General features: G+C 72.3%; 109 protein-coding genes, 1 tRNA gene, 1 other RNA gene and 1 riboswitch (2 of these 112 only partly in view). Of the genes, 56 read left to right on the plus strand and 55 right to left on the minus strand.

Features of this window, described 5'->3' with window-relative positions:
* The 4 genes from ACFYOB_RS06300 to efeU form a co-directional block, all read left to right on the plus strand.
* Positions 1 to 416 carry the final stretch of a heme ABC transporter ATP-binding protein gene (locus ACFYOB_RS06300; RefSeq protein ID WP_388555205.1) on the plus strand. 475 nt of this gene lie to the left of the window's left edge, so only the last 416 of its 891 coding nucleotides appear in the window; its start codon lies beyond the left edge, outside the window; the stop codon is at positions 414 to 416.
* 177 nt (positions 417 to 593) lie between these two features.
* Positions 594 to 1,748, plus strand: coding sequence for an iron uptake system protein EfeO (efeO, locus tag ACFYOB_RS06305; protein WP_388555207.1), 1,155 nt, complete (start codon positions 594 to 596; stop codon positions 1,746 to 1,748).
* A gap of 31 nt (positions 1,749 to 1,779) precedes the next feature.
* Entirely contained in the window at positions 1,780 to 3,066 is a 1,287-nt protein-coding gene (gene efeB, locus ACFYOB_RS06310) for an iron uptake transporter deferrochelatase/peroxidase subunit (protein WP_388555209.1), read from the plus strand.
* Positions 3,067 to 3,090: 24 nt separating this feature from the next.
* Complete coding sequence (gene efeU / locus ACFYOB_RS06315; RefSeq protein WP_388555212.1) at positions 3,091 to 3,948, plus strand: iron uptake transporter permease EfeU; 858 nt, start codon at positions 3,091 to 3,093, stop codon at positions 3,946 to 3,948.
* Positions 3,949 to 4,000: 52 nt separating this feature from the next.
* Here the strand turns inward: efeU and ACFYOB_RS06320 are convergent, their stop codons facing one another.
* From ACFYOB_RS06320 to ACFYOB_RS06330, 3 genes are read right to left on the minus strand one after another with little or no spacing between them, the layout of a single operon-like run.
* Positions 4,001 to 4,564 (minus strand): GNAT family N-acetyltransferase, encoded by a 564-nt coding sequence (locus tag ACFYOB_RS06320; protein WP_388555215.1) that lies wholly within the window; start codon positions 4,562 to 4,564, stop codon positions 4,001 to 4,003.
* Positions 4,564 to 5,427: a PhzF family phenazine biosynthesis protein gene (locus ACFYOB_RS06325; protein ID WP_388555218.1), complete on the minus strand. Its 864-nt coding sequence runs from the start codon at positions 5,425 to 5,427 to the stop codon at positions 4,564 to 4,566. Before ACFYOB_RS06325 ends, ACFYOB_RS06320 begins: the two co-directional genes overlap by 1 nt.
* 44 nt (positions 5,428 to 5,471) lie before the next feature.
* Positions 5,472 to 6,242 carry an SDR family oxidoreductase gene (locus ACFYOB_RS06330; protein WP_388555221.1) on the minus strand — a complete coding sequence of 257 codons (771 nt, stop codon included), beginning with the start codon at positions 6,240 to 6,242 and terminating at the stop codon, positions 5,472 to 5,474.
* Positions 6,243 to 6,349: 107 nt separating this feature from the next.
* Here ACFYOB_RS06330 and ACFYOB_RS06335 point away from each other — a divergent pair, with 107 nt between their 5' ends.
* Positions 6,350 to 7,657: a Bcr/CflA family multidrug efflux MFS transporter gene (locus ACFYOB_RS06335; protein WP_388555223.1), complete on the plus strand. Its 1,308-nt coding sequence runs from the start codon at positions 6,350 to 6,352 to the stop codon at positions 7,655 to 7,657.
* A 70-nt stretch (positions 7,658 to 7,727) separates the two neighbouring features.
* On the plus strand, positions 7,728 to 8,738 hold the full coding sequence (locus tag ACFYOB_RS06340; RefSeq protein ID WP_388555226.1) for a small ribosomal subunit Rsm22 family protein: 1,011 nt from the start codon (positions 7,728 to 7,730) through the stop codon (positions 8,736 to 8,738).
* Positions 8,739 to 8,788: 50 nt separating this feature from the next.
* Here ACFYOB_RS06340 and ddaH read toward each other — a convergent pair whose 3' ends face one another.
* On the minus strand, positions 8,789 to 9,679 hold the full coding sequence (ddaH, locus tag ACFYOB_RS06345) for a dimethylargininase (protein WP_388555229.1): 891 nt from the start codon (positions 9,677 to 9,679) through the stop codon (positions 8,789 to 8,791).
* Between the two features lie 70 nt (positions 9,680 to 9,749).
* On the opposite strand from ddaH, the gene ACFYOB_RS06350 reads away from it, so the two are divergent.
* Both ACFYOB_RS06350 and ACFYOB_RS06355 read left to right on the plus strand, forming a co-directional pair.
* Entirely contained in the window at positions 9,750 to 10,361 is a 612-nt protein-coding gene (locus ACFYOB_RS06350) for a TetR/AcrR family transcriptional regulator (protein ID WP_388555232.1), read from the plus strand.
* 170 nt (positions 10,362 to 10,531) lie between these two features.
* Entirely contained in the window at positions 10,532 to 11,281 is a 750-nt protein-coding gene (locus ACFYOB_RS06355; protein ID WP_388555235.1) for a bifunctional DNA primase/polymerase, read from the plus strand.
* Between the two features lie 117 nt (positions 11,282 to 11,398).
* Here ACFYOB_RS06355 and yaaA read toward each other — a convergent pair whose 3' ends face one another.
* A complete protein-coding gene (yaaA, locus tag ACFYOB_RS06360) occupies positions 11,399 to 12,202 on the minus strand; it encodes a peroxide stress protein YaaA (protein WP_388555237.1) in 804 nt (267 codons plus the stop codon).
* Between the two features lie 102 nt (positions 12,203 to 12,304).
* Between yaaA and ACFYOB_RS06365 the strand changes: the two genes are divergently transcribed.
* Positions 12,305 to 13,747 carry an RNB domain-containing ribonuclease gene (locus ACFYOB_RS06365; protein WP_388555239.1) on the plus strand — a complete coding sequence of 481 codons (1,443 nt, stop codon included), beginning with the start codon at positions 12,305 to 12,307 and terminating at the stop codon, positions 13,745 to 13,747.
* Between the two features lies 1 nt (position 13,748).
* Here the strand turns inward: ACFYOB_RS06365 and ACFYOB_RS06370 are convergent, their stop codons facing one another.
* Together ACFYOB_RS06370 and ACFYOB_RS06375 are read right to left on the minus strand one after the other, a co-directional pair.
* Positions 13,749 to 14,576, minus strand: a complete 828-nt coding sequence (locus ACFYOB_RS06370; RefSeq protein WP_388555241.1) for a hypothetical protein — start codon at positions 14,574 to 14,576, stop codon at positions 13,749 to 13,751.
* Positions 14,573 to 15,316 (minus strand): MerR family transcriptional regulator, encoded by a 744-nt coding sequence (locus ACFYOB_RS06375; RefSeq protein ID WP_388555243.1) that lies wholly within the window; start codon positions 15,314 to 15,316, stop codon positions 14,573 to 14,575. The genes ACFYOB_RS06370 and ACFYOB_RS06375 overlap by 4 nt, the downstream gene beginning before the upstream one ends.
* A gap of 77 nt (positions 15,317 to 15,393) precedes the next feature.
* Between ACFYOB_RS06375 and rnpB the strand changes: the two genes are divergently transcribed.
* From rnpB to ACFYOB_RS06390, 3 genes are all read left to right on the plus strand, one after another.
* An RNA gene (gene rnpB, locus ACFYOB_RS06380) (RNase P RNA component class A) lies at positions 15,394 to 15,796 on the plus strand.
* Between the two features lie 84 nt (positions 15,797 to 15,880).
* Positions 15,881 to 16,078 (plus strand): hypothetical protein, encoded by a 198-nt coding sequence (locus ACFYOB_RS06385; RefSeq protein WP_388555245.1) that lies wholly within the window; start codon positions 15,881 to 15,883, stop codon positions 16,076 to 16,078.
* Positions 16,079 to 16,157: 79 nt separating this feature from the next.
* Positions 16,158 to 16,511, plus strand: a complete 354-nt coding sequence (locus tag ACFYOB_RS06390; RefSeq protein ID WP_388555247.1) for a hypothetical protein — start codon at positions 16,158 to 16,160, stop codon at positions 16,509 to 16,511.
* Positions 16,512 to 16,565: 54 nt separating this feature from the next.
* On the opposite strand, the gene ACFYOB_RS06395 is transcribed toward ACFYOB_RS06390, so the two are convergent.
* The 3 genes from ACFYOB_RS06395 to ACFYOB_RS06405 are packed head-to-tail and all read right to left on the minus strand — an operon-like array spanning position 16,566 to position 19,503.
* The gene (locus ACFYOB_RS06395) at positions 16,566 to 17,897 is read right to left on the minus strand and encodes a bifunctional RNase H/acid phosphatase (protein ID WP_388555249.1); all 1,332 of its coding nucleotides are present in this window, start codon (positions 17,895 to 17,897) and stop codon (positions 16,566 to 16,568) included.
* Positions 17,897 to 18,640, minus strand: coding sequence for a zinc ribbon domain-containing protein (locus tag ACFYOB_RS06400; RefSeq protein WP_388555608.1), 744 nt, complete (start codon positions 18,638 to 18,640; stop codon positions 17,897 to 17,899). Before ACFYOB_RS06400 ends, ACFYOB_RS06395 begins: the two co-directional genes overlap by 1 nt.
* On the minus strand, positions 18,637 to 19,503 hold the full coding sequence (locus ACFYOB_RS06405; protein ID WP_388555251.1) for a Nif3-like dinuclear metal center hexameric protein: 867 nt from the start codon (positions 19,501 to 19,503) through the stop codon (positions 18,637 to 18,639). The genes ACFYOB_RS06400 and ACFYOB_RS06405 overlap by 4 nt, the downstream gene beginning before the upstream one ends.
* A gap of 241 nt (positions 19,504 to 19,744) precedes the next feature.
* On the opposite strand from ACFYOB_RS06405, the gene ACFYOB_RS06410 reads away from it, so the two are divergent.
* Together ACFYOB_RS06410 and ACFYOB_RS06415 are read left to right on the plus strand one after the other, a co-directional pair.
* Complete coding sequence (locus ACFYOB_RS06410) at positions 19,745 to 20,797, plus strand: hypothetical protein (protein WP_388555253.1); 1,053 nt, start codon at positions 19,745 to 19,747, stop codon at positions 20,795 to 20,797.
* Between the two features lie 12 nt (positions 20,798 to 20,809).
* Positions 20,810 to 21,457: an HAD family hydrolase gene (locus ACFYOB_RS06415; RefSeq protein WP_388555255.1), complete on the plus strand. Its 648-nt coding sequence runs from the start codon at positions 20,810 to 20,812 to the stop codon at positions 21,455 to 21,457.
* 57 nt (positions 21,458 to 21,514) lie between these two features.
* Here the strand turns inward: ACFYOB_RS06415 and ACFYOB_RS06420 are convergent, their stop codons facing one another.
* The 3 genes from ACFYOB_RS06420 to ACFYOB_RS06430 are packed head-to-tail and all read right to left on the minus strand — an operon-like array spanning position 21,515 to position 24,461.
* Positions 21,515 to 22,456: a 3-oxoacyl-ACP reductase gene (locus ACFYOB_RS06420; RefSeq protein ID WP_388555258.1), complete on the minus strand. Its 942-nt coding sequence runs from the start codon at positions 22,454 to 22,456 to the stop codon at positions 21,515 to 21,517.
* A gap of 33 nt (positions 22,457 to 22,489) precedes the next feature.
* A complete protein-coding gene (locus ACFYOB_RS06425) occupies positions 22,490 to 23,566 on the minus strand; it encodes a Zn-dependent alcohol dehydrogenase (RefSeq protein WP_388555261.1) in 1,077 nt (358 codons plus the stop codon).
* A 22-nt stretch (positions 23,567 to 23,588) separates the two neighbouring features.
* The gene (locus ACFYOB_RS06430; RefSeq protein WP_388555264.1) at positions 23,589 to 24,461 is read right to left on the minus strand and encodes a MaoC/PaaZ C-terminal domain-containing protein; all 873 of its coding nucleotides are present in this window, start codon (positions 24,459 to 24,461) and stop codon (positions 23,589 to 23,591) included.
* A gap of 233 nt (positions 24,462 to 24,694) precedes the next feature.
* Here ACFYOB_RS06430 and ACFYOB_RS06435 point away from each other — a divergent pair, with 233 nt between their 5' ends.
* The 3 genes from ACFYOB_RS06435 to ACFYOB_RS06445 all read left to right on the plus strand — a co-directional run bounded on the left by ACFYOB_RS06435 (position 24,695) and on the right by ACFYOB_RS06445 (position 26,069).
* Complete coding sequence (locus ACFYOB_RS06435; protein WP_388555610.1) at positions 24,695 to 25,054, plus strand: DNA-binding response regulator; 360 nt, start codon at positions 24,695 to 24,697, stop codon at positions 25,052 to 25,054.
* An 88-nt stretch (positions 25,055 to 25,142) separates the two neighbouring features.
* Entirely contained in the window at positions 25,143 to 25,577 is a 435-nt protein-coding gene (locus ACFYOB_RS06440) for a VOC family protein (protein ID WP_388555267.1), read from the plus strand.
* 42 nt (positions 25,578 to 25,619) lie between these two features.
* Positions 25,620 to 26,069 carry a hypothetical protein gene (locus ACFYOB_RS06445; RefSeq protein ID WP_388555269.1) on the plus strand — a complete coding sequence of 150 codons (450 nt, stop codon included), beginning with the start codon at positions 25,620 to 25,622 and terminating at the stop codon, positions 26,067 to 26,069.
* 46 nt (positions 26,070 to 26,115) lie between these two features.
* On the opposite strand, the gene ACFYOB_RS06450 is transcribed toward ACFYOB_RS06445, so the two are convergent.
* The gene (locus tag ACFYOB_RS06450) at positions 26,116 to 27,303 is read right to left on the minus strand and encodes a lipid-transfer protein (protein ID WP_388555271.1); all 1,188 of its coding nucleotides are present in this window, start codon (positions 27,301 to 27,303) and stop codon (positions 26,116 to 26,118) included.
* Positions 27,304 to 27,314: 11 nt separating this feature from the next.
* A complete protein-coding gene (locus tag ACFYOB_RS06455; RefSeq protein WP_388555274.1) occupies positions 27,315 to 29,447 on the minus strand; it encodes an acyl-CoA dehydrogenase in 2,133 nt (710 codons plus the stop codon).
* Positions 29,448 to 29,780: 333 nt separating this feature from the next.
* Between ACFYOB_RS06455 and ACFYOB_RS06460 the strand changes: the two genes are divergently transcribed.
* A complete protein-coding gene (locus tag ACFYOB_RS06460) occupies positions 29,781 to 30,446 on the plus strand; it encodes a class I SAM-dependent methyltransferase (RefSeq protein ID WP_388555277.1) in 666 nt (221 codons plus the stop codon).
* A gap of 7 nt (positions 30,447 to 30,453) precedes the next feature.
* On the opposite strand, the gene ACFYOB_RS06465 is transcribed toward ACFYOB_RS06460, so the two are convergent.
* The 5 genes from ACFYOB_RS06465 to ACFYOB_RS06485 form a co-directional block, all read right to left on the minus strand.
* A complete protein-coding gene (locus tag ACFYOB_RS06465) occupies positions 30,454 to 32,115 on the minus strand; it encodes a serine/threonine-protein kinase (protein WP_388555280.1) in 1,662 nt (553 codons plus the stop codon).
* A 113-nt stretch (positions 32,116 to 32,228) separates the two neighbouring features.
* Positions 32,229 to 33,788: a serine/threonine-protein kinase gene (locus ACFYOB_RS06470; protein WP_388555283.1), complete on the minus strand. Its 1,560-nt coding sequence runs from the start codon at positions 33,786 to 33,788 to the stop codon at positions 32,229 to 32,231.
* Positions 33,785 to 35,302 carry a serine/threonine-protein kinase gene (locus tag ACFYOB_RS06475; protein WP_388555286.1) on the minus strand — a complete coding sequence of 506 codons (1,518 nt, stop codon included), beginning with the start codon at positions 35,300 to 35,302 and terminating at the stop codon, positions 33,785 to 33,787. The genes ACFYOB_RS06470 and ACFYOB_RS06475 overlap by 4 nt, the downstream gene beginning before the upstream one ends.
* A gap of 2 nt (positions 35,303 to 35,304) precedes the next feature.
* Entirely contained in the window at positions 35,305 to 35,565 is a 261-nt protein-coding gene (locus ACFYOB_RS06480) for a DUF397 domain-containing protein (protein WP_388555289.1), read from the minus strand.
* Positions 35,525 to 36,373: a Scr1 family TA system antitoxin-like transcriptional regulator gene (locus ACFYOB_RS06485; protein ID WP_388555292.1), complete on the minus strand. Its 849-nt coding sequence runs from the start codon at positions 36,371 to 36,373 to the stop codon at positions 35,525 to 35,527. The genes ACFYOB_RS06480 and ACFYOB_RS06485 overlap by 41 nt, the downstream gene beginning before the upstream one ends.
* Positions 36,374 to 36,457: 84 nt before the next feature.
* On the opposite strand from ACFYOB_RS06485, the gene ACFYOB_RS06490 reads away from it, so the two are divergent.
* From ACFYOB_RS06490 to ACFYOB_RS06520, 7 genes are all read left to right on the plus strand, one after another.
* Complete coding sequence (locus ACFYOB_RS06490; RefSeq protein ID WP_388555295.1) at positions 36,458 to 36,868, plus strand: ATP-binding protein; 411 nt, start codon at positions 36,458 to 36,460, stop codon at positions 36,866 to 36,868.
* Positions 36,869 to 36,945: 77 nt separating this feature from the next.
* Complete coding sequence (locus tag ACFYOB_RS06495; protein WP_388555298.1) at positions 36,946 to 38,778, plus strand: protein kinase; 1,833 nt, start codon at positions 36,946 to 36,948, stop codon at positions 38,776 to 38,778.
* Between the two features lie 100 nt (positions 38,779 to 38,878).
* Complete coding sequence (locus ACFYOB_RS06500; protein WP_388555301.1) at positions 38,879 to 39,523, plus strand: class I SAM-dependent methyltransferase; 645 nt, start codon at positions 38,879 to 38,881, stop codon at positions 39,521 to 39,523.
* A 72-nt stretch (positions 39,524 to 39,595) separates the two neighbouring features.
* Positions 39,596 to 40,528, plus strand: a complete 933-nt coding sequence (locus ACFYOB_RS06505) for an N-acetylmuramoyl-L-alanine amidase (RefSeq protein WP_388555304.1) — start codon at positions 39,596 to 39,598, stop codon at positions 40,526 to 40,528.
* 150 nt (positions 40,529 to 40,678) lie between these two features.
* Positions 40,679 to 41,500: a hypothetical protein gene (locus ACFYOB_RS06510; RefSeq protein WP_388555307.1), complete on the plus strand. Its 822-nt coding sequence runs from the start codon at positions 40,679 to 40,681 to the stop codon at positions 41,498 to 41,500.
* Between the two features lie 112 nt (positions 41,501 to 41,612).
* Positions 41,613 to 42,623: an LLM class F420-dependent oxidoreductase gene (locus ACFYOB_RS06515; protein ID WP_388555310.1), complete on the plus strand. Its 1,011-nt coding sequence runs from the start codon at positions 41,613 to 41,615 to the stop codon at positions 42,621 to 42,623.
* Positions 42,624 to 42,796: 173 nt separating this feature from the next.
* The gene (locus ACFYOB_RS06520) at positions 42,797 to 45,544 is read left to right on the plus strand and encodes a PKD domain-containing protein (protein ID WP_388555313.1); all 2,748 of its coding nucleotides are present in this window, start codon (positions 42,797 to 42,799) and stop codon (positions 45,542 to 45,544) included.
* Between the two features lie 65 nt (positions 45,545 to 45,609).
* Here the strand turns inward: ACFYOB_RS06520 and ACFYOB_RS06525 are convergent, their stop codons facing one another.
* Together ACFYOB_RS06525 and ACFYOB_RS06530 are read right to left on the minus strand one after the other, a co-directional pair.
* Positions 45,610 to 46,005, minus strand: a complete 396-nt coding sequence (locus ACFYOB_RS06525) for a hypothetical protein (RefSeq protein ID WP_388555315.1) — start codon at positions 46,003 to 46,005, stop codon at positions 45,610 to 45,612.
* A 13-nt stretch (positions 46,006 to 46,018) separates the two neighbouring features.
* Positions 46,019 to 46,663, minus strand: coding sequence for a hypothetical protein (locus ACFYOB_RS06530; protein ID WP_388555317.1), 645 nt, complete (start codon positions 46,661 to 46,663; stop codon positions 46,019 to 46,021).
* A 112-nt stretch (positions 46,664 to 46,775) separates the two neighbouring features.
* Here ACFYOB_RS06530 and ACFYOB_RS06535 point away from each other — a divergent pair, with 112 nt between their 5' ends.
* Positions 46,776 to 47,078: a hypothetical protein gene (locus tag ACFYOB_RS06535; RefSeq protein WP_388555319.1), complete on the plus strand. Its 303-nt coding sequence runs from the start codon at positions 46,776 to 46,778 to the stop codon at positions 47,076 to 47,078.
* Between the two features lie 30 nt (positions 47,079 to 47,108).
* Here the strand turns inward: ACFYOB_RS06535 and ACFYOB_RS06540 are convergent, their stop codons facing one another.
* From ACFYOB_RS06540 to ACFYOB_RS06550, 3 genes are read right to left on the minus strand one after another with little or no spacing between them, the layout of a single operon-like run.
* Positions 47,109 to 48,197 carry a prenyltransferase gene (locus ACFYOB_RS06540; RefSeq protein WP_388555321.1) on the minus strand — a complete coding sequence of 363 codons (1,089 nt, stop codon included), beginning with the start codon at positions 48,195 to 48,197 and terminating at the stop codon, positions 47,109 to 47,111.
* Positions 48,194 to 48,937 (minus strand): class I SAM-dependent methyltransferase, encoded by a 744-nt coding sequence (locus ACFYOB_RS06545; protein WP_328925453.1) that lies wholly within the window; start codon positions 48,935 to 48,937, stop codon positions 48,194 to 48,196. The genes ACFYOB_RS06540 and ACFYOB_RS06545 overlap by 4 nt, the downstream gene beginning before the upstream one ends.
* A 58-nt stretch (positions 48,938 to 48,995) precedes the next feature.
* On the minus strand, positions 48,996 to 50,315 hold the full coding sequence (locus ACFYOB_RS06550) for a glycosyltransferase family 4 protein (RefSeq protein ID WP_388555323.1): 1,320 nt from the start codon (positions 50,313 to 50,315) through the stop codon (positions 48,996 to 48,998).
* Positions 50,316 to 50,520: 205 nt separating this feature from the next.
* Here ACFYOB_RS06550 and ACFYOB_RS06555 point away from each other — a divergent pair, with 205 nt between their 5' ends.
* Positions 50,521 to 51,144, plus strand: coding sequence for a TetR family transcriptional regulator (locus ACFYOB_RS06555; protein WP_328925455.1), 624 nt, complete (start codon positions 50,521 to 50,523; stop codon positions 51,142 to 51,144).
* 46 nt (positions 51,145 to 51,190) lie between these two features.
* On the opposite strand, the gene ACFYOB_RS06560 is transcribed toward ACFYOB_RS06555, so the two are convergent.
* The 4 genes from ACFYOB_RS06560 to ACFYOB_RS06575 form a co-directional block, all read right to left on the minus strand.
* On the minus strand, positions 51,191 to 52,366 hold the full coding sequence (locus tag ACFYOB_RS06560; RefSeq protein ID WP_388555327.1) for an acyltransferase family protein: 1,176 nt from the start codon (positions 52,364 to 52,366) through the stop codon (positions 51,191 to 51,193).
* A 149-nt stretch (positions 52,367 to 52,515) separates the two neighbouring features.
* Positions 52,516 to 53,049 (minus strand): hypothetical protein, encoded by a 534-nt coding sequence (locus tag ACFYOB_RS06565; RefSeq protein ID WP_388555329.1) that lies wholly within the window; start codon positions 53,047 to 53,049, stop codon positions 52,516 to 52,518.
* Positions 53,050 to 53,136: 87 nt separating this feature from the next.
* The gene (locus tag ACFYOB_RS06570) at positions 53,137 to 53,370 is read right to left on the minus strand and encodes a ferredoxin (RefSeq protein WP_388555332.1); all 234 of its coding nucleotides are present in this window, start codon (positions 53,368 to 53,370) and stop codon (positions 53,137 to 53,139) included.
* Positions 53,370 to 54,833: an aldehyde dehydrogenase gene (locus ACFYOB_RS06575; RefSeq protein ID WP_388555335.1), complete on the minus strand. Its 1,464-nt coding sequence runs from the start codon at positions 54,831 to 54,833 to the stop codon at positions 53,370 to 53,372. Before ACFYOB_RS06575 ends, ACFYOB_RS06570 begins: the two co-directional genes overlap by 1 nt.
* A 176-nt stretch (positions 54,834 to 55,009) precedes the next feature.
* Here ACFYOB_RS06575 and ACFYOB_RS06580 point away from each other — a divergent pair, with 176 nt between their 5' ends.
* From ACFYOB_RS06580 to ACFYOB_RS06610, 7 genes are all read left to right on the plus strand, one after another.
* Entirely contained in the window at positions 55,010 to 56,071 is a 1,062-nt protein-coding gene (locus ACFYOB_RS06580) for an MBL fold metallo-hydrolase (protein ID WP_388555338.1), read from the plus strand.
* A gap of 79 nt (positions 56,072 to 56,150) precedes the next feature.
* Positions 56,151 to 56,231: riboswitch (cobalamin riboswitch) on the plus strand.
* A 129-nt stretch (positions 56,232 to 56,360) separates the two neighbouring features.
* Entirely contained in the window at positions 56,361 to 57,623 is a 1,263-nt protein-coding gene (locus ACFYOB_RS06585) for a prenyltransferase/squalene oxidase repeat-containing protein (protein WP_388555341.1), read from the plus strand.
* On the plus strand, positions 57,623 to 58,306 hold the full coding sequence (locus ACFYOB_RS06590) for an SCO2322 family protein (RefSeq protein ID WP_388555343.1): 684 nt from the start codon (positions 57,623 to 57,625) through the stop codon (positions 58,304 to 58,306). The genes ACFYOB_RS06585 and ACFYOB_RS06590 overlap by 1 nt, the downstream gene beginning before the upstream one ends.
* Before the next feature lie 257 nt (positions 58,307 to 58,563).
* Positions 58,564 to 59,712 carry an energy-coupling factor transporter transmembrane component T gene (locus ACFYOB_RS06595; RefSeq protein WP_388555612.1) on the plus strand — a complete coding sequence of 383 codons (1,149 nt, stop codon included), beginning with the start codon at positions 58,564 to 58,566 and terminating at the stop codon, positions 59,710 to 59,712.
* A complete protein-coding gene (locus tag ACFYOB_RS06600) occupies positions 59,709 to 61,523 on the plus strand; it encodes an ABC transporter ATP-binding protein (RefSeq protein ID WP_388555346.1) in 1,815 nt (604 codons plus the stop codon). The genes ACFYOB_RS06595 and ACFYOB_RS06600 overlap by 4 nt, the downstream gene beginning before the upstream one ends.
* Positions 61,520 to 62,383 (plus strand): ECF transporter S component, encoded by an 864-nt coding sequence (locus tag ACFYOB_RS06605; RefSeq protein WP_388555349.1) that lies wholly within the window; start codon positions 61,520 to 61,522, stop codon positions 62,381 to 62,383. Before ACFYOB_RS06600 ends, ACFYOB_RS06605 begins: the two co-directional genes overlap by 4 nt.
* Before the next feature lie 313 nt (positions 62,384 to 62,696).
* Positions 62,697 to 63,152: a transglycosylase SLT domain-containing protein gene (locus tag ACFYOB_RS06610; protein ID WP_388555352.1), complete on the plus strand. Its 456-nt coding sequence runs from the start codon at positions 62,697 to 62,699 to the stop codon at positions 63,150 to 63,152.
* Between the two features lie 141 nt (positions 63,153 to 63,293).
* Here ACFYOB_RS06610 and ACFYOB_RS06615 read toward each other — a convergent pair whose 3' ends face one another.
* Positions 63,294 to 64,463: a steroid 3-ketoacyl-CoA thiolase gene (locus ACFYOB_RS06615; protein WP_388555355.1), complete on the minus strand. Its 1,170-nt coding sequence runs from the start codon at positions 64,461 to 64,463 to the stop codon at positions 63,294 to 63,296.
* A gap of 241 nt (positions 64,464 to 64,704) precedes the next feature.
* Between ACFYOB_RS06615 and ACFYOB_RS06620 the strand changes: the two genes are divergently transcribed.
* Positions 64,705 to 65,949 carry a cytochrome P450 gene (locus tag ACFYOB_RS06620; RefSeq protein WP_388555358.1) on the plus strand — a complete coding sequence of 415 codons (1,245 nt, stop codon included), beginning with the start codon at positions 64,705 to 64,707 and terminating at the stop codon, positions 65,947 to 65,949.
* A gap of 270 nt (positions 65,950 to 66,219) precedes the next feature.
* On the opposite strand, the gene ACFYOB_RS06625 is transcribed toward ACFYOB_RS06620, so the two are convergent.
* From ACFYOB_RS06625 to ACFYOB_RS06635, 3 genes are all read right to left on the minus strand, one after another.
* Positions 66,220 to 66,432, minus strand: coding sequence for a hypothetical protein (locus tag ACFYOB_RS06625; protein ID WP_388555360.1), 213 nt, complete (start codon positions 66,430 to 66,432; stop codon positions 66,220 to 66,222).
* Positions 66,433 to 66,583: 151 nt separating this feature from the next.
* Positions 66,584 to 66,718 carry a hypothetical protein gene (locus tag ACFYOB_RS06630; RefSeq protein ID WP_388555363.1) on the minus strand — a complete coding sequence of 45 codons (135 nt, stop codon included), beginning with the start codon at positions 66,716 to 66,718 and terminating at the stop codon, positions 66,584 to 66,586.
* A gap of 164 nt (positions 66,719 to 66,882) precedes the next feature.
* Positions 66,883 to 68,937, minus strand: coding sequence for a bifunctional glycosyltransferase 87/phosphatase PAP2 family protein (locus ACFYOB_RS06635; RefSeq protein ID WP_388555366.1), 2,055 nt, complete (start codon positions 68,935 to 68,937; stop codon positions 66,883 to 66,885).
* A gap of 119 nt (positions 68,938 to 69,056) precedes the next feature.
* Here ACFYOB_RS06635 and ACFYOB_RS06640 point away from each other — a divergent pair, with 119 nt between their 5' ends.
* Entirely contained in the window at positions 69,057 to 69,383 is a 327-nt protein-coding gene (locus ACFYOB_RS06640; RefSeq protein WP_388555369.1) for an antibiotic biosynthesis monooxygenase family protein, read from the plus strand.
* Positions 69,384 to 69,484: 101 nt separating this feature from the next.
* On the opposite strand, the gene ACFYOB_RS06645 is transcribed toward ACFYOB_RS06640, so the two are convergent.
* Positions 69,485 to 69,880, minus strand: coding sequence for a nuclear transport factor 2 family protein (locus ACFYOB_RS06645; protein ID WP_388555371.1), 396 nt, complete (start codon positions 69,878 to 69,880; stop codon positions 69,485 to 69,487).
* A gap of 108 nt (positions 69,881 to 69,988) precedes the next feature.
* Here ACFYOB_RS06645 and ACFYOB_RS06650 point away from each other — a divergent pair, with 108 nt between their 5' ends.
* Complete coding sequence (locus tag ACFYOB_RS06650; protein WP_388555373.1) at positions 69,989 to 70,531, plus strand: GNAT family N-acetyltransferase; 543 nt, start codon at positions 69,989 to 69,991, stop codon at positions 70,529 to 70,531.
* A 54-nt stretch (positions 70,532 to 70,585) separates the two neighbouring features.
* Here the strand turns inward: ACFYOB_RS06650 and ACFYOB_RS06655 are convergent, their stop codons facing one another.
* Entirely contained in the window at positions 70,586 to 72,658 is a 2,073-nt protein-coding gene (locus ACFYOB_RS06655) for an MDR family MFS transporter (protein ID WP_388555375.1), read from the minus strand.
* A 223-nt stretch (positions 72,659 to 72,881) separates the two neighbouring features.
* Here ACFYOB_RS06655 and ACFYOB_RS06660 point away from each other — a divergent pair, with 223 nt between their 5' ends.
* Both ACFYOB_RS06660 and ACFYOB_RS06665 read left to right on the plus strand, forming a co-directional pair.
* Positions 72,882 to 73,718, plus strand: a complete 837-nt coding sequence (locus tag ACFYOB_RS06660; protein ID WP_388555377.1) for a peptidoglycan-binding protein — start codon at positions 72,882 to 72,884, stop codon at positions 73,716 to 73,718.
* Between the two features lie 140 nt (positions 73,719 to 73,858).
* Positions 73,859 to 74,545: an HAD-IA family hydrolase gene (locus ACFYOB_RS06665; protein WP_388555380.1), complete on the plus strand. Its 687-nt coding sequence runs from the start codon at positions 73,859 to 73,861 to the stop codon at positions 74,543 to 74,545.
* A 1,552-nt stretch (positions 74,546 to 76,097) separates the two neighbouring features.
* On the opposite strand, the gene ACFYOB_RS06670 is transcribed toward ACFYOB_RS06665, so the two are convergent.
* Positions 76,098 to 76,679 (minus strand): TMEM165/GDT1 family protein, encoded by a 582-nt coding sequence (locus ACFYOB_RS06670; RefSeq protein WP_388555383.1) that lies wholly within the window; start codon positions 76,677 to 76,679, stop codon positions 76,098 to 76,100.
* A 544-nt stretch (positions 76,680 to 77,223) separates the two neighbouring features.
* On the opposite strand from ACFYOB_RS06670, the gene ACFYOB_RS06675 reads away from it, so the two are divergent.
* From ACFYOB_RS06675 to ACFYOB_RS06690, 4 genes are all read left to right on the plus strand, one after another.
* Complete coding sequence (locus tag ACFYOB_RS06675; protein WP_388555614.1) at positions 77,224 to 77,868, plus strand: HNH endonuclease family protein; 645 nt, start codon at positions 77,224 to 77,226, stop codon at positions 77,866 to 77,868.
* 141 nt (positions 77,869 to 78,009) lie between these two features.
* On the plus strand, positions 78,010 to 79,671 hold the full coding sequence (locus tag ACFYOB_RS06680; RefSeq protein ID WP_388555386.1) for an alkaline phosphatase D family protein: 1,662 nt from the start codon (positions 78,010 to 78,012) through the stop codon (positions 79,669 to 79,671).
* A 131-nt stretch (positions 79,672 to 79,802) separates the two neighbouring features.
* The gene (locus tag ACFYOB_RS06685) at positions 79,803 to 80,435 is read left to right on the plus strand and encodes a DedA family protein (protein ID WP_388555389.1); all 633 of its coding nucleotides are present in this window, start codon (positions 79,803 to 79,805) and stop codon (positions 80,433 to 80,435) included.
* 179 nt (positions 80,436 to 80,614) lie between these two features.
* Positions 80,615 to 81,157, plus strand: coding sequence for a hypothetical protein (locus tag ACFYOB_RS06690; RefSeq protein WP_388555391.1), 543 nt, complete (start codon positions 80,615 to 80,617; stop codon positions 81,155 to 81,157).
* Positions 81,158 to 81,191: 34 nt separating this feature from the next.
* Here ACFYOB_RS06690 and ACFYOB_RS06695 read toward each other — a convergent pair whose 3' ends face one another.
* The 4 genes from ACFYOB_RS06695 to ACFYOB_RS06710 all read right to left on the minus strand — a co-directional run bounded on the left by ACFYOB_RS06695 (position 81,192) and on the right by ACFYOB_RS06710 (position 83,303).
* Positions 81,192 to 81,419 carry a DUF2277 domain-containing protein gene (locus ACFYOB_RS06695; RefSeq protein ID WP_388555393.1) on the minus strand — a complete coding sequence of 76 codons (228 nt, stop codon included), beginning with the start codon at positions 81,417 to 81,419 and terminating at the stop codon, positions 81,192 to 81,194.
* Positions 81,420 to 81,434: 15 nt separating this feature from the next.
* Positions 81,435 to 82,088, minus strand: coding sequence for a hypothetical protein (locus ACFYOB_RS06700; RefSeq protein ID WP_388555395.1), 654 nt, complete (start codon positions 82,086 to 82,088; stop codon positions 81,435 to 81,437).
* Positions 82,089 to 82,126: 38 nt separating this feature from the next.
* The gene (locus ACFYOB_RS06705) at positions 82,127 to 82,627 is read right to left on the minus strand and encodes a hypothetical protein (RefSeq protein ID WP_388555397.1); all 501 of its coding nucleotides are present in this window, start codon (positions 82,625 to 82,627) and stop codon (positions 82,127 to 82,129) included.
* 370 nt (positions 82,628 to 82,997) lie between these two features.
* The gene (locus ACFYOB_RS06710; protein ID WP_388555617.1) at positions 82,998 to 83,303 is read right to left on the minus strand and encodes a ricin-type beta-trefoil lectin domain protein; all 306 of its coding nucleotides are present in this window, start codon (positions 83,301 to 83,303) and stop codon (positions 82,998 to 83,000) included.
* A 44-nt stretch (positions 83,304 to 83,347) separates the two neighbouring features.
* Between ACFYOB_RS06710 and ACFYOB_RS06715 the strand changes: the two genes are divergently transcribed.
* The gene (locus ACFYOB_RS06715) at positions 83,348 to 84,370 is read left to right on the plus strand and encodes a hypothetical protein (RefSeq protein WP_388555399.1); all 1,023 of its coding nucleotides are present in this window, start codon (positions 83,348 to 83,350) and stop codon (positions 84,368 to 84,370) included.
* 349 nt (positions 84,371 to 84,719) lie between these two features.
* Here the strand turns inward: ACFYOB_RS06715 and ACFYOB_RS06720 are convergent, their stop codons facing one another.
* Positions 84,720 to 86,528, minus strand: a complete 1,809-nt coding sequence (locus tag ACFYOB_RS06720) for a serine/threonine-protein kinase (protein WP_388555401.1) — start codon at positions 86,526 to 86,528, stop codon at positions 84,720 to 84,722.
* 11 nt (positions 86,529 to 86,539) lie between these two features.
* Positions 86,540 to 86,929, minus strand: a complete 390-nt coding sequence (locus ACFYOB_RS06725) for a hypothetical protein (RefSeq protein WP_388555403.1) — start codon at positions 86,927 to 86,929, stop codon at positions 86,540 to 86,542.
* A gap of 66 nt (positions 86,930 to 86,995) precedes the next feature.
* Between ACFYOB_RS06725 and ACFYOB_RS06730 the strand changes: the two genes are divergently transcribed.
* The 6 genes from ACFYOB_RS06730 (at position 86,996) to xerC (ending at position 91,419) form a co-directional block, all read left to right on the plus strand.
* Positions 86,996 to 87,208, plus strand: coding sequence for a hypothetical protein (locus ACFYOB_RS06730; protein WP_388555405.1), 213 nt, complete (start codon positions 86,996 to 86,998; stop codon positions 87,206 to 87,208).
* Positions 87,209 to 87,225: 17 nt separating this feature from the next.
* Entirely contained in the window at positions 87,226 to 87,381 is a 156-nt protein-coding gene (locus tag ACFYOB_RS06735) for a hypothetical protein (protein WP_388555408.1), read from the plus strand.
* Between the two features lie 124 nt (positions 87,382 to 87,505).
* Positions 87,506 to 88,156, plus strand: a complete 651-nt coding sequence (locus tag ACFYOB_RS06740) for a hypothetical protein (protein ID WP_388555411.1) — start codon at positions 87,506 to 87,508, stop codon at positions 88,154 to 88,156.
* 2 nt (positions 88,157 to 88,158) lie between these two features.
* Positions 88,159 to 89,631: an ATP-binding protein gene (locus ACFYOB_RS06745; RefSeq protein ID WP_388555413.1), complete on the plus strand. Its 1,473-nt coding sequence runs from the start codon at positions 88,159 to 88,161 to the stop codon at positions 89,629 to 89,631.
* A gap of 448 nt (positions 89,632 to 90,079) precedes the next feature.
* Positions 90,080 to 90,277, plus strand: coding sequence for a helix-turn-helix domain-containing protein (locus ACFYOB_RS06750; protein ID WP_053614155.1), 198 nt, complete (start codon positions 90,080 to 90,082; stop codon positions 90,275 to 90,277).
* Entirely contained in the window at positions 90,277 to 91,419 is a 1,143-nt protein-coding gene (gene xerC / locus ACFYOB_RS06755) for a tyrosine recombinase XerC (protein ID WP_388555417.1), read from the plus strand. Before ACFYOB_RS06750 ends, xerC begins: the two co-directional genes overlap by 1 nt.
* Before the next feature lie 63 nt (positions 91,420 to 91,482).
* Here xerC and ACFYOB_RS06760 read toward each other — a convergent pair.
* Positions 91,483 to 91,557 (minus strand) — tRNA-Val (locus tag ACFYOB_RS06760).
* A 105-nt stretch (positions 91,558 to 91,662) separates the two neighbouring features.
* Here ACFYOB_RS06760 and ACFYOB_RS06765 point away from each other — a divergent pair.
* From ACFYOB_RS06765 to ACFYOB_RS06775, 3 genes are all read left to right on the plus strand, one after another.
* Positions 91,663 to 92,907: a hypothetical protein gene (locus ACFYOB_RS06765; RefSeq protein ID WP_388555420.1), complete on the plus strand. Its 1,245-nt coding sequence runs from the start codon at positions 91,663 to 91,665 to the stop codon at positions 92,905 to 92,907.
* A 70-nt stretch (positions 92,908 to 92,977) separates the two neighbouring features.
* On the plus strand, positions 92,978 to 93,706 hold the full coding sequence (locus ACFYOB_RS06770) for a DUF4383 domain-containing protein (protein ID WP_388555423.1): 729 nt from the start codon (positions 92,978 to 92,980) through the stop codon (positions 93,704 to 93,706).
* 28 nt (positions 93,707 to 93,734) lie between these two features.
* Positions 93,735 to 93,950: a zinc ribbon domain-containing protein gene (locus ACFYOB_RS06775; RefSeq protein WP_388555426.1), complete on the plus strand. Its 216-nt coding sequence runs from the start codon at positions 93,735 to 93,737 to the stop codon at positions 93,948 to 93,950.
* Between the two features lie 135 nt (positions 93,951 to 94,085).
* On the opposite strand, the gene ACFYOB_RS06780 is transcribed toward ACFYOB_RS06775, so the two are convergent.
* The 4 genes from ACFYOB_RS06780 to ACFYOB_RS06795 are packed head-to-tail and all read right to left on the minus strand — an operon-like array spanning position 94,086 to position 99,251.
* Positions 94,086 to 94,754 carry an O-methyltransferase gene (locus tag ACFYOB_RS06780; RefSeq protein WP_388555429.1) on the minus strand — a complete coding sequence of 223 codons (669 nt, stop codon included), beginning with the start codon at positions 94,752 to 94,754 and terminating at the stop codon, positions 94,086 to 94,088.
* Entirely contained in the window at positions 94,751 to 95,572 is an 822-nt protein-coding gene (locus ACFYOB_RS06785) for an HAD family hydrolase (protein ID WP_388555432.1), read from the minus strand. The genes ACFYOB_RS06780 and ACFYOB_RS06785 overlap by 4 nt, the downstream gene beginning before the upstream one ends.
* Positions 95,569 to 98,052 carry a phosphoribosyltransferase gene (locus tag ACFYOB_RS06790; protein ID WP_388555620.1) on the minus strand — a complete coding sequence of 828 codons (2,484 nt, stop codon included), beginning with the start codon at positions 98,050 to 98,052 and terminating at the stop codon, positions 95,569 to 95,571. Before ACFYOB_RS06790 ends, ACFYOB_RS06785 begins: the two co-directional genes overlap by 4 nt.
* 32 nt (positions 98,053 to 98,084) lie before the next feature.
* Positions 98,085 to 99,251 (minus strand): HpcH/HpaI aldolase/citrate lyase family protein, encoded by a 1,167-nt coding sequence (locus ACFYOB_RS06795; RefSeq protein WP_388555435.1) that lies wholly within the window; start codon positions 99,249 to 99,251, stop codon positions 98,085 to 98,087.
* A gap of 194 nt (positions 99,252 to 99,445) precedes the next feature.
* Here ACFYOB_RS06795 and ACFYOB_RS06800 point away from each other — a divergent pair, with 194 nt between their 5' ends.
* Positions 99,446 to 100,225, plus strand: coding sequence for a TerD family protein (locus ACFYOB_RS06800; RefSeq protein ID WP_388555438.1), 780 nt, complete (start codon positions 99,446 to 99,448; stop codon positions 100,223 to 100,225).
* A gap of 57 nt (positions 100,226 to 100,282) precedes the next feature.
* Here the strand turns inward: ACFYOB_RS06800 and ACFYOB_RS06805 are convergent, their stop codons facing one another.
* The 6 genes from ACFYOB_RS06805 to ACFYOB_RS06830 form a co-directional block, all read right to left on the minus strand.
* Positions 100,283 to 101,023: a Tellurium resistance gene (locus ACFYOB_RS06805; protein ID WP_388555440.1), complete on the minus strand. Its 741-nt coding sequence runs from the start codon at positions 101,021 to 101,023 to the stop codon at positions 100,283 to 100,285.
* Positions 101,024 to 101,146: 123 nt separating this feature from the next.
* Complete coding sequence (locus ACFYOB_RS06810; RefSeq protein ID WP_388555443.1) at positions 101,147 to 102,262, minus strand: DUF475 domain-containing protein; 1,116 nt, start codon at positions 102,260 to 102,262, stop codon at positions 101,147 to 101,149.
* A gap of 25 nt (positions 102,263 to 102,287) precedes the next feature.
* Complete coding sequence (locus tag ACFYOB_RS06815) at positions 102,288 to 102,863, minus strand: TerD family protein (protein WP_388555447.1); 576 nt, start codon at positions 102,861 to 102,863, stop codon at positions 102,288 to 102,290.
* A 166-nt stretch (positions 102,864 to 103,029) separates the two neighbouring features.
* Complete coding sequence (locus ACFYOB_RS06820) at positions 103,030 to 103,605, minus strand: TerD family protein (protein WP_266788238.1); 576 nt, start codon at positions 103,603 to 103,605, stop codon at positions 103,030 to 103,032.
* A 172-nt stretch (positions 103,606 to 103,777) separates the two neighbouring features.
* Positions 103,778 to 104,236 (minus strand): peroxiredoxin, encoded by a 459-nt coding sequence (locus ACFYOB_RS06825; RefSeq protein ID WP_388555450.1) that lies wholly within the window; start codon positions 104,234 to 104,236, stop codon positions 103,778 to 103,780.
* Positions 104,237 to 104,380: 144 nt separating this feature from the next.
* Complete coding sequence (locus tag ACFYOB_RS06830; RefSeq protein WP_388555453.1) at positions 104,381 to 104,809, minus strand: DUF3052 domain-containing protein; 429 nt, start codon at positions 104,807 to 104,809, stop codon at positions 104,381 to 104,383.
* Positions 104,810 to 105,260: 451 nt separating this feature from the next.
* Here ACFYOB_RS06830 and aceE point away from each other — a divergent pair, with 451 nt between their 5' ends.
* Positions 105,261 to 107,993, plus strand: coding sequence for a pyruvate dehydrogenase (acetyl-transferring), homodimeric type (gene aceE, locus ACFYOB_RS06835; RefSeq protein WP_388555457.1), 2,733 nt, complete (start codon positions 105,261 to 105,263; stop codon positions 107,991 to 107,993).
* A 70-nt stretch (positions 107,994 to 108,063) separates the two neighbouring features.
* Entirely contained in the window at positions 108,064 to 108,888 is an 825-nt protein-coding gene (locus ACFYOB_RS06840) for a potassium channel family protein (RefSeq protein WP_388555460.1), read from the plus strand.
* Here ACFYOB_RS06840 and ACFYOB_RS06845 read toward each other — a convergent pair.
* On the minus strand, positions 108,869 to 109,249 hold the full coding sequence (locus ACFYOB_RS06845) for a peptidase inhibitor family I36 protein (protein WP_388555463.1): 381 nt from the start codon (positions 109,247 to 109,249) through the stop codon (positions 108,869 to 108,871). The two genes, ACFYOB_RS06840 and ACFYOB_RS06845, sit on opposite strands and share 20 nt — an antisense overlap.
* 199 nt (positions 109,250 to 109,448) lie before the next feature.
* On the minus strand, positions 109,449 to 110,809 hold the 3' portion of the coding sequence (locus tag ACFYOB_RS06850; protein ID WP_388555466.1) for an MFS transporter. 247 nt of this gene lie beyond the right edge of the window; only the last 1,361 of its 1,608 coding nucleotides appear in the window; the start codon falls outside the window, past its right edge — the gene reads right to left on this strand; the stop codon is at positions 109,449 to 109,451.

Here is a 110,809-nt window from a genome sequence, read left to right on the forward strand (position 1 = left end):
CCGCGCTCTCCGGCGGCGAGCGGGCCCGGGTCGCACTGGCCCGCGTACTGGCCCAGCGGGCCCCGCTGTTGCTGCTCGACGAGCCGACCGCCGCCCTCGACCTGCGCCACCAGGAACTCGTGCTGCGGATCTGCCGGGAGCGGGCCGCCGCCGGGGACGCGGTGGTCGTCGTCCTGCACGACCTGGGGCTGGCCGCCGCCTACGCGGACCGGGCCGCCGTCCTGCACGACGGGCGGGTCGCCGCGGACGGACCGCCGGCCGGGGTGTTCGAGGACGGACTGCTCGGCCGCGTCTACCGGCAGCCGGTGGAGGTCCTTCCGCATCCGCGCACCGGGACCCCTCTGGTGGTGCCCGTACGTGAGGTGGCCCAGCGTTCGGCAGTACGGAACGGTCGCCCCGACTTGACTTCCGCTTGACCCGGCCTTGGGGATGTCGTGAACCGTCCGTGACGGCCCCGTGTCCGCCACCGGAAGGTGAGAGCTGAATCACTGCACGAGTGGGTATGGGTCAGGTAAGCCTCGGTTAAGTTAGGTCCGCCTCACCGGCCTCTCCCCCTTGGGACGGCCCACACGTCCGACGCCCAGGAGCCCCCTATGCGCCCCGCCCGCCTCACCGTCATCGCCGCCGCCTCCGTGGCGGCGGCCCTGACCGCCGTCACCGGCTGCTCCCAGAAGAGCGACGCGGGCGGCAACGGCGCGATCAAGGTGGCCGCCTCCGACAGCGCCTGTGAGGTGTCGAAGACGGAGTTCCCGGCGGGCAAGGTCCAGATCGACGTCGAGAACAAGGGCTCCAAGGTCACCGAGGTCTACGTCCTCTTCCCGGACGCCCGCATCGTGACCGAGCGCGAGAACATCGGCCCCGGCACCAAGGCCTCCATCACCGCCGAGATCAAGGCGGGCGAGTACGAGATCGTCTGCAAGCCCGGCATGAAGGGCGACGGCATCAGCCAGAAGGTCAAGGCCACCGGCAAGGGCGCCGCCGCGGAGAAGCGCAGCCCCGAGGCCGACGCCGCGGTCGCCGCCTACCGCGCCTACGTGGTCGCGCAGGCCGAGGAGACCCTCCCCAAGGCGCAGGCCTTCGCGGACGCGGTCAAGGCCGGCGACGTCGAGGCCGCGAAGAAGGCGTACGCGCCCTCCCGCATCGGCTGGGAGCGCACCGAGCCCGTCGCCGAGTCCTTCGGTGACATCGACCCGAAGGTCGACGTCCGCGAGGACGGCCTGGAGGCCGGCCAGGACCCCGCGAAGGACTGGACGGGCTGGCACCGCCTGGAGAAGTCCCTGTGGGCCGACAACAAGATCGACGACGGTGACAAGAAGCTCGCCGACACCCTGATCGCGGACCTGACCGACTGGCAGAAGAAGGTCGGCCAGGCGGAGATCACCCCCTCCTCGATCGCCAACGGCGCCAAGGAGCTCCTCGACGAGGTCGCCAGCGGCAAGGTCACGGGCGAGGAGGAGCGCTACTCCCACACCGACCTGGTCGACTTCAAGGCCAACGTCGAGGGCGCGGAGAAGGCGTACGAGGTCCTGAAGGCGATCGCCGCGAAGAACGACCCGGAGCTCGTCAAGCAGCTGGACACCCAGTTCGCCGCGATGAACACGCTGCTGGACAAGTACCGCGCCGACAAGGCCTCCTACGACTTCACCTCGTACGACAAGGTCGCCGAGGCGGAGCGCAAGGAGCTCTCGGACGGCGTCAGCGCCCTCGGTGAGCCGCTCTCCAAGCTCGCCGCAGCGGTCACGAAGTAACGGTCAGGGACGAAGGAGGCGGGAGAACACGATGTCAGAGTCGGAATCGGCGGCGCAGCAGCCGGAACAGCAGGACGCCGGCGAGTCGGCGGCCTCGCCCTCGCGACGCGCCGTACTGGGCTGGGGCGGTGCCGGGCTCGCGCTCGGCGCGGCCGCGGCCGGCGGTGCGGTGGCTGCCTTCGGCAGCGGGCCGGACCTGGTCTCGGCGTCCGCCGCCGGAACGGCCGTGCCCTTCCACGGCGAGCACCAGGCCGGTATCGCCAGCGCCGTGCAGGACCGTCTGCACTTCGCGGCCTTCGACGTGAAGACGAAGGACCGCGAGGAGCTGATCAAGCTCCTCAAGGAGTGGACCGAGGCGGCCCGCCGCATGACGGCCGGCCTGCCGGTCGGCGAGGGCGGTTTCGGCGGCCTCCCCGAGGCTCCGCCGGACGACACCGGCGAGGCGCTCGGCCTGAAGGCCTCCCGCCTGACCCTGACCATCGGTTTCGGGCCGGGCCTGTTCGCCAAGAACCGGTTCGGACTGGAGGGCAAGCGCCCCGACGCGCTGGTCGACCTGGAGCTGTTCCCGGGCGACAACCTGGACGCGGCTCGCTCCGGCGGAGACCTCTGCGTCCAGGCCTGCGCCGACGACCCGCAGGTCGCCGTGCACGCGATCCGCCAGCTGGCCCGCATCGGCTTCGGCAAGACCGTGGTGCGCTGGTCGCAGCTGGGCTTCGGCAAGACCTCGTCGACCACGCCCGAAGAGCAGACCCCGCGCAACATGATGGGCTTCAAGGACGGCACCCGGAACATCTCGGGCACCGACAAGGCGGCCCTGGAGAAGCACGTGTGGGTCGGCGCGGGCGACGGCAGCGAGTGGCTGACCGGCGGCTCGTACCTGGTAGCCCGCCGGATCCGGATGAACATCGAGATCTGGGACCGCACGCCCCTGCAGGAGCAGGAGGACATCTTCGGCCGTGACAAGGGCGAGGGCGCCCCGGTCGGCAAGTCCAAGGAGCGCGACGAGCCGTTCCTGAAGGCGATGAAGCCGGAGGCGCACGTCCGCCTCGCGCACCCGGACAGCAACAACGGTGCGACGATCCTGCGCCGCGGCTACTCCTTCACGGACGGCTCGGACGGTCTGGGCCGCCTCGACGCGGGCCTGTTCTTCCTCGCCTACCAGCGCGACGTCCGCAAGGGCTTCATCCCGATCCAGCGCCAGCTGGCGAAGTCCGACGTCCTCAACGAATACATCCAGCACGTGGGTTCGGCGATCTTCGCCGTCCCGCCGGGCGTCCGTGACAAGGACGACTGGTGGGGCCGGACGCTGTTCGCGTAAGCCAGTCGGAGAGAAGGAACCGCCGTGTTCGGCAACTATCTGATCGGCCTGCGCGAGGGGCTGGAGGCCAGCCTGGTCGTCTGCATCCTCGTGGCGTACCTGGTGAAGACCGAGCGCCGGGACGCCCTGCGTCCCGTGTGGCTCGGCATCGGGATCGCCTGCGCGCTCTCGCTCACCTTCGGCGCGATGCTCGAATTCGGCACCCAGGAGCTGACCTTCGAGGCGCAGGAGCTGCTCGGCGGCACCCTCTCCATCATCTCGGTGGGCCTGGTGACGTGGATGGTCTTCTGGATGAAGCGCACCGCGCGGCATCTGAAGGCCGAGCTGCACGGCAAGCTCGACACGGCGCTCGCCATGGGCACCGGCGCGCTGGTCGCCACCGCCTTCCTGGCCGTCGGCCGTGAGGGCCTGGAGACCGCGCTCTTCGTGTGGGCGTCGGTACGGGCCAGCGGCGAGGGCTCCTCGGCGCCGCTGATCGGTGTGCTGCTGGGCATCGCGACGGCGATCGTGCTGGGCTACCTGTTCTACCGGGGCGCCCTCAAGATCAACCTGGCGAAGTTCTTCAAGTGGACCGGCGCCATGCTGGTGATCGTGGCCGCGGGCGTGCTCGCGTACGGGGTCCACGACCTCCAGGAGGCCCGCTTCCTCGGCGGCCTGAGCGACAAGGCGTTCGACATCAGCGCCACCATCCCGCCGGACAGCTGGTACGGGACGCTCCTCAAGGGCGTCTTCAACTTCCAGCCGGACCCCACCGTCGTCCAGCTCACGGTGTGGGCGCTGTACCTGGTGCCCGTGCTGGCTCTGTTCTTCTTCGACCGTGGCCGCCCGGCGGCCCCGAAGGCGCAGCCCGCGAAGGCCCCGGAGGCCGCGGAGGCGGGCTGACCGGCTGACGGATGACCGGCCGACAGGCTGTGGTGACGGGCTCGCGCGCCGGTCACCACAGCCTGTCGGTGTTTCCGGGGTGCAGCGGGACGCGGACGCCGGTGAAGGCGGCCCGGTCCCGGTCCGGGGTGTCCGTGAAGAAGGCCGCCAGCACCTCCTTGTCGAAGCCCGGCTCGTCGGTGGCCAGCGGCTCCGCAGGAGTGCCGCCGACCAGGACCGTGCCGGGCAGCCGCGTGAAGCCGGCCGCCTCGTAGAACGCCGTCAGCGGCTGGTCGCAGCTGAAGAGCGCCAGGTCCACGGCCGGGTCCGCCGCCAGAGCGGCGCGGGCCGCCGCGACCAGCCGGCCGCCGAGCCCGCGGCCGCGCAGCTCGGCCCGCGTCACGACCGCGCTCAGCCCGGCCGCGCGGTACGTGCGCCCCGCGACCTCGATCTCCTTGTACAGCAGCGCCAGCGAGGCGGCCACCGTGCCGTCATCGCCGACGAGCAGCAAGGCGCGCGGCGCCAGGGCCGGATCGTGCCCGGGTGACGCACCCCGCCAGGCCGCCGCCTCCAGGGCCGCGACCTGGCCGCCGAGCTCCGCCGGGAGCTCGGCGGCCTCGTACGCCAGCACCCTCATCAGGGGATCCGCACGCCCGTACCGCCGACGCGGACCCGCGGGTCCCCGGCGCGCAGCTCCACCGTGAGCACCCCCGGCCGGCCCATGTCCGCGCCCTGGTGGAGGGTGAGCACCGCGTCCTCGGGGACCAGCCCGAGCTCGCGCGCGTACGCGCCGAAGGCGGCCGCGGCGGCCCCGGTCGCGGGGTCCTCGACGACTCCGCCGACCGGGAAGGGGTCCCGTACGTGGAACTCCGCCGGTCCGGCCCGGTGCACCAGCTGCACGGTGGTGAGGTCGAGGCGCCGCATCAGGGCCTCCAGGCGGGCGAAGTCGTACGCGAGGTCCGCGAGCCGGGCCCGGGTGGCGGCGCCGAGCACCAGGTGCCGGTTCCCGGCGTAGGCGATCCGGGGCGGGAACGCCGGGTCCAGGTCCGCCTCCGGCCAGTCCAGCGCGGCCAGCGCCTCGGCGAGGTCGGCCGGGGCGATGTCCTCGACGTGCGGCTCCACGCTGGTCAGCGTGGCCCGCAGCAGCCCGTCCTCGGCGGTGACGGAGACCGGGACGGTCCCCGCCCGCGTCGCGAGGACCAGCTCCCCGGGGCCGATCCGCTCCGCCAGCGCCACGGCGGTGGCCACGGTCGCGTGCCCGCAGAAGGCCACCTCCGCCTTGGGGCTGAAGTACCGCACGGTGAACGCCCGCCCGGGCTCGCCGCCGAGCCCCTCGGGCGGGGCCGTCAGGAAGGCCGTCTCGCTGTAGCCCAGCCCGGCGGCGATCTCCAGCATCGCGGCGTCGTCCAGCCCGGAGGCGTCGAGCACGACCCCGGCGGGGTTGCCGCCTTCCGGGTCCCGGGAGAAGGCGGTGTAGCTCAGTACTTCGGTGTCGGTCATGCGGTCATGATCGTTGTCGCCGCCACGGCCTGGCAATGGGTTGTTCAGCCGCGCCCGATGTACGGCATGGCCGTCGCCATCACCGTCGCGAACTGCACGTTCGCCTCCAGCGGGAGCTCCGCCATGTGCAGCACGGTGCGGGCCACGTCCGCGGCGTCCATCACCGGTTCGACGGCCAGCTGCCCGTTGGCCTGGAGGATGCCGCTCTGCATCCGCTCGGTCATCTCGGTCGCCGCGTTGCCGATGTCGATCTGGCCGCAGGCGATCTTGTACGGGCGCCCGTCCAGCGACAGGGACTTGGTCAGGCCTGTCATCGCGTGCTTGGTCGCGGTGTAGGCGACGGAGTTCGGGCGCGGCACGTGCGCCGAGATGGAGCCGTTGTTGATGATGCGCCCGCCCTGCGGGTCCTGCCGCTTCATCTGCCGGAAGGCGGCCTGCGCGCACAGGAAGGAGCCGGTCAGGTTGACGTCCACCACCGAGCGCCAGGCCTCGTAGGTGATGTCCTCCAGCGGGACGCCGCCCGGGCCGAAGGTGCCCGCGTTGTTGAAGAGCAGGTCGAGGCGCCCGTACCGGTCGCGTACGGCCTCGAACAGAGCATTGACCTCGTCCGGATCGCTGACGTCCGTCCGGACGCACAGGACGTCTGCGTCTGCGGCGGACTGCGCCGCGGCGGCGGCCGTCTCCTCCAGGGGCCCGGTCCGGCGGCCCGCCAACGCCACGGCCCAGCCTGCCGCGGCCAGGGTCAGGGCCACGGAACGGCCGATCCCGGAGCCGGCCCCGGTCACCACGGCGATCTTCTCGGCACTTTCGCTCATGGGCCCGCAGGCTACGTCACACGGGGCTGCGGGCCCCGGACGTTCCGATAGCTGAGAACATGGGTCGGTCAGGGGTGCACGAACAGATAAGAGGACTGGAGTCCCGCATGTCGGAGAGAGCCCCCGCGACGGCCCCCACACCCGAGCCGTCACCCGAATCGCCCTCCGCCTCCACCGCCGCCGCACCCCTGACGGCCGCGCGCCGCACCGGGCTGCTCGTCACCTTCGTACTCGGCGGGCTCACCGCCCTGCCCCCGCTGTCCATGGACATGTACCTCCCGGCCCTGCCGCAGGTCACCAGCGTCCTGCACAGCCCGGCCGCGACCGTCCAGCTCACCCTCACCGCCTGCCTCGCAGGCATGGCGCTGGGCCAGCTCGTCATCGGCCCGATGAGCGACAAGTGGGGCCGCCGCAGGCCCCTCCTCATCGGCATGACCGTCTACGTCCTGGCCACGGCGATATGCGCCCTCGCGCCGACCACCGAGCTGCTGATCGGCTTCCGCCTGCTCCAGGGCCTGGCCGGCGCGGCCGCGATCGTCATCGCCCGTGCCGTCGTACGCGACCTGTACGACGGGGTCGAGATGGCCCGCTTCTTCTCCACCCTGATGCTCATATCCGGGTCCGCCCCGATCATCGCCCCGCTCATCGGCGGCCAGGTGCTCCGCTTCGCCGACTGGCGCGGGGTCTTCGTCGTCCTCACCGGCGTCGGCCTCGTGCTCACGCTGACGGTCTGGCGCAGTCTCGGCGAGACCCTGCCGCCCGAGCGGCGGCAGACGGGCGGCGTCGGTGCCGCGCTGCGGACCATGCGCGGGCTGCTCGGCGACCGCGTCTTCACGGGCTACACCCTGACCGGCGGCTTCGCCTTCGCGGTGCTCTTCTCGTACATCTCCGCCTCACCCTTCGTGGTGCAGGAGATCTACGGGGCTTCGCCCCAGGCCTTCGCCCTGCTCTTCGGCCTCAACTCCGTCGGCCTGATCGCCGTCGGCCAGGTCAACGGCAAGCTGCTCGTCGGCCGGGTCAGCATGGACAAGACCCTGTCCGTCGGGCTCGGGATCATCACGTCGGCGGCGGTGGCACTGCTGCTGATGTCGACCGGGGTCTTCGGCGAGGTGGGGCTGGCCCCGATCGCCGCCGCGCTGTTCGTGCTGATGTCGGCGATGGGCGTGGTGCTGCCGAACACCAACGCGCAGGCGCTGATGCGGACCCCGCACGCGGCGGGAACGGCCTCCGCGCTCCTCGGCACGTCGTCGTTCCTGGTCGGTGCGGTCGCCTCGCCGCTGGTCGGGATCGCGGGCGAGGACACGGCGGTGCCGATGGCGCTGGTCCAGCTGGTGTGCGCGCTGCTGTCGGTGGGCTGCTTCCTGGGCCTGTGCCGGCCCTGGCAGAACCGCGACGCGCTGGCGTCCGCCGCCTAGGGCTGTCGGCCGGGCCGGTCCGGGCCGTCCCCGGACGGGGCCACGCCGCCCGGAGCCGTAAACTCGGCGGGTGAACGCCTCCGCCCCCACCACCGCCGAGACCCTCCGCAGCGCGCTCGGCGGGCTGCTCGACGGGCTCCCGCCCAAGCAGGCCTCGGCCGCCGTAGAGCGGCTCATCGCCAGCTACCGGGGGCAGACCCCGACCGACGCGCCCGTACTGCGCGACCGCTCCGACGTGGCGGCGTACGCGGCGTACCGGATGCCCGCCACCTTCGAGGCCGTCCGGGCCGCCCTGGACGGGCTCGCGGAGGCGGCGCCCGGCTGGGCGCCGGGCTCCCACGTGGACGTGGGCGGCGGAACCGGCGCGGCGACCTGGGCGGTCGACGCCACCTGGGACGGCCCTCGCGAAACCACGGTGCTGGACTGGGCGGAGCCGGCGCTGGCCCTCGGCAAGGAGCTGGCGGCCCGTGGCTCGGAGGTCCTGCGCGGGGCGGCGTGGCGGCGGGCCGTCATCGGCTCCGGGCTGGCCCTGCCCGACGCCGACCTGGTGACCGTCTCGTACGTGCTGGGCGAGCTGACCCCGCAGGCGCGGACGGCCGTCGTCGCCGAGGCGGCCCAGGCCGGCCAGGCCGTCGTGCTGATCGAGCCGGGCACACCGGAGGGGTACCTGCGTATCCGCGAGGCCCGCGACCAGCTGATCGCGGCGGGGCTGCGGGTCGCCGCGCCCTGCCCGCACGACGGGACCTGCCCGATCGAGGTCGGCCAGGACTGGTGCCACTTCTCGGCGCGGGTGAGCCGGTCCTCGCTGCACCGGCGGGTCAAGGGCGGATCCCTCCCGTACGAGGACGAGAAGTTCAGCTACGTCGCCGCTACCCGCTTCCCGGCCGAGCCCGCCGCCTTCCGGATCACGCGGAAGCCGCAGATCCGGAAGGGGCTCGTCCTGCTGGAGCTGTGCGGCCCGGAGAGCGGTGACTCGGCGGGCCTGACCCGGGTCAACGTGACCAAGCGCCACGGCGACCTCTACAAGGCGGCGCGGGACGCCGACTGGGGCCAGGACTGGCCGCCGTCGCAGGAGCGTTAGGCCGGGTTCAGGGCCGGGTCAGGCCGAGTCGGAGCCGCGTCAGGGCCGCGTCAGGGGCGCAGCTCCTGGGTGCAGCACTTCACGCTGCCGCCGCCCTTGAGCAGCTCCCCCAGGTCCATCGGGACCGGCTCGAACCCCCGGTCCCGAAGGGGCGCCAGCAGGCCGGTCGCCGCCTGTGGGAGCAGTACGTGCCGGCCGTCCGAGACCGCGTTGAGGCCCAGGGCGGCCGCGTCGTGGCCGTCGGCGAGCAGCGCGTCGGGGAAGAGGCGTTTGAGCACGGCCCGGCTGCCCGGCGAGAACGCGTCCGGGTAGTACATGACCTCGTCCCCGTCGAGGACGGACAAGGCGGTGTCCAGGTGGTAGTAGCGCGGGTCCACCAGGTCGAGGCCGATGACGGGACGGCCGAAGAACTCCTGGGCCTCGTCGTGCGAGAGCGGGCTGGAGCGGAAGCCCCGGCCGGCCAGGATGTAGGTGGCGGTGACGGCGAAGTCGCCCTCGCCCTCGTTGACGTGGGACGGCTCGTGGATGTCCTGGTAGCCGTGGCTGCGGAACCAGTCCAGGTGGATCTCGGCCTCGGCGGCCCGTTCCGGATAGGCGAAGCGGGCACCGAGCACCCGGCCGTCGACGACCAGGGCACCGTTCGCCGCGAAGACCATGTCGGGCAGCGCGGGGTCCGGTACGAGGGTCTCGACGGTGTGGCCGAGGGCGCGGTAGCGGTCCCTCAGGTCTTCCCATTGGGCGTGTGCGAGGGGCAGGTCCACCGGTTTCGTGGGGTCCATCCACGGATTGATGGAGTACGTGACCTTGAAGTGTGCGGGTGGGCACATCAGGTAGCGCCGGGGTGTGGCGTCTCTGCGCAAAGAAGGCTCCTCACGACTTGCACTCGACTTACGCGTCTCACGACGAGTGTGGAGAGAATCGTCTCTCCTGAAGCGCGACACCGCAGTGAACTGATTGGGTGGTTTACCGGGCAAGAGGAAGACGAGACGTCTCGGTTGATAGTTTCAGGACATGACCAAGACCCCTGACGCCAGCCGCCGCAGCGACCGCTCCCGGCGGGCCATCCTCGACGCGGCACTCGCCCTGGTCGGGGAGGTCGGCTACAACAAGCTGACCATCGAGGCCATCGCGGCCCGCGCGGGGGTCGGCAAGCAGACCATCTACCGCTGGTGGCCGTCGAAGGCTGCCGTACTGCTGGACGCCTCGCTGGCGCTCGCCGGGGACGCGGAGGCGGCGGCCGAGTGGACCGGCTTCCCGGACACCGGTGACCTCGCGGCCGACCTGAAGCACGTCCTGCGGGCGACGGTGGACGAGCTGCTCGACGAGAAGTACGAGGCCCCCGCGCGCGCCCTGACGGCGGCCGGGGCGACCGACCCGGAGCTCGGCGCCCGCTTCACCGAGCGGCTGCTGGAGCCGCAGCTCGCCCTGTACGAGGCGCGGTTGCGCACGGCCCGGGAGGCCGGGCAGCTCGCGCCGGACACGGATGTGCGGCTGACGGTGGAGATGCTGCTCGGTCCGCTGACGTACCGGTGGCTGCTGCGGACGGCGCCGCTGACGCACGCCTACACCGACGCCCTGGTGGACCGGGTGATGGGTGGGGTGGCCAACGTCACCGCCCGTTAACGGCCCGGCAACCCGCGGCCGATCGAGAACATATGACCGAATTCTATGGGTATGTAGGGGGCGTCGGTTACCCATCCCCAACCCCCCGGTCACCAAGACCGGTCACCCGGGGCTCAGGATGGTGGGACCATGTGAAGGTCCGCCGGGGATACGGTGAGGTGAGGGGATAGATGGGGTCTGAGTCCGGCCGCGTCAAACGCGGCGAGCAGAGCAGGATTTCCCAGTGGCTGCGCCGGCGGCCGAAACCCATCGCCGAAGACCCGGAACGAGAGCGCGAGGCGCTGCTCCTGGCCGTAGCGGCGGCCGGTCTGCCGCTCGCCCCCGCCGCCCATCCCGCCGGTTACCGGTGTTCGTGCGACCGGATCGGCTGTCCGACGCCCGCACGGCACCCTCTCTCCTTCGCCTGGCAGACCCAGTCGACCACCGACCGCGCACAGGTCGAGCGGTGGGCGCGCAACCAGCCCCAGGCCAACTTCATCACCGCGACCGGCATGGTCCACGACGTGCTCGACGTCCCGCTGGAGGCCGGCACCGGCGCACTCGCCCGCCTGCTGGAGGCGGGCATCGAGGTCGGCCCGGTCGCCGAGTCGGGAGGCACGGGCGACCAGGCCCGGATGCTCTTCTTCACCGCCACCCGCGGCACGCCGGAGGACGAGGACGAGTGGTGGCCGTGCGAACTGGACTGCCACCCCGAGACCATGGACGAACACCCGGGCCTGCGCTGGCACTGCCGCGGCAGCTATGTCCTGGTCCCCCCGGCCGCCCTCCCCGGTGACCAGGCGGTCACCTGGATCCGCGGCATGGAACACCCCCTCCCGGACCCCCTCACCCTCCTGGAGACCCTGACGGACGCCTGCGCCACGTACGCGGGGACCTCGCCCCAGACCCCGGCGGCGGTCGCCTGGCCCTTGGGCCGCTAGGGGGTGGCGCCGCTGCGGGGGCGGCGTCCCCGGGCGGAGCCCCGGGCTCCCTGGGGCTCCGCCCCAGACCCCCGCCTCAAACGCCGGCGGGGGTGGATTTTGGCTGAGCTGAGCGGGTCAGTGGTGGATCTGGGTGACGACCACGTCGAGGGACCAGGCCTTGCCCGCCTTCGCAGGGGCCTCGGCCTCGACCGCGTAGCCCAGGTCCCGCAGGGCCGTGACCAGCTCGGCGGGCGTCGCCGGGACCGCACCGGCCAGCAGCAGGTCCCGGACCAGGCGACCCTTCGTCGCCTTGTTGAAGTGGCTCACCACCGACCGCTTCTCCACCCCGTCCACCACCTGCGAATGCAGCACCCGCACGGTCGCCGTCCGCCCCGCCGTCTCGCCCTTCGGCTTCCACGCCGCCGCGTACGCCGCCGACCGCAGGTCCAGCACCAGCCCGTCCCCGGCAACAGCCGGCAGCACGTCCGCCATCGGCCCCCGCCAGTACGCGCCGAGCGCGCCACGCCCCGGCAGCTTCACCCCCATCGAGCAGCGGTACGAGGGAATCCGGTCCGTGATCCGCACCGCGCCCCACAACCCTGAGAAGACGAGCAGCGCGTCCTCGGCGAGCTTGCGCGCGGCCGGGGTCAGGTCGGCCAGCCCCAGGGCGTCGTAGAGCACACCGGTGTAGATCTCCCCGGCCGGCCGGGCCGCCGCCGAGCGCAGCTCCACGTTCTTCGCGACCTCGCCCCGCAGTCCCTCGCTCAGGCCCAGCACCTCGCGCGCCTTCAGTTCGTCGGCGGCGCACAGCTCGACCAGCTCGTCCAGGACTTCCGCCCGGGCCGGGGCCAGACCCGGCAGCGACAGCGTCTCCGGCTTCAGCGGTGCGCCGGAGCCGCCAGCGGCCTTTCCTTCGGACGGCGGCAGCAGCACGAGCACGGTGGTTCTCCTTCAGTACGACGCGGCGCAGGGGATGCGGCCCCGCAGCCAGGGTAGACGGCTCGCCATGCCGTCCGGGCCCACCGCCCATACGCTCGATCCATGCCACGCCGTCATATGCACATGACCGGCGCAGACGGGGCTGCCCTGCGGGCCGCGCTGCGTGAACTGCGGACGAAGCTGGACGTACCGGAGGAGTTCCCCGCCGAGGTGCTCGCCGAAGCCGGGCGGGCGGCCCGGGAACCCCGCCTGCCCGAGGCCGACGCCACCGACATTCCCTTCTTCACGATCGACCCCCCGTCCTCGGTCGACCTCGACCAGGCCATGCACCTGGCGAAACGGCCCACCGGCGGCTTCCGCGTCCACTACGCCATCGCCGACGTCGCCGCCTTCGTCACCCCGGGCGGCCCGCTGGACGCCGAGGCCCACCGCCGCGTCAACACCCTCTACTTCCCCGACGGGAAGGTCCCGCTGCATCCGGCCGTGCTCTCGGAGGGCGCGGCCAGCCTGCTGCCCGACCAGCCCCGCCCGGCGCTGCTGTGGCGCCTCGACCTCGACGCCGAGGGCCGGGTGGAGACCACCGATGTCCGTCGCGCCCTCGTACGCAGCCGCGCCAGGCTCGACTACGACGGCGTCCAGAAGGCCATCGACACCGGCACGGCGGAGGAGCCCCTCACCCTCCTGAAGGACATCGGCCTGCTCCGCGAGGCCCTCGAAGTGGAGCGCGGCGGCATCTCGCTGAACGTGCCCGAGCAGGAGATCGTCGGCCACGGGGACTCGTACACCCTGGCCTACCGTGCCCCGCTGCCCGCGGACGGCTGGAACGCCCAGATCTCCCTCATGACCGGCATCGCCGCCGCCGACCTGATGCTCGCCGCCGGGACCGGGATCCTGCGCACCCTGCCCACCGCTCCCGACGGCGCCGTCGGCAGGCTCCGGCGGGCGGCGAAGGCCTTGCGGATCGACTGGCCGCACCACGTCCCGTACGCCGAACTCGTGCGCTCGCTCGATCCGCACCGCCCCGACCACGCGGCCTTCCTCCAGGAGTGCACGGCCCTGCTGCGCGGCGCCGGATACACCGCCTTCACCGGCGGCGAGACCCCGGACCCGGCGCTCCACGCGGCGGTCGCGGCCCCGTACGCCCACTGCACGGCGCCGCTGCGCCGCCTGGTCGACCGGTACTCGGGCGAGCTGTGCCTGGCGGCGGTGGCCGGTGCCGAGCCCCCGCGGTGGGCGGTGGCGGCGCTGGACGCGCTCCCGAAGGAGATGGCGGACGGCAGTCGGCTCGCCAACACGGCCGAGCGGGAGTGCGTGGACCTGGTCGAGGCCGCGCTGCTCAAGGACCGTGTCGGGGAGGTCTTCGAGGCGACGGTGATCGACGTCGACGACCGGGAGCCGAAGATGGGAACGGTCCATCTGACCGACCCGGCGGTGGTCGGCCGCATCGTGTCCGCCTCGCGGGAGCTGCCGCTGGGCGAGCACCTGCGGGTGCTCCTGGCGGAGGCGGACCCGGGCACGGCGAAGGTCCTGTTCGCCCCGGCCTGAACTACGCGGGCCGCCGCAGCGCGGTGACCAGCGCGCGCGGGTCGTCCGCGTGGAAGCGGACGGTCCGCGCCTGCCCCCGGGCGCCGAGCGGGCGGGTGAGGGGGAGCGGGCGGGTCAGCTCCACGGTCACCGTGGTCTGGCTGCCCACGATCAGGTCGAGCACCCCGTCCTCGGACAGCCTGACCAGCCGCCCCTCGGGGTAGCGCCGGTCGACCCGCACCGAGGCCACCGCGTCCGCCGGGACGGTCAGGTCGAACAGGGTCCCGTAGCGGATCAGCAGGGAACCGTCGGGGCGGACCACGTGCGGCCGGGTGACGCAGGCGGCGTGCAGGGCCAGCACGATGAGGATCCCGTACAGGTCGAGGACGAGGACCACCCGGTGGACGGCGGGCCAGGGAATCAGCAGGGCCAGGCAGACCGTCTCGATCACCGACACGAAGACCATCCCGTACATCATGGCCGTCTGCGGTCCCGTGTACGCGGCCGTGTGATCCCCGGCCCGGACCCCGTGCTTCCTGCGCAGGACCCACCGGCCGAGCGCGGCGGTGGCCCGCAGCTCGTGCCGCACCAGCCGCCGCACCTGGACGGGGACCACGGCGTGCACGGCCGCCCACCAGGCGGCGCGGGGCCCGGCGCCGTCCGCACGTGCGGCGGCGTACAGCGAGCGCAGCACCCAGGCCTCCAGCACGGTCACGGCGAGCACCAGCGCCTCGGCCGCCACGAGTGCCCGGCCGGGGAGTCGCACCCCGGCGGCCAGGCAGACCACCAGCACCAGCTCCCCCGGTATGACGGCGACCGCCGCTGCCCGTGCCACCCGTACCACGCTCATCCCCGGCCCCTCTCCATGAACGCCTCCATGACCCGGAGTACGACTTCCGCCTGCGCCGGCGTGTACTCGGCGAGCAGCGCCTCCTTGAACCCGGCGAACCCGGCCACGACCGTCCCCTCGGCGGGGATCGCGGCGAACACCTCATCGGGGACCGCCGCGACCAGTTCCGCGGCCAGGACCGGGATCCGCGGGTCGTCCGTGGCGGCGTCCGCGAGATCGTCGAGGCGCTCGTAGAGGGCCAGGACCGCGGGATCGGCGGCCAGCGGCCCGAGCGCCGCGTAGAGCTCCTCGCCGCCGGCGCCCGAGGCGTCGAGGAGCGTCAGGTGCTCGCGGTCCATGGCCGCGGCCGGCGAGTCCGTCGGGGGCGCCTTCGCCAGCAGCGCGGCGAGCGCGGGCGAGAGCGGCTCGCCCTCCCCGGGCCCAGCGGCCAGCAGCGCCGCCAGCCGCCGCCTGCGCTCGCCGATCTCGGCCTCCTGGCGGGCCAGGTCGGCGTCGAGCTCTTCGAGTACGTCGGCCAGTTCGCGTCCGGCGTCGTCCGCGAGGACGTCCCGCACCTCTTCCAGGCTCAGCCCGAGCTCGGTCAGCCGGCGTACGCGGGCCAGCAGGACTGCGTCACGGACGCTGTAGGCCCGGTACCCGTTGGAACGCCGCTCCGGCTCCGGGAGCAGCCCGACATGGTGGTAGTGCCGGATCGCCCGGGTGGTGACCCCGACGAGGGCGGCGATCTCTCCGATCCGCATGGCCCCAGTAGAAACCCTGCCGCTGCGTCAAGGTCAAGCGGCGACGGCGCAGCTAGTAGCATGGTCGCCACGGCAGACGAGTCGGCCGGGCGGCCGCGTCGGGATCCGAAGGATCCCGCCGAGGAACGTCCGGGCTCCACAGGGCAGGGTGGTGGGTAACGCCCACCCGGGGTGACCCGCGGGACAGTGCCACAGAAAACAGACCGCCGGGGATTTCGGTCCCCGGTAAGGGTGAAACGGTGGTGTAAGAGACCACCAGCGCCTGAGGTGACTCAGGCGGCTAGGTAAACCCCACCCGGAGCAAGGTCAAGAGGATCCGTCTCCGGACGGGTCTGCGCGGACGCTTGAGGGCTGCTCGCCCGAGTTCGCGGGTAGACCGCACGAGGCCGGCGGCAACGCCGGTCCTAGATGGATGGCCGTCTCCCCGGCGACCGCGAGGTCACCGGGTGACAGAACCCGGCGTACAGGCCGGCTCGTCTGCCCATCCCCGCCCCGAACCGGGCTTCTCCGGTCCGGGGCGTTTACGTAGGATCGGCCCCCGGCAGAGACGATGAGGTGGACGAGATGGGCGTCATACTCCTGTTGCTCCTGGCCGCCGCCGTCGGCGGGGCCGCGTGCGTGGTGTGGGCGGAACGCGGCGGACCCCGCTGGGTCCGCATCGTGGCGAGCGTGACGCTGGGCATCGCCTCGGTGGTGCGCAGCGTGCAGAAGAGCGGCCGCCGGAACAAGAGCAACGGCGGCAGCAGCGGCGACAGCGACTAGCTAGGTGGTGGCCGGCGGATTTCCGGCGGTCGGTGCCGACACCTATCGGCGGTACGGCCGATGCGGCACTCTCGGCTTCATGAGCGACCACCCTGCCAGCGCGGCCGCGGCCGCCGGGCACATCCGCGACCTCGCCGCAGCGACCACCGATCCCCACAGCGCCTATGCGAGCCCCGCCGAGCTCACCGCCGTGACCGGGGGCCTGCGCGAGCTCGCCCGCCATCTCGAAGACACCCTGCGCCAGCTGGCGGTCCACATCGGAAAGCGCGACGAAGCCGACTGGGCCGCACAGGAGACAGGACGGCCCCGCCCGAGCCCGCGGCAGGCACGCGGCGCCGTCCAGTCCGCCCAGGCCGACGCTCGGAACATGGTCCGCGCCCTCGACCGGGCATTGGAGACTCTCGGCCACCCCAAGCCCGCGCAGAAGCAGTGATGGTCCGCCCCCGCCGACGGGATGCCGTCGGCGGGGGCGCACCGTCAGCAGGGCCTACCGCAGGTGGGACGTGTCGTTCAGCAGCCGGACCGAGGCGTTGCCGTCGGCGTAGTAGGCCACCGCCGACAGGGAGGCCGCCGAGAGTTCCATGCGGAACAGGGATTCCGGCGGGGCGCCCAGGGCGAGGCGGACCATGATCTTGACCGGGGTCACGTGGGTGACCAGCAGCACCGTACGGCCCGCGTGCGCGGCGAGCAGCCGGTCGCGGGTCGCCGAGATCCGGCGGGTGGCGGCCATGAAGCTCTCGCCGCCGCCCGTGGGGGCCGCCTTCGGGGAGTCCAGCCACGCCTGGAGGTCGTCGGGGAACCGCTCGCGCACCTCGGCGAAGGTCAGCCCCTCCCAGGCCCCGAAGTCCACCTCGCGCAGGCCCTCTTCGACGGTCACGTCGAGGCCGAGGCGGTCGGCGACGGCCTGCGCGGTCTCGCGGCAGCGGCGCAGCGGGGAGCTGATGACCGTCTGCACGGTGCCGCGCGCGGCGAGCGCCTCGGCCACGGCCGCGGCCTGGCGCCGCCCGGCCGGTGACAGCTCGGGGTCGGAGCCCCCGCTCCCGGAGAAGCGCTTCTGCGGAGTGAGGGCGGTCTCGCCGTGGCGCAGCAGCACGAAGGTGGCGGGGGTGCCCATGTCGGGTCCCCAGCCCGTGCCCGCGGCGGGGGCCGCCGAGAGGACCTGTCCGGCGGCGCCGGGCCCGGGCTGCGCGAAGAGCGTGCCGGTACCGCCCGCTTCGGCGGAGCCGGCCCGCGCGGGCGTGGCATCGGCCACACGGGTCCTCGTACCGGAGCCGGCGGCGAGGGCGGCGCGCACGGACGCGGCGCCCTTCGCCGCGTCCCCCGGAACACCGCCGGTGGCCAGGGCGTGCGCGGCGCCGTGGTCCAGGGCGGCGGTGGAGGCCGACGGCTCCCACTGCTTGCCGCGCCTGCCCGCGTCCATGGCCTCGTTGGCGAGGCGGTCCGCGTGCTTGTTCCTCTCGCGCGGGATCCATTCGTACTTGACCTGGGAGCGGGGCAGGATCGTCGCCGCTTCCGCCGCGAGCGGCTTCATGTCCGGGTGCTTGATCTTCCAGCGGCCGGACATCTGCTCGACGACCAGCTTGGAGTCCATCCGGACCAGGACCTGCGCGTCCGACGCCAGTTCACGCGCCGCCTTGAGCCCGGCGATCAGGCCCTTGTACTCCGCCACGTTGTTCGTCGCGACGCCGATGTACTCCGCGCGCTCGGCCAGCGTCTCGCCCGTCACCGGGTCGAGGACGACCGCGCCGTAGCCGGCGGGCCCCGGGTTGCCCCGGGAGCCGCCGTCCGCCTCCACGACGAACCGGACAGACCGCTGCATCAGATGCCCGAGTCGGCCGTACGGACCAGGATGCGGCCGCAGTTCTCGTGGCGCACGACCTGGTCGCGGGCCGCGGCCTTGATCTCGTTGACCTCGGCCATGTCGAGCTCCAGGCGGCAGCCCTCGCAGCGGCGCTGGTACAGGCGCGCGGCGCCGACCCCGCCCTGCTTGGCGCGGATCTTCTCGTACAGCGCCATCAGGTCGGCCGGCATGGAGGCGACGATGACCTCGCGGTCCTTGGCGATCTTGGCAGCCTCGGCGTCGAGCTCGCCGGTGGCCGCGTCACGGCGCGCGATGGCGTCCGCCAGCTTGGTCTCCAGGCCGGAGACGCGCTCGGTGAGCTCGGTGACCCGCTCCTGCGCGGCCTCCAGGCGCTCCATGACCTCCAGGACCACGTCCTCCAGGTCGCCCTGCCGCTTGGCCAGGGAGACGACCTCGCTCTGCAGGTTCGCCAGGTCCCGGGCCGAGATGCCCACGCCGGAGTCCAGGCGCTGCTGGTCGCGGGCCGCGCGCTGGCGCACCTGGTCCACGTCCTGCTCGGCCTTGGTCTGCTCGCGCGCGGCGTCGCTGGCCTGCGTCTGGGCGGCGACGAGCAGGTCGCGCTGCTGGGTGAGGTCCTTGGTCAGCGAGTCGACCTCGGCGTGTTCGGGCAGCGACTTGCGCTTGTGGGCGAGCTGAGACAGCCGGACGTCCAGGGCCTGGACGTCGAGAAGTCGGATCTGGTCGGCGGGCTCGGCGTTCAGTTGGGGGCTCCTGAGATAGAAGAGGGAGGTGAGGAAACGTCGGACGGCGCGTGCGCCGTCCACGGGTCGGTGACCGTGCGCGAGACATGGGTACGCAGGCCCCAGCCATGGCGCTCGGAGATCGCGTCGAGCTGTGCGGCGGCCTGCTCGCACCAGGGCCACTCGGTGGCCCAGTGGGCGGCGTCGACGAGGGCGAGCGGGCTCTGCTCGCGGGCCTCGGACACCGGGTGGTGGCGCAGGTCGGCGGTGAGGAAGACGTCCACGCCCGCCGCCCTGACCTGGTCGAAGAGGCTGTCGCCGGAGCCGCCGCTGACGGCGACCCGGCGGACCGGCGCGTCCGGGTCGCCGGCGACCCGGATGCCCTGGGCGGTCGCCGGCAGCGAGGCCGCGGCGCGGGCGGCGAACTCGCGCAGGGTCGCGGGGTGGTCCAGTTCGCAGATCCGGCCCAGGCCGCGGCGGCCGGCCGGGTCGGTGGCGTCGGGCACCAGCGGGCCGGTGATCCGCAGGTCCAGGGCGCCGGCGAGGGCGTCGGAGACGCCGGGGTCGGCGGTGTCGGCGTTGGTGTGGGCGACGTGCAGCGCGATGTCGTTCTTGATCAGCGTGTGCACGACGCGGCCCTTGAAGGTGCCGGCCTCGACGGTGGTGGTGCCGCGCAGATAGAGGGGGTGGTGGGTGACGATCAGGTCGGCGCCCAGCTTCACCGCCTCGTCGGCGATCTCCTGTACGGGGTCCACGGCGAACAGCACCCGGGAGACCTCGGCTTCGGGGTCGCCGCAGACGGTGCCGACGGCATCCCACTGCTCGGCCCGCGAGGGGGGCCAGAGAGCGTCCAGCGCGGCGATTACTTCAGAGAGACGGGGCACGGGCCAAGGCTACCGTCCGGTGCGACCGGCCCCGCCAGGACCGGCCCCGCTCCCGGCCCCACGACGGCCGGGAAGGGTGAACGCCCCGATCGCACAGCACAACGGCCTCCTGCGCCAAAGACGAATCGCCGCCCGGCCACCCGTATGTGTGAAGCGGGCTTGGCCGCACTGTTCGTCAGGAACGGCGAAAACTAGCTTCGCCACCGGAGGTGACGCACGGATGACTGTCTGTGCCATCGAAATGACGACCACGGCCCCGTTCACGATCGCCGCGGACGGGTCGTACGCCGCCCGTCTCGCAGGGAACGGCGAGGCGCTCTACGCGGAGCGCTGGACCCTGGCCGGGCCCGAGCCGTACGCGGTGCCGCTGCCGCTCGCGCAGCCCGAGGAGGCCGACAGCGAGCTGCTGCCCCTGACCGACGGGCGGGTGCTGATCCACCGGCGGGTGGCCGGTAGGCACGCCTTCGCCCTGCTGTACCCGACGGGCGCCGCGGCCGGGCCGCGCACCGGGGAGCTCCAGCTGGGTGCGGTGGAGCCGGAGGAAGGAAGGGACGTACGGGTCCGCCTGCTGCCGCCGTCCCCGGACGGCCGCGACGCCTTCGCCCTGGCCGTGACCGACGCCGGGACCACGGTGTGGCGGGTGACCGGTGGCCGCTTCGGGCCGGAGCAGGTCGCACGGATCCCGGGCCGGTGCAGCGGCGGCGTCTGGCTGGACCGGGTGGGCCGGCTGCTGGCCCTGGACCGCGAGCTGGACGGCACCACCAAGGCCGTCGCCGTCGACCTGGTGCGCGGCGGCGAGGTCTCCCCGCTGCTCCAGATCGCCGAGGACAGCGACGACCGGCTGCTGCTGGCCGACCCGGACAGCGGGCTGCTGCTGATCCGCTCCGACGCGCCGGGCGAACCGCGCCTGGGCTGGGGGGTGCTGAACAGTTCGCTGCCGGTCCGCTTCCCCGAGTGTCTGCGGCTGGGCGACGCGCACCCGTTCGCCGTGCAGCCCGGCCAGGCGCTGATGCCGGAGACCAGCGGGGTGGCCCTGCGGCTGCCAGATGGCTGGATCGGGCTGTGGCGCCCCGCCGACCGGCACCTCTTCCGGCTCGCGGCGCCCTCGGGCTGGCTCGGCGGTACCGGCCTGTGGAGTCCGCAGGGCCGCCTGCGCCTCCCGTACGCGACACCCGAAGTCCCCTGCGGGATCGTCGGGATGAGCCTGCCGTCCTCCCCTGCCCCGCCGGTCCGCCTGGACCCCGTCCCGCCGCCCCCGACGCGCCCCATCCCTCTCCAGCAGGCCCCGCTGTGATAGGCACGGGCGATGACGACTACCCGGGAATCCGTCGCCGCCAGGCCCTTCGACGCGGTGCTCTGTGACCTCGACAACGTGATCCGCTTCTACGACACGACTCGCCTGGCCGAGCTGGAACGGGCCGCCGGGCTGGCCGAGGGCACCACGGAGGCGGTGGCCTTCAGCCCGGAACTGGACGGCCCGCTGCTGCTCGGCCGCAGCACCGTCGCGCAATGGGTGGCGTCCATCGAGACCGCGCTCGCGGACACCGGCCGGATATCCGGGGAGCGGGCGCGGGAGCTGGCCGCGGCCTTCGCTTCGACGCCGTTCGCGGCGGACGAGGCGGTGGTCCGCGTCCTGCGCGCGGTACGGGCCGCGGGGCTCGCGTTGGTCCTGGTGACGAACGCGACCCACCGGCTGGAGGACGACCTGGAGTCGATGGGGCTGGCGGATCTCGCGGATCACGTCGTCAGCAGCGCGCGGGTCGGCGTGGCCAAGCCGGACCGCGGGATCTACGAGATCGCGGCCGGGCGCGCGGGCGCCGCCCCGGAGCGGTGCCTGTTCGTGGACGACCGGCTGGAGAACGTCGAAGCCGCGGTCGCGCTCGGCATGACCGGTGTGCACTACCGGGAGCCGGCCGATCTGCACGGGCCGCTGGGTTTCCTGTCGGCCGGCTGAGCAGAGCGGTGGCGGGTGCGGGTACACGACCCGGACCCGCCACCGCAGCGCGGCGGATCAGTCGTGCTTGAGGCCCAGGACCTCCGTCGCGGCGAAGGTCTCGTACGCCGGGCGGGAGTCGTAGTGCGGGGTCAGGACCTCGTCGAGCTCCTCGTAGGAGAAGGCCTCCTTGGTCGTGTCGAACTTCGCCGCCACCCTGGGGCGTTCCATCACGACCACGATCCCGCCGTGCACGACGAACAGCTGCCCGTTGGCCTTCGCGGCGGCCGGTGAGGCCAGGTAGCCGACGAGCGGGGAGACGTGCTCGGGGGCGAGGGCGTCCAGCTTGCCCTCCTCCGGGACCTGGAAGCCCGCGAAGACGTCCTCGGTCATCCGGGTGCGGGCGCGCGGGCAGATGGCGTTGGCCGTCACCCCGTACTTGGCGAGGGCCAGGGCGGTGGAGGTGGTCAGGCCCACGATGCCGCCCTTGGCCGCCGCGTAGTTCGGCTGGCCGGCCGAGCCGCCGAGGAAGGCCTCGGAGGAGGTGTTGACGATCCGGCCGTAGACCGGTCCGCCCGCCGCCTTCGACCGCTCGCGCCAGTGCACGGACGCGAAGTGCGTGGTGTTGAAGTGGCCCTTGAGGTGGACCCGGATCACCGAGTCCCACTCCTCCTCGGACATCGAGAAGACCATCCGGTCGCGCAGGATGCCCGCGTTGTTGACCAGGATGTCGAGCTTGCCGAAGCTGCTCACCGCCAGGTCCACCAGCTCGCCCGCCTGCCCGAAGTCGGCCACGTCGCCCAGGTGCGCCACCGCCCGGCCCCCCGCGGCGCGGATCTCCGCGGCCACCTCTTCCGCCGGGGTGGCCGAGGCCTCCCCGGAGCCGTCCCGGCCGGGCTGTCCGAAGTCGTTGACGACCACGCTCGCGCCGAGCCGTGCGAGCTCGATCGCCTCGGCCCGGCCGAGGCCGCGGCCCGCGCCCGTGACGATGGCGCAGAGCCCCTCAAGTGGCAGTGACATCCGTACGGTTCCTCTCGCAGATCTCGGAGCGGGTCAGAGTTCGATGCAGGTGCGCAGGGCCACGCCCGTACGCATCTGGTCGAGTGCGTCGTTGATCTCGGCGAGCTGCACCCGGTGCGTGATCAGGCCCGCCAGGTCCACCCGGCCGGCCCGCCACAGCGCGATGGTGCGCTCGTAGGAGCGGAGCACGTCCCCGCCGCCGTACATCGAGGGCAGGATCTTCTTCTCGTCGAAGAAGAGCGAGAACATGTCGATCTGGAAGTTGTCGTCCATGGCGCCCGCGCCGACGATGACCACGCTGCCGCCGCGCCGGGTCATCTTGTACGCGGTCTGTGCGGTGGCGGACTTGCCGACGACCTCGAAGACGTAGTCGAAGCCCTCGCCGCCCGTGATCCGGTTCTTGGCGTCGTCGAAGGCGTCCGGGGCGACCGCCTCGGAGGCGCCGAACCGCAGGGCGGCCTCGCGCCGCGACTCCACCGGGTCGACGGCGATGATCTGCGCCGCGCCCTGGACCTTGGCGCCCTGGATGACGGATATGCCGACGCCGCCGCAACCGATGACGGCGACCGAGGAACCGGCCTCCACCTTGGCGGTGTTGATGGCCGCGCCGAGGCCGGTGGTGACGCCGCAGCCGATGAGGGCGGCGATGTCGAAGGGCACGTCGTCGGGGATCGGGACGGCGCACTTGGCGTCGACCACGAGTTCCTCGGCGAAGGTGCCGGTGGCGGCGAAGCCGAAGATGTCACCTCCCGCGCGGCGGAAGTTGGGGGTGCCCGCGTTGACCAGGCTCTCCAGGCACAGGTGGCCCTGGCCGCGCTTGCATGACGGGCAGTGGCCGCAGGGCGGCAGCCAGCAGACGAGGACGCGGTCGCCGATCTTGTGGCTGGTGACCCCGTCGCCGACGTCGGATATCACTCCGGAGCCCTCGTGGCCCGGGATGAAGGGGGCGGGCTGCGGCAGGACGCCGCTCATCGCGGAGAGGTCCGAGTGGCACAGGCCGGTGGCCTTGATCCGGATCTTCACCTTGCCGGGGCCGAGGCCCACGGCCTCCATGTCGTCGACCACTTCGAGCTTGTCCTGGCCGATCTCGCTCTGCAGTGCTGCGCGCACGGTGCGGCTCCTTCAAGTGGATTTACGCGTGTTCGACGACGGTGTCGGCGAGGACCGGCGCGTCGTCCCGTTCGACGGCGGTCACCGACACCAGGACGCGGCCGGGCTCCTGCCACATCCGGATGCGCAGCGTCTCGCCGGGGAAGACGATCCCGGCGAAGCGCGTGCGGTAGGCGCGGACCCGGGACACGTCCCCGCCGAGGGCCGTGTCGACGACGGCCTTGAGGGTCATCCCGTACGAGCAAAGGCCGTGCAGGATCGGCTTGTCGAAGCCGGCCATCTTGGCGAACTCGGGGTCGGCGTGCAGGGGGTTCCAGTCGCCGGAGAGGCGGTAGAGGAGCGCCTGCTCCTCGCGGACGGCTCTGTCCTCGACCCGGTCCGGCGCCCGGACGGGCAGCTCCTCGCGGACGGAGGGCCCGCGCTCGCCGCCGAATCCGCCCTCTCCCCGTACGAAGATCTGCGCGTCGCTGGTCCACAGCGGCCCGTCGGCGTCCGCGACCTCGGAGCGCAGCACGATCACGGCCGCCTTGCCCTTGTCGTAGACGGCGGCGACCTTGGAGCTGGAGGTGGCCCGGCCCTTGACGGGGATGGGCCGGTGCAGCTCGATGGAGTGGCCGCCGTGCAGGACCATCGCGAGGTTGACGTCGATCCCGGGTGCGGAGAGGCCGCCCAGCATGGCCATGCCGGCGCCGGCGACGGTCGCGAAGCTGGGCAGGACGTGAAGTTTGGACTCCAGGGTGTAGCGCAGCTCGTCGGGGTCGGTGGCCAGGCTCTGCCCGTTCAGGGACGCGCCGGCGCCGAGGCCGAGGTGGTAGAGCTGGATGTCCTTGTGGTCCCAGCCGATGTCCCCCTGGCGGGGGTCGGCGGCGAGGGCCTTGGCGGCATCGATCGGCATGAGGATGCTGCTCCCTGTCGTTGAAGAGCCTGGGCCGTGGAAGACCTCGGTGCGGCCGTCCGCACCGTCGGCCGCACCGAGGTCGCATGCGGGACCGGCTGGTTCTAGAACGCGTTCTAGGTCCGGCCGGTGAGGGAATGTATAACGCACGCCCCGACAGTTGGGAAGACTCACGGAGGGACTGTCGGGAGGCCTTCTGACTCCATGTCAGATAGGCTTTCCCGGTGGACGAAATGCCCGTGGAACACCGTCCGGCCCGCGCGCTGCGCGTCCTGCTGGATCCCCCGAACCCGGCCCTGGCGCTCCAGCTCGGCCTCCAGCCGGACATCGAGGTCGTACGGGACCCGCTGGCGCGGCCCGCGGTGGCGCTGGTGGAGGAGGTAGGCGCCGTTCCCGGGCTGCTGGCGGACGATCCGGAGTGCCGGGTGCTGGTCCTGACGGGGTCGGCCCACCCCGGCCTGCTGACCGCGGCCCTCGCGGCGGGCGCGGCCGGGCTGGTCCTGCGCGACGGCCCGGTCGAGGACCTGGCCGATGCGGTCCGCCGCGCCTCGATGGGCGAAACGGTGATCGACCCGGCCCTCGGCGCGCCCTGAGAATGCCGTTCTGCAGGACCATCCCCCGATCAACATGCGGCCTCCGAAAAGGAATTGAGTTCCGAGACCCCCCTGCTACGGTGGCCCGATGTCATCGATCAAGCAGTTCCAGGTCACCTTCGACTGCGCGGAACCCGAGCGCGTCGCCCGCTTCTGGTGCGAGGTGTTGGGGTACGTCGTACCGCCGCCGCCGGAAGGATTCGCCACCTGGGACGATTTCGATCGCTCGCTGCCGCCCGAGCGTCAGGGTGCGGCGTTCGTCTGCATGGATCCCACAGGTGTGGGCCCGCGCATGTACTTCCAGCGCGTTCCCGAAGGCAAGGTCGCCAAGAACCGGGTGCATCTCGACGTGCGGGTCGGCACCGGGCTGGTGGGTGAGGAGCGCCTCGCCGTACTCGAGGCCGAGTGCGCCCGACTGGTCGCGCTCGGTGCGGTATGCGTGCAAGTACTGCGTGCCGATGGCGTCGACGAGTCGTGCATCTCGATGCAGGACATCGAGGGCAACGAGTTCTGCATCGACTGAGCCTCCTCCGGGACGGCGAGGTGGGGTGACACCAGGTGCCCCATGCCCACCGTAGAAAAGTCCCTCGTCCTCCTCGTCAGGCAGGCCGCGATACGGGCCTGGAGCGAACCGGTTTCCCGCACGTACGCGGCCCTCCTCGCGTTCTGCGCGCTGTGGGCCATGACCGGCGGCGTCGGGCTGGGTGACGACGTGAGCTGGTATCCGCGTCACCTGGCGGTCATCTTGACCATGCCCTGGATCCTCGCGGCGCACCTCTTCCTCGTCGTCACCCAGCTCGACGCCTGGCTGCTGGGTTACAGCTTCTACTTCGAGTCGCCCGCCTGGCTGTTCGAGCCGCTCTGGGCGGCCTACTGCCTCGCCGCAGGGCTGTTCAACGCGGCCGCCCTCGCGCGCTTCTCCCGATCGGCGCGCACCGCGGGCACCTCCTCCTGGGTGGTACCGGCCGCCGCCGTCTGCTTCTTCGCGGCCCTGCTCGGAATCTGGCACGCCTGAGCGGTCGCGCGGGGCCCGGGGCCCCGGCGACCGCGCCGCGCCCCGTCTACCTGCGCAGCAGCGTCACCACCGCCGCGCCGCCCAGGCCGATGTTGTGCGCCAGGCCGACCCGGGCCCCCGCGACCTGGCGGGGGCCCGCCTCGCCGCGGAGCTGCCAGACCAGTTCCGCCGCCTGCGCGAGCCCGGTCGCGCCCAGCGGGTGGCCCTTCGAGATCAGGCCACCGGAGGGGTTGACCACCCAGCGCCCGCCGTACGTGGTCGCGCCCGACTCCACCAGCTTCCCGGCGGCGCCGTCCTCGCACATGCCCAGCGCCTCGTACGTCAGCAGCTCGTTCACCGAGAAGCAGTCGTGCAGCTCGATCACGTCGACGTCCTCGATGCCGAGCCCGGACGCCTCGTACACCTGCTGCCCCGCCGCCGCCGTCATCGGCTTGCCGACCACGTCGATGCACGAGCCCGACGAGAAGGACGCCTCCGTGTCCGTCGTCATCGACTGGGCGACGATCTCCACCGCCTTGTCGTGCAGCCCGTGCATCACCATGAACCGCTCCGACACGACGAGAGCCGCTGCCGCGCCGTCCGACGTCGGCGAGCACTGCAGTTTCGTCAGCGGCGAGTGGATCTCCTTCGCCGCCAGGATCTCCTCGACCGAGTAGACGTCCTGGAACTGCGCGTTCGGGTTGTTCGCCGAGTGCCGGTGGTTCTTCGCGCCGACCGCCGCCAGCTGGGCGACCGTGGTCCCGTACCGCTCCATGTGCTCACGCGCCGCGTTCCCGAAGATCTGGGCGGTCGGCGGGGACATCTCGAAGCCGTGGCCCGCGGCCATGATCCCGTAGTGCCGGGCGACCGGCGACGTCCGGAAGTCACCGCCGTCCGCGCCACCCCCCAGCGCACCGCGTTTCATCTTCTCGAAGCCCAGCGCCAGCACGCAGTCGCTGATGCCGCCCTCCACGAACTGCCGCGCCATCATCAGCGCCGTCGAGCCCGTCGCACAGTTGTTGTTCACGTTGTAGACGGGGACCCCGCTCAGCCCCAGCTCGTACACGGCCCGCTGCCCTGCCGTGGAGGCCTGGAAGCAGTACCCCACCGGCACCTGCTCTACCAGGTCGTAGCCGATGCCCGCGTCGGCCAGCGCCGCGGACCCGGCCTCCTTCGCCATGTCCCAGTACTGCCAGTCCCTCGACTCCGGCTTCTCGAACTTCGTCATGCCGACGCCCACGATGTACGACTTCATTGCGCTGACTCCTAGTCCCTGGGAAGGCCGAGGATCCGCTCGGCGACGACATTGAGCTGGACCTGCGTGGTGCCCCCGGCGATGGTCAGGCAGCGGGACATGAGCATTCCGTGCACCGCCCGCTCGCCCGCCCCCTCCCGTACCGCGCCCGCCGGTCCCAGCAGTTCGAGCGCGAGCTCGGCGGTCCGCTGCTGGTGCGGGGTCTGGACGAGTTTGCGTACGGACGCGCCCGCGCCCGGCTCCAGCCCCGACACCTGCTGGAGCGTGGTGCGCAGCCCGATGCAGGCCAGCGCGTGCGCCTCGGCGGCCAGCGTGCCGATCCGCGCCCTGTACGTCCCGTCGAGGTCGGCGGAGCGGGCGAGGAGCGCCTCCAGGCCACTGTCGAAGCTCATCTGGTCGGCCATGTGGACCCGCTCGTTGCCGAGGGTGTTCCGGGCGACCTTCCACCCGTCGTCGGCGGCGCCGACCAGCGCGTCCGCCGGGAGCAGCACGTCGTCGAACCAGACCTCGTTGAACAGGGCCTCCCCGGTGATCTCCTTCAGCGGCCGGACGTCGATGCCGGGGGCGGCGCGCATGTCGACGACGAAGTAGCCGAGCCCCTTGTGCTTGGGCGCGTCCGGGTCGGTACGGGCCAGCAGGATCCCGTAGTCGGCGCTGTGCGCGGAACTCGTCCACACCTTCTGTCCGTTGACCTTCCAGGAGCCGTCCCCGGTCCGCTCGGCCCTCGTCCGCAGGGAGGCCAGGTCGGAGCCCGCGCCCGGCTCGGAGAAGAGCTGGCACCAGGTGACGTCCCCGCGCAGGGTCGGCAGGACGTAGGCCTCGCGCTGTGCGTCCGTCCCGTAGGCGATCAGCGAGGGCACGACCCAGGTGGCGATGGAGAGATCGGCGATCTTGACCCCTGCGGCCCGCAGCTCCTGCTGCACGACGAGCTGCTCGACGGGGCCGGCGCCGAGGCCGTAGGGGGGCGGGAGGTACGGGGCGGCGTAGCCGGTGGGGGCCAGGATCCGGCGGGCGGCCACCGGGTCGAGCCCGCGCGCGTCCTCGATGGCGGTACGGGCCTTCGCGCGGTACGCCTCGGCCCCGGCCGGGAGTTCCAGGCGCAGCTCGCGCCGCGCGCCCGCCGCCGCGAGCCGTACGGCCCGTACGCGATGCCCGTCCCCGGCTCCCAGCAGCTGGCGGGCGACCAGGGCCCGGCGCAGGTGGATGTGGGCGTCGTGCTCCCAGGTGAAGCCGATCCCCCCGAGCACCTGGATGCAGTCCTTGGCGCACGAGAAGGCGGCGTCGAGCGCGCTCCCGGCCGCGAGGGCGGCGACCAGCGACCGCACCTCCGCCGCCTCGCCCATCGCCTGGGCCGCGTCCCAGGCCAGCGCCCGGGCCTGCTCCAGGCGCACCAGCATGTCCGCGCACAGGTGCTTGACGCCCTGGAACTGCCCGATGGGCCGGCCGAACTGCTCGCGCACCTTCGCGTACTCGGCGGCCGTGTGCAGCGCCCAGGCCGCGGTGCCGCAGGCGTCGGCGGCGAAGAGCGTGCAGGCCAGGTCGCGGACCAGGGCCGCGTCCAGCTCCAGCAGCCGGCCGGGCGGGACCGTGACCCCGCGGGCCCGTACCTCGGCGGTGGGGCGGGTCGGGTCGGCGCTCCGTTGCGTACGGATGTCCAGGGCGGCGGCGTCGACGGCGAACCAGCGGGTGCCGTGCGCGGCCTCGGCGGCGAGCAGGACGAGGTCGGCCTCGCCGGCGCCGAGCACCGGGGGCGCGAGCCCGTCGAGCAGGTGCCCGCCGCCCTCGACGGCGACGGCGGTCAGGGTGCCGGGGCCGAGCGCGACGGCCCCGACCCGGCCCGCGAGTGGCTCCGCCCCGGCCCGGTCCAGCAGTACGGAGGCCAGCGCGCTCGGCAGGAAGGCCCCGGGCAGAGCGGCCCGGCCCGCCTCCTCGACCACGACGGCCAGGTCGAGGAGGGTCCCGCCCTCAAGGTGCGGCTCCAGCAGCCCCTGGGCGGCCATCGCATCCCAGTAGGCGGGCCGCGTGCCGGTCTGCGGCGGGGTGTCGAGGAGCTTGCGCACCTCCTCGGGCGGCACGGCCCGTGCCACCCACCCGCGCACCGCCTCGGCCAACTCCCGCTGCTCTTGCGTGATTCCGATGCCCATGCGCGGCAGACTAGAACACGTTCCAATCTGACGGAAGGTCAGATGGCTGTGTTCTTCGGCGGTGTCCGTCCTGTCACGGTGGGCAGTGCACACGTGTCGGACCAATGTGCGTCCGAGGCTGCGCAGGTCCGTTGGATCTTGCATTGCTGCGGCGTCGAGTGCGCGTGATCCTGGAAGCATGAACATCGAGATCCTGGTCGTGTCCGGCCGCGCGCCGGGGCTCGCCTGCCGGTTGTGCCGGACGCCCGACGGTCCGGCCGGGCTCCCCGGCCCGACCAGCTGCGCCACGCCCTGACCAGCGCCCTCCGGGCCGACAGCCAAAGGGAGGAACACATGGCGGACAGTGAGCCGGGCCTGGCCGACGCCCAGCGGCGGCACTGGCAGAACACGTACACCGACCACCCGGGCATGTACGGCGAGCAGCCCTCCGCACCCGCCGTCCACGCCGCCGCGCTGTTCCGTGCGGCCGGAGCGAAGGACGTCCTGGAGCTCGGGGCCGGGCACGGCCGGGACGCCCTGCACTTCGCCCGCGAGGGCTTCGCCGTCCACGCCACCGACTTCAGCCCGACCGCCCTGGCACAGCTGCGGGACACGGCCCGTGCCCGGGGCGTCGAGCGGCAGGTGACGACCGGGACGCACGACGTACGCGATCCGCTCCCGCTGCCCGACGCATCGGTGGACGCGGTCTTCGCCCACATGCTGCTGTGCATGGCCCTGTCCACCCACGAGATCCACGCGCTGGTCGGTGAGGTCCGCCGCGTCCTGCGGCCCGGCGGACACTTCGTCTACACCGTCCGCCACACCGGCGACGCCCACTACGGCACCGGCACGGCTCACGGCGACGACATCTACGAACACGCGGGCTTCGCCGTGCACTTCTTCCCGTACGACCTGGTCAGCTCGCTCGCCGAGGGCTGGACCCTGGATGAGGTCCACGCCTTCGAGGAGGGCGATCTACCGCGCCGCCTGTGGCGCGTCACCCAGACCGCGCCCCGATGACCGGCGATCAGCGGGTGGCGGCCTTCAGCGCGGCGCGGGCGACCTCCTTCGCCTTCGTCTCGCAGTCGCCCTTGGTGTACGGCTTCGCCTGAAGGCCCACCCAGACGGAGAGATTGCCCTCACGGACGGAAAGGACACAGCTCCAGTCGGTATTGGGGGAGCCCCAGTAGGCCTCGGTACCGAACCCGAGGCGGGGCGCCTCGCGCTGACCGGCCGCCTCCAGACGGAAACGCTCCCGCCGGCTACCCGCGTTGGCAGCCGCGTCCCCGCCGCGACTGAGGTCCCAGCGGACCTGCGCGGCCGGCGACGCGGAGTTCCGGCGCCCTTCCCAGTTGCAGCCCGACTGCGCACGCTCGGCCGTCTCGGACCAGGTGTCGAAGACCGACAGCTCCCCCACCAACGGCAGTTCCTTGTGTGCCACGTTGCAGCTCGGGACGCCCGTGTAGGCGATGGGAGCCGTGACCCGGTCCCGTACGTACAACGCGGCCCCGGTACCTGCCGCGACGAGGAGACCGGCCGCCGCCAGTGCCGCGATCCGGCGCCGACTTCGCCACGGGCTGCGGGCGCGGGGGGCCTCCGGTGCGACGGGCGCGACGGGCGGGGCGGCCGGGGCGGCCGGGGCGGCCGGGATCCGCGGGACGCTCGGCGGGGGCTCCTCCGTGTCCGCCGTGGCCGGTCCCTCCTGCGGTTCGGGTACCGGGGCCGGGCCGGGCGGCTCCGACGGCTCCGACGGCTCGGCCGGACCGTGGCCGTGGCCGTGGCCGTGACCGTGGCCGTCGAGCAGCCTGTCGATGTCCGTCCGCTGCGCGGCGATCATCCCGTACACGGCGGACGGCCACTGCCGGCCCGCCGGAGCCACCGGACCGATCAGCTCGCGCAACCTCGCCGGGGACGGCCGGGCGGCCGGGTCCTTGGCCAGGCAGCTCGCGACGACCTCGCGCAGCCCCGCCGGAACGGCGCTCAGGTCGGGCTCGGCGTGCACCACGTCGTAGAGCGTCCGGAGGGTGGAGGACCCGGCGAACGGACTGTGGCCGGTCACCGCCATGACCAGCACCGAGCCGAGCGAGAACACGTCACTGGCCGGTGTGAGCGGCCTGCCCTCGGCCTGCTCGGGCGACATGTACGAGGGCGAGCCGACGACCCACCCGGTCTGCGTCAGCCCGGTGTCCCCCTCGGCCCCCGGCTCCGTCGCCCGCGCGATGCCCAGGTCGATGACCCGTACGCCGTCCTCGGCGAGCAGCACGTTGGCCGGCTTGAGGTCCCGGTGCACCAGCCCGGCCCGGTGGATCTCCGCCAGGGCAGACGCCAGCCCCGCCGCGAGGCGCCGTACGACGTCCTCCGACAGCACCCCGGCCTTCTCGACGACGGCGCCCACGGACGGCCCGGCCACGAACACCGAGGCGAGCCAGGGCGTCGGGGCGTCCGCGTCGGCGTCGATAACCGCCGCCGTGTAGGCGCCGGACACCTTCCGCGAGGCGGTGACCTCACGCCGGAACCGGGCCCGGAAGCCCTCGTCGTCGGCGTAGTGCGCGAGCACCTGTTTGACGGCGACGAGCCGCCCGTCCGGCCCGGCCGCCAGCAGCACCCGCCCCATGCCGCCCTGCCCCAGTACGCCGAGCACGTCGAACGGTCCCACGTGCTTCGGTCCCGAGGGCCCCAGCTCTTCCATACCGCCCCGCCCCTCCCCCGATACGGGGAAGGATCATACCGAGAGGGCCCTCGCGAAGGTCGTGAATGCGGCAGGGCCGTCGGCGCAGGCGGGGCCGTCGGGGTCCTCGGAGTTCAGCGGGGTGCCGCCGCCAGCGCCGCCCGGGCGATCTCCTTCGCCTCGGCCTCGCAGGTCGCGGCGGGATGCTGCGGACCGCCGAGGGCCACCCGCACCAGGAGGTTGCCGTCGCTCACGCCCAGCGAGCAGGTCTGCGCGGTCATCGGAGTCGACCAGCGCGCGCCGTCCCCCGCCCCGAGACCGGTCTCGGGCCGCCCGCTGCCCAGGTTGAACCGCGTGCGCTCCGCCCCGCTGCCCGGGACGCGGCCGCTGCGCTCCACGGACCAGCTGACGTACGCGTGCGGCTTCGGTTCCTCCTCGCCGGCGAACGCATCGAAGGCCGCCACCCAGTCACAGGCAACGTACGACTTCACGGGTGAGTCGTTGGCGCCCGCCTGGCGCATTTCCTGCTGCGGCAGCGCCAGCTTCCCGGCCGCCTCCGCGCAGAGCGGCACGCTCAGGTACCGGTCCGCTTCGGCCGACGGCGGCTCCTCCAGCGCGCGCAGCCCGTACGTCACACCGGCCCAGGCCGCCACGAGGACGCCCGCGGCCAGCAGCAGGTTCCGCGGGCGCAGGCGCAGCCGTCGGCCGCGCGGCGCGTGGGCCCGCTCCGGGCGGACCGCCGCCGCGGTCGCGGTCGCCGCGTCCGGGTCCACGTCCGGGCCCCCGAGCGCGCGGGCCGCGCCGTCCGGGTCCCGGAGCAGCCCGTCGATCTCCTCCTGCTGGGCGGCGGCCATCCGCTCGACCTCGGGCGGCCACCGCGTTCCCTCGGCCGCGCCGGTCAGGCCCAGGATCTCGGCCGGGGACGGCCGGGCCGCCGGGTCCTTGGCCAGGCACCGGGTGACGAGCTCGCGCAGACCCGGCGGGAGGCCGAGGAGGTCGGGTTCGGTGTGCACGACGTTGTACAGGGTCAGCGCCACCGTCGCCGCCGCGAAGGGGCTGTGGCCCGTCGCGGCCAGCACCAGGACCGACCCGAGGGAGAACACGTCGCTCGCCGGGGTCAGCTCACCGCCCTCGGCCTGCTCGGGCGACATGAACGCGGGCGAGCCGATCACCGTGCCGGCCTGGGTCAGCTCGGTGACCTCGCCGGGCCGGGCCACCCTCGCGATCCCGAAGTCGATCACCCGTACCCCGTCCCGGGCCAGCAGCACGTTGTCGGGCTTGAGGTCCCGGTGCACCAGGCCCGCCCGGTGGATCTCCGCCAGGGCCGTCGCCAGCCCGGCGGCGAGCCTCCGCACGGTCTCCTCGGGCAGCGCCCCGGCGCTCTCCACCGCGGCCCCCAGTGAGGGACCGGTCACGAACACCGAGGCCAGCCACGGCGCGTCCGCGTCGGCGTCGGCATCCAGGACCGCGGCCGTGAAGGCGCCGGACACCTTCCGCGAGGCGGCGACCTCGCGCCGGAACCGGACCCGGAAGCCGTCGTCGGCGGCGAGCCGGGCGTGCACCTGCTTGACGGCGACGAGCCGCCCGTCCGGTGCCGCGCCGAGCAGCACGCGGCCCATACCGCCCCGGCCGATCTCGACGAGCAGCCGGTACGGTCCCGCCGTGGCCGGATCGGACTCCTTGAGCGGTCTCATCGGCTCCCCACCGACTCCACGACCGAGGCCGCGAGCTCCCGCGTGACGGCCTCACACTTGCCGGTCGGGTAGCGGGGGCCCGTCACCGAGACGTGGAGCGTCATGTTGACGTCCCGTACGTACAGCCGGCAGTTCGGAAACCTGTCGTCCTTGGGAGGCGGCTGCCACAGACCCTCGTCGGCGAACCCGAGGTCGATGTCACGCCGGGTCTTGCCGGGTTCGTTGAAGACCTCGAGGCGGTGCTTCGCCCGCTCGGCCCCGGTGCCCTCGCCCTTGCCGGTCGCGAAGAACGTCCACTCCGCTTCGATCTCGTCACCGGTCCGGTTGGTCCAGGTGCAGCGGGCATAGGCCGAGCCGGACTCCTCGACCGGCCCGAACCCGCTCGGCTGGTCGAAACCGGACGGCACGCGCACCTTGTCCCGTACCTGTGCACAGGACGGGGGCATCGCCGGGTACTTGTCCTGCTTCTGCGCCAGCCCTGTCGACCGGACATCCGATATGAATTCGCGGTAGGTGTCCAGGAGGTACGGCCGCCCCACGGTCAGCCCGGCCACGGCCACGACGCCCGCTGCGGCAACCGCCACGATCAACGGCCGGGGCCACCGGCGACGCCACCAGGGTGCCGCCCCGCCGTCGGTCCGGGGAGCCGTGGCCCCGTTGACCACGCCGGCCGTCACGTCCACCTGCTCGTGGATCAGCATGTTCACCGCCTCCGGCCACGGCCGCGCCGAGGGCGTCAGCTCGCCGACCGCGGTCAGCAGCTCGTGCGGGGTCGGCCGCTCGGCCGGATCCTTGGCCAGACACCCGGTGACCACGTCACGCAGCCCGGCCGGTACGCCGCCCAGGTCCGGTTCGGCGTGCACGACCTCGTGCAGGATCCGCGGCACCGAGCTCCCGGCGAACGGCGGCTTCCCCGTACAGGCCATGACGAGGGTCGCGCCGAGCGAGAACACGTCGGAGGCCGGGGTCAGTTCCTGCCCCAGCACCTGCTCCGGCGACATGTACGCGGGCGAGCCCATGAGCGCGCCCGCGTGCGTGATCCGCGTCTGGTCCCCCACCGCGCGCACGATGCCGAAGTCGATGACCCGTACCCCGTCCTCCGCGAGCAGCACGTTGGACGGCTTGAGGTCCCGGTGGATCAGCCCCGCCCGGTGTACGTCGGCCAGGGCGTGCGCGAGCCCGGCGGCCAGCCTGCGCACCGCCTCCTCGGGCAGCGGCCCGGCGGTCTCCACGGCCCGGCTCAGCGAGGGCCCCGGCACGAACTGCGAGGCGAGCCACGGAATCTCGGCATCGGGGTCGGCGTCGATCACGGCCGCGGTGTAGCCGCCGGCCACCCGCCGCGAGGCATCCACCTCGCGGCGGAACCGCGCCCGGAACCCGTCGTCCTCGGCCAGCTCGGCATGCACCTGCTTGACCGCGACGTACCGCCCGTCCGGCGCCACCCCCAGCACCACCCGGCCCATCCCGCCCTGGCCGAGCACGGTGACCGTCCGGAACGGCCCTATGTACTCCACCCCTAGAGGGCGCCGACGAACGCTGCGAAGGCGGCGGGGCCCACGGTGAAGGCGGGCCCGTCGGGATTCTTGGAGTCCCGGACGGCGACCCGGCAGGGCTGCGCGGCGACCTCGACGCAATCACCGCCGGTGTCGGAGCTGTACGAGGCCTTGCGCCAGACGGCGGCGCCGAGGGGGGCGCACTCGACGCAGTCGCCACCGGTGCCGCCGCTGTAGCTGGACTTACGCCACAGCACGCCCGTCAGGTTCTGGTTGGTCCCCATAACGTTCCTCCCGTACGCGGGCGATCAGTGCCACCGAGTCCTCCACAGAGAGGGCTGCAGCCTGCAAATGATCGTAACGGTGCGCACAGTCCCTGACCGTGTCCGGGTTGGCGGTCACGTTGGCCAATCCGTAGCTCTCGGCATAGACGACATCCGGGTCGTCCTCGAATCTGAGCACGTTGAACGAGCCCACCGTAGCGGGGTGTTGGCCAGCGCTGAAAGGGAGCACCTGGATCCTGAGTTCACGCCTGTCGCGGAAGCCCAACAAGTGGTCCAGTTGGTTCCGCATTACCTCGCGACTGCCGAACGGCCGGTGCAGCACGGCCTCATCCAGCACCACCCAGACCAGGGGCGGACGCGCCCTACTCAAGATGCGTTGCCGATCCAGCCTCGCGGCCACAGCCTCATCCAGCTTGTCCGACCAACCAGCCTTAAGCACCGCTCGCGCGTACTCCTCGGTCTGTAACAGCCCGTAGACCAGCTGCGCCTGATAGGTAGAGATGTACGAGGCCTTCGCCTCCATCTCTGCGTACGCTTGGAACCACGTCGGCAGCTGACTCCGCAGCACCAGCCCCACCAGCCGCGAGAACACCCCGCCCGTCCCCAGCGCCGCGTCGACCCGCTCCGAGAAGTCCCGCGTCGGGACCTTCCTCGCCGTCTCGATCTGTCCGATCAGCGAGGCCGTGCAGAATACGATGCCGCCCAGCGCTCCCTGATTCAGCCTCGCGTCCTCTCTCAGGCGGCGCAGTTCCGAGCCGTAGTAGTCCAGCGGCGAGGCGCTGGGATCCAGATCGCGGATGTTGACCATGAGGCGGTCACCCCCAAGTACACGCCGTGCGGCGTTCGTTTCGGTCCGTAGCCGAGCGTAACCACACCACCGCACCCTGGTGACATGAATCACGCAACTGACCGCTCCCCCACGGAGTTCGGCGACACCTACCGCATGGGCTTCACCGTCGGTGCGCACTCGGCGCGGCACATGCGGCGCGTGCTGCGGATACTGCTGGCGAGCTGGGGGCACGGAGGGCTGGCCCACTCCGCCGAGCTGGCGCTGACCGAGCTGGTCACCAACGTCGTACGGCACGTCCCCGGCCGGGACTGCTCGGTGCTGATCCGGTGCGGGCGGGCGGGGGTACGGGTCGAGGTGTCCGACGGCTGTTCCTCTGCGCCCCGGGTCACGCGCGGCGACGGGGAACTCGCCGAGGGCGGCCGGGGGCTGCTCCTGGTCGAGGCCGTCACCGACCGCTGGGGCACGACGCCGCTGCCCGCCGGCAAGACGGTCTGGTTCGAGTGCGACGCGTGATGCGCTGAGCCCCGGCTCCCCGCTCGGCGATAATGATCTGTCGAGCGGGCGATCATGCGGTGACGGGGGCCGGAAGCGTGCGGGAACTGATCGAAGGCCGTTACTCGCTGGAGGAGTTGCTCGGCCAGGGCGGCTTCGGCGAGGTGTGGCGGGCCGAGGACAGCCGGGTGGGCCGCCAGGTGGCCGTCAAGATCGGATATCCGCAGACGCCCGAGGAGACCCGCCGGTTCGAGCGGGAGGCCAGCCTGGCCGGGAACCTCGCGCATCCCAACATCGCCACCGTCCACGACTTCGGGCGTACCGAGCGGGCCGGGCGCGGTGCCGTCTTCCTCGTGATGGAGCTGCTCCAGGGCCGCAGCCTGGCCGAGGTCCTGGAGGCCGGTGTACCGCCGCTCGCGGACGCCCTGGACTGGGCCGCGCGGATCGCGGACGCGCTCGGGGCCGCCCACGACGCCGGAATCGTCCACCGGGACATCAAGCCCGCCAACGTGATGGTCACCGGGGCAGGGGTGACGAAGGTCCTCGACTTCGGCATCGCCAAGGCCCGGGGCGGACCCGGTACCGAGCTGACCGCCACCGGCATGATCATCGGATCCTTCCCGTACATGGCGCCCGAGCGGTGGACCGGCGGAGCGAACGGCGTGCCCGTCGACGGCCGGGCCGACCTGTACGCCCTGGGCTGCGTCCTGATGGAGCTGCTGACCGGCGTCCGTCCGTTCCCCGCCCGGGAGATGCACGAGCTGCTCGCCCAGCACCTCACGACGCAGCCGCCCGCGCCCAGCTCCGTGCGCGCGGGGCTGCCGGCCGCCCTGGACTCCCTCGTGCTCGACCTGCTCGCCAAGGATCCCGGTGAACGCCCCGCGAGCGCGGGCGAGGTGTCCCGCCGGCTCGCGGAGATCGCCCGGGACGGGGCGGCCGACGCCCCCGTCACGCCCGTGACCGCCCCCGTGACCGCGCCGGCGACCCCTTTCCCGCCTCCGCCGTCCTACTCCCCGACCGTGCACACCGAGGCCGGGGATCCGGTCCGCACCATGCTGGAGCGCAGGCTGACGCAGCTGGTGGAGGACGCCCCGGCCGACGTCGTCGAACGGCTCGGCATGCTGACCGCCGACCTGACCGAGGAGCTCGGCGCGCACGACCCGCTCACGGTGCGGGCCGCGTACCACCGCGCGATGCGTCTCCAGGGGCCGTCGAGGACGACCGATCTGGAACGCCTCCTGCCGCGCATGGTGCGGGTCCTGGGCCTGGAGCACCCTGACACGATCACCGGGCGCGCCGCATGGGTCGGCGAGGCGGCGGCCTTCGGCTCCGGGGACGGCCGCCGGCGCGAGGAGGAGCTGCGCGAGATCATCGAGCAGGCGACGCGGGTGTTCGGCACGCACGACCTCGTCACGCTGACCGCCCGCTACCACCTCGCGTCGGCAATGCACCGGGGTGCCCACGCCCGCGACCGCCAGTGGGACGCGCGCAGCCGTGAGCGCGCGATGAGCGAGCGAGCCTGGCTGGGGCCGCTGCTGCCCGACCTGGAATGGGCCCTGAGCGCCGACAGTCCGGTCCTGCTGGACGTACGGCGCAGGCTCGCCCACGACGCCTGGCTGCTCGGTGACGTCGCCGGCGCCGCGCAGCTGTACTGGCGGCTGTTCCCGAACCTCGCCGAACTCGCCGAGCACGGCGATCCGGAAGTGGCGCACCGCGTGCTCCGCACCATCGGAGAGGCGGGTGATCCGGCGAGCGCCCTCGCGCACATGAACCTGTTGCTGCACCGGCTTCCCTTCCTCTCCGGCATGCAGGCGCTGGCCGAGGAGGTCTCAGACACGCGGTGGGACTTCCGGCGGGCCGTGCGGGAGCAGCGGCGTGCCGAGGGGACCGGCGGGGTGGGCGGCGGCCTGTCCCGGCTGTTCGGCCGCTGATCGGCCCGACGGCGCGGGGAGGGCGTGCGGACCCCGGCCGTAGCGCCCTACCGGGCGGTAGGGCAGCATGGGCCGCCCAGTCGCAGCTCAGGAGGAACCCATGGCCGCCACCCCCAAGCCGGAGACCCTCGCCGCCTTCGAGGCAGCCAAGGGGTTCATGCCCGTACGGGAGGGGCTCGCCCTGTACGAGGCCGCCGCCGCGGCCGGGGCGCTCGGGCTGCCGCTGCTGGAGGTCGGGACCTACTGCGGGCGCTCGACGATCCTGCTGGCCGACGCGGCCCGCGAGGCCGGGGTCAGCGCGATCACCGTCGACCACCACCGGGGCAGCGAGGAGCAGCAGCCCGGCTGGGAGTACCACGACCCGACGGTCGTGGACCCGGAGATCGGCCTGATGGACACCCTGCCCACCTTCCGCCGCACCCTCCACAAGGCCGGGCTGGAGGACCACGTGATCGCGATCGTGGGGCGCTCCCCGCAGGTCGCGGCCACCTGGGGCGGCCCGCTCGGCTTCGTCTTCATCGACGGCGGCCACACCGACGAGCACGCCACCGGCGACTACGAGGGCTGGGCCCCGCACGTCGCCCCGGGCGGCACGCTCGTCATCCACGACGTGTTCCCGGATCCGGCCGACGGCGGCCAGGCCCCGTACCGGATCTACCTGCGCGCCCTCGCCTCGGGCGCCTTCGAGGAGGTCTCGGTCACGGAATCCCTGCGCGTGCTGCGCCGCATCGGTTCCGGCATTTAACCGACAATCGCACCACGCCCCCGGATGGCCCACTGTCCGAGCCCTCCGGGGCCCTGCGTCTAGCATCGCGGCGTGCGCAACGACGACAGCCCCCCACCTCCCGAAGCCGCCGCGGCGGCCGGGCCGGACCAACGGCCCTGGTTCACGCGGCGCTCCACCCTCGTCATCGCGGTCGCCGCGCTGGCGCCGACCGCCCTGGCCGGCTGGGTCCTGACCCAGGTGCTGACCGGGGGCGGGCCGGAAGGCCGCGACGCGAAGCCGGCGGCCGCGACGAGCCCCGTCCCGGTCACCCCGGTCACCCCGGCGTCCTCCCCCGCCACGCCCGCCAAGGGCCCGCTCACCGGCAGGACCGTCGTCATCGACCCCGGCCACAACACGGGCAACTTCAAGCACACCGCCGAGATCGATCGGCAGGTGGACATCGGCACCGCCCGCAAGGAGTGCGACACCACTGGCACCACCACCAACTCCGGCTACATGGAAGCGGAGTTCACCTTCGACGTCTCGCTGCGCCTGCGGACCGTCCTGCAGGCCCAGGGCGCGAAGGTGGTGCTCACCCACGAGGCCGACCGCCCCTGGGGCCCCTGCATCGACGAGCGGGCCCGCATCGGCAACGAGGCCAAGGCCGACGCCGTCGTCTCCGTCCACGCCGACGGCGTCTCCGCCGGCAACCGCGGCTTCCACGTCATCCTGCCCGCCAAGGTCAAGGGCGGCGCCGCCGACACCGCGGCGATCGTCGAACCCTCCCGGCAGCTCGGCGAGCGGATCGCCGGCAACTTCGCCCGGACCACCGGATCGGCCCCCGCCAACTACCTGGGCGCCGGTACCGGATTGGTCGTCCGCGACGATCTCGGCGGACTGAACCTGTCAACGAGGCCCAAGGTGTTCATCGAATGCGGCAACATGCGTGACGCCAAGGACGCGGCGCAGCTGACGAGTCCGGAGTGGCGTCAGAAGGCGGCCCAGGGCATCGCGGACGGCATCGTAGGGTTCCTCGGGGGGTAAGTCCACGGGCAGTCCCGCCGGGACTGCTCGCAGCCCCGATCCTCTCGGCCGCGCGAGACCTCCGTACCATGGTGCCGCCCGCCCCGCTCCAGGCAAGCTCTGCGACCGCGGCACCACGAGACGACCGAGACCGAGAAGGACACCTAAGACGTGAACATCCGCTCCCTCACTCGAGGCGACGGCGTGGTGATCGGAGCAGCGGTGCTGCTGTTCATCGCCTCGTTCCTCGATTTCTACTCCACCACCGGTGGCGACCTGCCGAGCGCGTGGGACACCGACGCCTACCGCCTGGTGCTCCCCAGCGTCTTCCTGCTCGGCTTCATCGCCGCCGGCCTGCTGGTCGCCGGCCGCTTCCAGCCCGAGACCCGCAAGGTCCTGGGCCTTCCGCTGGCGGCGTGGGGCACCGTGCTCGCCGTCTCGGCCGCCTGGTCCGCACTGTGGTCCCTGATCACCTGCCCGAGCCAGCTCGACCTCGGCGCGGGCGCCATCCTCTCCTTCCTCGCCACCCTGGCCCTGGCCGGCGTGGCCGTGGCCGGCGCGAAGGTCCCGGCGCTGGCCGGCCAGCTGATGCCGGAGCCGAGGCCCGCGGCCGTTCCGCCGTACGGGGGCCAGCCCCAGCCGGGCGCCGGGTACGGCTACCCGGGCGCCCAGCAGCAGCCGTACGGCGCCACCCCGCAGCCGGTCCCGCCGTACGGCGGCACGCCCACGCCGGCCCCGGGCCCGCAGGACTCCGGCCAGCAGACCCCGGCTCCGACGCCCGCCCCGGCGGCCGACTTCACCCCGTTCTGGTTCGCCGTGCCGGTGGCCCGCCCCCTCTTCGCCGAGGACGGCTCCCCCACCCCGATCGCCGAACTCGCCCCGGGCACCTGGTACCTGGCCGTCGAGCAGCGCGACGCCGCCACCCTGGTCGCCCAGACCCAGGACGGCCGGCGCGGCGTCCTGAACGACACCTCGGGCATCCAGCGCGGCTGATCCCGCTCCCGCACGGCCGACGGCTCCCCGCCCTTCCGGGCGGGGAGCCGTTGCCTTACAGTCGCCTGACGCACCGTCAGAAATGACTGCCGGCATCGCGGAGGGACCGTACATGCGCCTCGGACTCGCACTCGGCTACTGGGGCCGCGGCCCCAACCCGGACCACCTCGCCCTCGCCACCGAGGCGGAGAGCCTCGGCTACGACTCGGTGTGGACCGCCGAGGCCTGGGGCTCGGACGCGTTCACCCCGCTCACCTGGATCGCCGCGCACACCTCCCGGATCCGGCTCGGGACGGCCATCGCGCAGATGGCCGCGCGCACCCCCACCGCCACCGCCATGCACGCCCTCACCCTGGACCACCTCTCCGGCGGCCGGATGATGCTGGGCCTGGGCCTGTCCGGACCGCAGGTGGTCGAGGGCTGGTACGGACGCCCCTTCCCCGCGAGCCCGCTGACCGCGACCCGCGAGTACGTCGACGTCATCCGGCAAGTACTGCGCCGCGAGGGCCCGGTCGCGCTGGAGGGCCGCTTCCACCAGCACCCGTACCGGGGCGAGGACGGCACCGGCATCGGCAAACCGCTGAAGCCCATCACCCACCCCCTGCGCGCGGACCTGCCGGTCCTATTGGGCGCCGAGGGACCGAAGAACATCGCCCAGACGACGCGGATCGCCGACGGCTGGCTCCCCCTGTACTGGTCACCGACCCGCACCGACGTCTACCAGGCCTCGCTGGCCGAGCTCCCCGAAGGCTTCATGATCGCTCCGATGGCCCGCGCCAAGGTGTGCGACGACGTGGCCGAGGGGCTGTTTCCGGTCAAGGCGATGCTGGGCTTCTACATCGGCGGCATGGGCCACGCCGCCCGCAACTTCCACGCCGACCTGATGGCCCGGATGGGGTACGAGGAGGAGGCCCGCCGCATCCAGGAGCTGTTCCTCGCCGGACGCAGGGAGGAGGCGGTCCTCGCCGTCCCGGACGCGTTCGCCGACGAGATCTCGCTGATCGGGCCCCGGGAGCGGATCGCCGAACGCCTGGAGCTGTGGCGCAAGGGCCCGGTCACCGACCTGCTCGTGACCGCCCCCGACCCGCACACCCTGCGGGTCCTGGCGGAGCTCAACGACTAGGGGCTCCGGTGGCCATATGAGGTGACAGCGGCTGTCCGAAAGTGGATGATGATCGTTGCCGCTACGGGCTTCGCGTGCGCCCGACTGCCGCCGGGGGGAACTGGCCGCATACAGGTCGGATGCGCCGCGCCCATGGCGACCCACGCCGTCCTCCGCTCGAAGGAACCCTCCTGGTGCGCCCCACTCGTGCGACCGTCCTGCTGACCGCGGGTCTCGTCTCCCTCCTCGGCCTGCCCGCCACCGCGGCCGCCACCGAAAATCCGACCACCCTCTACGTGGACCACGCCACGGGCTCCGACTGCTCGGACAGCGGCCCCGGTTCGCAGGGCACGCCCTTCTGTACGATCTCGGCCGCGGCCAAGGCCGTACAGCCGGGCCAGACCGTGCGCATCGTGCCGGGCACGCCCTACGACGAGGCCGTCACCGTCAACCGTTCCGGCGAGCCGGGGAAGCCGATCACCTTCGAAGGCGGCGTGACCGGGTCGTCCCAGTTCTGGCTGGCGGCGGGCAAGGGCCTGACCGTCAGCGGCGCTTCCCACGTCGTGGTCCGCGGGCTGGGCACCAAGGCCGGTCTCAGGGTCACCGGTTCCACCGATGTCGAGCTGGACCGGATGTACGCCACCAACAACCCCGACGCCGTCACGGTCGACGGGGGAAGCGCGGACGTGCGCCTCAGCCGCAGCCGGCTGGAGTCGTCCGTCCGGATCGAGGGCGCGCAGGGCACCGTACTGAGCCGCAACGAGATCCGCGGCTACGTCAACGGGGCGGTCACCACGTACGACGCGCCCGGCACCGTCGTCACCAACAACACGGTCTACCTCGACTGCGAGGCGGCCGTCTCCCTGGGGGACGGCTCCACGGCCTCGGCCCTGTTCAACAACGTGATCCACACGGAGTCCACGGCCGGATGCCCGGCGCCCGGCCCGCGCCACGGCATCGCCGTGGCGCAGAGCGCGGCCTCCGGCACCCGCGCCGACTACAACCTGATCACCGGCCCCTTCAGCGATGCGCGGGTGGCCTACAAGTGGGCCGGCACCCCCTACCAGGACCAGGCGGCCTTCCACGCCGCGACCGGCCACGGCGCCCACGACATCCTGACCCCGTCCCGGACGAACGTCGGCCCGTGGGACGGATCCCCCACCGTCGACTCGGGCGACCCGACGGCGCCGGGCGTGCTGCCCACGGACTTCTTGGGGCGGCCCGTCGGGGACGACCCGCGCGTGCCCAACACCGGCAAGGACGGCGGGTACATCGACCGCGGCTCCCGCGAGCTGCAGGACTACCTGCAGAGTGTCCGGGTGGAGCTCGAACAGGGCTGGGCCCCGGTCGGCACCACGGTGAAGGCGAACGCCGTCCCGACCAGCACCTGGGCCGCCGCGCTCAGCTACCGCTACGACTTCGGTGACGGCACCGCCCCGGTGGTCACCAAGGCGACCAGCGCCGAGCACGTGTACGGCGCGCCGTGCGAGTGCACGGTCAAGGTGACGGCGGTCAACGTCGCCGGGCAGCAGGTCCAGGGCCAGCAGTCGGCCAAGGTGACCCCGGCCGCCCCGTTGACCACGGCCCTCACCGCCCAGCCGGTCCTGCCGAGCGCGGACGCCCCGAGGGAGTTCGTCCCGCCGCTGTCCGTCGAGGCCGACGCGCGGACGACCGCCGCGCCGTGGCCTGTCCAGCGGATGGACGTGGACTTCGGTGACGGCTCGAAGGAGGACCGCAGCGCACTTGAGCCGGTCCGGCACGCCTACAAGCAGCCCGGCACGTACAAGGTGACGACGACCGTCCAGGACATCAAGGGCGCCACCTCCACCGCCGATCGGACCGTACAGGTCGCCTACACCCCGGCCGGCTACGTCGCCCTCACGCCGACCCGCGTACTGGACACCCGCACCACCGGCACTCCCGTCCAGGGCGGCACCGCCACCCCGGTCACCCTGCCGATCGTCTACACCGGCTCGGGCCCGAACCACACGGCCGGCGCGTCCGCGGCGGTCCTGAACGTGACGGTCACCGGGGCCACCGAGGACACCCACCTGAGCGTCTGGCCCGCGGGCCAGCCCCGCCCGGTCACCTCGAACGTCAACGTCAAGGCGGGCGGCACCTCGTCCAACACCGTCACCGTCCCCATCGGCGCCGACGGCAAGGTCTCCGCGCAGCTCAACTCGGGCAAGGCCGCCCTGATCGTCGACTTCGTCGGCTACTACCAGCCGAACGCCGGGCAGCGCTTCTCGCCGCTCGCCCCGGCCCGCGTCGTCGACACCCGCACCACGGGCGGCGCGCTGGGCGGCGGCCAGACCCGCACGGTGAAGGTCGCCGGTGTGGGCGGCATCCCCGCCGACGCCACGGCCGTCGCCCTCAACCTCACCGGCACCGGCGCGACCGAGCAGGCGCACGTCATCGCCTACCCGGACCCGGACCCGACCCGTCGGCCCACCACCTCGAACCTGAACGTGGAACCGGGCAAGGACAAGTCCAACCAGGTCATCGTCCCCGTCGGCCCGAACGGCACCATCACCCTCTACACCAACACCGGCTCCACCCATCTGATCCTCGACGCGGTCGGCTACTACGCCAAGGACGCCGTGGCCCTCTTCACCCCGGTCGTCCCCCAGCGTCTCGCCGACACCCGCACCACGGGCAAGCTCGCGCCCGGCGCGACCACGACCGTCGCCGGGATCCCGGCGAACGCGATCGGCGCGGCCCTGAACGTGACCGCGACCGACACCACCGGCCCCGGCTTCCTCACCGTCCACGGATACGGCGCCGCCCGCCCCGAGGCCAGCAGCCTCCAGACCCGCCCCGGCGACACCGTCCCCAACCACGTCACCACGCCGGTGGCCGACGGACGTGTCAGCATCTCCAACAGCTACGGCGGCAGCACCCACGTGATCACCGACCTCTTCGGCTACTTCACCCAGGGCTGACCCCACCCGCGGCACACCGGAGCCCCGGCCACCGCGATTCGCGGCGGCCGGGGCTCCCGGCTGTCTCAGGCGTCGTCGCCGGGAGTCTGCTTGATGGCGTCCAGCAGCTCGCGCAGGTCCAGCGCCATGACGGCGATCTCGATGGTCCCGCCGCCCTCGTAGACACAGGTGACGATCCGCGAGCCCGGGTTGATGGACATGCCCTCCTTCACGGAGGGGGCCCGTACCGCGGTGGCGCGGCCTGCGGGCAGCGGCACGGGCTCACCGCGCTGCGGGACCCAGCGCGCCGCGCCCGGTCCCGCGTACACCCGGCCGGGCCGCCAGCGGCCCTCGCCGGCCGGCTCGCGGGCCATGCCGGGAATCCCGGGCACGGGCCCGGCGGCCGTCCGCGCGAGGTGCTTGCGCCGCAGGAGCCAGCCGGCTCCGGCGGCGGCGAGGACGGCCACCACGATCTCGATCACCCGGCCATTGTCCCTATCCGCCCAGCTGGGAGACGCTCGGGACCTGGTCGGTCACCGGGGCGCCCGCGCTCTTGCCCGCGTCCTTGACGCCGCTGATGACGCTGTCGAAGGAACTGATGTCGCCGTCACCCGCCTGGCCCTTGCGTAGCTTGGTGCCGAGGCCCTTGAGGGACTCGATGCCCGCCGTCAGCGGTGCGATCGCCTTCGACAGCAGCGGGTCGCCCTTGGCGTTGTCGGCGGCCGCCTTCAGCCGGTTGTAGGCGAAGGCACCCGCGAGGCCGGCCTTGATGAGCGCGAACGTACGGCCCTTCGCGCCCTTCTTGAACTTGCCGGCGCGGTACGGCTTGATGATCCACTGGTACGTCGCCCCGGCCGCGAGCCCCGCGTTGGCGACGAAACGCGTCTTGGCGAACTTCTGCTTCTCGGCGGAGGTGCTGGGCGAGGGCGTCGCGGCGGCCAGCTCGTCGGCTTCGACGGCGGCCGGTTCCGCGGCCGCGAGGGCCGCCAGCTCCCCCATCGACGCGGAGGAGAGCTCTTCGCTCCGGCTCCCGGCGCCACCGCCGTCGCTGCCGCATGCGGTGGCGCCGGCCAGCAGCGCGGTGGACAGGACCACCGCCGTCAGGGCACGGCGGATTCTGACGGTCGCGGGTAGGGACACGGTTTCCTCCGAGGACTGAGGTGTCCCCCGCAGCCTCGCCCGGGCCCCACGTCTCCACCACTTGGGGGACCCGTTCGGGTTTGCCGCCCGCCCGCGCGGCAAGACGCGCGACATGCCCACACACACCCGAGTACACGCCCGAGGTAGCAGTCAGGCAGGCCGGGCCGTCGCACTGGTGGCGGACGTGCTCGCCTTCGTGATCGTCCTGTGGATCGCCCTTTACCTGCTGGACGCCAACCGCGGCAACGAACTGGTGGAGTTCGTCCACGACACCGCGTCCTGGCTGGCCGGCTGGTCCTACGACCTCTTCACCTTCAGCCGCGAATGGGTCCAGGTCGTGATCGGCTACGGCCTGGCCGCTGTCGTCTACGTCCTCGTCGGACACGCCGTCGCGGGCTGGCTCTACCGGCGTTAGGGCCGGTAGAGCCAGGGCGACCGGCGCGGCTCAACCGCAGCAGTCGGGCTCCAGCCCAGCCGGGAGCGAGGTCCCGCCGAACACCTCGGTGGTGGCCTCGTCCCCGCCGAGCGCCGCGACGGCGAGCAGCAGGGACCCGGCGGTCCAGGTGGTCTGCTCGACCGGCCACACCGCCTCGTCCTGGAACACGTACCCCGTCCAGTACATGCCGTTGTCGGCGCGCAGGTGCGTGATCGAGCGCAGGATCTCCAGCGCCCGGTCCGACTCCCCCGTCGCCCACAGCGCGAGCGCGAGCTCGCAGGACTCGCCGCCCGTCACCCACGGGTTCGGCAGGACGCAGCGCACGCCCAGGTCCGCGACGACGAACTCGTCCCAGCGCTCCTCGATGCGCGCCTTGGCCTCGGTGCCGGTCAGGGCGCCGCCGAGGACCGGGTAGTACCAGTCCATCGAGTAGTGGTTCTTGTCGAGGAACCGCTCGGGGTGGCGGCGTATTGCATGGCGCAGGGCGCCCGCCGCGAGTTCCCAGTCGGGCTGCGGCTCCTCGCGGTGCTCGGCGATGGCCAGCGCGCAGCGCAGGGCCTGGTGGATGGAGGAGGAGCCGGTCAGCAGGGCGTCCGTGACGGGCGTGCCGTCGGCCTCCCGCTTCCAGCCGATCTCGCCGCCGGGCTGCTGGAGCGAGAGCACGCACTCCACGGCCGCGTAGACCGCGGGCCACATCCGGTCGAGGAAGGCGTCGTCGCCGGTGGACAGGTAGTGGTGCCAGGCGCCGACGGCTATGTACGCCGTGAAGTTGCTCTCCCGGCTCGCGTCCTGCGGCTCGGCGGTGTCCACGCCGTCCGGCCGGTCGGCGTACGCCGCGTACCAGGAGCCGTCCTGGTTCTGGTGGGCGGCGAGCCACTCGTACGCCTTCTCGGCGGCCGCGTGCTCCCCGGCCGCGTCCAGCGCCATCGCGGCCTCGGTGTGGTCCCACGGGTCGAGGTGGTGCCCGCGGAACCACGGTATGGCCCCGTCCGCCCGCTGCGCGGCGAGGATGCCGGCGACGGTCTCGGCGGCCTGCTCGGCGGTCAGCACGCCGTCCAGGACGAGGTGTTCGGGTGCGGTGCGCCCGGGCGACGTCACTGTGCTGCGCCCGCGGCGTCGACGGGCAGGTGGGGCTTGGTCGCGTACGCCACGAAGCTCTTGCCGATGACCGGGTTCAGGGCCTGCTCCGCGAGCCGCGTGGCCAGCGGCTTCTTCATGATGTCCCAGACCAGGAGCTTGTGGTACGCCCTGACGGGCAGCGCCTTGTCGTTGTCGACGCCGAAGGCGCACTTGAGCCACCAGTACGGGGAGTGCAGCCCGTGGGCGTGGTGCGTGCCGTACGGCTTGAGGCCCGCGGCCTCCATCTTGCCGAGCAGCTCGTCCGCCTTGTAGATGCGGATGTGGCCGCCCTCGACCTCGTGGTAGGCGTCGGAGAGCGCCCAGCAGATCTTCTCGGGGCCGTAGCGCGGCACGGTGATGGCGATGCGCCCGCCGGGCTTGAGCACGCGGACCATCTCGGCGAGCACGCCCTTGTCGTCGGGGATGTGCTCCATCACCTCGGAGATGATGACGACGTCGAAGGACTCGTCGGGGAAGGGCAGTGCGAGCGCGTCGCCTTCCATGGCGGTGGCGGTGGCGCCGGCCGGGGCCTCGCCGGCCTCCTTCATGGCGGCGAACCACTTGGCGACCTCGCGGATCTCCTCGCCGTTGCGGTCGACGGCGACCACCTGGGCGCCTCTCCGGTAGCACTCGAAGGCGTGCCGGCCTGCGCCGCAGCCCAGATCGAGCACGCGGTCGCCTGCGGCGAGCGGGAACCGGGAGAAATCGACGGTCAGCACGGGGTCCTGCCTTCGCGGTCGCGGGGGTGTACGGGGGTGGTGTGGATGTGGCGGAAGGTCACCGCGGGCGGCGGGCACGGCCGGCGGCGGCCTGTTCGATGGCGGCCCGGTAGTGCGCGGCGGTGCCTTCGGCGGCCTTGGCCCAGGTGAAGCGGGTCAGGACCCGGTCGCGCCCGGCGGCGCCGAGGCGGGCCCGCAGCTGCGGGTCACCCAGCATCCGGCCGAGCGCGGCGGCCAGTGCGCCCGCGTCGCCCGGGGGCACCGCGAGGCAGGTCTCGCCGTCGGGGCCGGAGACTTCTGGGATCGCTCCGCCGGTGGTGGCGACGAGCGGGGTGCCGGTGGCCATGGCCTCGGCCGCCGGCAGCGAGAAGCCCTCGTAGAGGGAGGGCACGCAGGCGACCTGGGCGCTGCGGACGAGGTCGACGAGTTCGGCGTCGGTGATGCCCTTGACGAAGCGGACGGCGTCCTGGAGCCCGAACGTCTCGATGGCGCGGGCGACCGGCCCCTTCTCGGCACGCTTGCCGACGACGACGAGGTGGGCGTCGGGCTGCTCGGTGCGCAGCTTCGCGAGCGCCTCGACGAGGTGGACGAGCCCCTTGAGCGGGACGTCGGCGCTGGAGGTGGTGACGATGCGGCCCGGTACCTCGGCGACGGAGGGGTCCGGGGACCACAGGTCGGTGTCGGCGCCGATGTGCACGACGTGGATGCGCCCGTCCTGGACGCCGAGGTGCTGGGCGATCTCCTGCTTGGAGGAGCCGGAGACGGTGAGCACGGAGGGGAGGCGCCGGGCGACGCGGCCCTGCATGCGCGTGAAGGCGTACCAACGCCGTACGGAGGCCCGCTTCTTGCGGTCCTTGGCGGCGTCGAGGTCGAGCTGCCGGTCGACGGTGATGGGGTGGTGGATCGTGGTCACCAGGGGTGCGCCGAGATCCGCCAGCAGCCCGTATCCGAGGGTCTGGTTGTCGTGGATGACGTCGAACTCACCGGCGCGGGCGGCGAGATGGCGCCGGGCCCGCAGGGAGAAGGTCAGCGGCTCGGGGAATCCGCCGGTCCACATGGTGGCGACCTCCAGCGCGTCGATCCAGTCCCGGTACTCGTCGCGCTTGGGAGTGCGGAAGGGATCGGGCTGCCGGTAGAGGTCGAGGCTCGGGAGTTCGGTGAGCGTGGCCCCCGTGTCGAGCACCGGGTAGGGCTGCGCGCCGATGACCTCGACGGAGTGCCCCAGGCGTACGAGCTCGCGCGAGAGGTGGCGGACGTAGACGCCCTGGCCACCGCAGAACGGGTTCCCCTTATAGGTGAGGAGCGCGATGCGCAGCGGGCGGTCGCCGTCGGTGGCGGAACCCGGGAAAGGGCTCGTCACCATGGCCTCAGCGGTCACTCCTGGCCCCCTTCATCCCTGCACTTTCGCCGGAGCGTAACCGCTCGGATAATGTAGAACAAGTTTCAGACTTGATCCGTTGAGACCATTGAATCTACCGGCCGGAAACCACACCGTAAGAGGCGGAGCAGGTGATTCGCGCCACGGCTGCGGCGCCTGACATGCTGGCTCCGGATCAGCCCCGCAACGACTCGGAACGGGACACATGACAGCGGAAGCGAAGGCCGCCCACACCCCGGCGTCCCCTCCCCTGACGGAGCGCCAGGAGGCGCGCCGCCGCCGGATCCTGCACGCCAGTGCCCAGCTGGCGAGCCGGGGCGGCTTCGACGCCGTCCAGATGCGCGAGGTCGCGGAATCGTCCAGCGTGGCGCTGGGCACCCTGTACCGGTACTTCCCGTCCAAGGTGCACCTGCTGGTGGCCACCATGCAGGACCAGCTCCAGCACATGCACACGACGCTGCGCAAGCACCCGCCGGCCGGCGACGACCCGGCGGCGCGGGTCGCGGAGACCCTGATGCGGGCCTTCCGGGCGCTCCAGCGGGAGCCGCACCTCGCGGACGCGATGGTGCGGGCGCTGACCTTCGCGGACCGCAGCGTGAGCCCCGAGGTGGACACGGTGTCCCGGCTGACCACGGCGATCATCCTGGACGCGATGGGTCTGGAGGCCCCGCCGACGGCGGAACAGCTCTCGGCGGTCCGGGTCATCGAGCACACCTGGCACTCGGCGCTGATCACCTGGCTGTCCGGCCGCGCCTCGATCGCCCAGGTCAAGATCGACATCGAGACGGTCTGCCGCCTGATCGACTTGACGGCCCCGGAAAAGGCCTGAAGCCACCGGTCCTGGGTCACGACCCGTTCCGGGGCTCACCTGCCGTCTATGCGGCGAGTTTCCGCGGCTGCTCGGCAACCTGCGGGGCCATCAGGCTGCGCAGCAGCCGGGTGAGGGGCCGCTCCACCAGGCGGTGCAGCAGCCAGGCGAGCAGCACCACGCCCGCGGTCACCCCGAGGAGGGTCGGCCAGGCGCCCCACTGCTCGTTCCACCGCCAGATCACCCGCACGCCCAGTGACTGGTGCACGAGGTAGAGCGGGTACGAGATCGCTCCCGCGACCGGCAGCCAGCGCCACTGGATCCGGTCCAGTTTCCCGAGCGCGATCAGGCCCATGAGCAGGTACATCGCGGTGATCGCGGCCAGGCAGACCTTCCAGTTGATGCCGTGCCCCTCGTCCGCCATGATCGCCGGAAGGCGATGCTGCACCAGCAGCCAGGACAGCGCCAGGATGCCCAGGGTCTCGCCTTCGATCCGGCCCGCCCGGCGGACCAGGTAGAAGGCGATCCCGGCGATGAAGAACGGCGCCCACTGCGGTACCAGGAGCTGGTCCAGCAACGGGATGCCCGACTTCGGCGCCAGCACCGAGCCCAGCGCCCAGACCCAGCAGAAGGCCGCGACCCGGCGGTAGCTCGTGCCGAGCAGGACGACCAACGAGAAGACCAGGTAGAAGCGCAGCTCGGCCCAGAGCGTCCAGTAGACGAGGTCCACGCTCTCCACGCCTAGGGGTTCGTGCAGCATCGTGAGGTTGGTGAGCATCTGGCCGACGGTGACCTTCGGCTCGCCCGGAGTCCGCGGACCCAGGCGAGCGGCCGCGGAGGAGAGCACGACCGCCGCCCAGTAGAGCGGGAACAGCCGCAGGATCCGGCCCTGCCAGAACTGCTGGAGCGACTTGCCCCAGCCGGACATGCAGATGACGAACCCGCTGATCATGAAGAAGAAGACCACGCCGAGCCAGCCGAAGTCGGCGATCCGGTGCAGCGCGGGAAACAGCTCGGCCGCCGTCCGCTGCCAGGGGATCGTCCCGTAGCCGGCCAGGTAGTGGAACAGGACCACCGACAGCGCCGCGAGCAGCCGCAGGCCGTCCAGCACTGCGATGCGCGGCGCCCGGACCCCGCCGGCCCCCAGCCGGACCCCCCGGTGACGGACGGGTTCGGGGGCCGTCTGCGGCGCTCCGGCGGGCACCGGAACGCGGTCGCCGGTGAGGACGGACCTGTCGGACATGACACCTCTGCAATTCCTGCGGTGTCGCGGCACCGGTACTCAAGGGGGCACAAAGTCCCGCGATCGTATCGATGCCGCATGCACGCACAGGAACCCAGGGGCCCCTGCCGCCCGGCGCCCCGGCCGGGATCGCCCCCACACCGCCGTCACTACGCGTCCGTCGACCCCGGCACCTTCGCCCGGTCGAACGCCGCGTCGCAGGCCGCGTCGTGGTGAAGGGCCACGAGGGAGAGGCGCCCTGCGGTGCGGGACTTGTAGTCGATGAGCACCAGTTCCCAGGAGCCGTTGGTCATCGCGAGCCCGTACGGGCGGTCCCGGTGGGCGGTGGTCGTCCAGCCGCGGGCGTTCAGGCCCATCGCGACGTCCCGCAGCACCTCCGGGGTGATCAGGTTGTAAGCGTCCCAGCTCACCGCGCACTCGGCGGCGAGGCCGAACTCCTCCTCGCGGGCCTTCGGCGGCATGGGCCGCCCACCGGCTCCTGCCGAGGTGAGGATGGCCTCGAACTGCGCGTCCACCATCGTCCGCGACGGATCCGCTCCTGCTGGGGCGGCCGCGGGGGACGCAGACGCCTCCCGGACCCAGCCGTTCCCCGCGTCCTCGCCGAACTCCCGGTCACTGAGCCCCGCAGCCAGGATGACGCCGGCCACCCCGGCCGACGCCGCCGCCCATTTGATCCTGCTCATGTCGCTTCCCCCCGCGAAGGCCCCGGGCCGGATCACCCGGTGGCCCCGCAGAAGTGTCACACTCCGCCGTCGCGGCCCCGAACGGATTTACTCCTCCGGTGGGAAGACCGGTTCGCCGGTCGCGGCGAGGGTGATCATGATGGCCTCGACCGGGCAGCCCTCCGCCGCCGTCAGGACCGGCTCGTTCGCGTCGGTCTGCGGGGTGCGCGGGTGCGACTGCCGGGCGGAGTCGAGGGCGAAGCCCTCCGGGGCGTGGTTCACGCACATGCCCGAGCCGATGCAGACCCCCCGGTCCACCTCGACCTGCCAGCGGTCCCCCATCAGGCACCCGCCTCATAGCCCGCCGGCAGGTGGATCATCTTGTGCTCCAGGTACTCGCTCAGACCCTCCGGGCCGAACTCCCGGCCCACACCGCTGTTCTTGTAGCCGCCGAACGGGCCGAGCATGTCCAGGCTGAAGGTGTTCACGTTGAAGGTGCCCGTGCGGACCTGCCGGCCGAAGTCGACGCCGTGCTCGACGTCGGCCGTCCAGACGCTGCCGCTCAGGCCGAACTCCGAGTCGTTGGCCACCCGTACCGCCTCCGCCTCGTCCCCGTACGGGATCAGGCAGACGACCGGGCCGAAGATCTCCTCGCGCGCGACCCTCATGGAGTTGTCCACGTCGCCGAAGAGGGTGGGCTCCACGTACCAGCCCCGCTCCAGGCCCGCCGGGCGGCCGCCGCCGGCCAGGACCTTGGCGCCCTCCTCCTGGCCGATGCGGATGTAGTCCAGGGAGCGCTGCTGCTGGCGCTGGGCCACGAGCGGGCCGAGCTGCGTCGCCGGGTCGAGCGGGTCGCCGACCACCAGGGCGCCGGCCGCTGCCGCGAGGGCCTCGGCCACCTCCTCGTAGCGGCTGCGCGGCGCGAGGACGCGGGTCTGGGCCACGCACGCCTGGCCGTTGTTCATCCAGGCCGCGGGCACGATCCCGGCGATGGTGGTGTCCAGGTCGGCGTCGGGCAGGATCACGGCGGCCGACTTGCCGCCGAGTTCGAGGGTGACCCGGGTGAGGTTGCGCGCGGCGACCTCCATCACGCGCTTGCCCGCGGCGACCGAGCCGGTGAAGGCGACCTTGTCGATGCCGGGGTGGCCGACCAGGTACTCGCTGACCTCGCGGTCGGCGGGCAGGATCGACAGCACGCCCTCCGGCACCCCGGCCTCGCGGGCGATGTCGGCGAGGATGTACGAGTCGAGCGGGGACTCCGGCGAGGGCTTGAGGATCACCGTCGAGCCGGAGAGCAGCGCGGGCGCGAGCTTGGCGGCGGCCACGAACTGCGGCACGTTCCAGGGGATGACGGCCGCGACGACCCCGACGGGCTCGCGCCGCACGAGGATCGGTCCGAGGACGCCCTGGCGGCGCTCCTCGTACGGGTAGGCGCGCGCGACGGTGATCGCGGCGTCGTAGACCATCATCGGACCGAGCGCCTGGGCGAGGACGCTCCAGGAGTACGGGGATCCGTTCTGGGAGCTGATCGAACGGGCGATCTCCTCGTGCCGGACGGCTATGGCGTCCTTGATCCGGGAGACGACGGCGACGCGTTCGTCGAGCGACATCCGCGGCCAGGGACCCTCGTCGAACGCCTTGCGCGCGGCGGCGACCGCCCGGTCGACGTCGGCCTTCGAGGCGTGCGGGACGGAGCCGATGACCTGCTCGGTGTGGGGGGAGACGACCCGGATCGTGTCGGTGCCCAGCGGATCCGTCCACTCCCCGCCGATGAACAGTTGTCCGTGTTCCACGAGCTCGGTCATGGCTGATGCCTCCTGCGGCTTGGCGTTGCAGAACTGATACCAGTTCTAGTTAGAGGAGTCCACGGCCGGGACGGAACAGTCCGGAAGATCCAACGACTAGTCAGAAAGCCTTGGAGGTGGTCGACTTGGGCTACTACTGAAACAAGTTCTCGTTCGGTTCAGGAGCAGGGGGTCTCATGTCCGAGGACACGCCACAGGACGCGCCACAGGTGACCGACCACGGCGGAGGAGTGTGGGCGATCAAGGTCCCCATCCCCGACAACCCCCTCGGGCACACCCTCGTCCACGTCCTCGACACCGACCGCGGCCCGGTCCTCGTCGACACCGGCTGGGACGACCCCGAGTCCTGGGACACCCTCGTCGCCGGCCTCGCCGGACTCGGCATCGCCGTCGCCGACGTCCACGGCGTCGTCATCACCCACCACCACCCCGACCACCACGGCCTGTCCGGCCAGGTCCGCGCCGCGTCCGGAGCCTGGATCGCCATGCACGCCGCCGACACCGAGGTCGTCGTACGGACCCGGTCCGCCGAACCCGGCGTCTGGTTCGACTACATGAGCGAGAAGCTCGCGGCCGCCGGAGCCCCCGAGGAGCACCTCGCCCCGCTGCGCGCCGCCCGCACCAGCGGCCGCCTGCGGACCCTGCCCGGCCTGCACGCCGCCGTCCCCGACCGGGAGATCGTCCCCGCCGAGCTGCTCCCCCTCGCCGGACGCCGGCTGCGCGCGATCTGGACCCCCGGCCACACCCCCGGCCACGTCTGCCTGCACCTGGAGGAACAGCACCCGGCGAACCTCCCCGGCAACGGCCGCCTCTTCTCCGGCGACCACCTGCTGCCCGGGATCTCCCCCCACATCGGCCTGTACGAGGCCCCCGAGGACACCCGCGCCACCGACCCCCTCGGGGACTACCTCGACTCCCTCGAACGCATCGGCCGCCTGGGCCCGGCCGAGGTGCTCCCGGCCCACCAGCACGCCTTCACCGACGCCCCCGCCCGCGTACGGGAACTCCTGGGCCACCACGAGGAACGGCTCACCGGGCTGTGGGCGCTGCTCGCCGAGCCGCTGACCCCGTGGGCGCTCGCGGAGCGGATGGAGTGGAACCGGCCCTGGGAACAGATCCCGTACGGCTCGCGCAACATCGCCGTCTCGGAGGCGGAGGCCCACCTGCGGCGACTGGTGAAGCAGGGCCGCGCGGAGGCGGTCCCGGGGACCGACCCCGTGACGTACCGGGCGCTGTAAGGGGCTCGGGGGGTCGCCGCCCCCGGGCGGGCGGGTTACGGGCCGGTAGAGTGAACCCGTCGTCCACACCTCCGTACGGGGGGAAGCCGGTGCGATTCCGGCGCTGACCCGCAACCGTGACCCGCCCTCGGCACCGCCGGGGCGAGGAGCCGGAATGCCCCGTACCGGAAGTGCGCGGCTCGTGCCGCCGGGGCCTCCGGCGGCCGGCACCGTCGAGGTAAACGGAGCCGGAGCCCGGTGCCTGAGCGTGCCTGCCTCCAGTTCCCCAGCAGGAGAGGCACCCGCCCCCATGATCGTCCGCCGCAGCGCCGCCGCGCTCGCCGCCTCCGCCGTGCTCTGTGTGGGCGCCGCCCCCGCAGCCCTCGCCGACACCGCGCCGCCCGCCTCCCCCTCCGCGCCGCCGGTCATCCCGTCCGGGCTCCACGGCAAGAACGACCCGACGTACGACGGCGTGTGGCGGCAGTCCTTCGCGCTGCTCGCCCAGCACACCGTCGGCGTCAAGCCCGCCGCGCAGGCCGTGGACTGGCTGACCGGCCAGAGTTGCGCGAACGGCTCCTTCCCCTCCTTCCGCGCGGACACCGCCAAGCCGTGCGACGCCTCGACGTACATCGACTCCAACGCCACCGCGGCCGCCGTGCAGGCGCTGGCCGCGCTCGGCGGCCACGACGAGACGGTGAATAAGGCCGTCGGCTGGCTGAAGTCCGTACAGAACGAGGACGGCGGCTGGAGCAGCAACCCCGGCGGCGCCATGGACACCGGTACGGACGCCAACTCGACCGGCATCGTGATCAGCGCCCTGGTGGCGGCCGGGGAGAAGCCTGCCGAGGTCAAGTCCAAGGCGGGCAAGTCGGCGTACGAGGCGCTGCTCACCTTCCGGCTGGGCTGCTCCGCCGAGCCCGCCGCCGACCGGGGCGCCTTCGCCTTCCAGCCGCTCGACGGCAAGCTGCTCGCCAACGCCGATGCCACGGCCGCCGCCGCGCTGGCCGGCCTCGGCAAGAGCGCGGCCGTCGCGCCCGCCACCACGGACACCCCCGCGGCGGCACTGGCCTGCCCGGCGGACGCCGCCGACCCGGTGGCCGCCGCCCAGGGCGCGGCCGGCTACCTGGCCGAGGCCCTCAAGAAGGACGGCCACCTCACGGCCGTGACCCCGGGAGCGGACCAGCCGACCCCGGACACCGGCAACACCGCCGACGCGGTGATCGCCCTGGCCGCGGCCGGGCACAAGCAGTCGGCGGCGGGCGCGCTGGAATGGCTCAAGGCCAACTCGGCGCAGTGGTCGAAGGGCAGCCCGGCGGCCCTCGGCACGCTGATCCTGGCCGCACACGCGACGGGCACCGACCCGAAGTCCTTCGGCGGCACCGACCTCGTGGCGGCGCTGAACGCGACTGGCCCGGCCCCGCAGGGCGCGGAGACCTCCGCGACCGCGGTGGACAGTGACGAGGACAAGCCCTCCGGCGGCCAGAACATCTGGTGGATCGTCGGCGCGGGCGCCGCGGCCGGCATGGGCATCGGCATCCTGCTGAGCGGCCGCCGCAAGAAGAACCAGCTCTGATGACCCGCCGCCGCTCTCCTGGCGCCCTCGCCCTCACCCTCGGGATCGTGCTGGCCGTGCTGGCCGCCTCCCCGGCCCTGGCTTCGAGCTACCGCTACTGGTCGTTCTGGGACGGCACGGGCGGCCGGTGGGCGTACGCCTCCACGGGCCCCTCGACGGCCCGTCCGGCGGACGGCTCGGTGCAGGGCTTCCGCTTCGCGGTGAGCAAGGACGCGGCGGCCGAGGCGGCGCAGCCGCGGGCGGCGGCGGACTTCACGGCGATCTGCGCGGCGACCCCGGCAGCCGAGGGGAGGAAGCGGGTGGCGCTGGTCATCGACTTCGGCGTCCCGGCGGACGCCCCGGCGGGCGACGCCCCGCCGCAGCCGGAGCCGCGCACGGCCTGCGCGCAGGTGGCCCCGGAGGCCACGGCGGCCGAGGCGCTGGCGGCGGTCGCCAAACCGCTGCGCTACAACAGCGCGGCGCTGCTGTGCGCGGTCTCGGGCTATCCGGGGCAGGGCTGCGGCGAGCCGATGCCCGACGCCCCGGCCGAGCCCGTGACAGGCGGTGCGCCCGTGGCCGACGGCGAGAAGGAGGACGGCGGTCAGAAGGACGGCGGCCCGTCGGCGGGCCTCCTGGCGGGCATCGCTGCGGTGGCCGCCCTGGCCGCGGCCGCCGTCTGGCAGTCCCGCCGCCGCACCCGATGACCCCCGACGACACCGTCACGCCGGGCCCGCCCGAAGCCGGGCCGGGTCCCGGCGCGGGGCCGACCCCGCGCACGCCCCGGCTCGCCGGGCCGCGCAACGGTGGGACGGACACCGACAGCGCCCAGGCGCCCGCCGGGGCCGCCCGCACCCCGAGTCCGAGCCGCACGGGTGGCGCGGGCGGGTGGCCCGCCCGGCCGGAGGCCGGGCGCACCCCCACCGGAGCCGCACCCGGCGACGTGACCCCGGCCCGGCGGAGCCTGCCCTCGGCGCCGGACCCCGCGCACGGGCCCTCGTACGACCGCCGAAGGCGCTGGGAGGCACCCCGCGCCGACCGGGCCACGGCCCTGCACGCGGGAGCCTGGTGGCTCTGGGCCCTCGGCCTCGCCACGGCGGCTTCCCGCACCACGAACCCCCTCCTGCTCGGCCTGGTCGTCGGCGTCGCCGGCTACGTGGTCGCGGCCCGCCGGACCTCCGCCCCCTGGGCCCGTTCCTACGGGGCGTTCCTCAAGCTCGGCCTCGTCGTCATCGGCCTGCGCCTCCTCTTCTCCATGCTCCTCGGCTCCCCCATCCCCGGCTCGCACGTCCTCTTCGTCCTGCCGGAGGTCCCCCTCCCGGCCTGGGCCCAGGGCATCCGCTTCGGCGGCAAGGTCACCGCCGAGCAGCTGGTCTTCGCCTTCTACGACGGCGCCAAGCTGGCCGCCCTGCTCGTCTGCGTGGGCGCCGCGAACGCCCTCGCCAACCCGGCCCGGCTCCTGAAGTCCCTCCCGGCCGCCCTCTACGAGGCGGGGGTCGCCGTCGTCGTCGCGATGACCTTCGCGCCGAACATGGTCGCCGACGTCGTCCGCCTGCGGACGGCCCGACGGCTGCGCGGCCGCCCCACCGGCGGGGTGAGGGCCGTCCTCCAGATCGGCCTCCCGGTCCTCGAAGGCGCCCTCGAACGTTCCGTCGCCACGGCCGCGTCGATGGACGCGCGGGGGTACGGGCGCACCGCGCAGGTCCCGCCCGCCGTCCGGCACACGACCAACGTCCTCACCCTCGGCGGCCTGCTCGGCATGTGCGCGGGCACCTACGGACTGCTCGCCGCGCAGGGGGCCGCGTACGGGCTCCCGGTACTCGGCATCGGCCTGGCGATGGCCCTCGCCGGCCTGCGCCTCGGCGGGCGCCGGTCGGTGCGGACCCGCTACCGGCCCGACCGCTGGGGGACGCGCGCCTGGCTGGTCGCCGGGTCGGGCGCGGCCGTCGCCGCCCTCCTCGTCGTCGCGGGCACCCGCGACCCCGAGGCCCTGAGCCCGGGTGTGGTCCCGCTGGTCGCGCCCTCGCTGCCGCTGTGGCCGGCGGCCGCGATCCTGATCGGCCTGCTGCCCGCGGTCGTGGCACCCGTACCGCCCAAGGAGGCGTCGTTGTGATCCGCTTCGAGCAGGTCTCGGTCACGTACGAGGGCGCGGCGGGCCCGTCCCTCCAGGGCGTCGACCTGGTGATCCCCGAGGGCGAGCTGACGCTGCTGGTAGGCCCGTCGGGGGTCGGCAAGTCCACCCTGCTGGGCGCGGTCTCCGGTCTGGTCCCGCATTTCACCGGGGGCACGCTCCGGGGCCGGGTGACGGTCGCGGGCCGCGACACCCGTACGCACAAGCCGCGGGAGCTCGCGGACGTGGTGGGTACGGTCGGCCAGGACCCGCCGGCGCACTTCGTGACGGATGTCGTCGAGGACGAGCTGGCCTACGGGATGGAGTCCCTGGGCCTTCCACCTGCGGTGATGCGCCGCCGAGTCGAGGAGACCCTCGACCTGCTGGGCCTGAACGAGCTGCGCGACCGCCCCATCGCGACGTTGTCGGGCGGGCAGCAGCAGCGGGTCGCGATCGGCTCGGTCCTGACCCCGCACCCGAAGGTCCTGGTCCTGGACGAACCCACCTCGGCCCTCGACCCGGCGGCGGCGGAGGAGGTCCTGGCGGTCCTCCAGCGCCTGGTCCACGACCTCGGCACCACCGTCCTGATGGCGGAGCACCGGCTGGAGCGGGTGGTCCAGTACGCCGACCAGGTGCTGCTCCTGCCCTCCCCGGGCGCGGCCCCGGTCCTCGGCACCCCGGCCGAGATCATGGCAGTCTCCCCGGTCCACCCCCCGGTGGTCTCCCTGGGCCGCCTCGCGGGCTGGTCCCCGCTCCCCCTGTCGATCCGCGACGCCCGCCGCCAGGCCGCGCCGCTCCGCGCCCGCCTCGCGCATGCCGCGGGCCCGACCCCGGGGAACCCCGCGCACCCGCTGCCCGAGCCCCGCGCCACCGTTTCCCGGGGCTCCGCCCCGGACCCCGCGCCTGGGAGGTCGCGGGCTGACGCCGACCGAAATCCAGCCTCGCCGGCGTTTGAGGCGCGGGGGTCGGGGGGCAGCGGCGCCGCAGACGGGTGGCTCGCGCGCCTGCTCCGGCGCGGCGGGCCGGGCCCCCGCACGGGACGCGGCACGGGGCCGGTCGAGGCCCGCGGCCTCACCATCCGCCGCGGCCGCACCGAGGTGCTGCGCAACATCGACCTCGCGGTAGCGCCCGGCGAGACGGTCGCCCTCATGGGAAGGAACGGCGCCGGAAAGTCCACCCTCCTCGCCGCCCTCGTCGGCACCGTCCCGCCCGCCGCCGGCGAGGTGACCGTCGGGGGCCGGGCCCCCCACCGCACCCCGCCGCCCGAGATGGTGACCCGCGTCGGCCTCGTCCCGCAGGAACCCCGCGACCTCCTCTACGCCGACACGGTGGCCGCCGAGTGCGCCGCCGCCGACTCCGACGCGGGCGCGGCCCCCGGTACCTGCCGGGACCTGGTCTCCGATCTGCTCCCGGACGTCCCCGACGACACCCATCCCCGCGATCTGTCCGAGGGCCAGCGCCTGGCCCTCGCCCTGGCGCTGGTCCTCACCGGCCGGCCAGCCCTGCTGCTCCTCGACGAGCCCACCCGCGGCCTGGACTACGCCGCCAAGGCCCGCCTGATCGAGATCCTCCGCGCGCTCGCCGCGCAGGGCCACGCCATCGTCCTGGCCACGCACGACGTGGAGCTCGCCGCCGAGCTGGCCCACCGCGTGATCGTGCTGGCCGGCGGGGAGATCGTCGCGGACGGCCCGACCGCCGAGGTCGTCGTCTCCTCGCCCGCCTTCGCGCCGCAGGTGGCGAAGATCCTGGCGCCCGGCCGCTGGCTCACGGTGGGCCAGGTCGCCGAAGCCCTGACCGCGGCGGACACCCCGTGACCGGCCCCGTGACCCGCCCCGTCGCCCGCACCGCTCCCCGCCCCGTCAGGATCGGCCCGCGGGCCGCCGCCGCCCTGGTCCTCGTCACCCTGATCGGCATCGCGGCCTTCGGCTGGCCGCTCCTCGCCGACCGGCAGTCCGGTCTCGCGCACTCCCAGGACGCCCCCTGGCTCTTCGCCGCGCTCCTGCCCCTCCTCGTCGCGGTCGTCGTCGCGACCATCGCCGACAACGGCATGGACGCCAAGGCGGTGGCGATGCTCGGCGTGCTCGCCGCCGTCGGAGCGGCGCTGCGGCCACTGGGCGCGGGCACGGCCGGCCTGGAGCCCATGTTCTTCCTGATGGTGCTCAGCGGCCGCGTCCTCGGTCCCGGCTTCGGCTTCGTGCTCGGCTCGGTGACCATGTTCGCGTCGGCCCTGCTCACCGGCGGGGTCGGGCCGTGGATGCCGTTCCAGATGCTGGCCATGGGCTGGTTCTCGCTGGGCGCCGGGCTGCTGCCAGGCCCGGAGAGGATCCGGGGCCGGGCGGAGCTCCTGATGCTGGCGGCGTACGGCTTCGCGGGCTCGTTCGCGTACGGCACGGTCATGAACCTGCAGGGCTGGGTGATCCTGCAGGGCATGGGGCAGGGCATCTCCTTCCACCCCGGTGAGCCGGTGGCGGCGAACCTGGCGCGCTTCGCCGCGTACTGCCTGGCTACGTCGGTGGGCTGGGACCTGGGCCGCGCCGCGCTCACCGTCGTGCTGACGCTCACGGTCGGCGCCGCACTGCTGAAGGCCCTGCGTCGGGCCACCAGGAAGGCAGCCTTCGACGCGCCCGTCGCCTTCGAATCGGGGGCCGGAAGTAGGCCCGACTACACCCCTTGAAGGCATATGAACCGCTACAAAGGGTGAGATCCGGACCCCTCGGCGGTGACCCGCCCCATAGGGCCCACGTCACATACGAATCGGGATAGTAGCCCTTATCCGGGACATTTCACCCCCCTTATGTCTGCTCCCACCTGCACGGAAACCCGTCTCCGCCGGGGGTGGCCGCACCACCCCTACTCCGAGGACCACTAGTAAGCGGGCCCTTTGCCAGGGCCCCCGGCGGTCTGTAGAACTGGATGAGTCGCAAGGCGGCAGGGGTAACTCCACCTCCCGCCGACGAACCCCTCTCCTCCGCGTGAGTGGCTCACGCATGTCTTCGGCATGCCCGCGACCGTCCTCGTCCCCGTCGGAAGGTCAATCCGTGTCCAACCCCGTCATCCGCCGCATCGCCGCTTCCAAGAAGACCCTCGCGGGTACCGTCGTCGCCCTGGGTGTCGCCGGTTCCATGCTGGCCGCGGTTCCCGCGCAGGCCGCCCCCACGGGTGCCAAGGCGATCGCTCAGCAGATGATCAAGGACCCGGCCCAGTTCGCCGCCTTCGACAAGATCGTCTCGCACGAGAGCGGCTGGGACTACACCGCGACCAACTCTTCCTCCGGCGCGTACGGCCTGGTCCAGGCCCTGCCGGCCTCGAAGATGTCCTCCGCGGGCTCGGACTGGAAGACCAACCCGGCCACCCAGATCAAGTGGGGCCTGGACTACATGAACTCCCGCTACGGCAGCCCGGTCGACGCCTGGAACTTCTGGCAGGCCAACCACTGGTACTAAGCCACCAGCGGACAGCAGACATACGAAGGCCCCGGCGGCCGGCCTCCCCAGGTCCGGCCACCGGGGCCTTCTGCATCCCATCCCACGGGGTTCAAAGGCGCCTGCGCGCGAGGCTCACAGGCGGCGGTGCCGCAGGCCGCTTCACAGGCGCTGGATGATCGTTCCGGTCGCCAGCGCGCCGCCGGCGCACATGGTGATCAGCGCGAATTCCTTGTCCCGGCGCTCCAGCTCGTGCAGCGCGGTGGTGATCAGCCGGGCGCCGGTGGCGCCGACGGGGTGGCCGATCGCGATGCCGCCGCCGTTGACGTTGACCTTCTCCAGGTCCTGCTCGAAGACCTGGGCCCAGCTGAGGACGACCGAGGCGAAGGCCTCGTTGATCTCGACCAGGTCGATGTCCTTCAGCGACATCCCGGCCTTGCCGAGCACGGCCCGCGTCGCGTCGATCGGTCCGTCCAGGTGGTAGTGGGGGTCGGCGCCGACCAGTGTCTGGGCGACGATCCGGGCGCGCGGCCTGAGCTTGAGGGCGCGGGCCATCTTGCGCGAGGCCCACATCACGGCGGCGGCCCCGTCGGATATCTGCGAGGAGTTCCCGGCGGTGTGCACGGCGGTCGGCATGACCGGCTTGAGCCGGGCCAGGCCCTCCATGCTGGTGTCGCGAAGGCCCTCGTCGCGGTCGACGAGCCGCCACATGCCCTGCCCGGCGGCCTGCTCCTCCTCCGTCGTCGGCACCTGCACGGCGAAGGTCTCACGCTTGAAACGCTCCTCGGCCCAGGCGGTGGCGGCCCGCTCCTGGGAGAGCACCCCGAGCCGGTCGACGTCCTCGCGGGTCAGGCCCCGGCGGCGGGCGATGCGCTCGGCGGCCTCGAACTGGTTCGGGAGGTCGACGTTCCACTCGTCCGGGAAGGGCTTGCCGGGGCCGTGCTTGGATCCGGAGCCCAGCGGTACGCGACTCATGGCCTCGACCCCGCAGGCGATGCCGATGTCCATGACCCCGCCGGAGATCATGTTGGCGACCATGTGGTTGGCCTGCTGGGAGCTGCCGCACTGACAGTCCACGGTCGTCGCGGCGGTCTCGTACGGGAGCCCCATGGCGAGCCAGGCGTTGCGGGCGGGGTTCATCGACTGCTCGCCCGCGTGCGTGACGGTGCCGCCGACGATCTGCTCGACGCAGTCGGGCTGGATTCCGGTACGGGCCAGCAGTTCGCGGTACGTCTCGCCGAGCAGGTAAGCGGGATGGAGGTTGGCGAGCGCGCCCCCGCGCTTGCCGATGGGGGTGCGTACGGCTTCGACGATGACGGGTTCCGCGGCCATGAGCTCGTCCTCTCCTGCACAGTGCCGACGCGGCGGGCCGTCCCGGCGCCCCGCCCGAACTAGTACGCGTTCTACTTCTCCCCGCAGTCTTATGACCTCACGCCCCGTCACGCAAGGGTCTTGCACGCGCCCTGCACGGATTCCACACGCAACAGTTGACGCTCCGGCCCTTGTCACTTCTAGAACTCATTACTACCTTCAAGCCAACTTCTGATGGGCCGTCAGACTTTGGAGTCGCCCGATGTCATGCCCCGCGCTGCCCGAAGGCTTCGACGCCACCGACCCCGACCTGCTCCAAAGCCGCGTCCCGCTGCCGGAGTTCGCACGACTGCGGCAGACCGCACCCGTGTGGTGGTGTCCGCAGCGGCGGGGCATCACCGGCTTCGACGACGAGGGCTACTGGGCCGTGACCCGGCACGCGGACGTCAAGTACGTCTCCACGCACCCGGAGCTGTTCTCCTCCACCACGAACACGGCGATCATCCGCTTCAACGAGCACATCCAGCGTGAGCAGATAGATGCCCAGCGGCTGATCATGCTGAACATGGATCCGCCGGAGCACACGCGCGTACGCCAGATCGTGCAGCGCGGCTTCACCCCGCGGGCCATCCGCGGACTGGAGGAGGCCCTGCGCGACCGGGCGCGGAAGATCGTCACGGAGGCGACGGCCGTCTCGGGCGACGGCAGCTTCGACTTCGTCACGCAGGTGGCGTGCGAGCTCCCGCTCCAGGCGATCGCGGAGCTGATCGGCGTACCGCAGAAGGACCGCGCCAAGATCTTCGACTGGTCGAACAAGATGATCGCCTACGACGACCCGGAGTACGCGATCACCGAGGCGGTCGGCGCCGAGGCGGCGATGGAACTCATCGGCTACGCGATGAACCTGTCCGCCGAGCGCAAGGAGTGCCCGGCCAAGGACATCGTGACGCAGCTGGTGGCGGCCGAGGGCCAGGGCAACCTCGGCTCCGACGAGTTCGGCATGTTCGTGCTGCTCCTGGCGGTCGCGGGCAACGAGACCACGCGCAACGCCATCAGTCACGGCATGCACGCCTTCCTGACCCACCCCGACCAGTGGGAGCTGTACAAGGCGACGCGTCCGTCGACGGCGGCGGAGGAGATCGTGCGCTGGGCCACCCCGGTGGTGTCCTTCCAGCGCACCGCCACGCAGGACACGGAGCTCGGCGGCCAGAAGATCAAGGCGGGCGACCGGGTGGGGCTCTTCTACTCCTCCGCCAACCACGACCCCGAGGTCTTCGAGCACCCCGACGCCTTCGACATCACCCGCGACCCGAACCCCCACCTCGGCTTCGGCGGCGGCGGGCCGCACTTCTGCCTCGGCAAGTCCCTGGCCATCATGGAGATCGACCTCATCTTCAACGCCCTGGCCGACGCGCTGCCCGACCTCCGCCTGACCGGCGAGGACCCGCGCCGCCTGCGCGCGGCCTGGCTCAACGGCATCAAGGAGCTCCGGGTCAGCCACGGCTGACCCGTGACCCAGGACGGCAGGGGCCACGTCCCCCCACGCCCGGCCCCTGCCGTCCGCTGGTCCCCGGCCGCGCCGGGGCGCAGCCCCGATCTCTCGTCCCGTCGGCGTTCGGGGCGCGGCCGGCAGCGGGCCCGCACCCGCTCAGGTGGCGGAGCGGCCCGAGCGGGGCGATCCTGACTGACAGCGGCGATCCAGCCGAAGGGGCGCCGGGGCAGCTGTGCCCCGGCGCCCCTTCGGCCTGCTTCGGCCTGCTTCGACCTGCCGGCCTGCTCAGACCACCCGCTTGTCGGGGCGGTCCCGCCGCCGGGTGTAGGCCACGAACCCTGCGAACGCCACCACCGACACGATCGCGCCCGCCGGCGTCGCACCCCGGAACCACGGCGCCTCCACGTCCATGACCCGCTGCCCGGCGTGCGCGGCACCCCCAGCGCCCACCACCACGCTCAGCGTCCACAGGTTCGCCAGGGCGAGGACCACCGCCAACGCGAGCCAGCCGTGGCCTTCAAGGACCGCCGCTTGCGCAGGCCGATCCAGGCCACGTTCAGGGGCGCAGCGTGCCGGCGACGCCGAACACCAGCCCGAGCAGCAGCCCGGTGCCGAGACGCCCGTCCACGGCGGCCCCCATGCGCTGGGACTACCAGCGCGGGGCGGTCTCGGCCAGGAGGAGGTAGGCCACGACTATCACGCCCAGCGCCAGGCCGCCGAACACCAGCCACTTGCGCCGATCGGGCCCGGCGGAGTGAGGGTTCCCCGTCCGCTGTGCGCTCATGATCCGATGCTTGCACCGACCCGACCCGACCCGACCCGACCGCAGCGCGACGACGATCACGTTGGTCACCCGGACGGCGCCCGCCCCGCGAGCAGGCCGAGCGCCGCGACGGGGGGCGGGCGGGGACGACGCCCGCCGGCCCGCCGGCCCGCCCGCTGTGTCGCCTACCTCGCCCGGGCGGGGACGTCGAGCCGCCGCTCCCGGTCCTCACTGTCCTCGGCGTCCTCGGCGTCCTCGGCGTCCTGGCCGGCCGGCCGCTGCGCGGGAAGGCTCGCGCTCAGCCGGCGCGGCCCGGACAGCGCGTACACGAGCCCGAATCCGGCGGCCACGACGACCGCGCCGCCCACCGCGTCGAGCACCCAGTGGTTGGCGGTGGCGACGATCGCGCACACCGTGATCAGCGGATGCAGCGCCCCCAGCAGCTTCTGCCACCCCTTCGGCGCGAGCACCACGATCACGATCCCGCACCACAGCGACCAGCCGAAGTGCAGCGAGGGCATCGCCGCGTACTGGTTGGAGATCGCGGTCATGGCCCCGTACGACGGATTGGCCAGGTCCTGCGGCCCGTGGACGGTGTCGATGAAGCCGAGGCCGGGCATCAGCCGCGGCGGCGCGAGCGGGTAGAGCCAGAACCCTATGAGCGCCAGCACGGTGGCCAGCCCCAGCGAGGCCCGCGCCCAGCGGTAGTCGCCCGGCCGGCGCCAGTACAGGACCCCCAGGATCGACAGCGGGACCACGAAGTGGAAGGAGGTGTAGTAGAAGTTGAAGAACGCCTCCAACCAGGGCGTGTTCACGACGGCGTGGTTCACGGCGTGCTCGATGTCGATGCCCAGCGCCCGCTCGATGCCGTGGATCTGGCTGCCGTTGCCCTCGGCGAGCGAGCGGCTGGTGGGGGCTGCGGCCCTGATGTGCGAGTAGAGCGAGTAGCCGACCCGTATCAGCAGGAGTTCCAGCAGCAGGTTGGGGCGGGACAGCACGCGCCGCCAGAACGGCAGCAGCGGAACCCGCGACCACCGGGCGGCCGCGGGGCGCCCGTAGGCCGTCGGGACGGGTTCGCGCCAGTACGGCGACGAGCGCGGCAGGAACGGCACCGCGCAGGCCGCGGCCAGCGCGGCGAGGAGCAGCACGTTGTCGCGTACGGGGGCCAGCGCGGCCAGGTTCGGCAGCAGCACGTCGCTCGGCAGGGTCATGGCGAGGACCACGGCCACCGGCCATACGGGCCGGTCGGCGGCGCGCCGCCCGACCTTGCCCGCGACGGCGAGCAGCACCCACAGCAGCTGGTGGCGCCAGCCGGTCGGGGACACGGCGACGGCCACGCAGCCGGTGACGGCGACGGCGAGCAGCAGCTGCCCGTCGGCGGCGTAGCGGGCCGCGCGGCGCAGGCCGATCCAGGCGATGCCGGCCGCGAGGGCGACGTACAGGACGATCTCGACGGGTCCGGTCAGACCGAGGCGCAGCAGCGCGCCGTGCACGGACTGGTTGGCGAGGTGGTCGGGGGCCACGCCCAGACCGGTGCCCGCGAGGTGCTGGATCCAGTACGTCCAGGAGTCACGGGGCATCGCCGCCCAGGTCAGGGCGGTGGCCCCGGCGAAGGTCACGGCGGCGGACCTGGCCGTGGTGCGGCGGCCGGTGAGCCACAGCAGCGGGGCGAAGAACAGCAGCGCGGGCTGGAGGGCGGCGGCGAGGCCGACGAGGAAACCGGCCGGGCGTTCGCCGGGCACGCGGAAGACGGCCAGCAGCACCAGCAGCACGGGCAGGACGGCGGTCCGGCCGGGCGAGGCGGCCTCGCGGACGGGCAGCGAGACCATCATCAGGGCGGTCAGCACGGGCGCGGCCAGCAGCGCGGTGCGGCGCGGGACGGGGTCGGGCAGGCCGCGCGCGGCGACCAGGCCGATGGCGGCGACGAACAGCAGGGTCACGCAGATCCAGGCGACCTCCAGCGACGGCGCGGCGAGGCCGAGCAGCGGCTTGAGGACCAGTCCGGCGAACGGCGTACCGGTGAACTGGCCGGCGCCGTACAGCGAGCCGGGCAGGCCGCCGGGGAGGTGGAAGCCGCTGAGCCACTCGCCCGGTGGGACGCGCAGCACGGCGGCGGCCTGTCTGACGGCGAGTGCGCCTGCCAGAGCCCACAGGAGGACGCGTGCCGCCCCGAGCCTGCCGCTACCGCCTATGACTCCGGCATGTCCGTTCGCACCGCTGTGCTCTGCCGCGTTAGCCACGCCTCGCCGGCCTCCCGCCCTGTTGACCGCAACCCTGACTTTGCCTGGCTGCCGCGTTTCGTGCCCCGTTCCATTACCTGGACGACGATATCCCGCGCGGGATACCTAGGATGGCCCGCATGAGCATCGTGAAGATCAACGCGCTGACCGTCCCCGCCGAGCAGCGGGAGGTGCTGGAGCAGCGCTTCGCCTCGCGGGCGGGCGCCGTGGAGAGTTCGGACGGGTTCGAGTGGTTCGAGCTGCTGCGCCCCGTGGAGGGCACCGACCAGTACCTGGTCTACACGCGGTGGCGGTCCGAGGAGGACTTCCAGGCGTGGATGGAGGGGCCGATGAAGGCTGCTCACCAGGGTGGTGCGGGTGGCGGCGAGCGGCCGAAGCCGGCTGCTTCCGGGTCCTCGGTGTGGTCGTTCGAGGTCGTGCAGCAGGCGGCTCCGAAGAAGGCCTGACGCGGGCGGGAGGCCCGGGGCGCGCGCCCCGGGCCTCCTCTCTGTCCGGGCTCTGAGTGGCCTGTCCGGACTCTGCTCTCTGTCCGGACTCTGCCTGCCGCTCAGCTCCAGAAGGCGTCTGACTCCTCGATGTCCGCGGTGCACTGGTCGATGTCGGTGATCTTGTTGCCGATGATGGTGAAGAAGAGGCCTTCGCGGATCTCGATCCCACGGTCACCGCGGTCGCCGCGCGCCGTGTGGAAACTCATCACGTGCCCCCGCCCGTCCGCGAGCACCGCTTCCAGGTGCACCTGGAAGGTGCCGTTGGTCTCCGCTCCGAGCCGGCGGTAGAGGTCGATGACGTTCTCCCGCCCCTTGTGGTGCCCGGAGAGCGGGTTGTTGCCGGGCACGTGGTGGATGACGTCGGCCGTGAACAGCGAGCTCAGCGTCTCCATGTCGCCCTTGCCGAAGGCCTCGTAGCCGCGGCGGACCAGGGCACAGTCTGGATGCTCGGACATGGTGTTTCACACCCTCCAGGTATGCACGATTTGCCCTTTTCCCTATCATCGGCCCGCCGCTGTGGATATTCCACGCGGGAGATCCACGGCGAACTCCACAATGACGGCATGACCACTCACAGCGATCACACCACCCGCACCCGCACCCGCGCCCAAGCCCACGCCCGCGCCCACGCCTGGACCGTGGCCCCCGAGCCGTACACCACCCCCGACGCCACCCTCCTGCGGCGCGCGTACTACGCCGAGGTCGCCGGCCGGTACTGGAAGCGGACCGTCACCGAGGCCGAGATCGATCAGGGGCTCCTGGACTTCCCGGATGACGGCCTGGTCCCGCCGACGGGCCAGTTCGTGGTCGGCCGGCTGGGCGGCGAGCCCCTGGCCTGCGGCGGGATACGACTGCTCGACCCCGCCACCGCCGAGCTCACCAGGGTGTACGTCGACCAGCGAGCCCGCGGTACCGGCGGCGGGGCGGCCCTGCTCGAAGTCCTGGAGGCGGAGGCCCGCGCGCTGGGCGCCGGCCGGGTCCGGCTGGACACCCGCTCGGACCTGGTGGAGGCCCGGGTGCTGTACGCGCGGCACGGGTATGCGGAGATACCGGCCTACAACTCGGGCCCGTATGCACAGCACTGGTTCGAGAAGCGCCTGGTCTGACCTGACGTGACCGGCTCCGGCCGGGCGGCGCCCCTCGGCGGTTGGCGGTCAGGGTCAGGGCGCGGCGTGGTCCCGGCGCGAAGCGGCGTCGTAGGGCTCCTCGGCGTCGGATCCGCAGAGCTCGGCATTGATCTCGTGGACCAGCTGGACCAGGTCGGTCGGGCGGTCCGGGCCCCACCAGTCGCCCAGCAGTTCGGCGAGGGACTCCTCCCGGGCGGCGGCGAGGTCGGCCGCCGCCTCCCGCCCCTTGCCGGTCAGGACCAGCGCCAGCCCGTCCCGTACGGCGAGCCCGCGCTCCTCGGCCTGGCGGGCGGCGTCCGTGATGACCTTCAGCGGCACGATGGTGCGGTCGGCGAGCATGGCGGGCTCCGCAGAGCCGTATTTGTTGATCCGCAGCAGCAGCCAGCTGGTGGCGGGCAGCAGGTCGTAGCCCGCCTGCTCGGTGATCTTCTCGTAGACGTGCCGGCGGCCCTCCCTCGTACCGAGGACCGACAGCGCGCGGGCGACCTCGTCGCGGGAGGAGCGCTCGACGGGGTTGGAGGCGAGGGTCTCGGTCACGTCGGGCGCGGTGACCGAGGCGCGGAGCTTGTCCTCCTTGAGGAACCAGGCCACCACGAAGGCGACGAGGACGATCGGCACGGCGTAGAGGAAGACGTCCGTGATGGCGGTGGCGTAGGCGTCGAGCACGCGGGGCTGCAGATCGGAGGGGAGCGCGCCGATGGCCCGCGGGTCGGCCTCCAGATCACCGACGCTCGCACCGGGCGGCAGCGTGACGCCCGCGATTGAGGCGGCCAGCGTGTCGTCGAGCCGGTTGGTGAAGATCGTACCGAAGACGGCGACGCCGAAGGAGGCGCCGATGGAGCGGAAGAAGGTGGCACCGGAAGTGGCGACGCCGAGGTCGGCGTAGGTGACGGCGTTCTGCACCACCACTACGAGTACCTGTATGACCAGGCCGAGTCCCGTGCCGAAGACGAAGAAGTAGACGCTCATCTCCCAGGTGGAGCTGGTGCGGTGCAGCTGGTGCAGGAGGAGCAGGCCGAGGGCGGTGACGGCGGTGCCGGTGATGGGGAAGACCTTCCACCGGCCGGTGCGGCTGACGATCTGGCCCGAGGCGGTGGAGGAGATCAGCATCCCGAGGACCATCGGCAGCATGTGGACGCCGGACAGGGTCGGCGAGACGCCCTGGACGACCTGGAGGAAGGTCGGCAGGTAGACCATCGCTCCGAACATGGCGAAGCCGACGATGAAGCTGATCACCGAGCAGAGGGTGAAGGTGCGGATGCGGAACAGTTTCAGCGGCAGGACGGGTTCGACGGCCCTGCGCTCCACGAGGACGAAGGCGACGAGCAGCATCAGGCCGAGGACGGCGAGGCCGATGATCTGGGCCGAACCCCAGGCCCAGGTGGTGCCGCCGAGCGAGGCGACCATGACGAGGCAGGTGGCGACCGAGGCGATGAGGAAGGTGCCGAGGTAGTCGATCGTGTGCTTCGAGGGACGCGCCGGGATGTGCAGCGCGGCGGCGATGACGACGAGTGCGACGAGACCGATGGGGAGGTTGATGTAGAAGACCCAGCGCCACGACAGCTGGTCGACGAACAGGCCGCCCAGCAGCGGGCCGAGCACGCTGGTCGCGCCGAAGACGCCGCCGAAGAGGCCCTGGTACTTGCCGCGTTCGCGGGGCGGGACGATGTCGCCGACTATCGCCATGGACAGCACGATGAGTCCGCCGCCGCCGAGGCCCTGCAGGGCGCGGAAGCCGATGAGCTGGGGCATGTTCTGGGCGAGGCCGCAGAGGGCGGAGCCGATGAGGAAGAGGACTATGGCGTACTGGTAGAGCTTCTTGCGCCCGTACTGGTCGCCGAGTTTGCCCCACAGGGGTGTGGCGGCGGTGGAGGCGAGCATGTAGGCGGTGACCACCCAGGACAGGTGAGCCATGCCGCCGAGCTCGCTGACGATGGTCGGCAGGGCGGTGGACACGATGGTCTGGTCGAGTGCGGCGATCAGCAGGCCCAGGAGCAGGGCGCTGATGGAGACGAGCACGTCGCGGGAGGAGTGTTCGGCGGCGGGACCGGAGATCTTCGGGCCGGGACCGGGTCCCCCGGCTTCCGTGGTCACATCCTGAGCCATCGTTCCTCCTCAGGCCGGATCAACATCTCCATCCTGCGTGGTGTGTCCGGTTATGGCCTCTTGGAAGGGGTTGGGAGGTGCCCGGCGGGTCTGCATAATCGCTGGCAGTGCCCAGGGAGGGATTCCAGTGAACGGTGAACACTGTCCAGATTGCGGTGCCCGCGGTGCCGCCTGCCGGTGTGCGCCGGGTGCGGGTTTCGACCCCCTGCGCATCCGCCCGTACGTGACGTTGCCCGACCCCCACGAACCCGACGACGACGCGCCCGCGCCGCCGGTGGCGCGCGTGGTGGTCCAGCCGCCGCAGGACGACACCCCGGCGTACGGGATACCCGTGGCCCCGGCGCACCAGCCGTGGCCGGACGACCCGGCCCCCGTGCCGGACCCGGCCGAGACGGCACGGCTCCGGGCGGTCCCGGACCCCGGGCCCAGACCCGGCGGAGGCGGAGGAGGGGGCGGGGGCGGGGGCGGGGGCGGGGGCCGGGAGAAGCGGACCGGCCCGGCCTTCCGGCGCCTGCTGCCGCTCCTGATCGCATCCGCCGCGGTGGTCACCCTCGGCGGAACCGCCGTCGCGCTATGGGTGCTGCCGACCTCCGCCGGGAGCGACACGGCTCTGCTGGACGCGAAGGCCTCGGCGCCGGTGACGAGCCTTGCCCCGGCCGAGCCGTCCCTGACCCAGGCCACCCGGACGAACGGCCCGTCCCCCTCGGCCTCGGCCTCGCCCTCACCGTCGCCGAGCGCCTCCAAGTCGGCGTCGGCGTCCCCCTCGCCGAGCGCGTCCCGCTCGTCGACGCCCCCTTCCCCGACCCCGTCACCGACCCCGCCCCGCGCCCCCAGCCCGACGCCGCCCCCGACGGGGCCGACCCTGCGGTACGGGGACTCGGGCGCGGATGTGGAGAAACTGCAGCGACTGCTGGCGGCACGTGGCCTGTACAGCGGCAAGTTCAACGGAAAGTTCGACTGGCGGGTGGAGAACGCCGTGTCGACTTTCCAGTACGAGAACGACATCGACGAGGAATGGGGCGTCTACGGCCCTGCGACCCGCAAGGCGCTGGAGGGTTAGGGACGAGGCTCACACGACACTCGGTGGCGCGGACCGGTCCTCTTTTGTATCGTGGAGGAACAAAGTGGTTCCGCCTTCACTCCCTGACCGGTGGGCGGAACCACTTGTTCTCTTTTCCCGCCCCGTCTGGAGCACCGCCGATGCCGGCCAGCAGCACCACCACCGCGCCCGTCGTCCTCACCGCCAAGGCCCTGCTCCTGGACATGGACGGCACCATCGTCAATTCCGACGCGGTGGTCGAGCGCTGCTGGCGCGACTGGGCGGTATCCCACGGGCTGGACCCGGAGGAGGCCCTCAAGGTGGTCCACGGCCGCCAGGGCTACGCCACCATGGCCGTCCTGCTGCCGGACCGCCCGATGGAGGTCAACCACGCGGAGAACGCCGTCATGCTGGCCCGCGAGACCGCCGACACCGACGGCGTGGTCCCGGTCGCGGGCGCCGCGGAGTTCATGGCCGCGATCGAAGGCCTGCCGCACGCCCTGGTCACCTCCGCCGACGCGGCCCTCGCCACGGCCCGGATGACCGCCGCAGGCCTGCCGATGCCCGCGGTACGCGTCACGGCCGAGTCCGTCCAGGCCAGCAAGCCCGACCCCGAGGGCTTCATCAAGGGCGCCGCCGCGCTGGGCGTGGACCCGGCCGACTGCATCGTGTTCGAGGACTCAGCCGCGGGCATAGCCGCGGGCCGGGCGGCGGGCATGCGCGTGATCGGCGTGGGCCCCCGCGCAGCCGCGCACACCCCCACGACCCACGTCCCGGACCTCACCAAGCTCCACGTCACGACCACCCCGGACGGCTCGATCCAGGTGAGGGTCACAGCCGGGGCATAAGACACAAGGCCCCGCCGGCCGGCCCCGCCGGGCCGGGCGCTTCGGGGGGCGGGGCGTCCGGGGGGCGGGGCGTCCGGGGGGCGGTGGCTTCGGGGGCGGGGGCTTCGGGGAGGCGGGGCGGGGGCTTCGGGCGGCCGAACGCCCACGAGACAGCATCAGAGATACGGTCAGCAGCTTCGGGCGGGTTGTTGCCCTTGGGCGGGATCAGGGAGGGGCTGGGGGTTTCCCGTCCGTCCCATCGTCTTCCGGGTCGGGCCGGTCCCTCAAGGGCGCTCCCTCCGGTCGCGTCGCTGCGTGATGGCCTTCGGCCACCCTTGACCGACCGGCCCGACCCGGAAAGTTCGAGGACAGACGGGAACCCCCCAAAAGAACGGTCACCGGTGTTCGTGTCCAGGGCCGGGTCCATCAGGGATGCGGATGCCCGCTTCCCGGAGGGGCCGGCCAAGCCTCATCACCGAGCCCGGTCAGCGGTGGGGGGCGCGGCCACGGCCCTACCCGCACCGGGCAGCGCCCAGAAGCCCCTCGGGTCGGGGGCGCCCCCAATCGCTACGCGCTCCTCGCGGCTAAGCGTCTGGCGGCCGTCCGGGGCTGGGAACAGGCCGCCACGGATCGCTACGAGGCTGGGGTGGGCGGGCGGCGACCGGCCCGGCATGTGGCTGGGCATAGGCCGCCCAGGCGGTGAATTGGTGCTGGTGCTGGTGCTGGTGCTGGTGCTGGGCGTGTGCGGGTGGTTGGGGCGTGCGGAGAGGTGACCGCCTGCCTCCACGGGTTCGCTGGCGACCGGGTGCGGGCGGTCCTGGGGGTGGGATTCCGGTCTGGTGGGCGCGGAATGCGGTCTGGTGGAGTGTGGTGCCGGATTTTTCGGGCTCTCGCTCCGGGAAGTGATCCACTAGCCCCCAACTCGCCGCCAAATGGGGGCAAACCGCCGCAGTCGCATGCTCGGAGAGGTGTGCGGCGGTCGTGGGCGGCTTATGTCCAGCCCCGGACGGCCGTCGGACGCTGAGAGGTGAGGAGCGCGTAGCGATCTGACGCGCATGCCCGCCTGGCCAACTCTGATGGGCTTCTGGGCGCTGCTTGATGTGGGCTGGCCCAGGGAACCGGGCACCCGCGTCCCTGATGACCCCGCATCGCCTCCTGTCCCCCGTGACCGTTCTTTTGGGGGGTTCCCGTCTGTCCTCGAAGTTTCCGGGTCGGGCCGGTCGGTCAAGGGTGGCCGAAGGCCATCGCGCAGCGACGCGACCGGAGGGAGCGCCCTTGAGGGACCGGCCCGACCCGGAAGACGATGGGACGGACGGGAAACCTCCAGCCCTTCTCTGATCCCGCCCAAGGGCAACAACCCGCCCGAAGCCACCGACCGCATCTCTGATGCCGCCCAGCGGACGCCCCGCCCCCGAAGCCACCGCCGACGCCCCCACCGCCCCCCGCACACACAGGCCCGGCGTCAGCCCCCTCCCGCCCACGTGCCCGACGCGCGCGCCCCGGTCACCCCGGTCACCCCGGTCACCCCGGTCACCCCGGTCACCCCGGTCACCCCGGTCACCCCGGTCACCGGTCACCCCGCGATCGCCTCGTACAGCGAGAACACGGCCAGCGCGCCCATCACCGCCGCCGCGACCTTGGTGACCAGCCGCAGCGGCACGTACTTCATCAGGGTGCGCCCGCCCAGGATGCCGATGCCCGCGACCGTCCACAGGGCGAGCACGGCGCCGATGCCGACGGACACCGGGTTGTCGTACCGGGCGGCCAGGTTGGCGGTCATGATCTGGGTCAGGTCACCGAACTCCGCCACGAGGATCAGCATGAATCCGGCGCCGGAGACCTTCCAGAAGGACTGGTCCGCGGGCGGCTTGACCTCCTCCTCCCCGTCGTCCTTCTTCAGGAGCAGCATGGCCGCGCCCGCGAGGAAGAGGACGCCGACGACGGCCTGGACGAGCCGGTGCGGGAGCAGCGTGAGGACGCTTCCCGCGGCGATGGCGAGGGCCACGTGGACGGCGAAGGCGGCGGCGACGCCGGCGAAGACGTACGAGGCGCGGTAGCGGGTGCCGAGCATCAGGCCGGCGAGGGCCGTCTTGTCGGGGAGTTCGGCGAGGAAGACGACGCCGAACGCGATCGCCGTGACGGTGAAGCTGAACACAGGGGTGAAACCTCAATCGGTCAGGCAGGACGCCACCGAGACCGAGAGACCTGGAATGTGTCAGGGGTCGCTTCGGCTCGGCGGCACCCTGACTTGCGCGTGAGCGTACGAAAAATACGAACGCACCCGTGCATGAACAGGACACTGCGGCCGAAGGTCTCGCTGGCCGACCGCTCTCCGCGGCCTGCCTCCGGGCGCCGGCTGGGGTGACCCAGCAGTATGTCGACGGTCCGGCGAAGAGCTACTCCCCTTCTGCTCCATCAGGGTACGCGACGCTCACGAGTGCCCGGAATAGGACCTTGGTCCCGCTCTCGCCCCCCACCGGCACCCCCCACCACCGCCCCACCCTGACCCTCCACCCCCGCGGGAATCTCAACTTCCGCTTGAGTGGGCTGTGTTGGGGCACTTGATGTGACGTGCCCATGTCGCCACGCTGTCACCTGGCGCCCACCCCCGCGAAACCTGGCGCCGCAACCATGGCCGCGCCCCTCCGGGGCCGCACGGCCCACATCCCCCCGCATCCAGGGAGCCCCTCATGGCACTCATACCCGCCGTCTACGCGCGTCGAATTGGCGTGTTCGCGTCAGCAGTCGCCCTCGCTTCCCTCACCTCCCTCGTCAACGCCCCCACCGCCCAGGCCTCCCCCCCGGCCCCCATCAGCGCCGCGGCCGCCCGCTCGTACCTGGCGACCGTGACGCCGCGCGCCGAGGGATCCACCGCCGGCTACAGCCGTGACCTCTTCCCGCACTGGAGCACCGTCTCCGGCACCTGCAACACCCGCGAGACCGTCCTCAAGCGGGACGGGGTGAACGTCGTCCAGGACTCCGCGTGTGCCGCCGTGAGCGGAAGCTGGTACTCCGAGTACGACGGCGCCACCTGGACCGCCGCCTCCGACCTCGACATCGACCACGTCGTCCCGCTCGCCGAGGCCTGGCGCTCCGGCGCCAGCTCCTGGACCACGTCCAAGCGCCAGCAGTTCGCCAACGACCTCACCCGCCCGCAGCTCATCGCGGTCACGGACAACGTCAACCAGGCCAAGGGCGACCTCGACCCCGGCAAGTGGCTGCCGCCGCGGACCGCCTACCGCTGCACGTACGCGCGGATGTGGGTCAACGTGAAGCAGTACTGGGGCCTGAGCATGGACTCCGGCGAGAAGACGGCCCTGGTCAACATCCTCAACGGCTGCTGAGGCCGACGCCGGAGTGCCGCTGGGACCAGCGCCGACGCGCTGCTGACGAAGTCGGCCGATCATCTCCCCCGCCAGGGGGAGGCGGGGCTCCCCCTCACCGTCGTACCGTGATCGCAGGCGCTACGGATGAGGGGGAGTTCCATGGCCGGACTGCGTCTGGGGCCGCTGCTTCGCTACGTCGACTGGGACACGGGCGGGTCCGCCACGATCTGGGTCGAGGCGGACCGCCCGTGCACGGCCGAGGTGCTGTGCGCCGACGGGGCGGGCGGCAGCGTGCGCACCTTCCAGATCGCCGGGCACCACTACGCGCTGGTACCGGTGACCGGCCTGACCCCGGGGACGACTACGGCGTACGAGGTGCTGCTGGACGGCGTGCGCGTGTGGCCGCTGCCCGACAGCGGCTTCCCGCCGAGCACGATCACCGCCCCGGCCGTGGCGGGCTCCGGCCGCCCGGCGGCCGACGGGCTGCGCATCACCTTCGGTTCCTGCCGGCAGGCCGCGCCGCCCGCCGGACGGCACGGCCCTCACGGCCCGGACGCGCTCGACACCCTCGCGGCGCGGCTGGCCGCCGACCCGGAGGCGGTGCGGCCGGACGTCCTGCTGCTGCTCGGCGACCAGGTGTATGCCGACGCGCTGTCCCAGGAGACCCGGCAGTGGCTCGCGGCCCGGCGGGACCTGCGGGAGGCGCCGGGCGCCCAGGTCGCGGACTACGAGGAGTACACCCGGCTCTATGACGAGTCCTGGCTCGATCCCGAGATCCGCTGGCTGCTGTCGACCGTGCCGAGTCTGCACATATTCGACGACCACGACGTCATCGACGACTGGAACACGAGCGCGGCCTGGCTGGCGGAGATGCGGGCGACGCCGTGGTGGCAGGAACGGGTGCTCAGCGGGCTGATGTCGTACTGGGTGTACCAGCACCTGGGCAATCTCTCGCCCGACGAACTGGCGGCCGACGGGCTCTACAAGGCGATACGGCAGACACCTGACGGCACGGATCTGCTGCGCTCCTTCGCGTCCGCGGCGGACGCCGACCCGGCCTCGGTGCGCTGGAGCTACCGGCGCGACTTCGGCCGGACGCGGCTGCTGATGGTGGACACCCGGGGCGCGCGCGTGCTGGCCGAGGACGGGCGGGCGATGCTCGACCTGGCGGAGCAGGGCTGGCTGCGGGAGAACGCGCTCGCGGGGCACGGAGGTTACGACCATCTACTGATCGGGTCCTCCCTTCCGTGGCTGATGCCGCATCTGATCCACGACGCGGAGACGTGGAATGCCGCGATGTGCCGCGGAGAGCGGGGGCCGCGGTGGGCGCGAATAGGCGAGGATCTGCGCCGGCGCAGCGATCTGGAGCACTGGGCGGCGTTCCCGGCCTCGTTCGCGGCGCTGACCGATCTCATCGAGGAGGTCGGGACGGGGCCGCGGGCGCCGGCGACGGTGTGCGTGCTGTCGGGGGACGTGCACCACGCGTATGTGGCCGAGCCGCACATACCCAGCACGGCTCGCGTGTTCCAGCTGACGTGCTCGCCGGTGCACAACTCCATCCACACGGTGGTGAAGCTGGGCTTCCGGCTGGGCTGGTCGCGTACGGGGCGGTGGCTGGGGCGGGGCTTCTCACGGCACGGGCGGACGGGGCGGCCGCCGCTCAGCTGGCGGCGTACGGGCGGGCCGTGGTTCGGGAACCAGCTGATGACGCTGGCGTTGGCGGGCCGGACGGCCCGAGTACGGCTGGATCAGGCGCACAAGAACCGTACGGGTGCCCGGCTGGTGAAGGTGCTTGACCGTGAGCTCACCGCTGCGGAGTAGGGGCTGCCCCGGGCATCCGGAGGGCGAACCGCGGGCGTACGCTGTATGGCTGTCAAGCCGCTCCTGCCGCTCCCCCGCGACGTCGCGGCGCTTCATGCCGCTGCACGTCAACCGGACTGGGGAGTCCCGCCTTGTTTGAGACTCTGGGGTCGCTGACCGCGAGCCCATGGATCTACGCCGTGGTGGCGGTGTCCGTCGTGCTCGACGTGTTCCTTCCGGTGCTGCCGAGCGGGGTTCTCGTGATCACCGCCGCGGCGGCCGCGGCGGCCGCCGGAGCGGCGGGGCCGGTGGCCGTGCCCGCGCAGGTGCCGGACATCCTGGCCCTGCTCGTCATCGCCACGACCGCCTCGGTGCTGGGGGACATGGCCGCGTACCGGCTGGCCCGGCGCGGTGGTGCCCGGCTGGACCGGGCCATCGCCCGCTCCCGTCGGCTGACCCGGGCCCATGAGCGGCTGGGTACGGCTCTGGCCCGCGGCGGCGGCGCCCTGGTGGTGATCGCCCGTTTCGCGCCGGCCGGGCGCTCGGTGGTGTCCCTGGGCGCGGGCAAGACGCACCGCAAGGTGGCGGAGTTCCTGCCCTGGTCGGTCCTGGCGGGCATGGCCTGGGCGGGCTACAGCGTGTCGCTGGGCTACTTCGGTACCCAGTGGCTCGGTACCCAGTGGCTGGGTACGGCCGTCTCCGTCGTCGCCTTGTTCGCCGCGGGCGCGCTGGCTGCCTTCCTCGTCCGCCGCCCGGCCTCACCGACGGCGGCGCCGGCCGCGTGAGCCAGCCCGATCCTGTGGCGGCGTAGTCCCTCTGATGGAGCAGTGGCTCACCCGTTCACCCGGCCCCGATCGCCGCGACCGGCCTGGGCTCCTAGCGTCCACAGCACGGTGCGCAACCGAATCCGCGTCACATCCGTGCCCTGGCCGCGCCGTTTCGAGGAGCCCGAGGAGTTCTCTCCATGCCCGCCAAGCCGCCTGTCACGCCGCTCGTCTCCCCTCTCGCCCAACCGGCCGCCCGGCGGTCCGCCGCGCCGCGCCGGCTGCTGGCCGTCGCGGCCGCGTCGGTCGCCATCGCCGCCGCCACTCCCGCCGCACTCGCCTACGCCGCCCCCACCGCCGCCGTCTCCCCCACCACGGTCGCACCGGGTGGCCGGGTCTCCCTCAACATCGCGGGCTGCGGCACCAGGACCGCCCGGGTCACCTCCAGCGCCTTCGGCGAGGTACGTCTGACCCCCGGCAACGTCGATGCCAATACCCTCTTCGGCAACGCCACCGTCTACAACAACGCCGGTCAGGGCACGCACCGCGTCACCTTCGAGTGCGGCGGTCCGGGCGGTGAGCGCGTCACCGTCTCGCTGGATGTCGCCCCGGGGGGCGCGCGGGGCGGGACGGGCGGCAGTATCCGCTCGGTGAGCCCGGGTCAGATCGCCATGGGCGGCGCCCTCGTCGTCGGCGCGCTCGGCGCCGGGGTGTGGGTGGTGCGGCGCCGCGCGGCCGCCTGACCTCCCGCATCGCGGGAGGTCGTAGGCCCCCTGGTCAGACGGTGGCGGCGGCCTGGCCCCGTACATGCAGACCGTCGAGGAGCAGCCGGGTGGCCTCGGCGACGGCGTCCACGGACGCCTCGAACACCTCGCGGTTGTGCGCGGCGGGTACCCGGAACCCGGACACCTTGCGTACGTACTGCAGCGCGGCGGCGCGGATCTCGTCCTCGGTGGCCTTCTCGGGGATCGCGGGCGGGCGCAGGGTCTTAATGGAACGGCACATACTCCTACTATCCCGCTAGCGAGGCAGCTCCGCCCCGGACAATTTCATGATCAATCCGGCTTGGAGCCGGCCCCTGAGTTCCGGGTCCATGACCTCGTCCAGCAGCCCTATGGCCTGCTGGGTCGTCTCGGCGGCCCGCCGGTCGTCGCGCAGCGAGGCGGTCTGGTCGGCCATGTGCTTGAGCGCGATGTCGGCCCGCCGGTGGAAGAGCTGCCCGACCAGGGTGGTGACCAGGCCGACCGAACTGGTCACGACCCCGAGGTACAGCTCTCCGCCGCCTTCGGCCTTCCAGACGGCCAGCGCCACCCCGCAGAGGAGGATCGCCGCTCCGACCCCGGCGAACCGCTGGCTGGTCGCGAAGCTGCTCCGCGCCTGGGTCAGCCCGTAGGCGTAGTACTCCACGAGGATCGGGGTGAAGTCGTCGCGGCGGTCGCCGAGTTGTGCCGGCGGGTGCGGCCGGATGCCGCCGACGTCGTCGAACTTCGGGTGTCCCGGCCCGCCGACGGTTTCCCCACCGGGCTCGGCCGCCGGTTCGGCGACGTGTGCGAGCAACCGTGCCCGCTCCTCGTCCCGCTTGCGCTCGAAGCCCGCGCCGACGGCCCGCTCCAGCGTCACCAGGACCGCGGCCACTGCCACGACCACCCCACCCCACGCGAGCCACTCGCCCATCCCCTGACGATCCCACGGCCCGATCGTCCGGCCAAGACCTAGTAGCCCCAGCGCGGTTGGCTGCCGTCCTGGCGGCAGTAGATCAGGCGACCGTTGCCCGCGTGCGTGGACCGGCCGAGGTCGGCCTTGCGGCAGAACTGGCCCGCGTTGTAGCAGTTCCCGGCATTGGAGACGATCTCGCACGCGGTGTCCGCGGGCTCGGCCGGCGGAGTCGTCGGAGCCTTGGTCGTGCGCTTGGGCGCCGGGACAGTGCTGGGTGGCTTCTGGTCGGGGGTGTCCGACGGGCTCGGGACCGCGGTCGGAGAAGGAGCGAGGGACGGAGACGGCGGCAGGGTCGGGGTCGGGGTCGGGGAGGCCGTAGTCGGTACCGCCGAGACCGAGGGGATGGTCGGCGGCGCGGACACCGCGGGCCCCCCACCCCCGGCCGGCCCGCAGGCGACGGCAACGCCGGCCACCAGCAGCGCGACCACCGCCCGCCGCACGACGCCCCCGGCCCGACTGCGACCTCTGCCGCCCTCACCCGTGTCACTGCTGCGCATCGCTACCCCCACCCCAAGCCGCTCAAAGGAGGCACATCATATGAACAACCCTCCGCCTACGCGGCGTTTCGCCAAATCCGCGAAAATCCGGCGGCACAAACCCCCCGGCCCTGCCCGACAGAGGATCTTCACGCACGTCCGGCGGGACCTGAGTCAGCAGCTCAGGAGCGGCGCGGACGCCGCTGCCCACCGCGTGGATGCAGAAGGCCCCCCGCCGTGTTCGGCGGGGGGCCTTTGTGCTGGTGGGCGCGGGACGGGTGTCAGCCATGGATGTCAGCCGGTCGAGCTGCCGAGCACAAGCCGTCCACGGGACGTGCCGGTAGGTCCCGGTCCCGTGACAGCGGGCGTTGAGCGGTTCCGGCCGAGCTGGTTACTTCCAGACCTGGTAGTCGCCGCCGTTGCAGGGGTGGGTGTAGACCTTGCCCTGCCCGTTGCTGTCGAGACACAGGCCGGTCAATCGGCTGACGAGCTGCATTCCGTCGCCCGTCCACTTCTCCATCCACTGCTGGTTGTAGTTGGCCGGGGAGCCGCAGCGCTCAAGGTAAACATTTCCGAGCCCGTCCTGCCCTTGGTACCAGCTGGAAAGGCACTGGCCCGCGAAGTGCGAGTTGTCAGCCCGGATCCGGCGCCCGCCACCTCTACCTCGTCGGCGGCTCCCGCTCCGGAAAGTCCGGATGCCTGGAACAGGTTCTGCTCTCCGCCCACCGCTCGCGTATCGCGGTGATCCTGGCGTCCCCGCAGGCCGGGACCATCGCCGGAGCCCGCCTGGCCGCGTACTGCGGGGACGGCCTGGACGAGGCGATGGGGGCCCTGCGCCTGGCCTACGCGCTGATGGTCAACCGCGAGGCCCGCTACCGCTCCCCCGCCTTCCCCTTCACCGATCCGCTGGTTCTGGTCGTCATCGACGAGGCACACATGCTGCTGTCGGTCTCCTCCCCGTATCACGCGGAGGCCAAGGCGATTGTCGAGCAGCTCACCCGCCGGTCCCTCAAGCGCGGGATCGGCGTGGTCCTGGCCACCCAGACCCCGCTCGCCGAAGACCTCGGCAACTCCACCGTCATCCGATCCCAGCTCCTGATCGGCGGCGGCGCGGTGTTCCTGCGCTGCGCCAAGGGCCAGGGCTCCCTGGTCGGCGCGAACGCCGTCGAGGGCGCCGAGGGCATCGACCTGTCCAAGATCCCCTCATCTTGGCCCGGCCAGTACACCAAGGTCGCCGCCCGGGACATGTCCGGCCTGGACACCGCGGCCGCCGCCGGTCCTGAGGACGGCACCTTCGGCCTCGGCTACCTCCTCACTCCTGGATCGCAGGCCGTCCAGTTCCGCTCCCTGCACCTGGACGTGCCGCCCGCCTCCCTCGCCGGAGACCTGCCGCCCGTCGCCGTCGAGGACTGCGACGCCTGGCACCACCGGGAGGCGATCACACAGACCCCGGTGGTCGACCAGCGCGGCAAGAACCTGATCGGCAGCCTCGCCGATCTCCTCACCGCGGCACAGAAGGGACAGCCCGCCCTGCCTCAGCAGCGGGCCCAGGCAGACCCCGCCGGCCCCGCAGGTTCTTCGGACGGACAGGAGCTGATCAAGCCGCGAATCCTCGAACTCCTCCGGGACCAATCCATCCCCATGACCGCCGAGACCATCGCACGAAAGCTGGGCACATCCGCGAAAAACATCAAGCCGCGCCTGTCCGAGCTGAAGAAGCGCGACGAGGTCACCAACGAGAACGGACTGTGGAGGGCCGCATGAACCGTACCGAAACCCGCTTCACCCCCATCGACCCCGACCTGTACGCGAAGGCATTCCAGCTCCTCGACCCCGCCCCGGAACCCGTCGCCCCCGCGGTCCCCGCCGCTCCCTTCGCCGGTTTCCTTCATCCTCGCCGCCGCCCCGCCCGTGCACCGGCCCGGCGCCGTCGAGAAGACCCTCACCGACGCCCTCGCCTTCCTCGACACCCAACGGGATCAGCCTGCTGGTGTTCCTGGAGGCCGACGTGGCGCTGGGCTTCGCCGCGTCGCGGCGCCGGGCCGGGGCCGGCGCCGGCGTCTAGGGCAACGTCCGTGGGCCGGGGCTTCCCCGGGAGCCCCGGCCCACGGCGTCAGCCGATCTTCCAGAGGGTGAGTGCGGTGACGTAGTCCGGCATGGGGCCGATGGACCCCTTGCTCGTGTCGAGCACGACCTCGGTGATGCGGAGCATCGCCAGGTTGTTGTCACCGGTGACGGTGCACAGCACCGTCCCCTTCGTGAGCGTCTTGCCCGCCTTCAGCTCGTCCTTGCCCACCCTGGAGGCCAAGGTGTTGGTGGCGACGGCGTCCCGGCACTCCTCCGGCGTGGTGCCGGTGCTCTTGCCCATGGCCGTCAGGAAGCGCAGATCGGCGTCGCCCCAGTCCTGGTAGGTGAGCTCCATGCCCTGGGTCTTGCCGATGGCTCCTTTCGGGAAGATCTGCGGGGCGTCCAGGTCGACGTGGGTCCCGGTGCTGGAGGAGGGCGCGCGCAGGGTCAGGGGCTTGTCCTGGAAGACGGGCGTGTACGCGGACTTCGGCGAGGAGGAGGCCGAGGGCGCGGTCTTGGGCCCGGACGAGACCGGGGCCGGAGCCGGGGCCTGGGCCTGCGCCTGGTCGGAGGAGGCGGGCGCGACCGGCCCCTCCTGCTTCGCGTCGTCCTTCGCGGCGCCGCCGCCGTCGAGCAGCCGGACCGCGCCGGCGCCCGCGAGGACGGCCAGCACGAGGCCGGCCCCGACCAGCACGCCCCGGAGCCGCTTCGGTCCGGGGGCCGGTGCGGGCGCCGGGCCCGGCACCGGGGGGTGCGTCGGGTGGCCGGCGGCCGGCGGAGGACCCGCGGGCCGGGGCGGCGCGCCCACCGTCGGCGCCCCGTACACCCCGCCGAAGGCCCCGGCGGCACCCGCGCCCGTACCGCCCGCGGCCGATCCGGCCGTACCGGCACCGGCACTCGTACCCGTACCCGCGTCCGCGACCGTGGGCACCGGCGGGTTCTCCGCGGCCCGCATCCGTCGGGCGATCTCCAGCCCGACCGGCTCCGGAAGCCAGTGCGCGAAGTCGCCCAGCGGGCGTCCGGCGGCCGTCTCGCACAGCGCGGCCAGCTCGTCCGTGCCGATCCGTGCGGCCGGATCCGCCGTCAGGCAGCGCTCCAGCAGCGGCCGGAGCCGCTCCGGGTAGCCGCTCAGGTCGGGCGGCAGCCGCTCGGTGTTGGCGATCCGCACGCCGATGGCCGTGGCCCCGCCGGTCCCGTACGGGTGCTGCCCGGTCGCCGCGACCGCCGCGATCAGCCCGAGCGAGAACAGGTCGCTCGCGGCGGTGACTTCGGAGCCCAGCGCGTGCTCGGGGGACATGTACTGCGGGGTGCCGATGACCCCGCCGGTCCGGGTGAGCTGCGTACTGTCGGCGGCTCGGGCGATCCCGAAGTCGATGACGTACGGACCGGCCGGGCCGAGCAGGAGGTTGGCGGGCTTCAGATCGCGGTGGACGACCCCCGCCGCGTGGATGGAGGCGAGCGCCCGCGCCGTGCAGCCGACCAGCTGGAAGACGGTGTCCAGCGGGAGCGGACCGTAGGTGCTCACGGCGTCGTGCAGCGACAGCCCCGGCACGAACACCGACGCCAGCCAGGGCGTGGCGCCGGTGGTGTCGTGGTCGAGGACCGGGACGAGGTGGTAGCCCTGCACCCGGCGGGCGGCCTGCACTTCCTGCTCGAAACGGCGCCGGAAGTCGGGGTCCTGCCCGAACTCCCGGCGGATGAGCTTCAGTGCCACCGGCTGGCCGCCGCGCGTGTGCGAGAGGTAGACGGTCCCCATGCCGCCTTCGCCGATCCGGGCGAGCAGCCGGTAGCCGGCGTTCTCGCGGGGGTCCTGGGGTTCAAGTGGGGCGAGTATGCCGCCGGTTCCGGTAGTCACGCTTGCGCAGCCTACGACAACGGGCGGGGGAGGACGGCACTGGCCTGCGGGAACGGGGGCCGGGGCGGAGGGAGTTGGGGTGGGGGTGCGGGCCCGGGGGAAGGCATCGGCAGCGAACCCACGAAAACGAGATAGCCGCGAACCTGGACCACATCCACGCCCTTGGAGCCCGGCGCCATCGACCCGTCGACGGTTCCGGCCAGCATGCGCCAAAACAGTTGGATCTCCCGCTCGGCGGCGTACCCGCCCGGGAGCGGATCGCCCTTGCGTACCGGACGCAGCGGGGGCTGTACCGCGGCGCCGTCAGCACTGGCGGCGTACCACGTGGGGGTGGGAATCGGGACGGGGGTCTGCGCCGTCTCGTGGCGGACGAGCGGTTCACCGAGGGTTGCTCGGGCCATAGCAGGGGCCTTTCAGTAGGGAAGGAAAATTCGAGGCCGGCGGGCTACTCCCACCAGCCGACAGGGGTGAAGGAGCACTGCATCGGCGCGCTGCGAGCAGCTGCCGGCGCCCGCAACGCCGCCTACCGGGACGCCGGGAACCTCCTCCTGGACGAGGCCCGCCGCCAGCACGGCAAGCAGTGGGAGTCGATCCCCTCCTGGAACGACTCCCACACCGGAGCCCAGGTGCGCAGCGTGTGGGAGGCCGCCATCCGCCGCGCCCGCCACTCGACCATCTGACCCGTCGGGAGCAGCCCTTGTCGTTCTCGTTCACCAACCCCAGACCGGACCCCGAACCGTCCTTCACCTTCACCGGACCGGCGGACGTCGAAGAGCGGCTACAGGCCATCTCCGACATGGCCCACGAGAACCTCCGCCTCGTCACCGAGGTCCGCAGGCAGATCAACAACTGAGCGCCCACCGAGCAGACAACACGAGGGCGGCCCCGACTCGCCCGGGTCAGGGCCGCCCTCATCTGCAGATGGACCACATCACCCACCGGGATTTCCGGCGGCACCTTCACACGAGGACAAACCCTTGAAGACCACCACGATGCCGTGGTTCGAGACCCTCACTGACAGCGTCTACGCCCTCGGGGCCGCCGCCCGCGAGGCTCAGCACGCCCACCAGGGCGCCGCCCTCAACGCCGCCCAGTACGACCTCGACCGGGTCCGGTTCGTCGACGGCGGGATCAAGCTCCCCCACTGGGGCACGGACATGCCCTACCAGCCGCACGCCCACACCATTGCGCTGATCAACGGCCACCAGCGCAGCCACGCCCACGTGCTGTACCTGCTCCACCACCAGAGCGCACAGGCCTACGCCTACGGCACCATCTGGGCTATCCGCCAGGTCCTCAGCGGCAACCAGCCGCCGCTGGTGGAACTGACCCGCACCCCGCAGGGCTTCTACACCGTCCCTGGTGAGGCCTACCCCGACACGAAGGCGTTCGAGGGCCTGAAGGGGTGGAGCGGCAGGCCCGTCTTCGACCAGGCCCTCGCCGAGATGGAGCGCCGCGAAGCAGCCGCCGAGTTCGCGGCCGGCCCCGACACCGACGCGCACGGCTGGTGCGGCTGCCTCACCGAGACACACATCAAGCGCCTGTTCACCGCCGCACAGGCCAGGGGCGAGTCCTTGCGGCACTGCGAGGACGCGTGGTCCAACGCCGCTGATGCTCTGGGGATCTGAACATGCCTGAGGACGAGAAGAACCCGGCACGCGAGGTCATCACCGAGTACGCGCAGCAGCACTTCCGGTACTTCCGCACCGTCGACGGCACCGTCTACGCCCAGCGGAACGGCCACCCCGTGGCCCGCCCGATCCGCTCCCAGGGCACGACCGGCAGCCACCGGCAGGAACTCATGGTCGGCCTGTTCCGCGACGGGGGCGGCGTCTTCAACGGAACCGCCTTGAAGGAGGCACTCGACTTGATCGAAGCACTCGCGCTCACCGAGGACGTCCAGCCCGTCCACATCCGCGTCGCTCCGGGGTTCGACGGAGCCACTTGGCTGGACCTGGGCCGCGACGACGGCCAGTCCGTCCGCATCCACCCCAACGGCTGGGACATCCTCACCCCCGACCCCCGGGAGGTCTGCTGGCGCCGTACCCAGCTCACCGGCGAACTCCCCCTCCCGGTCAAGGACACCGACGGCAAGGGCAGCGACCTGCTGATGCGCCTGGTCAACTTCGCCAGCGCCCAGAGCGAGGGCCTTGCCCTGGCCTGGCTCGTCGGCTGCCTCGGCCCCGACGTCCCCGTCCCCGCCCCGTTCCTCACCGGCCCCCAGGGCGCGGGCAAGTCCACCGCCGGCAAGATGCTCGTCCGCATTATCGAGGGCATGAGCGGCGACCTGCGCCGCCCGCCCAAGGACGAGGAGAACCTGATCACCGCCGTTGCCGCCGGGTGGATCACCGGCCTGGACAACCTCTCCCACCTCGGCCCGGACCTCTCCGACCTCATGTGCTGCATCGTCACCGGCGCCGAGAACATCAAGCGGGCCCTGTTCACCGACGGCGACGTCGTCCGCTCCCGCTACCGCCGCCCGCTCCTGCTCACCGGTATCGACGTCGGCGTCATCCGCCCCGACCTCGCCGAACGCCTCCTGCCCCTGCGCCTGGAACACCCCCGCGTGCGGCGGACCGAGGAGGAGCTGTGGACGGAGTTCGCGCGGGACTTGCCCGTGATCCTCGGTTCCGTGCTCGACCTGGCCGTCAGCGTCCGCGCCGGCCAGGCCGACATCCCGACCGACCTGCGCATGGCCGACTTCGCCCACCTGTGCGCGCAGCTGGATGCTGCCCGCAGCTTCGGTGCGCTGGACGCCTACCGGGCCAGCCTGGACGACCTCAACGACGACGTCATCGAGGGTGACCTCCTGGCCCAGACCGTCCTCAAGCATGCCGCCGACATCGAGCCGGGCACCGAGGTTCGGATGACGTCGGCAGAGTGGCTGCACGCGCTGACCCAGCTCTACACCGGCGAGGACTTCCGGCCCCAGCCCAAGGGGTGGCCCACCACCGGCAAGGTCCTCTCCGACCGCCTCAAGCGCCTCCAGCCCGTCCTCGCCGCCCGCGGCGTCCTCGTCGACTGGGGCCGCACCAACACCGCCCGCTACATCGCGATGGCCCGGCCCCAGCCCCCGCAGGACGAGCAGAAGGACCTCTTCTAGACCAGCGCCGGCGGTCCCGGCCGCACAAGCAAGAGGAGCACCCGCCGCCCTGGCGGGGCGGTGCTCTTCTTGTTCTTCGGCGGCCGCGCCGCCGCCCAAAGGGCGTGCCGCTTGCGGCTCGGCATTTCGCCCGAGGGCGCACAGACAACAGAGAAAAGCCCCGCTCTTTTTCCTAAGTAGGAAGACGCTGCGTCACCTGCGTCACGACGGCCCCGAAAACCGGCCCTGACCTGCAACAACAGCGGTGACGCAGAGCCCCAATCTCTGCGTCACCGTTCGTCACCTGCGTCACCCCGTGACGGACGGCTGTGTCACCGGTGACACAGCCCCCACCCCCCCTGCGTCACCGAAACCCGCAGGTCAGGACCACGAATGACGCAGATGACGCGATGACGCAGAAATCCCAACCTCGGACACACACGCACTGACCACCACTACGGAGGCCGCTGTGAGTTCCCCCCTGCCCACCACGCACCAGGCCCTGACCGTTCCGGAGGTCATGGCCGCGCTGCGGCTCAGCCGCTTCACCGTCTACAACCTGATCCGCTCTCGCGCCCTCCCGAGCTTTACCGAGGGCCGCTCGCGCCGGATCCCCGCAGACAGCGTTCGCGCCTACCTGGAAGCCAAGTTGGAGGAAGCCGCCTGATGACACGCAAGAGGAATCCGAACGGCGCCGGCAGCATCTGGCAGCGCAGCGACGGGCGTTACGAGGCTCGCGTCTACGTCCCGCAACCCGACGGCACCCGCCGCCGGAAAACCGTGTACGGCAAGACATGGGCCGAGTGCGACGCGAAGCGGCAGGAACTCGTGCTCCGTGACCGCCAGGGCATCCCGACGCCCACTCGCTCGGCCAAACTCTCCGAGTGGCTGCCGTACTGGCTGGAGACGTTCGTCAGGCAGGACCGTAAGAAGACGACGTACGCCAAGTACGAGACGCACGTCCGCCTGTACCTCATCCCCCACCTGGGCTCCAAGCGTCTGGAGACGCTCGGGGTGCCGGACGTGCGGCGGATGCTGGCTGCCGTCACCGCGCAGACCTCTGCCGCGACCGCGAAGGAATCGCACCGCGTGTTGCGCAGCGCGCTCACCGCGGCGAATCGCGAGGAGCTGATCAGCCGCAACGTGGTGATGCTTGTGCCGGCGCCGCGGGTGGTGCAGCGCGAGTTGAAGCCGTGGGACCTCGACGAGACGCTCACGTTCCTGGAGGCCAGCCGCCGCGATCCGCTGTACGCGGCGTTCGTGCTCGCGGTCGCCCTGGGGCTACGCCGCAGCGAGATCCTCGGGCTGCGCTGGTCCGACATCGACCTCGACCGCCGGACGCTGACCGTACGGAACCAGATCCAGCGCGTACAGAAGGAGCTGTACGCGGACTCGACCAAGAACCGGCGGACCAGGGCCATCCCCATCCCGCAGATGTGTGTGGCGCCGCTGCGCTGGCAGCGCATGCGGCAAGCCGCGTTGCGGTCCGGCGCCAAGCAGTGGGAGGCGAGCGACTACGTCTTCACCACCCGCACCGGCCGGCCGATCGAGCCGCGCAACCTCAGCCGGTCGTTCGAGCGGATCGGCCAGGACGCCGGCCTGCCGCGGATCCGGCTGCACGACGCGCGGCACGGTTGCGCCACCTTGCTGTTCGCGGCCGGGGTGGCGCCGCGGGTGGTGATGGAGATCCTGGGGCACTCACAGATCGCCGTCACGATGAACATCTACACCCACGTGACTGACGGCAGCAGGCGGGAGGCCATGGGGCACATAGACCGGCTGCTGCGCCGTCGGCGGCCGGCCGAGTGAGGGACTGCCGTCACCTGTAGCCGTCAAAGGCCCCCAACCATGATCGGTTGGGGGCCTTTTGACTGGTGGGCGCGGACGGTTTCGAACCGCCGACATCTGCTTTGTAAGAGCAGCGCTCTACCCCTGAGCTACGCACCCGTGGATGAGTGGACAGCCTACATGGCAGGCGCACCCCCCACGCAAACCCGTTCCCGTGGGAGAGAATGGTCCGGGGCATGGCGGACGCGGTACGGGAGAGGGATTGTGACAACAGCATCCCGGCGTTGGTTCGGTGGGCGGGACGAGAGTCGGCGGGCTGATGCGCAGGCGGCCAAGGATGCCGCCGCCGCGGCGTTCTACGAGCTGGACACCGCGCAGCGGGACCTGCGGATCTCGATCGAGACCATCGCCGCCGCGGACGGGTCGCCCGCCGCGCGGCAGGCGAGCGAGGGGTTCGCCGCGCTGGGGCAGCGGATCGACCAGGTCAGCCATGTGTACATCGAGGCCGTCGACGCGCACGACCTGGACCGGGTGGATCTTGAGGCCTCCGTCGCCACGCAGGCCCGGGAGCAGTTGACCCGGGCTCGCGATGAGCTGGTGCGGGCCAAGGGGGAGCTGGACCGGTTCGCGCAGGGGCTGCAGCCGCTGCTGGACAAGGCCGAGACGCAGCTCGCCCGGGTCGCGCCGGCCCGGGAGCGGGCCAAGGCCGCGCTGCTGGCGGCCAGCGACGCGCTGGACGCCGTACGGGCCAAGGGGATGCGGGCCGATGACCTGGCGGCGCGGCTGGCCGCGCTGGGCCCGGAGCTGACCAAGCTGAACCAGGGCGCGGCCCAGCACGGGGTGCAGGAGACCGTGCAGCGCGCCGACCGGATCCTGCGGGACGCCGAGGGCGTACGGGCGGAGGCGGTGCGGCTGCCGGAGCGGGCCGCGGAGATCGACCGGCGCCTGGTGAGCCTGCGGACGCGGGCCCAGGCGCTGCGCAACCGGGCGGACCGGGTGGATCCGGTCCTGAGCGAACTGCGTCGGCGGTTCAGCGCCGCGTGCTGGCAGGACCTGCAGCACGTCCCTGACCAGGCGATACGGGATGTCGCGCTGGCGGAGGACCGGCTCAAGGAGGCTTCCCGGGCGCGGGACGAGCAGCGCTGGGCCGACGTAGGGGTGCTGATCGACGGGGTACGGGCTTCGCTGGAGGCCACGGACGAGGCGGTGTCGGCGGCGCAGGACCGGCTGACGCGGCTGGAGGAAGTGTCGCGGAACCCGCAGGCGGAGGTGGACCGGACCCGGTTCGCGATCCGGGATGCGCAGCGCCTCGCGATGGCGGGTCGCAGTGTGCCCGATCCGCGGCACGCGCGGCCGCTGGACGAGGCGGTGGCCCGGATGGAGCGGGCGCTGGCGGGGCTGGAGGGTCGGCACCCGGACTACTGGCATTTCCTGCAGGAGATGGAGGAGGTCCGGGTGGCGGTGGGCCGGGTGGTGGCGGATATGCGGGGCCGGCGCGCCGCAGGATGAGGCCGGGGTTGTCGGGGGGCAGGCATCGGCGGATGCTGGAGGGGCCGTAAACGGAGCAGAGGAGGGCGCAATGGCTGCCCACACGTCCCACAAGCCTCGTGCAGCCCGTGCACCCCAGGCACCTCCCGCACCGCATGAGCCCTACACGGCTCATGCGCTCTACGGGTGCACCGAGCCCCACGAGAATTACGCGCCGTACGTGCCCCATGAGCCGTACGAGACCCACGCGCCCCCGGCTTCCCCCGGCAGGCTGCAGCGCCTTCTGCATCCCGTCAATGCCGAGCTCGACGAGCACCTGCCCGTCGACCACAAGCTCGGCAAGGTCTATCGGGTCGGCGCCGGCCTGACCGGGCTGCTGCTGGTCGTCTTCGGCGTCCTGGGGCTCATCGATCAGATCGGGTTCTTCGACACCGGCGGGGACACGGTGCTCGCGCTGAACACCAACGGCGCGCTGAGTGTCCTGTCGATCTGTATCGGGGCACTGCTGTTCGTCGGGATGGTGATCGGCGGGACCTTCGCCTCCACCCTGAACATCGTGCTCGGGGTGCTGTTCATCCTGAGTGGCTTCGTCAATCTCGCCCTGCTGGACACCGGTTTCAACTTCCTGGCCTTCGAGATCCAGAACGTGCTGTTCAGTTTCGTCGTCGGCGTGATGCTGATGTGGTTCGGGATGTACGGGCGGGTGGGCAGCGCGCTGCCGCACGACAATCCGTACTGGCGGGCCCGCCACCCCGAGCAGGCGGCGCGGGAGCAGCGGACGGCGGGACAGTCCGGGAGGCGGGCCCAGGCCCTGCCGTAATTCCTCCCGCCGCCGTTAACCTGGCCGCATGCCTCGATACGAATTCCGCTGCCGGACCTGCGACGACACCTTTGAGGTGAGCCGGCCGATGGCCGAGTCCTCCGCGCCCGCCGACTGCCCGGCCGGGCACGGCGACACCGTCAAGCTGCTCTCCGCCGTCGCCGTGGGCGGTACCAGTAGTGCCCCCGCGCCCGCCCGGGCGGCAGGCGGCGGGGGCTGCTGCGGTGGAGGTGGCTGCGGCTGAGCGCCGCTACGGCTGAACGGTGACGGCGGCTGAAACGGTGGCCGCGGCCTAACGGTGACGGCGGCTGAACCGTGCGCCGCGGCCGAACCGTGCGCCGCGGCCGAGCAGCGACCGTGCCGAACCGTGCGCCGCGGCTTAAACCGTCTGGCGCTTGCGCGAGAGCGTCAGGCCGTCCGAGATCGCCAGCATCACGGACTCCATGCGCGCGTCCGCCGCGACGTGCTCGTTGAAGGCGCGGACACCGGCCGCCGAGCCGGTGGCCGACTCGTCGAGGACCGAGCCGTGGAACAGGGTGTTGTCCGTGACGATCAGGCCGCCCGGACGCATCCTCGGCACGAGCTCCTCCCAGTAGGCGATCTGGCTCTCCTTGTCCGCGTCCACGTAGGCCATGTCGATGTGCGGCTCGGCGGGCATCGCACGGAGCGTGTCCAGCGCCGGCGCGATGCGCAGCTCGATGCGGTCCGCGACGCCCGCCGCCGCCCAGGCCTCCCTGCCGTACGCCGTCCACTCCTCGGAGACGTCGCAGGCGATGAGGCGGCCGTCCGCGGGCAGTGCCTGGGCCATCGACAGGGCCGAGAAGCCGGTGAAGGTGCCCACCTCCACGATGTGGCGGGCGCCCGTCAGCCGGACCAGGAAGGCCAGCAGCGGCCCCTGCTCCTGCGCCGACTGCATTCCGGCGACGTCCGGGAACTTGGCGTACGTCGTCTCGACCAGCCCCCGCTGGACCTCGTCCAGCGGGGGGTTGTGGTCGAGCATGTACCGGTAGAGCTCGTCAGTGATCTTGGTGCTGTTGCCCTTGGTCATACGGCCAGTGTCGCAACCGCCCGGCCGAATGCGCGGACGATCTCCTCACCTGCCAGGACTCCGGCCGCGGACAGGGCCGTCACCGTCGGCGCCGTCCAGGTGGCGTCCGCCAGCTCGCCGTGGCCCGGGCGCCAGGCCGCGTCGGCCGCCAGGAGCAGGTCGGCGTCCAGGAGCGAGTCGCCGGCGGCGAGGGTGGACGTGGCGCCGGTGCGGCGGGCCACCTCGTGCATCGCCGCGCTCTTGGTCAGCGGACGCGGCACGGCGTAGATCTTGCGGCCCTGGAGCGAGACCGTCCAGCCGCGCGCCTGCGACCACTCGGTCAGCGACTTGAGCCACTCGTCGGGCACCAGGGCGCGCTCGACAACCAGGTACGCGAACAGGTCCTCCGCCACCCGCGCCTTGCGCAGCCACTCCGGGTCCGCCGTGGCCAGCAGGTGGGCGTGCACCTCCTCCAGCGGGGCGCACTCCTGCGCCAGGCGCGCAGCGACCTGCCGCCGCCACTCCCGGTCCGGGACCCCGTCGACCAGCAGCTGGCCGCCGTTCGCGCAGATCGCGTACGGGGCCGGGCGGCCGGGGAAGCGGATCCGCTGGTACTGCTTGCGGGTCCGCGTCGTCGTGGGGACGAAGACGACCGACGGGTCCGCCGTCAGCTCCGCCAGCAGTCCCGCCGCCGTCTCCGTCATGTAGGACAGCGGCTTGCTCTCGTGGACCTCGACGCACAGCAGCCGCGGGGCCTCCGGGTCGGGCATGGTCAGGCCGAGGGCCGCCGCCGAGTAGATGAGCGTGCGGTCGAGATCACTGGCTACCAGGACAGTCACTTCGAGGCCACGGCCTTTCCGTCGGCGCCGGTGGCGCCGCGCGTGAATCGGGGGTGGATGAGTCCGACGCACGTGTAGGGAAGCCCGTCGACCTCCTCCACGGGGACACCGCGCTGCTCGGCGAGCAGCCGTACGTGGTCCAGGTCGGCGCCCGCGCCGCGCTGCGCGAGGATCTTCCACGGCACCCGGCGCAACAGCACCCGGGTGGTCTCGCCGACCCCGGGCTTGACCAGGTTCACGTCGTGGATGCCGTACTCCTCGCTGATCCGCTCCACCGCCGCCCAGCCCTCCCAGGCCGGCGTACGGTCGGCCGCGAGCAGCTCCTTGACCTCGGCGTCGACGGCGTCGGCCACCTCGTCGAAGCGGGCGGCGACCGTGTCGACGAAGTCGACGGAGACGTCGGCCCCGGCGAGCTCGCGGTAGAACTTGGCGCCGTGGAAGTCGGCGGGCCCGACCAGGTCGGACCTCAGCACGGTACGCGAGATGAGGCCGGAGACGGTGGAGTTGAGGCAGGCGGACGGGATCAGGAAGTCCTCGCGGGTGCCGTACGTCCGCACGCACGAGCCGGGGTCGGCGAGGACCACGATCTCCGGGTTGAAGCCCTCGAACTCCGCGAGGGCGGCCTTGAGCTCGCGCGTGATGGCGCCCTTGCCGGTCCAGCCGTCGACGAAGACGACGTCGGCCGGGTCGTGGTGGGCGGCCAGCCAGCGCAGGGCGTTGGCGTCGATGCCGCGGCCGCGCACGATGGAGACGGCGTAGTGCGGGAGGTCCAGGCCGTGCCGGAGCTGGGCCCAGCGGCGCATCAGGACGCCGACGGGCGTTCCGGCGCGGGCCAGGGAGACCAGGACGGGGGACGGGGTGCGCTCGGCGAGGACGGTCTCGGTGACGGTGCCGACCGCGCGGGCGATGCGGGCCGCCGAGGCGGTCAGGGCGCTCTGGTAGAGGTCCTGGTACTGCGGGGAGGGCTGGTACTCGACGGGCAGCGACTCCGCGTAGTGGGCGCCGCCCGCCTGTATCGCCTCTTCGCGCTCCTCGGTCGGGGCCTCCAGCTCGACGTCGGAGAAGTCCTGGAGCAGCCAGCCGACGTCCTCGGCGGCGTAGGAGGAGAAGGCGGGCCCGCGCAACGGCTCGTGCGTGATCGGCTCGTGCGTGATCGGCTCGGTCATGATCGGCTTTTGCTCCTGCCGGTCGGGTACGTAGGAAGGTACGGCGGCCAGCAGGACGCGGCCGGTGTGCGGAGCCAGGCTCGCGAGCAGTCCCGACCGCAGCTCGGGGGTGTCCCCCGCCGAGTCGACGACGGCGACGACGACGTCGAAGCGGGCGCCCGCGACGTTGTACGCGTACCGGTCTCCGGGGCCGTCGGCCGGGGCGTCGTGCGCGGGGAAGACCAGCCGGGTACGGATGGCGTAGCCCGGGTCGTCCACGGCGAGGACGGGCGAGCGGGTGGTGGTGGAGAAGCGGACCTCGCGGGCCGCGCCCGCCTCCTCCAGGGCCTTGGCGAGGCGCAGCGGCGCGTACATCAGCTCCTCGTTGCCGAGTACGAGGACACGGCCGGGCCGCTCGCCGAGTGCGGCCGTGAGCCGGTCGGTCAGGGCCGGCAGGGCCGCGTCCAGCGCTTCGCGGTGCGCGGCCGTGAAGCCGTGGCGGCCGCCGTCCGGGACCCGGGCGGGCCAGCCGAGGTCGACGCGCTCGTGGTCCGGGCGCGGGCCGTCCGCCGGGGCCGGTGCCTGCGGGCGGGGCGGGACGCCGTCGGCGGCCGCTTCGTGCTCCTCGACCAGGGCCTGGCCCTCGGCCAGTACGCCGGGCGGGAGCGACACCGTGCCCGAGGCCAGGGCGACGAGGTCCACGCGGGCGCCCAGCTCGGCGGCGAAGGCGGTGAGCCGGTCGCGGTCGGCCGCGGAGCGCATGTCGACGAGGGCGACGACCACGTAGTGCGAGCGCGGGTGGCGGGTGTGGAGGTCGCGGATGGTGTTCAGGACGGTGTTGCCGGTGGAGAACTCGTCGTCGACGAGGACCAGCGGCCCGCTGCCGGCCAGCAGCGCGGGGTCCTCGGGCAGCAGCAGGTGCGAGGTGGCGTGCGAGTGGGCCTCCTCGAAGCCTCCCGCGGGCTCCACTCCGGGCACGAGCCGGCGGGTGGAGTGCAGGTAGGGGGCCGGGCCCAGGCCGTCCGCCACGCAGTGGCCGAGGCCGGTGGCGGTCTCGGCGTAGCCGAGGACCACCGCCGAGGCGGCCCCGTCCGCGCCGAGCAGGGCCCGGACCCGCTCGCCGAGCCCGTATCCGGCGGCGTAGACGGCCGCCGGGGACTGCGGGACGTGCTTGCCGAGCACCTGCGAGACCAGCAGGTGCGCCCGCTTGGGGTTGCGCCGCAGCGCCAGCCCGAGGAGTTCCGTCAGCCGCGGCCCCCCGGCTTCCCCCTCGGCGTCCCGTAGCCGCACCCCGAGCCTGTCCGCGACCCATGTTCCCGACCACACCGTGTCGATCGTCTTGCCTTCCCTCGTCGTCACCGGCCCGCTCACACCTGGAGCCCGGCCGTGAGCAGGTCGACGAAGCCGACCTCCTCCTTCGCCACACCGAAGGCCTCGGCGCGCTGCATGGTGCGCTCGGCCCAGGCCCGGTGGGGCTTCACCTCGTTCATCTTGTTCGTGTAGACGGAACGCATTACTCCGCCGCCGCCGCGCTCGGGGCGCAGGATGTCCTGGGCGTCGCTGAACTCCTCGTGGGAGACCACCGACAGCGCGTGGACGGGCGTGACATGGGCGGGGTGGATGCACGTCTTGCCGAGCAGTCCGTTGGCCCGGTCGAGCTCGATCTCGCGCAGCAGCCCGTCCAGGTCGTGTTCGATGAGGGCGGTGCGCAGTTCTTCCACGCCTTCCGCCAGGAAGGGGCTGCGGCGCAGCTGGGGCTTGAAGAGGCGCTGCTGGCTGCGGAAGTACTCCCACACCGGGCCGGTGACGGTGAAGCCGGTGCCGTCGGCGCGGCTGAGGACGTTGACGACGTCCGCGATCACGCCGGCCACGATCTGGACGTCGTAGGCGGTCATGTCGGGGGTGCGGCGCAGGCCGTAGGCGGAGCAGAAGTCGGTGACGCCGAGCCTCAGGGCCAGGACCCGCTCGCGGTGGTCGTTGACGGTGCGGGAGATGCCGGCGAGGGTCTCGACGCGGGTTTCGAGGTGGAGGAGGTCCGGGGTCTCCAGGACGGGCATCGCGTACAGACGGCCCTGGCCGTGGGCGGCCTCGGCCTGGGCGACGGCGTCCAGGAAGGGAGTGCCGCTGCTCTCGTTGAACTTCGGAAGTACGAATCCGGCCAGTCGCCGGGCGGAGCCGCCCAGGCGGCGCACCAGGTCGGGTATCTGCTCGGGTGTGCGGACGCGGATGAACAGGAGCGGGAGCTCGGCGGTGTCCGCGTCGAGCTCGGCGAACTGCCGGACGAGGTTCTCCTCGGCCGCGACGACATCGCCGTCGCTGATGGAATCCTCCAGGCACAGGACCATGGAGACGACTCCGCGGCCGGCCTGCTTGCGGACGTCCCGGGCGAGCTGGGGGCGCGTGGCGGGGCTGTAGAGCGTGGCCCCCAGGGCCGCGGCGAGGACGCGGGCGGGCGAGGCCGCGGTGAATTCCGCCGGTTCCTGGTGGAAGAGGTCCTTGCGGACAGTGGGCGATATGTGCCCGAAGTGACGCATGTGCTTCCCCCGTACTGCCTCGGCGGCCCAACTGGCGTGGCCGGTAATAGTACGTACGAACGTGAGTCAAGAGTTCCTCAAGCACATGAAGTTCAGGTAACCCTCTTGCACCATGCCCAGCTCTCGCGTTCGGGACAAGGCCCTACGGGGGGCCGCATTGTCCCGCTCCACCCCGGGAGGGCAGGATGACGTGCATGACGCACGCGATGCAGAAGGGCTCGAACATCCCGGTGGCCCCCGTGGCGGTCCGGGCGGTGCTCCGCTGGACGGCCGGCCCCGAGGTGCCGGACGTGGACGCCTCCGCCCTGCTCGTGGGCGCCGACGGCCGGGTGCGTTCGGACGAGGACTTCGTCTTCTACAACCAGCCGCGGCACCCCTCGGGGGCCGTCTGGCGACTCGGCAAGAAGCAGATCGGCGACGCGGTCACCGACGCCGTCCAGGCGGACCTGCGGACGGTGACCCCGGCGGTGGACCGGATCCTGGTGGTCGCCTCCGCCGAGGACGTCCCCTTCCAGCGGGTCCGCGACCTGCGGATCCTCCTGTACGACGCCACGGCGGCCGGCGGCTCCGAACCGCTGGCCTACTTCGACGTGCGGCCCGAGACCGGTGCCGAGACGGCGCTGATCTGCGGTGAGCTGTACCGCCGGGGCGAGGGGTGGAAGTTCCGCGCCCTGGGCGAGGGCTACTCCGACGGGCTGGTCGGGCTGGCGACCGACCACGGGATCTCGGTCGACGAGAACGCCGCCGAGCCGGCCGCGACCCCCGATGCCGGGCCCGCCGCCGGACCCGGCGCGGGGCCCACCTCCGAGCAGACGGCCGCGATGGCTCCGCCGGCACCGCCCACGCAGGCCCCGCCGCCGGTCCAGCCCGCCTACGGGTACCCGCAGCCGGTGTCCCCGGCCCCCGTACCCGGTCCGGCCGCCGACCCGTCGTTCCGGCTGCCGGTGCAGGGCCCGCAGTTCATCCGCCGCTGACGCCACTGCTCACACCACTGCCGACGCCTCCGCCCGGGGCCCCGCCCGGGGCTCCGGTCAGGCCTTGGCGCTCTTGTAGCCCCGCCCCCACTGGAGCCCCCAGCCGTACAACCGGTCCAGCTCGGCCTGGAACCCGTACACGAACTTCACCTCGCGCCGCACGACCAGCTCGCCCTTGACGCGCTCCACGGAGACCACCGCGCAGGAGCGGGCCTGCGGGTGCCGCTCCTCCAGGGGGATCTCGATCCGCGGCCCGGTCACCGGGAACAGGGTGACCAGGGCGTGGGTCCGGTCGAAGGCCGGGGTCTGGTCGTAGATGTAGACGAAGACCAGCAGCCGCTTGATCTCGTCGGCGTGGTCGAGGTTGACGTAGAGCGTCTCGCCGGACGCCGAGCCGAACCGGTCGTCCCCGCTGAGCTTGACGTACGGCGGGTCGTTGATGTCGCCGAGCAGGTTGCCCAGCGGCTGGACGACTCCGCGGGTGCCGTCGGTCAGCTCGTAGAGGCAGCCCATGTCGAGGTCGACGTTGACCATGCCCTGGGTGTGCGCCTGCACCATGTCGGGCTTGAACAGCTTGAGCGGATGCCGGAAGAGCCGGCCGCTCTGGCCGTGGCTGCCGCCGATGTCCGAGGTGCGCATGCGCCAGGACAGGTTGACGCGCAGATTGCCGTGGACCGCCCCCTGTTTGGTGAGCGACACGGTCGAATGTCGCTTGGTCAGCTCGATCGCGTTCGACGAGGCGCTGCCCGACTGGAACTGCACGGCGCGGCTGCCCATGATGCCGTCGAAGAAGCCCATCCCTACCCCCCTTGACCCTTTGGTCCCCTGGTCCCCTGATACGTACGGAAGCGGGGCGGCCCGCCGGGTCCGTGGACCCCGTGGGCCGCCCCGCAGATGGAGCGTTCCGCATTACCGCCGCGGTCATGCCTCGGCGGCGGAACCCTCCAGTTCCAGGCGCTTGTTCCGGCGGACCGAGGACCAGAAGGACCAGGCGATCAGCAGGACGCCGACGAGGCCGGTGATGACCTCGTGGATCTCGTACTGGATGGTGACGAGCAGGATCACGGCGAGGGCGCCGATGGCGTAGTGCGCGCCGTGCTCCAGGTAGACGTAGTCGTCGAGGGTGCCCTGGCGGACCAGGTAGACCGTCAGCGACCGGACGTACATGGCACCGATACCGAGGCCGAGCGCCATGAGCACGATGTCGTTGGTGATGGCGAAGGCGCCGATGACTCCGTCGAAGGAGAAGGAGGCGTCGAGGACTTCGAGGTAGAGGAACATGAAGAACGCGGCCTTGCCGGCCATGGCGACGACCGAGACGGGCTTGCCGCTCTTCTTGGCCGCTTCCTCGGCCTCGTGTTCGGCTTCCTCCTCTTCCTCCAGCTTGTTCTCGAAGTAGCCGGAGAGGCCGCCCACGATCATGTAGGTGACCAGGCCGGCGATGCCGGAGACCAGGACGGTCTGCGCCTTGTCCACGTGGACCCCGCCGTGCTGGTGGGCGTTGACGGCGAAGGTCATGGACGTGATCAGCAGGACGATCAGCGCGATGCACGCCGACAGCATGTCGATCTTGCCGAGCTTGGCGAGCGGGCGCTCCAGCCACGCGAGCCACTTGATGTCCCGGTCCTCGAAGATGAAGTCGAGGAAGATCATCAGCAGGAACATGCCGCCGAAGGCCGCGATCGCCGGGTGGGCGTCCGTGACCAGCTGCTCGTACTGCTCCTTGTCGCGCAGCGCCAGCTCGACGGCCTCGATCGGCCCGATACCGGCGGTGACCGCGACGATCACGACGGGGAAGACCAGGCGCATGCCGAACACGGCGATGAGCACGCCGACCGTGAGGAAGATCTTCTGCCAGAAGGCATTCATCTTCTTCAGGATTCCGGCGTTGACCACCGCATTGTCGAAGGACAGCGAGATCTCAAGGATGGACAGGATCGCGACGATCCCGAATCCGGTCCACCCCCCGTAGAACACCGCTGCGACCAGACCGAGCGCAGTGACTGCGAACGACCAGCCGAAGGTTTTGAGAACCACTGGCACCCCATCGTCTTGTACGGCTTTACGAAACGTTGACCCCGAAGTCTAGAGCGATGCCCCTCAGGCCCGACGCGTACCCCTGCCCCACCGCACGGAACTTCCACTCGCCCCCGTACCGGTAGACCTCGCCGAAGATCATCGCGGTCTCGCTGGAGGCGTCCTCGGAGAGGTCGTAGCGGGCCAGTTCCTGGCCGTCCGCCTGGTTCACCACGCGGATGAAGGCGTTGCTGACCTGGCCGAAGCTCTGCCGACGGGAGTCCGCCTCGTGGATCGAGACCGGGAAGACGATCTTGTCGACCTCGACCGGCACCTTGGTCAGGTCGATGATGATCGATTCGTCGTCACCCTCACCCTCGCCGGTGAGGTTGTCCCCCGTGTGTTCGACGGAGCCCTCGGGGCTCTTCAGGTTGTTGTAGAAGACGAAGTACGTGTCCCCCAGGACCCGGCCGTCGCGGCACAGCAGCGCGCTGGCGTCGAGGTCGAAGTCCGCGCCCGTGGTCGAGCGCGCGTCCCATCCGAGGCCGATCAGGACCCGGGTGAGGTTCGGTGCGGCCTTGGAGAGGGAGACATTGCCCCCCTTGGCGAGTGTGACGCCCATGCTGTGGTCCTCCCCGGACGACGGTGTGGCGATGTGGCGGAGTGGCGGTGTGGCCGGTGTGTGGCGGGTCCTGCCGTGCGCGGGCCGTGCGGCCCCCGGGGGCCGTAAAGCCCGTCCGGCGCCGTACACACAGTGCACGGCGCCGGACGGGTGATGACTCTCAGGGTCAGACGTTGACGCCGAAGTCCTGCGCGATGCCGCGCAGGCCCGAGGCGTAGCCCTGGCCGATGGCGCGGAACTTCCACTCCGCACCGTTGCGGTACAGCTCGCCGAAGACCATGGCGGTCTCGGTCGAGGCGTCCTCGGAGAGGTCGTAGCGGGCGAGCTCGGTGTTGTCGGCCTGGTTCACGACGCGGATGTACGCGTTGCGGACCTGGCCGAAGCTCTGCTGGCGGCTCTCGGCCTCGTAGATCGAAACGGGGAAGACGATCTTGGCGACATCGCCCGGGACACCGGCGAGGTTGACCTTGATCGCCTCGTCGTCGCCCTCGCCCTCACCGGTGGTGTTGTCACCGGTGTGCTCGACCGAGCCGTCGGGGCTCTTCAGGTTGTTGAAGAAGACGAAGTTCGCGTCGCTGGCGACCTTGCCCTGGTCGTTGGTCAGGATCGCGCTGGCGTCGAGGTCGAAGTCGACACCGGTGGTGGTGCGAGCGTCCCAGCCCAGACCGACGATGACCGCCGTCAGGTTAGGCGCGGCCTTGGTCAGCGAGACGTTGCCGCCCTTGCTGAGGCTGACTCCCACGGGTCCTCCATTGGGTTCATGTGTGGGGCGGGGCCCCGTCGTGCGGTTGCTACCGGATCAACGTTTCGATCCTAGTGACGGGTTCCCGCCTGTACGCGATTTTCGCAGCGAACTGCGGCCGACGAGCCGACCGTGGGCCGGCTGTGGGCCGACCCGGTGCCGTCGACGGGTCTCAGAGGCTGTCGAGGGCCTTGATGTACTCGTTCAGGTCACGCGCGTCGGGCAGTCCGTTGACGACAGTCCAGCGCACGACGCCGTCCTTGTCGATGATGAAGGTGCCGCGGACCGCGCACCCCTTCTCCTCGTCGAAGACTCCGTACGCGCGGGAGGTCTCCCCGTGCGGCCAGAAGTCCGACAGCAGCGGGTAGTCCAGGCTCTCCTGCTCTCCGAAGACCCGCAGGGTCGGCACGGAGTCGTTGGAGACGGCGAGCAGCTGGACGTCGTCGTTCTGGAAGCGCGGCAGCTGGTCGCGCAGCTCGCACAGCTCGCCGGTGCAGACGCCCGTGAAGGCGAACGGGTAGAAGAGCAGCACCACGACCTTCTCCCCCCGGAAGTCGGAGAGCCGCACGGTGGCGCCGTGGTTGTCCTTCAGCTCGAAGTCGGGGGCCTTGTCGCCGACCTGGATCGCCATCTCTCGCGTCCCTTCGTTCCTGCATACCTGCGTTGGGCTGTTCGGGTGAGGCAAAGCCTATGCACGCCCCGGCCACGAACGCACGCACCCCGCCGACCGGGGTCGACGGGGTGGCAAAGTGTCCGCTCGGCTGCGGGGCGCGGCTCAGCGCTTGGACTTGGCGGCGGTCTTGGGCGTCACCAGCTTGGTGGCGCCCCACTCCTTGCCCACGGGGAGACCCTTGGCCAGCGAGAGGCCGGCCGTCTCCGCGGCTTCCTTGATGTCGCTGGCCTCGACGTAGCCGGGACGGCCCGTCTTGGGGGTCAGCAGCAGGATCAGTGCGCCGTCCTCGATCAGCTCGGTGGCATCGACCAGTACGTCCGCCAGATCGCCGTCGTCCTCCCGGAACCACAGCAACACGGCGTCGGCGACGTCATCGAAGTCCTCGTCGACGAGTTCGCCGACGAGCCCATCAACGACGTCACGGAATTCCTGATCGACGTCGTCGTCGTAGCCGATCTCCTGGACCACCTGTTCGGACTGGAAACCCAGCCGGGCGGCCAGGTTCTCCGCGTGGTCCGCGGTCGCGCTCACGGGGTGCCTCCTGCTCATGTTCGGTGAATGTTCTTCGGCGGCGCGCGTACGCGCAGCATTGGACGTAGTCCACACGGGCGCGGCGGATCGCGCAAGTACCCGGCCGCCGAGACCGTCGAAACGGTGACGATTGCGGCCGTCTCGCCGCAACTTTCAGCCCCTCCGTATACACCTCGGGTGATTCATCCCACACCATTCCGGTTCATTCGTCATCGCTTCAGGACTTTCCTACCTGTTTGAGGGACGAACGGCCTCACGAAGGAGGTGACCGAGTTGGGCGTAAGGTTGCGATTTGGCCGCACCTGCCACCGACCCCCTCCTCAAGACTCCCTACCGTCTCCAGGGATTACCCAGTGGTAGAGATGACGATTTCGGCCGAGCGTAAGACCATGGGAGGCGGCGCCCCCCAGATACGGCCTCAGTAGGACTCCCCCGACAGCGAAGGAACAGCGTGGCTTCCGCATCCGATCGCAATCCGATCATCATTGGCGGCCTGCCGAGTCAGGTCCCGGACTTCGATCCGGAGGAGACGCAGGAGTGGCTCGACTCCCTGGACGCCGCAGTCGACGAGCGGGGCCGTGAACGCGCCCGCTACCTGATGCTGCGGCTGATCGAGCGGGCCCGTGAGAAGCGCGTGGCCGTGCCCGAGATGCGCAGCACGGACTACGTCAACACGATCGCCACCAAGGACGAGCCGTTCTTCCCCGGCAACGAGGAGATCGAGCGCAAGGTCCTCAACGCCACCCGCTGGAACGCGGCCGTGATGGTCTCCCGCGCCCAGCGCCCGGGCATCGGGGTCGGCGGCCACATCGCGACCTTCGCCTCCTCCGCCTCCCTCTACGACGTGGGCTTCAACCACTTCTTCCGGGGCAAGGACGAGGGCGACGGCGGCGACCAGATCTTCTTCCAGGGCCACGCGTCCCCCGGTATCTACGCCCGCGCCTACCTCCTGGACCGGCTCACCGAGCAGCAGCTCGACGCGTTCCGGCAGGAGAAGTCGAAGGCCCCGTACGGCCTTTCCAGCTACCCGCACCCGCGGCTGATGCCGGACTTCTGGGAGTTCCCGACCGTGTCGATGGGCCTCGGCCCGCTCGGTGCGATCTACCAGGCCCGGATGAACCGGTACATGGAGGCGCGCGGGATCGCGGACACCTCCAAGTCCCACGTATGGGCGTACCTCGGTGACGGCGAGATGGACGAGCCGGAGTCGCTCGGCCAGCTGTCCATCGCCGCGCGCGAGGGTCTGGACAACCTGACCTTCGTCGTGAACTGCAACCTCCAGCGCCTCGACGGCCCCGTGCGCGGCAACGGCAAGATCATCCAGGAGCTGGAGTCGATCTTCCGCGGGGCCGGCTGGAACGTCATCAAGCTGATCTGGGACCGCTCCTGGGACCCGCTGCTGGCGCAGGACCGCGACGGCATCCTGGTCAACAAGATGAACTCGACCCCGGACGGGCAGTTCCAGACGTACGCCACCGAGTCGGGCGCGTACATCCGTGAGCACTTCTTCGGCGGTGACCAGCGGCTGCGCGCGATGGTCGAGAACATGACCGACTACCAGATCCAGCACCTCGGCCGCGGCGGGCACGACCACAAGAAGGTCTACGCGGCCTACGCGGCGGCCAAGGCCCACAAGGGCCAGCCGACGGTGATCCTGGCGCAGACGGTCAAGGGCTGGACGCTCGGCCCGAACTTCGAGGGCCGCAACGCGACGCACCAGATGAAGAAGCTGACGGTCGACGACCTCAAGCGCTTCCGCGACCGCCTGCACATCCCGATCACGGACGCGCAGCTGGAGAGCGGCGCCCCGCCGTACTACCACCCGGGTCCGAAGTCGCCCGAGATCCAGTACATGCACGACCAGCGCAGCGCGCTCGGCGGCTACGTGCCCACCCGCGTGGTGCGCGCGAAGCCGCTGGAGCTGCCGGGCGAGGCGACCTACGCGGCCGCCAAGAAGGGCTCGGGCCAGCAGTCGATCGCCACCACGATGGCGTTCGTCCGCATCCTGAAGGACCTGATGCGGGACAAGGAGATCGGCAAGCGCTTCGTGCTGATCGCGCCCGACGAGTACCGCACCTTCGGTATGGACGCCTTCTTCCCGAGCGCCAAGATCTACAACCCGCTGGGCCAGCAGTACGAGGCGGTCGACCGCGACCTGCTGCTCGCGTACAAGGAGTCCCCGACCGGCCAGATGCTGCACGACGGCATCTCGGAGGCGGGCTGCACGGCCTCGCTGATCGCCGCGGGTTCGGCGTACGCGACGCACGGCGAGCCGCTGATCCCGGTCTACGTCTTCTACTCGATGTTCGGTTTCCAGCGCACGGGTGACCAGTTCTGGCAGATGGCCGATCAGCTGGCGCGCGGTTTCGTCCTCGGTGCGACCGCCGGCCGGACCACCCTGACGGGTGAGGGCCTGCAGCACGCCGACGGCCACTCCCAGCTGCTGGCCTCGACGAACCCGGGCTGCGTCGCGTACGACCCGGCCTACGGCTACGAGATCGCGCACATCGTCGAGGACGGCCTGCGGCGCATGTACGGGCCCGAGTCGGAGGACGTCTTCTACTACCTGACCGTCTACAACGAGCCGATCCAGCACCCGGCCGAGCCGGCGGACGTCGACGTGGACGGGATCCTCAAGGGCCTCCACCGGGTGTCGCGGGGCACGGAGGGCACCATCGGGGCGCAGATCGTGGCCTCGGGCGTGGCGGTGCCGTGGGCGCTGGAGGCGCAGCGGATCCTGGCCGCCGACTGGAACGTGCGGGCGGACGTCTGGTCGGCGACCTCCTGGAACGAGCTGCGCCGTGAGGCCGTCGAGGTGGAGCAGCACAACCTGCTCCACCCGGAGGAGGAGCAGCGCGTTCCGTACGTGACGCGGAAGCTGTCCGGCGCGGAGGGGCCCTTCGTGGCGGTCTCCGACTGGATGCGGGCGGTGCCGGACCAGATCTCGCGGTGGGTGCCCGGCCCGTACACCTCGCTGGGCGCGGACGGCTTCGGCTTCGCCGACACCCGCGGCGCGGCCCGGCGCTTCTTCCACATCGACGCGCAGTCGGTGGTCCTGGCCACGCTCACCGAGCTCGCCAAGGCGGGCCGGATCGACCGTTCGGTGCTGAAGCAGGCCGTCGACCGCTACCAGCTGCTGGACGTCTCGGCGGCCGACCCGGGCGCGGCGGGCGGAGACGCGTAGCCGTCACCCTTCCGTGGGGGCGCTGGGACATTTGTCCCAGCGCCCCTTACTCGTTCTTTACGATGCTGGCATGAAGGAACCCTCCCGCCAGGCGCGCTGGGAGCGCCGTACACAGGCTCCCCTGCTGGTGCTCGCCGTGGCCTTCGCCGTCGCCTACGCCGTGCCCATCGTCGCGCCCGACGCGGATCCGGCGGTCCACCGGGCGTGTACGCACGCGGAGTGGGTGGTGTGGGCGGCCTTCGCGGTCGACTATCTGGTGCGGCTGGTGCTCGCGAGGGACCGCAGGGTCTTCGTGCGGACGCACTGGCTGGACCTGGCCGCGGTGGTGCTGCCGCTGGTCCAGCCGTTGCGGCTGTTGCGGCTCGTCGCCACCTTGATGCTGGTGGGGCGCCGGGCCCGGATGGCTCCGCAGATCCGGCTGACGACCTATGTGGCCGGGGCCGTGGTGGGGCTGCTGATGTTCGGCTCCCTCGCGGTGCTGAGCGTGGAACGGGACGCCCCCGACGGGAACATCAAGAACCTGGGCGACGCGGTGTGGTGGTCCTTCACCACCATGACGACGGTCGGGTACGGCGACCACTCCCCCACGACCGGCCTCGGCCGGGTGCTGGCCGTCGGGCTGATGCTGTCCGGGATCGCCCTGCTCGGTGTGGTGACGGCCAACATCGCCGCCTGGTTCATCGCCCGCTTCGAGCGGGACGACCAGGTGGAGCGGCTTCAGCTGGCGGCCCTTCGGGAACTGCAGGCGGAGGTACGGGCGCTGCGTGCGGAGGTCGCGGCGCTGGGCGGCGGGGCGGCCGGTCCGGCCGGTGCGGCCGGTGCGGCCGGTGCGACTGGTCCGGCCGACCGGGCCGGCGCCCCGGCGCCCCGCGAGGCTACGTCTCCCACACCTTGAACGCCCTGACCTGGTACGGCGACTGCGGCAGCCAGACCCCGTCGCCCGGGTAGGTCTGGAACTCGCCGGTCTCGGCGCACTGCGCCGACTGGTAGGTGGTCACCGGGCGGCCGAGCCGGTTGGTGAGGGACTGGGCGCTGGTCCCAGCGGGCAGGGCGGTGCAGCTGTTGATGTCCAGGGTGCTCAGCTCATGGGTGTGCCGGGTGCCCTTGAACTCCGGCTTCACCCACAGGCACAGCTGCCCGGTCGCACAGGCCCCGAGGGTGGCCGGGCCGGCGGCGTGCGCCGCGCCGGACGTGCTCGGGACGAGAGCGGTGAGGGCCAGGCCGACTACGGCGAGAGTGGTGCTCCACGTACGCATGACGGGTCAACTCCTTGTGGACGAAACGTGCCCCGGACTGTTGCCGGAGCTCCGCCGACACCACGCTGACCTGGGCCGACAGCCGGGCGGAAGAGGCCTTCGGCAGATCCACCCTGATAGGCGACAGCCCCGCCGGAACCGTCCGGCGGGGCTGTCGTACGTACGGAGTTGACGCCTCCGCGGGCGCTGGAGCCGGGCCTCAGACGTGCGCGGCGCCCGCCCCCGCGGCGGCGTTCTCGCCGCGCTTGGTGAAGCAGGCGACGACCGCGGCGAGGACCGCGACCACGCCGGCGACGGTGAAGGCGGTGCTCATGCCGGACACGAAGGTGTCGTGCGCGACCTTGGCGATCGCCTGCGCGACGGGCTCCGGGGTGCCCGGCTGGACGGGGGCCATGCCGACCTGGACCCCCTTCTCCACGAGAGCCTGCTCCTGCGGGGCGAGCGGAGGCAGCCCGGCGGCGCGCCAGTTGTCCCCGAACGAGTTGCCGACGGCGCTGGCCATGACCGCGCCCAGGACGGCGGTGCCGAGGCTGCCGCCGACCTGCATGGCGGCCTGCTGGAGCCCGCCGGCCACGCCGGACAGCTCCAGCGGGGCGTTGCCGACGATGACCTCGGTGGCGCCGACCATGACGGGCGCGAGCCCGAGGCCGAGCAGGGCGAACCAGAGCGACATGGTGAGCGTGCCGGTGCCCGGGGTCAGCTGGGCCATCCCGAAGCAGGCGGCGGCGGTGGCGACCATGCCCCCGACGAGCGGGATCCGCGGGCCGACCCAGGTGATGACGGCGCCGGCCAGCGGCGAGCCGACGATCATCATGCCGGTCAGCGGAAGCAGGTGCAGACCGCTGTCGACCGGGCTCATGCCGTGCACGTTCTGCAGGTAGAAGGTGACGAAGAACAGGCCGCCCATGAAGGCGAAGGCCATCAGCACCATCAGCACGGTGCCCGCGGACAGCGGCAGCGAGCGGAACATGCCCAGCGGGATCAGCGGTTCCGCGACCTTCGTCTCCCAGACGGCGAAGAACGCGAAGCAGAGCACGGAGGCGGCGAGGAAGAACAGGGTCTTCCAGTCGCCCCAGCCCCACTCCCCGGCCTTGATCAGGGCCCAGATGAGGGAGAACATCGCGCCCGACAGCAGCAGGATGCCCAGCACGTCGAAGGAGCGAGGGGCGTTCGGGGCCCGGTGGTCGACCAGGATGAACAGGCCCAGGAGCAGCGCGACGACCCCGACGGGGACGTTGATGAAGAAGACGGACTGCCAGCTGCGGTGCTCGACGAGGAGGCCGCCGATGATGGGCCCGGCGGCCGTCGAGGCCCCGATGACCATGCCCCAGATGCCGATGGCCATGTTGAGCTTCTCGGCGGGGAAGGTGGCGCGCAGCAGCCCGAGCGCGGCGGGCATCAGCAGCGCGCCGAAGAGGCCCTGCGCGACACGGGCGGCGATGACGAGCTCGACGCCGTCGGACATGCCGATCACGGCGGAGGAGAGCCCGAAGCCGGCGATGCCTATGAGGAAGGTCTGGCGGTGGCCGAAGCGGTCGCCGAGCTTGCCCGCGGTGATCA

The sequence above is a fragment of the Streptomyces sp. NPDC006463 genome (genome assembly GCF_042870715.1).
Taxonomy (GTDB): domain Bacteria; phylum Actinomycetota; class Actinomycetes; order Streptomycetales; family Streptomycetaceae; genus Streptomyces.

Coding starts and splice junctions, on each gene's coding strand:
- efeO (WP_388555207.1), top strand. CDS start 594: ATGCGCCCCGCCCGCCTCACCGTCATCGCCGCCGCCTCCGTGGCGGCG.
- efeB (WP_388555209.1), top strand. CDS start 1,780: ATGTCAGAGTCGGAATCGGCGGCGCAGCAGCCGGAACAGCAGGACGCC.
- ACFYOB_RS06320 (WP_388555215.1), bottom strand. CDS start 4,564: ATGAGGGTGCTGGCGTACGAGGCCGCCGAGCTCCCGGCGGAGCTCGGC.
- ACFYOB_RS06325 (WP_388555218.1), bottom strand. CDS start 5,427: ATGACCGACACCGAAGTACTGAGCTACACCGCCTTCTCCCGGGACCCG.
- ACFYOB_RS06330 (WP_388555221.1), bottom strand. CDS start 6,242: ATGAGCGAAAGTGCCGAGAAGATCGCCGTGGTGACCGGGGCCGGCTCC.
- ACFYOB_RS06335 (WP_388555223.1), top strand. CDS start 6,350: ATGTCGGAGAGAGCCCCCGCGACGGCCCCCACACCCGAGCCGTCACCC.
- ACFYOB_RS06350 (WP_388555232.1), top strand. CDS start 9,750: ATGACCAAGACCCCTGACGCCAGCCGCCGCAGCGACCGCTCCCGGCGG.
- ACFYOB_RS06355 (WP_388555235.1), top strand. CDS start 10,532: ATGGGGTCTGAGTCCGGCCGCGTCAAACGCGGCGAGCAGAGCAGGATT.
- ACFYOB_RS06365 (WP_388555239.1), top strand. CDS start 12,305: ATGCCACGCCGTCATATGCACATGACCGGCGCAGACGGGGCTGCCCTG.
- ACFYOB_RS06370 (WP_388555241.1), bottom strand. CDS start 14,576: ATGAGCGTGGTACGGGTGGCACGGGCAGCGGCGGTCGCCGTCATACCG.
- ACFYOB_RS06375 (WP_388555243.1), bottom strand. CDS start 15,316: ATGCGGATCGGAGAGATCGCCGCCCTCGTCGGGGTCACCACCCGGGCG.
- ACFYOB_RS06385 (WP_388555245.1), top strand. CDS start 15,881: ATGGGCGTCATACTCCTGTTGCTCCTGGCCGCCGCCGTCGGCGGGGCC.
- ACFYOB_RS06390 (WP_388555247.1), top strand. CDS start 16,158: ATGAGCGACCACCCTGCCAGCGCGGCCGCGGCCGCCGGGCACATCCGC.
- ACFYOB_RS06395 (WP_388555249.1), bottom strand. CDS start 17,897: ATGCAGCGGTCTGTCCGGTTCGTCGTGGAGGCGGACGGCGGCTCCCGG.
- ACFYOB_RS06410 (WP_388555253.1), top strand. CDS start 19,745: ATGACGACCACGGCCCCGTTCACGATCGCCGCGGACGGGTCGTACGCC.
- ACFYOB_RS06415 (WP_388555255.1), top strand. CDS start 20,810: ATGACGACTACCCGGGAATCCGTCGCCGCCAGGCCCTTCGACGCGGTG.
- ACFYOB_RS06420 (WP_388555258.1), bottom strand. CDS start 22,456: ATGTCACTGCCACTTGAGGGGCTCTGCGCCATCGTCACGGGCGCGGGC.
- ACFYOB_RS06430 (WP_388555264.1), bottom strand. CDS start 24,461: ATGCCGATCGATGCCGCCAAGGCCCTCGCCGCCGACCCCCGCCAGGGG.
- ACFYOB_RS06435 (WP_388555610.1), top strand. CDS start 24,695: ATGCCCGTGGAACACCGTCCGGCCCGCGCGCTGCGCGTCCTGCTGGAT.
- ACFYOB_RS06440 (WP_388555267.1), top strand. CDS start 25,143: ATGTCATCGATCAAGCAGTTCCAGGTCACCTTCGACTGCGCGGAACCC.
- ACFYOB_RS06445 (WP_388555269.1), top strand. CDS start 25,620: ATGCCCACCGTAGAAAAGTCCCTCGTCCTCCTCGTCAGGCAGGCCGCG.
- ACFYOB_RS06450 (WP_388555271.1), bottom strand. CDS start 27,303: ATGAAGTCGTACATCGTGGGCGTCGGCATGACGAAGTTCGAGAAGCCG.
- ACFYOB_RS06455 (WP_388555274.1), bottom strand. CDS start 29,447: ATGGGCATCGGAATCACGCAAGAGCAGCGGGAGTTGGCCGAGGCGGTG.
- ACFYOB_RS06460 (WP_388555277.1), top strand. CDS start 29,781: ATGGCGGACAGTGAGCCGGGCCTGGCCGACGCCCAGCGGCGGCACTGG.
- ACFYOB_RS06465 (WP_388555280.1), bottom strand. CDS start 32,115: ATGGAAGAGCTGGGGCCCTCGGGACCGAAGCACGTGGGACCGTTCGAC.
- ACFYOB_RS06470 (WP_388555283.1), bottom strand. CDS start 33,788: ATGAGACCGCTCAAGGAGTCCGATCCGGCCACGGCGGGACCGTACCGG.
- ACFYOB_RS06480 (WP_388555289.1), bottom strand. CDS start 35,565: ATGGGGACCAACCAGAACCTGACGGGCGTGCTGTGGCGTAAGTCCAGC.
- ACFYOB_RS06485 (WP_388555292.1), bottom strand. CDS start 36,373: ATGGTCAACATCCGCGATCTGGATCCCAGCGCCTCGCCGCTGGACTAC.
- ACFYOB_RS06490 (WP_388555295.1), top strand. CDS start 36,458: ATGAATCACGCAACTGACCGCTCCCCCACGGAGTTCGGCGACACCTAC.
- ACFYOB_RS06500 (WP_388555301.1), top strand. CDS start 38,879: ATGGCCGCCACCCCCAAGCCGGAGACCCTCGCCGCCTTCGAGGCAGCC.
- ACFYOB_RS06515 (WP_388555310.1), top strand. CDS start 41,613: ATGCGCCTCGGACTCGCACTCGGCTACTGGGGCCGCGGCCCCAACCCG.
- ACFYOB_RS06535 (WP_388555319.1), top strand. CDS start 46,776: ATGCCCACACACACCCGAGTACACGCCCGAGGTAGCAGTCAGGCAGGC.
- ACFYOB_RS06555 (WP_328925455.1), top strand. CDS start 50,521: ATGACAGCGGAAGCGAAGGCCGCCCACACCCCGGCGTCCCCTCCCCTG.
- ACFYOB_RS06560 (WP_388555327.1), bottom strand. CDS start 52,366: ATGTCCGACAGGTCCGTCCTCACCGGCGACCGCGTTCCGGTGCCCGCC.
- ACFYOB_RS06565 (WP_388555329.1), bottom strand. CDS start 53,049: ATGAGCAGGATCAAATGGGCGGCGGCGTCGGCCGGGGTGGCCGGCGTC.
- ACFYOB_RS06570 (WP_388555332.1), bottom strand. CDS start 53,370: ATGGGGGACCGCTGGCAGGTCGAGGTGGACCGGGGGGTCTGCATCGGC.
- ACFYOB_RS06575 (WP_388555335.1), bottom strand. CDS start 54,833: ATGACCGAGCTCGTGGAACACGGACAACTGTTCATCGGCGGGGAGTGG.
- ACFYOB_RS06580 (WP_388555338.1), top strand. CDS start 55,010: ATGTCCGAGGACACGCCACAGGACGCGCCACAGGTGACCGACCACGGC.
- ACFYOB_RS06585 (WP_388555341.1), top strand. CDS start 56,361: ATGATCGTCCGCCGCAGCGCCGCCGCGCTCGCCGCCTCCGCCGTGCTC.
- ACFYOB_RS06590 (WP_388555343.1), top strand. CDS start 57,623: ATGACCCGCCGCCGCTCTCCTGGCGCCCTCGCCCTCACCCTCGGGATC.
- ACFYOB_RS06610 (WP_388555352.1), top strand. CDS start 62,697: ATGTCTTCGGCATGCCCGCGACCGTCCTCGTCCCCGTCGGAAGGTCAA.
- ACFYOB_RS06615 (WP_388555355.1), bottom strand. CDS start 64,463: ATGGCCGCGGAACCCGTCATCGTCGAAGCCGTACGCACCCCCATCGGC.
- ACFYOB_RS06620 (WP_388555358.1), top strand. CDS start 64,705: ATGTCATGCCCCGCGCTGCCCGAAGGCTTCGACGCCACCGACCCCGAC.
- ACFYOB_RS06630 (WP_388555363.1), bottom strand. CDS start 66,718: ATGAGCGCACAGCGGACGGGGAACCCTCACTCCGCCGGGCCCGATCGG.
- ACFYOB_RS06640 (WP_388555369.1), top strand. CDS start 69,057: ATGAGCATCGTGAAGATCAACGCGCTGACCGTCCCCGCCGAGCAGCGG.
- ACFYOB_RS06645 (WP_388555371.1), bottom strand. CDS start 69,880: ATGTCCGAGCATCCAGACTGTGCCCTGGTCCGCCGCGGCTACGAGGCC.
- ACFYOB_RS06650 (WP_388555373.1), top strand. CDS start 69,989: ATGACCACTCACAGCGATCACACCACCCGCACCCGCACCCGCGCCCAA.
- ACFYOB_RS06655 (WP_388555375.1), bottom strand. CDS start 72,658: ATGGCTCAGGATGTGACCACGGAAGCCGGGGGACCCGGTCCCGGCCCG.
- ACFYOB_RS06665 (WP_388555380.1), top strand. CDS start 73,859: ATGCCGGCCAGCAGCACCACCACCGCGCCCGTCGTCCTCACCGCCAAG.
- ACFYOB_RS06680 (WP_388555386.1), top strand. CDS start 78,010: ATGGCCGGACTGCGTCTGGGGCCGCTGCTTCGCTACGTCGACTGGGAC.
- ACFYOB_RS06690 (WP_388555391.1), top strand. CDS start 80,615: ATGCCCGCCAAGCCGCCTGTCACGCCGCTCGTCTCCCCTCTCGCCCAA.
- ACFYOB_RS06695 (WP_388555393.1), bottom strand. CDS start 81,419: ATGTGCCGTTCCATTAAGACCCTGCGCCCGCCCGCGATCCCCGAGAAG.
- ACFYOB_RS06700 (WP_388555395.1), bottom strand. CDS start 82,088: ATGGGCGAGTGGCTCGCGTGGGGTGGGGTGGTCGTGGCAGTGGCCGCG.
- ACFYOB_RS06705 (WP_388555397.1), bottom strand. CDS start 82,627: ATGCGCAGCAGTGACACGGGTGAGGGCGGCAGAGGTCGCAGTCGGGCC.
- ACFYOB_RS06725 (WP_388555403.1), bottom strand. CDS start 86,929: ATGGCCCGAGCAACCCTCGGTGAACCGCTCGTCCGCCACGAGACGGCG.
- ACFYOB_RS06745 (WP_388555413.1), top strand. CDS start 88,159: ATGCCTGAGGACGAGAAGAACCCGGCACGCGAGGTCATCACCGAGTAC.
- xerC (WP_388555417.1), top strand. CDS start 90,277: ATGACACGCAAGAGGAATCCGAACGGCGCCGGCAGCATCTGGCAGCGC.
- ACFYOB_RS06770 (WP_388555423.1), top strand. CDS start 92,978: ATGGCTGCCCACACGTCCCACAAGCCTCGTGCAGCCCGTGCACCCCAG.
- ACFYOB_RS06775 (WP_388555426.1), top strand. CDS start 93,735: ATGCCTCGATACGAATTCCGCTGCCGGACCTGCGACGACACCTTTGAG.
- ACFYOB_RS06780 (WP_388555429.1), bottom strand. CDS start 94,754: ATGACCAAGGGCAACAGCACCAAGATCACTGACGAGCTCTACCGGTAC.
- ACFYOB_RS06795 (WP_388555435.1), bottom strand. CDS start 99,251: ATGCGTCACTTCGGGCACATATCGCCCACTGTCCGCAAGGACCTCTTC.
- ACFYOB_RS06800 (WP_388555438.1), top strand. CDS start 99,446: ATGACGCACGCGATGCAGAAGGGCTCGAACATCCCGGTGGCCCCCGTG.
- ACFYOB_RS06805 (WP_388555440.1), bottom strand. CDS start 101,023: ATGGGCTTCTTCGACGGCATCATGGGCAGCCGCGCCGTGCAGTTCCAG.
- ACFYOB_RS06815 (WP_388555447.1), bottom strand. CDS start 102,863: ATGGGCGTCACACTCGCCAAGGGGGGCAATGTCTCCCTCTCCAAGGCC.
- ACFYOB_RS06825 (WP_388555450.1), bottom strand. CDS start 104,236: ATGGCGATCCAGGTCGGCGACAAGGCCCCCGACTTCGAGCTGAAGGAC.
- ACFYOB_RS06840 (WP_388555460.1), top strand. CDS start 108,064: ATGAAGGAACCCTCCCGCCAGGCGCGCTGGGAGCGCCGTACACAGGCT.
- ACFYOB_RS06845 (WP_388555463.1), bottom strand. CDS start 109,249: ATGCGTACGTGGAGCACCACTCTCGCCGTAGTCGGCCTGGCCCTCACC.